Raw genomic sequence first — 111,469 nt, 5'->3', positions numbered from 1 at the left:
GCGGGTCTAAACTTCATAAGGGGGGGGAGATGCTGCGAAGGGCGCTTCTTGGTTTTCTGAGTATAGGCAGCTTTTTATTCTTGGGTAAGAAGCGCGCGTTGGCTTTGGAAACGGCTGCCTCGAATGATCTTCTGGATCAAGGGGACGCCTTGCTGGCCAACGGTGAATCCTGGCTGGGGTTAAAGATAGTGGGCTATCAATTTCCGAACGAGATCCGCGACGCTTATGATTCGAATTGGCTGATGGTTTTGGGTCATGCCGGAATTGATGGAAGGTCGTGGAGTTTTACGGACCCCTGTCTTCTGACCACGGAAGTAGAGGCTTTGGCTGACTGGCTTGTTGCCGTGGCGTCTGGCGCTGCTTCAAGCCAGGACTGTGGATTTATTGAGCCCAATCTCTATTTCAAACGAAGTAGCCCAAACACTATTCATGTAAGTTTTTCACTGGAATCCAGACCGCCGTGGGCGGAAAAGGGTGATTTTGAGACTGAATATGGTTTTGAAGTGCCGGTGGGGCCATCTTTTTTGACGATGGCGGAGAGGCTGCGTCATCAGTTGGAAGTTTTTCCGAAGCGTGGCTAAGGTTGGTCTAGTTTTCTGATTAATCGTATACGATCACAAAATGTTGCAATGCGATATTTGTTGATGACAGCGCTGTCATTGTGGTGCAGCCTGGGTTTGTCACGGACCGCCCTCTCCCCCTCTCTTAGGGCCGTGACGATCCAGAAACCGTCATTCAACTTTGTGAGTGTGTCCCATGATGAAATCCATCACCCTTTTCGCCGGCGCCGCCCTGCTGGCTGTTTCCGCTGCCGCCACGCCGAGCTTTGCCGGCAGCTTCACCAGCCCGTCTTCGCATAGCTGCACCACCGCCCAGGAAGAAGCCATCGGCAAGCAGATCGCCGATGCGGCCGCCGACAAGGTGCGCGGCAGCGCCCCGGCCCAGAGCAAGCGCCTGATCAAGATCGAGGCCTGCAAGGTTAATGACGGCGCGATCAGCACCTATTTCACCTACAACTACGTTTCGAACAACACCGCCTATGCCGTTGACGGCAAGGCGCACATCGATGCGACCGGCGCCGTGGAACTGGCCCAGATTGCCAAGCCGGGCATCGTGTTTGCCTCGATCGACAGCAACTACGTGGAATAGGCGTTTCACGGTTGCCAGAAGAAGAGGGCACTGGTCAGGCGGCCAGTGCCCTTTTTGTTTAGCTGAAGTAAGAGGCGGCGAGATCGCTCAGCAGGTCGGGTTGCGTCGGCGCCCAGCCCAGCGTTTCGCGGGTCCAGTCGCTGGAGGTCGGGTTGTTCATCATGGCGAAGTGATGGAACCAGCCGAAGTGTGCGGCGGCCGCTTCTTGCGACAGGCTGACCACAGGCACATCGAGATGCTTGCCGATGACCGTTGCGATATCGCGGAACGGTGTGCCGCTGTTTTCCGCCGCGTGATAACGGGCGTCCTTGGCGTTGCGTTCCAAGGCCAGGCGGTAGAGTCGCGCGGCGTCGAGGCGATGGACGCCGGGCCAGACATTGCCGCCATCGCCGACATAGGCGGCCACGCCTTTTTCCTTCGCCAGGCCGATCAGGATCGGCACGAAGCCATGATCGCCGGCGCCATGCACGCTGGGTGACAGGCGTACCACCGAAACATTGACGCCCTTGGCGGCGGCGGCTTCGGCGGCCTGTTCCGAGGCGATGCGCGGCATGGACGTGCGCACATCGGCGACCCGGACATCTTCCGTGCCACGACCGGCCGAAGCGACCACGCCGGTGCCTGAGGTGATGACAAACGGCTTTTCGCTGCCCGTCAGCACATCGGCCATGGCGGTGATGGCGCGACGGTCGATCTCGCAATTCTCGGCGAACCTGGTGAAGTCGTGGATGAAGGCGGTATGGATCACGCCATCAGCCGATTTCGCGCCCTCAACCAAGCTGTCGATATCCTGCACATCGCCGCGCAGCACCTCTGCCCCCATGGCAGCTACTTTGGCGGCGGAGTCGTCCGAGCGCGCCAGGCCCAGCACAGAATGGCCGTTGCGCAAAAGCTCCTGCGTCACCACCGAACCCACCCAGCCGGACGCACCGGTTACAAATACTCTCATCTTCAAATCTCCAATGAAACTGGACAGGAGGTGATATGACGCGTAAATTATCCGGGTAAAAGACGGGATTTTATACAGGTATAATGATTAACAGCATGGCTGATGATAATGCCCTGGGCGCCTTTCTGAAAGATCGCCGCGCGCGGCTCGATCCGACCGCTTTCGGCATTCCGCTGACGCGCCGGCGCACGCCGGGTCTCAGGCGCGAGGAGGTGGCGCAGCGCGCCCATGTCAGCGCCACCTGGTATACCTGGCTGGAGCAGGGGCGCGGCGGGGCGGCTTCGGCCGATGTGCTGACGCGGATTTCGCGTGCCCTGATGCTGACCGAGGCCGAGCACGAGCATCTCTTCCTGCTGGGGCTGGGGCGTCCGCCGGAAGTGCATTATCGCACGCCGGAGAGCATCAGTCCGCGCCTGCAGGGCATCTTGGACGCCCTGCCTTACAGCGCCGCCTATATCAAGACGCCGACCTGGGACATTGTCGGCTGGAACCGGGCCGCGACGAAAATTCTGGCCGATTATGGCGCCATGCCGGCGGACAAGCGCAATATCCTGCGGCTGATGTTCGGGTCTGACCATGTGCGGCGTCGGCAGGCCGACTGGCCGGGGATCGCGCGCTTTGTTGTCGCCACCTTCCGCGCCGATGTGGTGCGCGCCGGGGCGGCGGACGAGGTGCAGGGCTTTCTCGACGAGCTGTGCGCGATGAGCGAAGAGTTTGCGGGCTACTGGCGCGAAAACAATGTGCAGAGCGGTTTTGGCGATCACCCCAAGCGGATCAATCACCCCGATCTGGGCTGGATCGCGCTCGACTATTGCGCCTTCGCGGTCGATGGCCGCCCTGACCTGCAACTGGTCATCTATAATCCCTCGACACCGGAAGATGTGGCGAAGGTGAAGGCGCTGCTGGAGGCCTGATTATTCGGCGTCGAATTTCGCCACGTCGTCGAGCAGGCCCTTAACCGCGGCAGCAATGATCTGCTCGCCCTGTTCGATCGTCGCCAGCGAGGAATCCGAGCCGATGCGGCCGTCGGGGAAGCGGTCGCGGTAATCCAGCGCGTCGCGGATCGGGCCGGTGGCGGCGATCTGCGGTTCCATCGCCGCCGACTTCACGAAGTCAGGATAGGCGGCGAAGGTGACGGCGATCTCGGATGGCGTGGCGTGGCTGCCGTGCCCTTGCGGATACAGCCGGGCGCACAGGCTGGCAATGCCCGGCAAATCCCACCAGTTGCGCAGTTTCAGGATGAAGGGGCAGGGCTCGGCCGCAAAAGAATAGTGCGAATAGATCTGCGAAAAGGTGGCTTCGATGGTGGCGATATTGCCGCCATGGCCATTGAGGAAATAGATGCGGTCGAAGCCATGCCGGGCCAGCGAATCCACCCAGTCCTCGATGGCGGCCATGAAGGTGGTGGGGCGCAAGGATATGGTGCCGGAAAAGCCGAGGTGATGCTGCGCCATGCCGATATTGAAGGTGGGGGCGATCAGGAGATCGCCTTCCTTTTCGGCGGCATGGGCGATGATTTCCGGGCACAGCCAGTCGGTGCCGAGCAGGCCCATCGGCCCGTGCTGCTCATTGGAACCGATGGGAATGATGACGGTGCGAGAGGCTTTCAGGCGCGTGTCGATCTCTTTCCAGGTGGACATATGCAGCAGCATGGCGAACTCCGAAGTCTCAACTAGCGCAACCATACGCACCGGAAAGGGGCATAGGCAACCTTTGCTGTCGCATTCTGCATCGCCCGAGGGCCAGAACCCCTCCGTGGCGGGTTTTTTCGCATTGGTCTTATGGACTCTGGAATCCATGAGCCTTAAGTTCGCGCCAACAAAAAACACCCAGGCAGACGACTTCCAGGACATACCCAATGAGTGACGATACCCTGTTCCGCGTGCCGGCCGATTTCATTCGTCCGAAGACGCTCACCGCTGATGGTCTGGCCGCGCAGCACAAGCTGTTCGAGACCGATCCTGATGCGCATTGGCGCACGCTGGGCGATGCCCTGGCCTGGATGCAGCCCTATACCAAGGTCAAGGACGTGTCGTTCCATCGCGAGGACTTCCGTATCCGCTGGTTTTACGATGGCGTGCTCAATGTCTCGGTGAACTGCATCGACCGCCACTTGGCGACGCGCGGTGAGCAGGTGGCGCTGATCTTCGAAGGCGATGATCCCTCGGTCTCCTACACCGTCACCTATAATCAGCTCGCCAGGGAAGTGAACAAGCGCGCCAACCTGCTGAAAAAGTATGGTGTCAAGAAGGGCGATCGCGTCACCCTCTACCTGCCGATGGTGCCGGAAGCAGCCTTCTTCATGCTGGCCTGTACCCGCATCGGCGCCGTGCACAATATCGTCTTTGGCGGCTTCTCGCCGGACAGCATCGCCAGCCGTATCCAGGACTGTCGTTCGGATGTCGTTGTCACCGCCAATGAAGGCCTGCGCGGCGGCAAGATCATTCCGCTCAAGGCCAATGTCGACCTGGCTCTGCTGCAATGCCCGAATGTCCAGACCGTTCTGGTCGTCGAACACACCAAGGCGCACTACCTCAAGCATGGCGGCCGCGATGTCAGTGTGCCGGAAGCGCTGGAAGGCATTTCGGACGAGTGCGCGCCGGAGCCGATGAACGCCGAAGATCCTTTGTTCATCCTCTATACCTCCGGCTCTACCGGCAAGCCCAAGGGCGTGCTGCATACCACCGGTGGCTATCTCGCCTGGGCGGCCTATACCCACAAGACCGCCTTCGATTATCAGGATGGCGACATCTACTGGTGCACCGCCGATATCGGCTGGGTGACGGGCCATTCCTATGTCGTCTACGGCCCGCTGGCCAATGGCGCCATCTCGCTGATGTTCGAGGGCGTGCCCAACTATCCGGATAATTCGCGCTTCTGGAACGTGGTCGACAAGCACAAGGTCAATATCTTTTACACCGCCCCGACCGCCATCCGCGCCCTGATGCGCTTTGGCGACGAGCCGGTGACCTCGACCTCGCGCGCAAGCTTGCGCGTGCTCGGCACCGTCGGTGAGCCGATCAATCCGGAAGCCTGGCTGTGGTATCACCGCGTCATTGGCAACGGCAATTGCCCCATCGTCGATACCTGGTGGCAGACCGAGACCGGCGGCCATCTGATCACGCCGGTGCCGGGCGCCACGCCGCTGAAACCGGGTTCGGCCACCAAGGCCTTGCCGGGTGTCGTGCCGGTTCTGGTCGATGCCGAAGGCAAGGTGCTGGAGGGTGCGGTTGAGGGCAATCTGTGCATCGCCGATAGCTGGCCGGGCCAGATGCGTAGCGTCTATGGCGATCACCAGCGCTTCCTCGATACCTATTTCTCGACCTATCCCGGCAAGTATTTCACCGGCGACGGCTGCCGGCGCGACGAGGACGGCTATTACTGGATCACTGGTCGCGTCGATGACGTGCTGAACGTTTCCGGCCACCGCTTAGGGACCGCCGAGATCGAAAGCGCCCTGGTCGGGCATCACGCCGTGGCCGAGTCCGCGGTGGTTGGCTTCCCGCACGATATCAAGGGCCAGGGCATCTGGTGCTATGTCACGCTGAAAGCCGGTGTCGAGGCGACCGATGCGCTGAAAAAGGAACTGCGCGATCATGTGCGCGCCGAGATCGGACCGCTGGCCTCGCCGGATGTCATCCAGTGGGCGCCGGGCCTGCCGAAGACGCGGTCTGGCAAGATCATGCGCCGCATCCTGCGCAAGATCGCCGAAGGGCAGCCGGATCAACTGGGCGATATCACGACGCTCGCCGATCCGACGGTGGTGGCCGAACTGGTTGAAGGCGCCAAGGGCCTCAAGGCTTGACGCCACGCGCCGGTGGCCTGTACGAGAGCTTAGGTTTTTGGAGGGCGGGGCATGGCGAAGCAGCAACTGGGCTGGAAACAGGACTATCTCGCCCTGGGGCTGGGCATGCTGGCCTTTGCCCTGCATGCCGCCTTTGCCGGGCGTTACGATGTTTTCCGCGATGAGCTGTATTTCATTGTCTGCGGGCGTCATCCGGCCTTCGGTTATGCCGATCAACCGCCATTGATCCCGCTGCTTTCCGCCAGCTTCTACGCGCTGGGCCATAATGCCTGGATGCTGCGGCTGCCCGCCACCCTGGCTGCCGGTGCCTTAGTCTGGCTGGCGGTCCGGTTTGCCCGGCTGCTCGGCGGCGATACCTTTGCCGCCATCGGCGCTGGTATCTGCGTCACGATCGCCCCGATGCTGATGGGGATGGCGGCCACACTCAATACCACCAGCTTTGATCCTTTAGCCTGGACCCTGATCGCCTATCTGCTGGTCAAAGCGACCCGTGACGGAGATCGTTCCGCGCTTCTGTGGTGTGGCGTCGTGGCGGGGATCGATTTCGAACTGAAATATGCCCTCTATACCTGGGCGATCGCTCTGATCGTCGGCCTGCTGGCCACGCCCGAACGCCGGGTTTTCCGCGACCGGATGCTGTGGTTAGGCGCTGTGATTGCGGTTGCCATCGGTCTGCCATCGATCGTCTGGCAGGCGACACATGGTTGGCCGTTTCTCGAACTGGCCGCGGCCGCCCGTGCCAAGAATACAGATGTTCCGCCGCTCGGCTATATCATCAATCAGGTCCTGGTGATGAATCCCCTGCTGGCGCCGGTGTGGATCGCCGGGGTGGTGGCGCCTTTCGTCATCCCGGCCCTGAAGCCGGTGCGCTTTCTCGCCATCGCCTTCCTGGCCAGTTTCGGCCTGACGCTCCTCATGCATGGCAAGGACTACTATATCGCCGCCACCTATCCGACCATGTTCGTTATCGGGGCTGTCGCCTGGGCGCATTGGGCCCACAAAACCGTAGCCCGGAGCGCTTTGGCGGGTTGGGGCCTTCTGGCGGTGGGCCTCTCTGCCTTCGCGGCGCCGCTCGCCTTGCCTGTGCTGTCGGTCGAGGCCCTGCGAACCTATATCGAGCACGCACCCATCAAGCCACAGCAGCAGGAGAAAAGCTTCAAGGGCACGCTGTTGCCGCAACTGTTCGCCGATCAGCTGGGCTGGCATGATTTTACAGATCAGGTCGGTGCGGCCTGGCAAAAAATACCGGCCGCCGAGCGTGCCCGCACCGGAATTAAGCTGGAAAACTATGGCGAGGCGGCGGCGCTGGATATTTACGGCAAGACCTATGACCTGCCGCCGGTGATCAGCGGCCATAACCAGTATTATTTCTGGGGGCTGCGCGGCCAGCACCCGGTCAATCTGCTGGTGGTGCAGAACAATCCCGACCGGCTTGAGCCCTATTGCCAGAAGACCGTCATTCTGGGCGAAACCTATTCGCGTGACGCCATGGCCTATGAAAACGGCAAGACCATTGCCTGGTGCCAGGGGCTGAAGGTCGATTGGGTCACGCTGTGGCCGGAGCTGAAGAATTTCAGCTAGAGCGCCTGGGCTTCGCCAGACTTCGTTTTGGAAAAGTGTGACGCACTTTTCGAATTAATACGTACGTTAAAGCAAAGAATTAGAGCGCCGATGCAATGCGATCGGATCGGCGCTCTAAAAAACGCGAGTGTTTATTTCGGCCGGCCGAACAGGGTCAGGGCCGCTTCGGTTACCGATCTGGACCGCTTCAGGTCGCGCCACATCCGTCCCCATTCGCGCAGGGCAATGACGAAGGGATTGTAGGAGCGGATCGGCGTCGTCAGCCCGAACACCACGGGCTCGCTGCGGTCGTCCTCGGCGAAGGTGCCGAACCACCGGTCGAAGACGATCAGCACACCGCCGAAATTTCGGTCGAGATACTGCAGGTTCGAGGCATGGTGAATGCGGTGGTGGGCCGGTGTATTGAGCACCTGTTCCAGCACGCCCCATTTCGGCGACAGTTCGGTATGCAGGAAGAACTGATAGGTGAGATTGGCCGACAGCAGGATGACCACCATCAAGGGCGAAAAACCCAGCAGAACCATGGGCAGGAAGGCCAGCCATTCGCAGGACAGCACGCCGGTCCAGCCCAGTCGCATCGCTGCAGGCAGGTTGAAGCTGTTGGCGGAATGGTGAACAGCATGCGAGACCCACATCCAGCGGATCGTGTGGCTGAAGCGGTGCATCCAGTAATAGAGACACTCGAAGCCCAGGAACCCGGCGATCCATACCCAGGGATCGCGCATTGACAGATGCCAGGGCGCGAACTGCGCCACAAACGGAAAGACGGTCATGATGACCAGCCCTGTCACGGGGCGCAGCAGGGCATTGCCGACCGCCACGCCCAGCGAAGCCGCCGTCTGGCGGACATCGTAGGCTTCCCGGCGCACCAGGGCGATGTAAAGCGCCTCGGCGATCACGAAGGCCAGGGCGACCCAGATAAATACGCCATGATAGAGGTTATGGGTCATGTTGTGCATCATGGCAGACGTGTCTCCGCCTGCTTGATTTCGTAGCCATCGACCACGCCGTTGTGATCGAGATCGGCCTGGTCGAAGGCCGGCATCGGACCGTTGACGAATTCGGCGCGGCTGACCTGGCCATCGTGGTTCTGGTCGAGCAGGGCCATCATTTCGGCCAGCCGTCCGCCATTGCGTCTGCCGGCAAGGCGCGGCCGATCGGCTTCGGAGAGGACGCCGTCGCCATTGCGGTCGAAGTGGCTGAACTGGGCGGTGCGATATGTCTGCCATTCGACACGTGTGATCATGCCGTCGTGATTGCTGTCGGCCTCTTTGACGCGATTAATGGCCTGTTGCATCTGTTCAGGGCTGATGGCTGGGGGCATGGGCGGCGCCTGGCGCGCCAGGGTCGGTGCTGCCGGCAGGACGAGGGTGCAGAGAAGGAGGGAAAGGGCGAAGGATTTCATGGCGAACTCCGGAAAAAGGGCCCCCCTGCGCCGGTGGGCGCAGGGGAAAGGGCGTCAGCGCGTCGGGCAAGCGATTTCGGCGCCGGAGGCGTCATGGCAGGTGGCGCTGTGCGTCACACCGGTCGTGCTGTCATAGCTGGTGGTGCCGCTGTAGCTGTTGCCGGTGGTGGCATTTGTGACATCGGTGCTGCGCGCTCCGGAGACCGTGCCATCGGCATTGCGCGTGAAACCGCCGGAGGTGCTGGCGGTGCCCTTGGCGCCGGAGGCATAGGCACTCCCCGAATGGGTGGCCGAACCGTCCGGATTGACCGTGGTGGTCGAGCCCCGCGCGCCATAGGCGCCGGTATTGGTCTTGAAAGCGCCGCCGCTGGCCGTGGTAGTGCTGCCATCGCTGTTGGTCGTGGTGCCGCGGGCACGGACATAGCTGTTGCCGTTCTTCGTACCGGCGGCCACGGTGCCATTGGCGCCACGCGCGCGGACATGGCCGGTGGCGGCCGAGGCAGTGTCGGCGAGGGTCAGCAGTGCGAGGACGGCGGCCGCGGTGGTGATAAGCGTCTTTTTCATTCTGTTCTCCTGTTTGATCCGTGGATGGGGTGTCACGTCTTGACGGAGATCAGGCTTAGGCGGGCGCTGTTACGCAAAAGCGACGCGAAACGCAGAGATGTTACCGGATGCTGCGAACGGGCCGCGCCGTAACAGCTTGTAACATCTTCAGCGCTGCTCCAGTCTGTGGCTTCCGGTAAGGTGCCGGCGACTGGAGATGCCATGACCGCAACGCCCGCCCGCCTGATCGTGCTGGATGACGACGCCGAGATGCGCGGCCTTCTGCAGCGCTACCTCAGCGAAAACGGCTTTGCCGTCCGAACCGTGCCCGATGCCAAGGCGCTCGACCGGGCTTTGGCGCGTGAACCCGCAGACCTGCTGATCCTCGACCTGATGATGCCGGACGAGGACGGTCTGAGCGTCTGCTGCCGCTTGCGCGCCGCCGGCGTCGATACGCCCATCATCATGCTGACGGCGAAGGGCGACCCGATCGACCGCATACTGGGGCTCGAAATGGGCGCGGACGACTACCTGCCCAAGCCCTTCGTGCCGCGCGAGCTGCTGGCGCGCATCGCCGCCATCCAGCGCCGCCGGCCGGTGGCGGCGCATCTCGTCACCGGTGAGGGAGAGGTAAGGTTCGGTCCCTTCCGGCTCGATCTCGGCCGGATGCAACTGACGCGTGACGATCACCCGATAGAGCTTAGCACGCGTGAATTCGTTTTGCTCAAGGTGCTGCTGCAGCATGCCGGGCGGCCCCTCTCCCGCGCCCAGATCATCGACCTGGCCATGGGGCGCGATGCCGAGGTGACCGACCGTGCCGTTGATGTCCAGATCGTGCGCCTGCGCCGGCTGATCGAAGCCGATCCGGCCCATCCGGAATGGGTAAAGACGGTCTGGGGACACGGCTATGTCTTTGCAAAGGCGCCAGAATGAAAAGCTTCCGGTTCGGACTGCGTCTTGACAGCCTGTGGGGCCAGACCGTGGCCCTGACGGTCCTCATCGTCGGCGTGGCGCAGATTCTCAGCATACTGATGTTCACGCTCCTGGTGCTGCGGCCGGAGCTGCAGCGGGTGGCTGGGGTGATGGCCGAAAATGTTGCCTCCCTCTCCGATACCCTGGCCGATGCGCCCGCGGCCGAGCGCGCCCGCCTGATGAGTCACCTGGCGAAATCGTCCTATATCCAGGTGTGGGCGGGGGCGAAGCCGCCGGACGATACCGGCCCGCCACCGCGTCTGCTGGAACGGGCCTTCATGCGCCAGCTCGTCAAGGCCATGGGCGACCGGACCGATCTCTACTGGCGGACGGATCATAGCCGCAAGTTGTGGATGCACGTCTGGCTGGGTGGCCAGCCCTATTGGATCAGCGTGAAATCCCCGCCCCTGCTGGGCCCCACAGGCCTGCTGCTGGCGGGCGCGCTTTCCACGGTCGGCCTGGCCCTGCTGGCCGCGGCGATCCTGAGCCGCCGCCTGCTGCGGCCACTGAACGCCCTGCGTGACGCCACTGAAACCTATCGTCTGGCAGCGCCGCCCGCCCGTCTGAGCGAGCAGGGGCCGCTCGAAATCGCCGACCTGTCGCGCAGTTTCAACCTGATGACCGACCGTCTCGCCAAGGCCGAAGACGACCGCCGCCTGATCCTGGCTGGTATCTCCCATGATGTCCGTACACCTCTGGCCAAGCTGAAACTGGCCTTCGAGATGATGAAGGGCGAGGACGAGTCGCTGACAGGCACGGCGCGCCGCCAGATCGACAGTATCGACCGCATCCTGTCACAATTCCTGATGTTCGCGCGTGGCTTTGATGCCGAGACGGTGGCGCCGCTTGACCTGCGCGCGCTGTTTGTCGATCTGGTCAAGGATTACGGGCCTGCGGGCCTGGTCTGGGACGGCATCATGCCGGACGATCGCTGCGCCGGCCGCCCCGAGGCGCTGCGCCGTGCACTGACCAACCTGATAGAGAATGCCTTGCGCTACGGCCAGCCGCCGTTCGAGCTTTCCTGCCGGCGGGAAGGCAGTCAATGGCTGATCCGTGTGCGCGATCATGGTTCCGGTGTGGCGGAAGATCAGCTGGCCACCCTGACCGAGCCCTTCGTGCGCGGCGACAGCGCCCGCCAGCCGCTTGTTGACGGCGCCTTTGCCACCAGCGGCACCGGGCTTGGTCTGGCCATTGCCGAACGTATCGCACAGCTGCATGGCGGGCGGCTGAGCTTGCGAAATCTCGCGGACGGCTTCGAGGCCGCTTTTGAAATAGCCGATGTCGCGGCCAAAAAATAACCCCTTCCCGGCAGGCGGGAAGGGGCGGTCACAACACCAGTGGGGAGGAAGGGTTAGAATGAGGCGCGCAGCACCACGGCGATGCGGCGATCGGTATCGACCCAGCTGTAGTGCTCGCGGATCGATACATCGCTGGCCGTGCTGACATCCAGTATGGTCTTGGAATGAGTCAGGTTGGTGGCCTGGATACCGATCTTGTAATTCTTGTTCAGCGAATAGAAGATCGAGCCGTCGAGCTGGCCATAGGCTTCCGACCAGACCGGCGCGTTGACATTGGCCGCCGATGAGGTCAGCAGGTAGGTCGAACGCCAGTTATAGGCCAGACGCGCCGAGATGCCGTACTTTTCGTACATGACCGCCAGATTGTAGCTCTCGGGCGACATGCCTTCCAGCGGCAGGTCCTGGTTCTGACCCGTGATCTGGTTGGTGTCATAGACGTTGGCCGCCGTGTTGTGGCCACCTTCGGAATTCAGGTGCGTATAGTTGGCCTGGACACCGAAGCCCGACCAGAGGCCCGGCAGGAAGTCGTAGAACTGCTGGTAGGCGACTTCGAAGCCCTTGACCGAGCCCTTGTAGCCGTTGAACTGGCGCTGCACCGTGAAGGTGTAGGTGGTGCCGCTGGATGAAGTGTAGGTTTCATCTTCCGTGCCGGTATAGATGTAGTTCTGCAGTTCCTTGTCGAACAGGTCGAAGGTAAAGCTGCCGGTCGGGGCGAAATAGTATTCCGCCGAGAAATCGTACTGATCGGCCGTGATCGGCTTCAGGTAGGGGTTGCCGCCGGTGCCGGTGAAGCTATTGGTGGCGTTGGCGTCATACGACAGGGTCGTATAGTTAATCATCTGGCTCATATCCGGGCGCACCATGGCGCGCGAGGCGCCCAGGCGCACCTGCCACTGATCGGTCAGGGCCACGCGCATGTTGAAGCTCGGCAGCAGGTCGGAATATTTGTGGTCCGTCGTGCCGGCATCGGCGCCGGAAATGGTGCCGGAAGCGAAGGCCACCACGCTGTCATATTCCGTGCAGTCCGCGGTGGTCGAGTCACAGCCGCTCGAAGGCGCGGTCATGGCCACCGAACCGCCGCTCTGGATGCTTTCGGTCTGGACGTAGCGCAGGCCGAAATTGCCGCTGTACTCGCCGATCCCTAAGAAGCTGTCGCCGCCGAAGCTGGCCTCTGCATAGATGGCGTCGGTCTTTTCCTGCTGGCGGTTCACACCGGCTGAGGCGTTATCCGATGACGGATCGGAATCGTTCCACGCATCGCTGGCCAGTGGCGACCAGGTATAGTCATAGGAGCCGCAGCAGTTTTCCGTGCCCTTCAGCAGGTTGTAGGCATATTCCGTACCGTGCATGACGACATTGGCATTGGTGAACCAGGCGCCGCTCGGCACACTCAGATTGCCATGGAAGAAGTTGCTGAAAGATTGGTAGGAGACCAGGCTGGAATCGGTGTCGGTAATGTAGATGGCGTCCGGATTGCCGGCCCAGTACTGGTTGGACAGTGGCGCCCAGTTCCAGTGGGTCTGGCGGGTGACATAGTGCTTGTCTGTCGAGCGCACGCCGACCTTGATGTCGCGCAGCCAACTGGCATCGAAACGGTAATCGGCATCCAGGCGCACGGCCAGCTGCTGGCCGGTATTGTGTTCCAGGTGGTCCATCGCGGCCGCCCAGTAATAGTTGCTGGCGTCTTCGAGGAATTCCGGATTGTTGATCGTGACGGTCGGCGAGTCGCTCTGCAGACCTGCGAACGAGATTGAGGCGCCGGCCGTGGTTTCGGTATAGGCGGTCATGCTGACCATGTCGGCGCTGGAATCGACATATTGCAGGTCGCCGGTCACGGTCAGTTTGGCGTTCGGCGTGAACTTGACGTTCAGCGAGGTGTCGGCGGTCTTCTTGTGATCCAGCTCATAGCGGGTATCGGCGTCGATGACCGCCGCCGGGTCGGTGCCGGAGGTCAGCACGCCGCTGGAATCGAACTGGTAGTTCCAGTCCGAACTGTCAGCCACGGGCGAGGTCAGCGTGCCATCCCAGCTGCCGACCGCATATTCGAGATTGCTTTCACGCGAGCGGGCGTCGATGTAGTTCAGGGTAAACAGCCATTCCTCGTTGGGGCGGTATTGCAGGGCCACCGTGGCGGCCGTGCGCTTGGCGTTCCAGGTGACCGAGCGCCAGCCGATCGAGCCGGGGATATAGAAGGTCTTGTCCGTGCCGTCAGCGTTCTGCACGGTGGTGCCGTCGGCATTCTTGATCGTTGTGGCGTTGAACGAGGCCAGGCTGATGCTGTCGGTGCGGTTGCCGACATTCCCCGAAGACAGGTCGACCAGCAGGCCGATTTCGCCAGCGCTTGTATGCCAGCGGTTGGAATAGAAGCCGTTCACCGAGGTGTGGGCCTTGGTATCGAGGTCGCCGCTATTGCTGTCCACCGAGACCGCCATCACCTGGCCCTTGGAATCGAACGGCAGGCGGGTACGCAGGTCGACAATGCCGCCGATGCCGCCTTCGATCTGCGAGGCCGAGGGGTTCTTGTAGACGTCGACGCCGGCCAACAGGTCGGCCGAGAGATCGTCGAAGCTCAGGGCGCGGCCGTTATTGGCCGAAAAGATGTCGCGGCCATTGGTTTCCGACTTGACCCAGGACAGGCCGCGGATCTGGACATTGCCACCCTCGACCGCCAGGCGGGCCGGGTCGCGGTTATTATTGGTGCGTTCGAGCGTCAGGCCTGAAATGCGCTGCAGGGCTTCGGAGACCGACCGATCAGGCAGGGCGCCGATATCGACGGCGGTGATGGAATCGACGATGACCGCCGAATCCTTCTTGATCTTCTGCGCGCTCTTGAGCTGGCCGCGCTGACCGGTCACGACCACGACGGTTTCGTCGGAGGCCGCAGGGGCAGTGGTCTTTTCAGTGGTCTGGGCTGTATCTTGGGCCGTATCTGGGGCCGTATCCTGGGCGTGAACCGCAGTGGTGAGGGCGAGGGCGCCCAGCACCGAAACCGAGGCTGTGGCCATCAGGCGGCCAAGGGTCTTTTTTGTGGTCGTCATAATAACGTCTCCCTGTATTAAGAATCCGCCCGTGTGCAGGCGGGATCGGTTTTTCAGGTGAGGGAGAATGCGGCCCTGGCGGGGCGCATATGAAACATTGTTTAAATGTAAAAACGCCTTGAGGTGACAAAAAATCCCCGCGATGCGTTTCGCCAGGTCCTGCGTTCTCCCTAACATGAAGACGCGATACTCTCCGGGCAGCCGGGGTCCTCTAACCGGCCGGTCCTTGGGATCGCGTTCTATGGTATCGCTATCATGGAGTCTGACAACGTTGCCAGACCTTATCGGGATTTGGTCCGAAATCGCTGGGATCAATAGCAGAAATGCCACATAATATTTTGAAATCGCAATATATTTTTCACTTATAATTCAGAAGCTGACGCCTTGCCGACCTGTGAAATGATTGTTGCGAGGGTAATATAATATGTCGAAAATGGACGCGCTGAAGCATCGCGAAAGGGATGTAAATTCACCCGGTTGTCGAATGAGTTCAGGGCTTGCCGCCGTGCCTGTGCTGTGAAACTGTCCGTTGGTTGCAAACGAGACGGAAGGGTGGCCGGCATGAAGCGCGCTGTGGGACTGGTGGCAATGGCCTTGTGCCTGGGTTTCTGTGCAGGCAGTGCCCTGGCGGATGGTGCGAGCGCCTATAAATCCGTTAATCCGCTAATCGGTACCGGCGGCGAAGGCCATACCTATCCGGGGGCCGTGGCGCCCTTCGGCATGGTGCAGCTGTCGCCGGATACCCATATCGCGCCCTTCAAGCAGAGCTATAAATGGGCCGCCGGCTATCGCTACGAAGACACGACGATCCTCGGCTTTTCGCACACCCATTTTTCCGGCGCAGGTCATTCCGATCTCGGCGATTTCCTGATCATGCCAATTGCCGGCGATACGGTGGCAACCGAGCCGGGTGACGACACCGCGCCGGGCTATCGCTCGCATTTCGACCATGCCACGGAACGGCCGAGCCGGGCTATTATGCCGTCACGCTCAGCGATTATGGTGTGCGGGCCGAACTGACCGCCGGTACGCGCGTCGGGCTTCATCGCTACACCTTCCCGGCGGATCAGGCGGCACACCTGCTGATCGACCTGCGGTCCAGCATCTACAACTATCCGGGCAAGGTGCTGTGGTCGCAGATTCGCCTCCTGCCCGATGGCACGGTGACCGGTTGTCGCGAAACGCGTGGCTGGGCGCCGGATCGCAAGCTGTGCTTTGCCATGCGCTTTTCCGCGTCCCTGACCGGGCACGCCTTCCTCAATACCGAAACCGATGTGCCCTACAAGGGCTTCCAGGGACCGGGCCGCGGTCAGACAGATCTGGCCCTGCGCGAAGGCCGCGCCCTGGTCGGCACCTTCGATTTCGGCAGGCTGAGCGCTCCGCTGACTGTCGATGTCGCCCTTTCCAGTGTCGATGAGGCCGGCGCCATCGCCAATCTCGCCAGTGAAAGCAGCGATTTCGATGCGGTTCGCGCCTCAACCCGCACGGCCTGGGAACAGGCGCTCGGCGCCGTCGATATCCAGGCGCCGGCCGATATGCAGACCAGCCTCTATACGGCGCTTTATCATTCCCTGCTGGCGCCTTCGGTGGCCGGCGATGTCGATGGCCGGTATCGCGGCACGGACAATCAGGTTCACAAGGTCGATTTCACCTTCCGCTCGACCTTCTCGCTGTGGGATACCTTTCGCGCCGAGCATCCCCTCCTGACCCTGATACGGCCGGAGAGCGACAATGCCGAGATCATCAATTCCCTGCTGGTCAGTCAGGCCGACAGCCCGTTCGGTATCCTGCCGGTTTGGCAGTTCCAGGGGCGCGAAACCTGGACCATGATTGGCTATCACGCCGTGCCGGTGATTGCCGATGCCTATCTGAAGGGCATAAAGGGCTTCGATGCCGACCGTGCGCTCGATGCCATGGTGAAAAGCGCAACCTACGGCCCCTACGGCGGGCTCGAGGGCTACATGAAGCGGGGCTATGCCGCCATAGACCAGGAGCCGGAAGCGGCTTCCAAGACGGTCGAATATGCCTATGACGACTGGACGATCGCGCAGATGGCGCGGCAGATGGGCAAGACCGATATTGCCGCCCAGTTCGAGAAACGCGCCGCCTACTGGCGCAACACCTTCGATGTAAAAGGCGGCTGGGTGCGGGCACGCAAGGCCGACGGCACCTTCCGCGAGCCGTTCGATCCGACCGCCATCAATTATGGCAGCGACTATACCGAGGGTAATGCCTGGCAATATACTTGGTTCGTGCCGCAGGACGAAGGCGGCCTGATCAAACTGCTGGGCGGCGACCGTAAGACGGTGGCCAAGCTGGATGCCATGTTCGACTATGACAATTCCAAGCTCGACTATTCCCACGCCGAGGATATTGCCGGGCTGATCGGCCAGTATATCCACGGTAACGAACCGAGCCATTCGGCGGCCTATCTCTATTCTTACGCCGGCGCGCCGTGGCGGACTCAGGCGCGGCTGAAACAGATCGTCTCGAGCCAGTACAAACCGACACCGGACGGACTGGCGGGCAATGACGACCTGGGTCAAATGTCGGCTTGGCTGTTCTTCACCGGCATCGGTTTCTATCCGGTGACGCCGGGCTCCGGCGAATATGTCATTGGCCGGCCGTTCGTTGAGCGCGCACAACTGAACCTGCCCAATGGCAAGGCGTTCGTAGTCTTGGTCGAGGGGTTGTCAGACGCTAACGCCTACGTTGGTAACGTGACCCTGAATGGCAAGCCGCTGAAGGCCGGCTTTATCCGCCACGCTGATATACTGGCGGGAGGTGAACTGCATTTTGTCATGCAGGCCCAGCCCAACAAGACTTGGGCGACGGCAAAAGCCGACCGTCCCTATTCGATGAGTGGATATTAGGGAGCGGCCGCCAGGCGCTGCCCCTTACCGGTCTTTTATAATCACCTGATTGCAAGAGAACGCTGTTCTTATGGCGCAAGGCATAGACTGGTCGCCTTACAGACATAAGGAGATGCGCCATGACGTCCGATGTTCGTGACAAGCCACTTCAGGAGGGCAGGAAGGTCTTTTCGCCCAACGAATTGAACCAGGCCGGCGAAGACAAGGAATATTTCCACCCCGATGGCGGCCACAGGTTCAATGCGCCGAAGGATGCCAACAAGCATGCCCTGAAACCCGACGTCGAAGTGACGCCGGATAACAGGATCAAGCCGGTTCGGTAAAAACCCTAAGCCTTCAGCAGGCCGCCAAGCACATCACCCAGGCCGCCCTTTCCCATGGCGGAGCCGAGGATGTCGCTGATGCCGCCTTGCGGCATCTGACCGTTAGGCGTCAGGTGGTCGATCAGGCCGGGCAGGGCCTGAGCCAGTTGTGAGCTGTCGATGCCCATGGCGTGGGTCAGGTTTTTCACCTGGTCCGAGCCAAGCACGGCTTCGATCTGTTCGGAGGAAATCTGCAGGTTGCCGCCGGTGCCGATCCACGACTGGACGACCTCTCCCAGGCCGCCCTGCTGAAACTTGGCGACAATGCCTTCCAGTCCGCCATCGCCCAGATGGCCGGCCAGTTTCTCAACGTCGAAACCGCCGGGACCGGAAGCGGCGCCCAGTATGTCGTTCAGCAAACTCATGATCCAGCTCCTTCGCTTTTTGGATGAGCCGACTACGCGCCTGATTTTGAATGGCGTCAATTCACGAGGTTTTTACCGTATCATCTCACCGCGCTTAACCGCGCCATACCAGGCCCAGAGCAGGTGCGCGGCGATGGTGCGGTAAGGCGCCCAGTCGAGCGCGCGCTCGGCGCAATAGGCCTCGTTCGGGCGTTCCGGCAACTTGTCCAGCCAGCCTAAGGCTTCGCGCAGGGCGACATCGCCGACTGGAAACAGATCGAGCCGGCCCTCGGAGAACATCAGGTAGACCTCGGCGGTCCAGCGGCCGATGCCTTTCAGCGCTACCAGCCGCGCGGCGGCCGCCTCGATATCGAGACTTTCAAGCGCCGTCGTATCGAAGCCGCCGGTATGGAAGGCTTCGGCCAGGGCGCGGGCATAGGTTATTTTGGGCCGTGACAGGCCATAACCGCGCAGCAGATCTTCGTCATGCGCCAGCAGGGCCTGCGGCGTCACCTCGCCCAGGCCGTCGCGTACCCGTCCGAAGATGGTGTCGGCGGCCTTGACCGACAGCTGCTGTTCGACGATCAGGCCGAGCAGGGCGGGAAAGCCGCCGGGGCGCTTGCGATGCTGGATATGGGCGAAGTGCTCGGTCAGCGGCTTCAGGCGTGGATCGCGCATCGCCAGATGGGCGAGATGAGCGGGATCTAGGGGATTGGCGGTGTCAGTCATGCCCCATACCTAGCAGATTCGGGACATAAATCTGTCAGGACTGCACATGGAAAACATCCGTCCAGCCTGCTGGCTGGCTACGATATAATGCAGCCGACCTGGACCACGCGATATTCGCGGCGCAGGGTGTCGGACACAATGCCGTAATTGCGCTTGGTCACCGTGGCCTCGGCTTCGTAATCCGGCTTGCGGTCGGACAGGTTGGCGATGGCAATGACCGTTTCCGGCACGGAGGTATAGATGCGGCCGCGGCGCGGGTTTTCCTTCAGGGTGATGCCGACCACATGCGAGCTATCATCGATGGCCGGTCCGCCGACCAGCTGGTTGAGATCGCTTTTGAGTTCATAGGTCTGGCCGGCCTTGGCCCAGGCCAGTACCGGCTCGCTGCCTTCGAAGCGTTTGGAGTGCTTCATCATGGTACGGCCGATCAGACGCCCGGTCGCTTCACCGACCGTGCCGCCGGGATAGCCCGGCATGAAGGCGCGGACGCCCGGCTTCACCGTTGCCGGATCGGCCATGGTGAGCGGCCGTCCGCCGCCATCGGTCATGGCAATCAGATAGCCTTCATGGCCGGGAACAGGTTTGGTCTTGAAGGGCACGGCCAGATTGCCGCCGATATTGAGGAAGGGATGGGTGCATTTACCGACGCTCTGTTCGGCCACGATCCATTCGCCGGTCTTGGAGATCGAGAAGGCCGTGCCGGTCATGACCTTCTGGTCGTCGACCGGCAGATTGATGATCGAGGAGGCGGTGAAGGGGGTATAGGTGGCGAACAGAGACATCTCGCCGATCCCCGGCGGTGGCGGGGCTGGTGGGGCGTCCGAGACCTCATGCCAGCTCCCGGTCACGCAGACCAGGGTGGTGAGGACAGCACCGTAGAGAAGCCAGTCAAGCTTCATCGGCGGCCCCTTAAGCGGAGACGCCGGCGGCGAGGACGAGGGCGGCGGCCAGCTTGGCGGCCACCAGCAGCACGGCGGCGGAGACCTCGCCCTCGTTGATGCGGTTGGGCAGGCCGGCCAGCAGGAAATCGATCATGCGGAAGACGAACAGCTGCAGCAGGATGGTGGCGCCGCCCCACAGCACGATATCGCGCACCGAGGTGGAGGCCGCCAGCGAGGCCGCCAGCGGAATGGCCAGGCCGATGATGACGCCGCCATAGGCGACCGCCGCGGCGGAATTGCCTTCGCGGATCTGGTGGATTTCCTTGTAGGGGGTCAGCAGCGAATAGATGGTGGCGCCGATCAACAGCATAGCCAGGGTGACGCCGGCATGGAGCAGGGTAATGGGGAAGCCCGACGCAAAGGCCTGAATTTCCGGCCGCAGGACATCCGGCGACAGGAAGTTGAGGTTAAAACTATCAGGCGTCATTCTGGTCCCCTAACACGCTGGTCCTAAATCATATCCGGGCGCGTCCGCCGCATCCCAACGGCCGGCCGCACTCTATGAACAACTTCCCTGCAAGATCAAGGCCTGCTTATGGGCTGTGGATAAATTTTATATGACGGACCGAATATCCATATAGCGCAAAGGCTTAATCGACCATGCCACTCGCCAGATGGGCGAACGGCAGGCTCTCGCCGGCGGGCAGGCTGTCCTGATTTGAGGCAGCTTCCGCACGTTGTTCGCGGCGGACGACCGAGGCGCGCTTCTTTTCGGATTCCGACTTGAGCTGACCGCAGGCCGCCAGGATATCGCGGCCGCGCGGGGTGCGGATGGGCGAGGCATAGCCGGCCTTGTTGAGAATGGCGGCGAAGGTTTCGATAGCGCCCCAGCCGGAGCAGGTATAATCGGTGCCGGGCCAGGGGTTGAACGGAATAAGGTTGATCTTGGCCGGTATGCCCTTCAGCAGGCGCACCAGGGCGCGCGCCTCGTCGGGTGAGTCATTGACGCCCTTCAGCATGACATACTCAAAAGTGACGCGGCGGGCATTGCTGAGGCCGGGATAGGCGCGGATGGCGGCCATCAGCTGTTCGATATTGTACTTCTTGTTGAGCGGCACCAGCACATCGCGCAGCGGATCGTTGGTGGCGTGCAGCGAAATGGCCAGCATGGCCTGGGTGCGGTTGCCCAGCGCTTCCAGTTCCGGCACCACGCCCGAGGTCGAGACCGTGATGCGGCGGCGGGAGATGGCGATGCCTTCGCCGTCGGAAATGATGTCGATGGCGGCGGCGACGTTGTCGAGATTATAGAGCGGCTCGCCCATGCCCATGAAGACGATATTGGAGAGCTGACGGTCTTCCTTGGGCGAGGGCCATTCGCCGAGATCGTCGCGCGCCACCTGGACCTGGGCCACGATCTCGGCCGTGGTCAGGTTGCGCACCAGCTTTTGTGTGCCGGTATGGCAGAAGGAGCAGTTGAGCGTGCAGCCGACCTGCGAGGAGACGCACAGGGCGCCGGCGCGGCCGACCGAGGGAATGAAGACGCTCTCGACCTCGATGCCGGGCGCCATGCGGATCAGGTACTTGCGCGTGCCGTCATTGCTGATCTGGCGCTCGACGATTTCCGGACGGGCGAGGCTGAATTTCTCCTTCAGCAGGGCGCGCTGATCCTTGGCGATATCGGTCATCAGGTCGAAATCGGTGAAGCCGTAATGATGCACCCAGCGCCAGATCTGCTGCATACGCATCTTCGCCTTGCGCGCCTCGACCACGCCCGACTCGACCAGGGCCTGCATCAGCTCGTTGCGCGTCAGGCCGGTGATATTCACCAGAGTGGCGGCGGTGGGTTTCGCGGACAGGTCGAGCGTATGGGCCAAGATATGCGGCTTTCAATAAAGACATATTTGCGGGATTGGCGCACCCTATACAGTAAAGCCTGCGAAATGTCTAATTGCGCGGTTACACAGCGCGGCGTAAGTTGCCACTCACACATAATCCTGAGGATCGCATGGCCTTTTCTTTCCGGACGCTTGGCGTCACGCTTGTCACAATTCTCGGCATGTCCCTGGCTTCGCAGGCCCTGGCCAGTCCGGAAACCGACGCCCTGTCGGCCTGCCTGGTGCGTTCCTCCACGCCGCAGGATAAGCTTGTGCTGACGCGCTGGGCCTTCGCCGCCATATCGAAGCACGAAGGGATTTCCGATCTGGCCACGCTGTCGGATGCGCAGATGACCTCGGTCGACAAGGCCGGTGGGGCGCTGTTTTCGCGTCTGCTGATCGAGAACTGCCCGGCTGAAACAACGGCGGCCATCCGTGTCGATGGTGTCAAGGCGATCGAGACGGCCCTGAGCGATCTCGGTCAGTCGGCCATGCAGGACCTGGCCGGCGATCCCGGCGTGCAGGAAGCCCTGGTCGGTATGGTCGGCTATATGGACCAGGCGCGTCTGCTCAAGATGCTGAGCGACGCGGCGAAGAAGTAGAGGCTGGCGACTAATTCCCTTATAAATAAAGGGACTTTGGCCGTTTCCCAGGTCTGGCTTAAGGCATTTTTAAGTATAAATCTGATACGCATATGTGAAAATTGCGTGTTGAGGTTGTGCCTTGGAAAAAATCTTCAGTCGTTTCAGCATGGTCCGCCTTATCGGATGTCTCATGGTGACCTTCGTTGCGGTCACGGTGTGTGCACTGCTGGGAGTAGTGGTGGTGCAAATGCGTGCGGATACGGCTGAGACCGCGCTGAAATACCAGAACTCGGCCCTGCGCGTTGCCGCGGCGACCTTGCACCATAGTTTTGCAGATGCCCAGGTTGACTGGTCGGATGACGGCAATGTCGGCAAGGTGGTCATGGACAAGGTGCCCGCCTTTACCGACAATGACATGATCGATGAGGTGGCGCGGGTGTCCGGCCAGCAGGCCACCGTCTTTGCCTATGACGCCGCGCAGGATGATTTCGTTCGCGTCACGACCTCGATCACCAAGCCGGATGGCAGCCGCGCGGTCGGCACCACGCTTGGCAAGGACAGCAAGGCCTATAATCTGATCAAGGCAGGCAAGCCCTATCTGGGCAAGGCCGATATTCTGGGCGTTGCCTACTATACGATCTATCAGCCGATCTTCACCGCCAATGGAGAGGTCAGCGGCATCCTGTTCTGCGGTGTCCGCACCGCCACCATCCAGGCCGCCGCCAATGGTCTGATGCTGAAGGTTGTCGTGACTTCGGTGGCCCTGATGATCGGCCTGTCCATCGTCGCCGCTTTGTTGTCGCGCACTCTGATGAAGCCGCTGGCCGCGCTTGAAAAAACGGTCGGCGATATTGCCGGCGGCAACTATGAGACCGTCATTCCTTCCGTACAGGCGCAAAACGAAATCGGCAGCATGGCGCGGGCGCTGGAAATTTTCCGCCGGCAGGGCCAGGAGCGCCTGCATCTGTCCGAGCACAAGGACCAGGAAGACCGCCGCCGTGAGCAGCGCCAGGCGCAGATCGAAGCGCTGATCGGCGCCTTCCGCACCGATATGCAGATCGCGCTCGAAGGGGTCGGTCAGACCATGGGCGATATCCTGAGCACGGCCGATGATTTGTCGCGCGCCAGCGCCGAGACGGCCGAAAGTGCGACCAGCGCCGGCACCGCGGCTTTCGATGCCTCCGGCAATGTCCAGACCGTGGCCTCGGCGGCCGAGGAGCTGACGGCCTCGATCGGTGAGATCACCGATCAGGTGGTGCGCGCCAACGCCGTGGTCGGCAATGCGACACAGATGACGCTCGACACCAATGCCAAGGTCGAAAGCCTGGCGGGCGCGGCGGCGAAAATCGGTGAGGTGGTCACCCTGATCCAGGCCATCGCTTCCCAGACCAATCTGCTGGCGCTCAACGCCACCATCGAAGCTGCTCGCGCCGGCGAGTCCGGCAAGGGCTTTGCCGTGGTGGCCTCCGAGGTGAAAAATCTCGCCACCCAGACGGCCAGGGCGACGGCGGAAATCTCGGCGCAGATATCGGCCATTCAGGCCTCGACGCGCGACACGGTGGAGGCGATCGCCAATATCGCCCGCACCATGGAAGAGGTGTCGCATTTCACCACCGCCATTGCCGGCGCGGTGGAGCAACAGGGCGCGGCGACGCAGGAAATCACTCACAATGTGGTGCGGGCCTCGGAAGGGACGCGTATCGTCAGCGGCAATGTGACCTCGGTGCGCGATGAGGCGGCCCAGACGGCGGAATCGGCCGGCAAGGTGGCCCATGCGTCCCGCACGGTGGCCGAAAAGAGCGAAAGTCTGAAACAGACGGTCGCACGCTTCCTGTCGGATGTGGCGGCGGCGTAAGGGCGCCTTATCGTCCGATGTAGCGCTCCGGCTTGTGGAAGCCGACCATGACCCCGCTCATGGCGGCGGCGGAGATCACCGAAAAGACCAGCTGGTGCGGATTGAGGATCAGGATCGACGCCGCCATGATCAGGGCGTCGCAAGCCAGTTGGGTCTTGCCGGCATTGATATTGCGCCGTTTTTGCAGATAAAGCGCCAGCACGCCGGTGCCGCCGGCGCCGGCGCCATGCCGCGCCAGGGCCAGGATGCCCATGCCGATGATGGTGCCGCCAAAGAGCGCGGCGAACAGCGGGTTCAGGCTTTCCAGCTTGAAGGCGAAATGCGCGTAACTGGTCATGCCCATGATGACCAGATTGACGATCACCGTCTTGATCATGAAGCGCTTGCCCATGGCCGGCCAGGCGAACAGGAAGAACGGGATATTGATCAGGATGAACAGCAGGCCGACCGGCAGGGGCGCGATATAGGAGACCAGCAAGGCGATCCCGGCCACACCGCCGGTGGTCAGGCCGGCGGTGCGCAGCATGACGATGCCGAGCGCGATGAACGAACAACCGATGGCGAAGGCATAGATATCCTCCAGCACCGTGTGTTTCACCGTGGGGTAGAGGGCGTCCTTGCCGTCCTTGTCGAGCGGTGGGCTGGCGGTGGTGGTCGTCATCAGGCGGCGTTCCCGATTAAAGCGGTTGGCCTGTGCGTTTCATCCCGAATGTTATAATTTGGTTTCTTATGACACAATTTGTGCGCCGCCGCTAGACGCCACACACCGGGCAGGCCGGATCGGCGGCCAGTCTGACGATCCGAGAGGTCATGTCGAGGCCATCGAAGATCATTAGCTTGCCGCGTAGGGTTTCGCCGGCGCCGGTGATGAGCTTGATGGTTTCCAGCGCAGCAAGGCTGCCCATGACACCGGCCAGTGCCCCGACGACGCCGACACGTTCGCAGGTTTCCGCATCGGGCGGGATATCCGGCACCAGGCACTGATAGCAGGGCGATCCGTCAAAGATCGCCAGCTGCCCGCTGAAGCGGCCCAGCGCCGCCGAGACCAGCGGCTTTTTCAGGTCATGACAGACGCGATTGACCAGCAGGCGGGTCTCGAAATTATCGCAGCCATCGAGCACGATATCGTAGCCGCCCAAAACCTCGGCGGCATTGGTCTCGCTCAGGCGCAGGCGATGGACCCGGCAGTCGCAATGCGGATTGAGATGGCCGAGGTGCGTGGCGGCCGCCTCCGCCTTGGGCGCGCCGATATCGGTGTTGCCGAACAGCACCTGCCGTTGCAGATTGCTCAAGCTCACATCGTCATCGTCGATCAGGCCCAGCGTGCCGACACCCGCCGCCGCCAGATAGAGCGCCGCCGGGGAGCCGATACCGCCCATGCCGATCAGGGCCACCCTCGCGGCCTTTAGGGCCATCTGGCCGTGACCGCCGATTTCCTTCAGCACCAGATGGCGGGCATAGCGGTCGATTTCATCGTCTGAGAGCATACTGTGGCAAATGGCACCACCCCACTTGAATCGCAATGGTAAAAGCGCCAATTAACGGCGCATGACAGACTCAAACTTCCCAAACTGGCACGGCACCACCATCGTGGCCGTACGCAAGAACAACAAGACGGTCATTGCCGGTGACGGTCAGGTCTCCATGGGACCGACCATCGTCAAGGGCGGGGCGCGCAAGGTGCGCACGCTCCAGGGCGGCAAGGTCATCGCCGGGTTCGCCGGCGCCACGGCCGATGCCTTTACCCTGCTGGAACGGCTGGAAGCCAAGCTGGAGCTTTATCCTGATCAGCTGGCCCGCGCCTGTGTCGACCTCGCCAAGGACTGGCGCACGGATCGCTACCTGCGCCGTCTGGAGGCCATGCTGCTGGTGGCCGACAAGCATACCGTGCTGACCATCACCGGTGTCGGTGATGTGCTGGAGCCGGAAGACGGCGTGGCCGCCATCGGTTCGGGTGGCGTTTATGCGCTTTCGGCCGCCCGTGCCTTGCTGGATTATGAGCCCGATGCCGAGGTCATCGCGCGCAAGGCCATGAAGATTGCGTCGAGCATCTGCGTCTATACAAATGACCACCTGACCATCGAGATGCTGGAAGCGTGATCACCTTCCGGCCCCTCACGGATAATGATGCCGGGCTTCTGCTGATCTGGATGTCATCGCCGCATGTCGAGCCCTTCTGGTCGGAAGACGGTTCGACGCCGGAGGATGAGGTCGAGCAGGCGCTGGACCTCATTTGGTCGGACGAGGGCGCGCCCTACATTATCGAGCTGAACAGGCGCCCGATCGGCTATATCCAGTCGTATCTGTGCGGAGCGGATCAGCCGGAGGGGACACAAGGGATCGACCTGTTTATCGGCGATGTCTCGCTGACCGGCGAAGGATTGGGATCGCAGATCCTGCGCCAGTTCGGCGACGATCTGCTGGCGAAGGGCGCGACCCGGCTGGTGATCGATCCGGCCAGTTCGAACGACCGCGCCATATCGGCCTTCCGCAAGGCCGGCTTTGATATTGATGAAACACGGGACGGCATCACCCTGATGTCCCGATCCCCGAAACTGAGTGCTTAAGATGACGACATTTTCTCCTCGCGAAATCGTTTCCGAACTGGACCGCCACATCATCGGCCATAACGACGCCAAGAAGGCCGTCGCTGTGGCGCTGCGCAACCGCTGGCGTCGCAAGGCGACCGACGAGTCGATCCGTGATGAGATCACCCCGAAGAATATCCTGATGATCGGGCCAACGGGCGTCGGCAAGACCGAGATCGCCCGCCGCCTGGCCAAGCTGGCGCAAGCCCCTTTTATCAAGGTGGAAGCCACCAAGTTCACCGAGGTCGGTTACGTCGGTCGCGATGTCGATCAGATCGTGCGCGACCTGGTGGAGGCGGCCATGCTGATGGTCAAGGACAAGAACCGCGCTGGCGTGCGTGCCAAGGCCGAGCACAATGCCGAGGAGCGCCTGATTGACGCGCTGGTGGGCGAAACCGCCGCCGCGGCGACGCGCGACTCTTTCCGCAAGAAGCTGCGCAATAATGAGCTGGACGACAAGGAAATCGAGATTTCCCTGGCCGACAGTGCGCCGGTCGGCATCATGGAGATTCCCGGCCAGCAGAACGGCGCCTTCAATCTGAGCGACATGCTGTCAAAAGCAATGGGCGGCCGCAAGAAGACGGTCAAGACCACGGTGAAGGCCGCTCTGACGCCGCTGATTGCCGAGGAATCCGACAAGCTGCTCGATCAGGAATCGGTGGCCAACGAAGCGCTGAAACTGGCCGAGAACGAAGGCATTGTCTTCCTCGACGAGATCGACAAGGTGGCCTCGCGCTCCGATCGCGGCGGCGCCGATGTCAGCCGGGAAGGCGTGCAGCGCGACCTGCTGCCGCTGATCGAGGGGACTACGGTTTCGACCAAGTATGGCCCGGTCAAGACCGACCATATTCTGTTCATCGCTTCGGGCGCTTTCCATGTGGCCAAGCCGTCGGACCTGCTGCCGGAACTGCAGGGCCGCCTGCCGATCCGCGTGGAACTGAAGGCCCTGACCCAGGAGGATTTCCGCCGAATCCTGAGCGAGCCGGAAGCCAACCTGATCAAGCAGAACCAGGCGCTGATGGCCACCGAAGGCGTCACTTTGGTGTTCGATGACAGCGCCATCGCCGTGATGGCCGAAGCGGCCGCCACGGTCAATGCCAAGGTGGAGAATATCGGCGCGCGGCGTTTGCAGACCGTGATCGAAAAGGTGATGGAGGATATTTCCTTCACCGCCTCCGATATGCACGGCCAGACGGTAACGATCGACGCCGATTACGTCAAAAAGCGCCTGGGCGATATCGCTACAGACGCCGATCTGAGCCGGTATATCCTCTAGCCGTTGCGGTTATCCATATAGGTTTCAAAATTATCCGCGTAATCATCGTAATTTTCGTCGAGCATTTTTTGAAACTGCTCGACGAAGTAAGCGATGTTTTCTTCGCGCCTCATCTGCATGTCTTCCGCAGATTGGCACCATGTGGCCGATAACCAGGCACTGAATCGGGCATTGGCGTACATCATGGACGCGCTGACCTTGCCCCGGCCTACGCCATCAACCTGAGAGTTGGCCAGATGGATATGTGCGTCAGCACGATCGTAAAATGCGCGGTCGATATCATTGGACACTTGCTTCACCGCATCGAAATAGCTGGCGTATTCGTCTGATGGCTTAAGGAAGAATTACGCCCGGCTTTTGCTGAAAATATTGGTCGTAATTGTTTACATACTCGTCGAAATGCTCTTCCAGCATCTGGCGATGCCCCTCGGCAAAGGTATCGATCACATGTTGGCGGCGCGTCTTGAGTTCATCAACACTCACGGTGTTCCTTGCCGCTGCCCAGACCGCAAAGCGGGCGGCAGCATAAGCGCCCGACGCCGCGGTGAAGTGCGGCGGCAGGCCGCTCTTCTGCATTTGCTCGTTGAAAAAGTCGATGACGGCATTGGATCGATTTTTGAATTCGGGGTCGTTAGACATAGGGTCGCACTCAATCAGAAGACATTTGCCGGTACAATGTCCTAAATTTCAGGCGCTTGCCAGCTTTTTCAGCAAGCCCGCTCCGGCCTTTTCACACATCTGGAAAACTGCCTCGAAATCCGCCTCGCTGCCATAATAGGGATCGGGCACATTCTTGGCCATGCCGAGCGCCTTTTCGAGATAGAGCGCCACCTCGGCCTGTGAGCCTTCCGGTTTCATGGCCATCAGGTGACGGACATTGTCCCGGTCCAGCCCGAGGATCAGATCAAAGCGATCGAAATCATCGATGTGGATCTGCCGGGCGCGCTGACCGGAAATATCGATGCCATGGGCCTGGGCCACCGCGATAGACCGTTTATCCGGCAACTCGCCGGTATGCCAGCCGCCACAGCCGGCGGAATCGATGGTGAAGCGGTCGGTCATTCGCGCTGCTTCGACCTGATGGCGGAAAATGCCTTCAGCCAGGGGAGAGCGGCAGATATTGCCAAGACAGACGAACAGGATTGCGGTCATTTCTGGGTTTCCGGAGAATCGGGCATAAGGACTTCACCTCTACTGTTGAAGCGCACCGATGAAAACCACCAAAGCCAAGGCTCCGAAACGCCGCAAGGTCGATCCCGAACTGATTAGGCAATTGTTCGAGCGTTTCGAGCAGGACAAGCCGGACCCGAAGACCGAGCTGAACTACTCGAACGCCTTTACTCTGGTGACAGCCGTGGCGCTGTCGGCGCAGGCAACCGATGTGTCGGTCAACAAGGCGACCGGGCCGCTGTTCGCCATCGCTGATAATCCGGCCGATATGCTCAGCCTGGGCGAAGAGAAATTGATGCGGATGATCAGTTCGATCGGGCTTTATCGCAACAAGGCGAAGAATGTCATGGCCATGTGCCGCATCCTTATCGATCAGTATGGCGGGCAGGTGCCGATGAACCGCGAAGCCCTGGTCAGCCTGCCGGGCGTGGGCAACAAGACGGCCAGCGTGGTGCTCAATGAAATGGATATCGAGCCGGCGATTGCGGTCGATACCCATGTCTATCGCGTGTCGCACCGGCTGGGTCTGGTCGATGCCGCCGCCAACACGCCGGACAAGGTCGAAAAGCAGCTGATGCAGATCATCCCGAAACACTGGCTGACCCGCGCGCACCACTGGCTGATCCTGCATGGCCGCTACACTTGCGTGGCGCGCAAACCCAAGTGCGATATCTGCATCGTGCGGGATTTGTGCCCTAAGATCGGCGTCGATTTTACACCGCTGGTTTAGATGCGGAATCGTCCCAGGCGGCCTATTCGCAATAGGGAGGGACAGAGTCTTACATCGGGTTTGAAGTGCGGTTGCGCACCTTCAGACCAGTGGAGTTGCGGACGATAAGGCAGGTCCCTGGCTAGGCGGATATTCCAAACCAGATCTAGCGCCTCCAGCATCTTGATGAAGCGATAACCGGGATCGCTCTGGCCTTCATAAAGGCCTATGCGTGCCGAACCGGGGAAGGCGTGATGGTTGTTATGCCAGCCCTCGCCCATGGTGATCAGGCCGGTCAGCGGGACATTTCGACCCTGCACGCCAGCGCCCTGAACCTGCCAGTCGTCTTCATGAGACTGATGGGCGAAATAGCCGATCAACCAGTGGCCGGTGATTGTGGTGGCGATCTGTGCGCAGACACCCCAGATCACCCAGGCCCAGCCACCGATGAGGTAGAAGGCAATAGCCCACGGCAGGTGAACGACGATCCAGTGCCGATCAATAAACCGATAAAACGAGTCATGGGCCACGTCCGGTTCGATGGTCAGGTGTGGCGGGCTTTCCAGCTGAATATCGCAGTGCATCTGCCAGAGGGCATCAATGGGCATGGGCTGGCGATGGGCGAAGTAATCGTGGCATTGCGGCTGGCGTTGCGCCCAGTCGCGGAAGTCGTGCGTCTGGATCATGGCGAATGGGCCGCCGAGGCCGGTCAGTACGCCAAAATAGACGAGTGTGCGTTCCAGCCACGGGGGACAGTCAAAGCTCTTGTGGATCAGGCGCCGGTGCATGCCCACGCTGTGACCAAGCAAAAGCACAGCGACGGTTTTAACCGTGAACAGGAGCACTGTATCCCAGCGGAGGTAATGGAACAGGCCGTAAAGCGTGGCCATATACATGCTGATCAGGAACAGCGATTTGACGGGCGCGTAGACGACCCTGCCGGCCACGGCATCGGCCTCAATGATTGGATCAATCCGGCTGATGTTTTCAAATGCCTGCACCACATCTCTCCAGATTTCAATTAGCTAATTATCTAAATAACTAAGCATGAAAAAGCGAGATCGTCAATAGTGACAAAATTCAGGGACGCAACCGTTCGAGCAGGTGGATGTTATCGTCGTGGTAGACGACGTTGCCGACAATGGTGAAGCCCAGTTTTTCAGCCAGTTTCAGCGAGGGCGTATTGGTCGGGCTGATAATGCACTGGAGCCGTGTGAGCTTCAGGCCTTCATCGGCATAGGCGAGGATCGCCCGCAAGGCCTCGGCGGCCAGGCCCTGGCCCTGCCAAGCCGGGCTTAGTCCCCAGCCGACTTCCATCGCGCTAATCGGCGGGGTGATATCGCGTTTGTAGTCGAATATGCCGACCGTGCCGATATGCTCGCCGGTTGTCTTTGGCCGCACGGACCAGTTGCCGTGACCGAAGACCTGCCAGTGGCCCAGGTCGCGCAGCAGACGCAGCCACACGGTTTCCGGGTTCATCGGTTTGCCGCTGATGAACTGCACATAGTCCGGATCGCTCCAGAGGGCGCATTGGTCCTCGTAATCATCCGCCGTGATCGGCTTCAGGATCAGGCGCTCGGTTTCAATGAACATGGTCATCACCGGCGCAGCCACAGACCAGCATTGCCGCCTCGACCGCGTCCTTGAAACGCATCGCGGCTTCCGGATCGTAGGTCAGGTAGAGATCGGGTTCGATCAGTTCCAGTTCCATCAGGCAGAAGCCGCCATCGGGCGCGCGCACCATATCGACGCGGGCATAGAGCAGGCGGTCGCGGCCAATGAAATCGATGGCCGATTGCGCCAGGGCCAGGGCGTCCGGCGGCGGTGTCAATACGCGCAGATGGGCGTCGTAATCGGGCTGTGAGCGGAAATCGCCGGACTTCGGTGTCTTCAGCACGGCATGGGAAAACTGGCCGACGAAATAGAGCAGGGACCATTCGCCTTCCGACTGGATCGACGGCATGAAGGGCTGGATCATCGCGGGGCCGACCGGCGGCGTCGCCTTGCGATCCTCGACATCGGCCGCGCCTTCAATAGCATCGGCCAGATGGTCGCCTTCCCAGATCAGGGTGTTCTTGGCGCCGGCGGAAATAGCGGGCTTCAGCACCAGGGCTTTCTGGCCGAAATCGGCGCGGGCGCGGGCCACGTCCGCGTCCGTCACCCCTTCGGTGAACAGGGTCGGTATGATGCGTACACCCGCCTCGGCGAGGTCGCGCAGGTAGCGCTTGTCGACATTCCAGCTGACGATTTCCGGGGGATTGAAGACGCGGCGTTCGGCCGCCCCCATCGCCGTCATGGCGCCGATAAAGCTGTTGGGCGCATTGTGATAGCCCCAGGCGACGAGGGGCAGGATCAGGTCGTAATCCTCCGCGATCGGTTCGGACCACGGCTGGTCGAAGATCTCGGCATCAATGCCGGCCAGGGCTTCGCGATAAGCGTCCAGCACATAGGGCCAGCGGCCATGATGTGACGGATGGTCCGGATTGGGGGTAAGGATCAGAATGCGCTTGCTCATGGACTCTTTATTGATCATTAGGTTACAGCATAGCAACCGGATTCTGAGGCCCTGACGAGATGACCGCCGAATATGACATCACCGCCGTAGGCCATGCCATTGTCGATGTGCTCGCCCCTTCGGACGATGCTTTCCTGACGAAGCATGACCTGCACAAGGGGGCGATGACCCTGATCGACAGCCACCGTGCGCTCAGCCTGTCGGAAGCCATGGCCGACACCGAAATGGCCTCAGGCGGTTCGGCCGGTAATACCATTTCCGGCGCGGCGAATTTTGGCGCCAAATGCGCCTATGTCGGCAAGGTGGCGCATGACGCCATGGGCGAATTCTTTGCGCGCGACCTGCGCAAGATGGGCGTTGAGTTCCGTACCCAGGTGCTGCATGATGACCCGACCCCGACAGGCCGCTGCCTGATCAATGTGACGCCCGATGGCCAGCGCACCATGGCGACCTTTCTGGGCGCCGCCGCCCTGATCAGCCCGCAGGATCTCGACGAGGAGATCATCCGCGCCTCGCAGATCACCTATCTGGAGGGGTATCTGTTCGATTCCCCTTCGGGCCGCGAGACCTTCGCCAAGGCCTCGCAGGTGGCGCGCGCCTCCGGCCGCAAGACGGCCATCACCCTGTCGGACGGCTTCGTCGTTAATCGCTGGCGCGAGGATCTGCTGGCCTTTATCGACCGCCATATCGATATCGTCTTCGCCAATGAGGGCGAGCTGCTGGCCCTCTTCCAGACCGATGATTTCTTCAAGGCGCTGCGTTTCCTGCGCGCCAAGACCGATCTGGCTTTCATCACGCGCTCGGAACAGGGTTCGGTGGTGGCCAAGCTGGACGATACCCACACCATCAAGGCAGCGCCGTGCGACAAGGTGGTGGACACGACCGGCGCGGGCGATAGTTACGCGGCGGGTGTGCTGTTTGGCCTGACGCAAGGGCTGCACGTCACGGCCTGCGCCGAACTGGGCTCTCTGGCGGCGGCGGAAGTGATCGGCCATTACGGCCCGCGCGCTCAGGTCTCGCTCAAGGGCCTGGCCACGGAGAAGGGGCTGATCTGACTTCCGCAGGCTGAAAGGCTGTGTTAGCCTCTCCACACAAGGGGGAGGGGATGATGTGGAAACTTATCGGCAAAGGGGCCGCAGCCCTGTTCTGCTTGGCTATTCTGGCGGCGGGTGTCTGGCCACTGGTCTCTCCGCCGGACTATTACGATATCAATGGTGAGGAGGATGCGGCGGTCATGAAACTGACACCGCCCGATCTCTATCGCCGGGCAGAGGCTTACGCTGACCTCATGCAAAGAAAAGATATCGAGAGCCTCAAGCCACTGACGGCGCCTGAGATTCTCGATAACGCCTTCTATCGGGCGATACCGACCATCGCGCAGTATGGTTCCATCGAGACGCCTCAGGCCACGCGCGTTCTTGGCTTCCACACCAATACGACCTGGATATCGGGAAGTGGTGGCAAATGGACCGACAGCAATATCGTTATTGCGCACTACTACCCTGACAAGGTCATCTTCACGATCACCAATTTCCGCCAGCAAGGCGAAGATATCAAGGTCACAAGCTTCAACCTGCGCCGCTTGAGTAACGCCGATATCGCGGCGGTGAAATTCAGCCTGTGGGGCAAATCGCCTTTGCACTACGCCGTCCTGGCCCTGGCAGTGCTCATCCTCGCCTTCAGCCTGGTGACACTCTATGCCAGCCTGACGCGACCGCGCGTGAAATGGCGCTGGGCCTGGGTTCCGTTCGTCGCGCTGGGTATCGGATACCTGACCTTCGACTGGGGCACCGGCGCTTTCGGCATAAGGTTGCTGAATTTCCATGCGCCCCAGGCCTTCATGGCCATGGAACTTTTTCAGTATCCGATGATCTTAATGTGCCTGCCGATCGGCGCCCTGCTGTTCTGGTTCAAGGCCGAACAGAAACCTTTGCCGAAAGCGGAGGCGCAGCCGGCGGCGTTCGAAGGCTAGGGCTGCCGCCGCTTGAGCGCCACATAGAGTGCGCCGGTGCCGCCATGGCGGGCATGGGCTTGTGAGATACCCGCGACGATATGGCCCAGTGCCGGATCGGCCAGCCATTCCGGCGCATGGCGTTTCAAGATGCCGTTTTCCGCCAGGCCCTTGCCGGTGATCACCAGCACGGCGCGATAATCATTGGCATAGGCCTGCTGCACGAAGGCCTTCAGGCGCGCTTCGGCGGCGAAAGCGTTCAGACCGTGCAGGTCGAGCCGCGCCTCGATCGGATCGCGTTCGCGCGTGATGCGGCGCTTGCGTTTCGGCTCGATCGGATCGGGGGCATGGTCGGCGGCGCGAGTGATCTTGAAACCGCTGACGGGCTTTAACGACTGACCGATCTTAAAGGGCGTCAGAGGCGCGGGCACGGGTTTGGCGGCGGTCATTTCGCCGGGCATGTCGGCGATCCGGACGGTCTCCGTCTGCGGTTCGGCTTCCGGTTTCTTCACCGGCTTGTGCGGGCGCACGGTTGCCGTCACCAGCGCCCACAGCCGCAAATCCTCTGCCTTTAAACCGAACCGTGCCATATGCCTGCGCGTGAAAAAGTAAGATACCCCACCACCATTGCGCAGCAAACGAAGTTCGGCGAAGCCAATGGTGGTGGGGTATCTTACTTTACAAAAGCGGCCAGAGGCTATCGGGAATTCAAAATTCTTCCGACTGGAAGGCCTGCAACTGGCGGGTCAGGCGTTCGCCGCGCTTACCGGCGGTCAGGGCCGCTTCCGACAGACGGCGGATATTTTCCGGGCTGCTGCTCTGGCGGGCAATGGCTTCGAGTGCGCCATTGATGACATTGAGCATCTGGGCGAAATCCTGCGCCACGCCGCTGGTCAGGCGGCCGACCGTTTCAAAGCGCTGGGCATTATCGAGTGCCGCATTGAGGGTATCAAGCTGAAGCTGCATGTCGGCCTGCCGGGCGCGTGCCTCTTCCAAAGCCTTTTGTACGTCGGACGATGTGGCGGGCTGTTCCGGCGCCGCATTGCGTGTCGTCTCCAGTCTGGCCTGGGCATCGTGATAGGCGGCCTGCCACTTGGTGGCTTCGAACTGCGCGGCCTTCACCTTGCCTTCCCATTCGGAAGTATCGGGTTCCGGCGCCGGCGTATTGACCAGCGCGGTGTGGGTGGCCTGAAGGTCGGCATAGCGGGCGGAAGCCTGGTCGAGCGCGTTCTTCAGGCCGGTGATGCGTGCTTCATGCAGGCGATAATCGGGCTCTGGCGCCGGCGTGTTCGACAGGACATGATAGCGCTGGGCCAGGTCGTCATGACGATGCTGCGCGGCGGTCAGCCGGTCTTCCAGTTCGGCAATGCGGCCTTCATGGGCGCTGAAATCGGGTTCAGGCGGCGGGGTTTCGGCCAGGGCGCGGTAGTTCTGCTCGGCCTCGGACTTTTGCGTATGGGCGTTTTGCAGGTCGGCTTCCAGGGCACGGATGCGGCCCTCATAGGCGCTGTAATCCGGCTCAACCACCGGGGCATTGCGCAGGGCGTCGAGTTCGGTTTCCAGCGCCGCCTGCACGGCGCGGGCCATGGCCAGTTCGGCGGTCATTCCGGCGACGCGGCTGTCTTCCGCCGGACGGGCGGCCACCTGCGCCGACAGGGCCTCGACCTGCTGCTTGAGGTCGCCGTGATGCGCCTCGGCATCGGCCAGGGCCTGATGGGCAGTTGCGAGCTCGGCTTTCAGCGCGTCATTTTCCGCCACCACCAGCGGATCGGGTTCATGGACGATGACCGGATCCGGCAGGGCCGTGGTGGCGGGCGTCTGCCATTCATAGGGCGAAGGCTCAGCGGCTTCCGCAGGCGTGGTGATCCCGGCCCCTATGCCTGTCCCAATGCCGGCAAGCGCTTCCTCGCGGGCGACGGCGGCGGCTTCGGTGATGGCGCTTTCGCGTTCCAGCGCCGCCTCGATACGCGCCGATTCCAGCTCGGCCTCGAAGGCAGTACGGGCCTCGGCGAGCGCGGCCTCGCGTGCCTCTTCACGCGCCTTCGCCACGGCGTCTTCCAGTTCGATTTCGGTGATGCCGGTGACTTGGGGTGCGGTTTCGGCCATGGCCGCTGCGGGCGATTCTGGTTGTGCGCTCTTCCAGGCGGTGCAATCGAAGGCGACGCCGTAGATATGGCGCTGTCCGCCGGCGGTCTTCGCCTGGCCTTCCAGCGCGATCCAGCGTTCGGTACCGTCCTTGCGCGTGACCTGGATATCGAGCGCCAGGTGGTCGGTTTCGCCGCTCAGCAGCTCGCTGAAGGCGGCGTCGGCCACGGCCTGGTCGGTATCGGAAATCAGGGTCGGGCCACCGGGATAGTCGCGGCCGATCAGGGCCATCATGCCCGCATCCTCGACAATGGTATCGGCGTCAGCATCGTATTGCCAGGTGCCGACGCCAAGCGCGGCGCGGGCCTGCTCGGCCAGGCGGTGATCCGCCAGTTCAAGCGCCTGGTCGGAGGTATCCGGCAGGGCCGGCGCCGCCTGTGGCAGCAGGCCGGAGGGCAGGGCGGTGACGGTCAGGCCATGGCCGCCGCCTTCATGGGTATGGACGGCCCAGGCGGTGACGATGCAGGCCTGGTTTTCGCCATCGGCCGCTTTCAGGGTCATGCGGACCGAGGCTTCGTGGTTCGGAGCGGCCGTATCCTGAACGGCACCGAGATAATCGATGGCGATCTGGAAATCAGCGTCGGCGACGAAGACCTGCGTCCAGTTTTTGTTCAGCACCTGCTCGCGCCTGAGATCGAAGGCGTCGAGCGCGGCCGTGTTGATGTCGATGATCTGGCCGGCGGCATCCAGTCCCCAGAAGGGCACGGTCGAGGAGGCAAACCAGTTGCCACGCCACAGACCATTCAGGTCGTCGATACCTTCGCCGGACGCGGTTTCCAGTTCCACCATGGCGGCGGTCGAGCCGATGACCTCGCCGGCGCCGTTCATGATCGGCATGGAGGTGACGCTGACCAGCACCTTTTCGCGGCTGCCGTGATTCACCAACAGGTGCTGGAAGCCCTTGACCGTCTGGCCGCGCAGGGTCCGCGCGATCGGCAGCAGGTCGGCAGGGATCATGCGGCCGTCCGGATAGGCGATGCCCCAGGTGGCGGAATGGAAGCGCAGGCCGAGCAGTTCGGAATCCTTGCGGCCCAGAAGCTGGTGCGCGGCGCGGTTGGCAAAAGTGAACTTGCCGGTGGCGTCGGTCTCGACCAGGGCCACGGGCACGGCGTTCAGCACATTGAACATGCGGCGTTCGAGCGTATCGATCTTGCGCTCGGCCTTGAACAGAAGATCCTGGAACTGGCGGACCTGGAATGACTTCAGCGAGGCGATGACGCCGCCGACAATCGACAGGGCAAGCAGGATGAAGGCGGCAACGCCAAGCAGCAAAATCAGATCATGCTCACTTTGCAACAACATACCTGAACCCTATCGATCCCCATCTGGCCCCATCTGGCCATAGCCGGAAAAACGCGTCATTTTGTGACAGAGTCCGCCCGGTAGCCGGATGAGAGCAAAAACCGTACCTCAACCGGATGCAAGTGAAATCATCTTGAATTGCAGGGATTTACCATCTTCATGCCCTTGCCGGGAGAATGCGGCGGCAGCGCATAAGCCAGATGGGCGAACGGACCTACAGCCCCATTACCGCCAGCATGATGAAGGTGGCGAAAAGCACGAAGTGCGTCGCGCCTTCTATGGCATTGGTTTCGCCGTCATGCAGGTTGATGGCGGCCACCACCAGGGTCAGCACGGTCATGACGGTCTGGGGCGCGCTGAGGGCCATCTGCACCGGATGGCCGGTAATGAGCGCCATGATCTCGATCACCGGCACAGTCAGGATGACGGTGGAAAGCGAGGCGCCGAGCGCGATATTGACCACGGGCTGCATGCGGTTGGCCAGGGCGGCGCGCAGGGCGGTCAGGATCTCGGGGCTGGCGGAGATGGCGGCCACCAGGATAGCGGCGATGATCGGCGGCACGCCGGTGCCGGTCAGGCCGCGGTCCATGGTCTTGGCCATGACCTCGGCCAGGACGCCGATCAGAACCACGCCGATGATGAGGCAGGTAACCGAACCGGCCACGCTGCCGTGGTGTTTGTGGTCGCTGTCGCCGGTCTCGGCATAGGTATAGCTGAAGAAATAGCTGTGCTGGCTGGTTTGCAGGCGCAGGAAGACGCCATAGAGCAGCAGCATGCTGCAGATGGTGAAGACCGAAAACACCTGCCAGTGATGCTGCGGGATGAACTCCGGCACCACCATGGAAACGCCCATGCCGGTCAGGATCATGACGATATAGGTGTTGCCGGAATCGACATTATAGGGCTGCTCGCCATGGCGCAGGCCGCCCAGGATCGCCGCCAGACCCAGTATGCCGTTCATGTCCAGCATGACGGCGGAATAGATGGTGTCGCGCGCCAGTGTCGGGGAGGTGGTGTGGCTCAGCATCATGACCAGGATGATGACCTCCACCAGCACCGCCGACAGGGTCAGGATCATGGTGCCGTAGGGTTCGCCGACCTTTTCGGCCAGCACCTCGGCATGGTGCGCCACACGCAGCGACACCATGATGATGACGGCGATCAGCGCCAGGCCGGCGATCAGGGAGACGGCTTGGCCGCCCTCAAGCAGTACATGTTCGCCCAGGAAGGCGGCCACGGCGATCAGGGCGCCAAGCAGGAGGAATTTTTCGGATTTCAGGATGCCGGTCATATGCTCCTAGACTACGGCGGGCAGGGGTAAGTCAAGACCATGTGTCCACGGTTAAATATAGTGAAGACGCTGTTCACCCTCTTCCGGGGTTTACATTCCGCACTGCACTGGTAGGCTTCGCGCCATAGTAACAGGCAGCCCCGGACCAGTGGCCCTGCTTGCGCGTTTTTACTTCCTCACTGTTGAAATCAAACGTCACCCGAACCGGGACGTGGCCCCAGATAGGCGCTTTATCTGGTGCGCGTCCGGCGTTCTGTGATTTACAGGAACATGCCCATGGACCTCGACCGCGAAATCGACCGGCTGATGAAACGTATAGAACAAAAGGTCGCCGAGCCGGAAATCATCTTCGCGGCCATCAAGCAGCTGGCGGGCACCTATTTCGCCAACCGCGCGCCGGAAGGACTCGGCGCCTTTAACCACTTCATGGACATGTCGCTGCACCGGCGGCTGTCCGGTGCGGGCCTGGCGGTCCTGACCAACGACATCAAGCGGCGCATGGCCCTGCTGCAGGATCAGGCCTGCGAGGCGGCCGCGACCGCTTCAAACCGCCGGGCGGATGCCAAGGTGCACTGGCTTTAGAGAGCCGGATGAAAGGGCCTGTCGGGCGCTGTCCATCAGCTCCCTGACGAAGCCGCGGCTTATTCCGTCGCTGCGCATGACCATCTGAACCAGCGGATCGGCCAGCAGGTCATCGAGCGTCGGTTCGGTGAATGTACGGACCATCGACCTTTCCTCTCTTGTCCTATCTTGGTGCTTGCCCCGACTCCCTTATAGTGTTAATGAGAATTATTCGCAACATAATTCTCAGGTTCGATCATGCCGCAGCCGAACACAGACGACTATACGACCCCGGATCAGGCAAGCCGCGATATCCGCAATCTCAGCTATGCCGAACATTTCATTGTCTGGGTGATGCGCACGGCCGTGGCCTGCGCGCCGGAATGCCGCATGATCCACCGTGAATTCAGCCACGCCTTCGGCCCGCATGTCGATGCGGGCGCCAAGGCCTTTGAGCGCGTGCTGCTCGTGCTTTCCAGGGGCACGCGGCCGATTACCCTGGCGCGGCCGGGGCATATCTATCTGACGCATGACGAGTTGAGCCTGGTGGCGCTGTTTTCAGCCGCCCAGACCGGTGACGAGGCGCGCTGCCTGGCGCATGCCCGCTGGATGATGGGGCAGGCGGCGCCGGAGCCTCTGGGCGCGGCGGCGGCGGAATTGTCAGGACTTCTGGCCCGCAACAGCCGCACTTTCCGCCGGGTGCCGGAGGTTATTCCGCCGGAAAGCTGTTCGGGTGTGCCGGTGACTTTGCACGCCGTGAGCTAACGACGGGATGCGGCAAGGGGGCTGTCTTCCAGGGGGCATCGTAATGGACGCGCACGGCGGCCTCGGAGGTTGCCATAAGCCCTTGCCAGAAGTGGCTGAAAACGCCGGTGCGGGAAATATCTTGAGTCATAGGGGCTTCCATACAAAGCGCGGGGATACAGGGGGCGGTCCACCGGGGGGCTGTGGACTGCGCCAGCCACAAAATAAGCGATCCAGGTCGATGATTGGTGGCGAAATTTGTAGTGATTGCGCCTGTTTTAGGCGCTATAAGTTATTTCATGCGAAAAACAGTCGAACTTGATGATTTTGACCGCCGCCTGATCGAACAGGTGCGGCATAACAATATCGAACCGGCCCGAACGCTTGCGGACAAGGTCGGCCTGTCGCCGTCCGCCGTGCTGCGGCGATTGCGGCGGCTGCGCAAGGAGAAGGTGATCATTGCCGATATTGCCGTGATCGATCCGCAACTGACCGGCACGGCCCTGACCATCCATGTGGTCGTCAAGATGCAGCATTCCGGCATGCAGCTCACCGATACGTTCTCGAAGCGGATCGTGCGCCATCGCGAGGTGACGGGCGCCTGGAACGTGACCGGCGACTATGACTTCCTGCTCAAGGTGCAGGTCGGCACGATGGAGGAATATGACGCCTTCACCCATCGCGCGCTCAGCGAGGAGCAGGGCGTGCTGAACTTCCAGACCAGCATTACCATCCGCACCATTGCCGACGATGTCTTCAATCGCCGGCCACTGGTGTGAAATAACAAAAAAGGCGATCCGCAGATCGCCTTTTCCTTACCATCCGGCCGGGCCGTAATCGCGTTCATAATAGCCGTGCGGCGGGGGAGGCGGCGGGGCCGGTTCATAGACGCGTTCATAAACGACCGGCGGCGGGGGCGGGCCATCGTAGTAACGCTCATAACGCGGGGCCGGACGGCGCGGCGGCGGGGGAGGCGCATCGTCATAGGCGTAACGGTCGGAATAGCAGCGGGTGTTGTCGCTGCCGATCGAGGCGCCGAGGGCCGCGCCGAGAAGCGCGCCGGCGACTGTGCCTGTGCCCTTCTGGCGATGACCTGAGGTGGCGCCACCCAGCGCGCCGCCGGCGACGGCGCCGACCAAGGCGCCGCTGGTGCGGTTATCGTTGCGGCGTTGTTCGCAGCTTTGCGCCGCGGCGGTGCCGGGGAGGGTCGCCACGCCGAGGCTGGCCACCGCGATGGCGGGCAGAACCCACCGGGCTAAAGCAATCGTCTTCATACTCTGTACCTTCCATTGACGGCCTGAGGGGCTATGTGCCGTGTTGAGGACCGTTATGGCAGAGGTGAGATGAACGGCCTCTGAGTGTGCCGTTCATCTTCGTTCAGCAAAGTATGGACTTACTTATGCGACGACTTCGAAGCGTATGCGGGCCAGGCTGATCAGGGCCGCGATGCCGGCGAACCCGGCCGCCAGCAGCAGGGCCAGGGTGGGGGCGCCGCCCAGCGACACCGTGCCGAAGACGAGGGTCATGGAGATGGCGCCGAAGGTCTGGCCGGTCAGGCGCGCGGTCCCCTGCATGGCGCCGGCTGCGCCGCTGCGGTGCTTTGGCGCCGAGAGCAGCAGGATGCGGTTGTTCGGCGTCTGGAACAGGCCGAAGCCAAGACCGGCGATTACCGTGCCCACGAGGAACATCGGCCCATTGGCGGGCGGCAGCCCCACAATGAGGAGCCCAGTTGCCAGTAAAGCCGCGCCGGCGGCGCACAGCCAGCCGGTCCTGATGCGATTGGCCAGCCGCCCCGATATCGGGGCGATCAACGCCACGGCAGCGGGCCAGGGCATCATGTAGAGACCGGCCTGGGTCGGCGTCATATGCAGGCGGTACTGGAGATAGAAGGGCAGGGCGATATAGCTCAGCATCTGGCCGGTGAAGCAGCAGACGGAGGCGATCACGGCCACCCGGAAGGCCGGAGCGGCGAAGAGGTCCGTCGGCACAAGCGGGGTGGGGTTGCGGCGCTCCAGCCAAAGCAGGGAGATCAGGGCGACCACCGAGCCGGCGATCAGCAGGCCGCCGGTGACCGGGTCTTTTGCCAGCCGTTCGGCGCCGGAAAAGAACAGAGCGAACATCAGTATATTGGCGATCAGGGCGGCGATATCGAACCGGCGCGCGATACCTTTCGTGTGGGCCAGCAGGCCGCCGCACAGCAGAACGAGTATGCCCAGCGGCACATTGACGGCGAAGAGCCAGGGCCAGTGCGCCACGGCCAGTATGGCGCCGGCAATGCCCGGCCCGGCCGCCGAGGCGATGGCGATGGTCATGGCATTGACCCCGATAATGGTGCCGATCAGGCGATGTGGCACGGCGAAGCGCAGGTTCATGGTGGCCAGGGCCATGACGGCGCCCCCGCCCAGGCCCTGCACGAAGCGTGCAATGATCAGGACCGGCAGGCTGGGCGCGAAGGCACAGGCCGCCGATGCCAGGGTGAAAAGGGCCACGCCCCACAGATAGACGCGTCTTGGTCCCAGCATTTCGCCGAGCGCGCCGCAGGGCAGCAGGGCGATCAGCACGGCCAGCTGATAGCTGGAGACCACCCAGACCGTATCGCCGGCATGGGCGTGAAAGGAGGCGGCGATCGAGGGCAGGGCGATATTGGCGATGGCGCTGTCCAGCACCACCAGCACCAGAGTCAGCAGCAGGACGCCTATGGCGAAATGACGCCGGGGTGTCGGCAGGCCATCGGAATCGGGGGCGGCGGATGGGGACATGGGCTTTCCTTCGGTTTCGCCGCCTGATATAGCGCAAGGTCTGAATTGCGCCAAACGCAACAAAATCAATTCAGCTTTGCGTATAACGCTATATGTAACGAGGCCCACATGTCTGATCTGGATCTGAACCTGCTGGTGGCGCTGGATGCCCTGCTACAGACGCGCAGCGTCACGGCGGCGGCGCGACGGATGCGGCTGAGCCCCTCGGCCATGAGCCGCACCTTGTCCCGGTTGCGGGCCGTGCTGGATGATCCCGTGCTGGTGCCGGCCGGCCGGGTCATGGTGCCGACGCCTCACGCCGAGCGCATTGCCGAACAGGTAAGCGCCCTTAATGCCGATATTCATGCCGTCCTGCGCCCGCCGCCGGAGGTCGATATCGCCACCTTGAACCGCGATTTCACCATCCGCGCCAATGAGGCCTTCGTGCTGCGCCACGCGGCACGTCTGGCGGCTTCGGTGGCGGCGGCTGCGCCAAAGGTGCGCCTGCGTTTTGCGCCGAAACCGGACAAGGATATCCGCCTGCTGCGCGAAGGCACGGTCGATCTCGATATTGGCGTCATTCCGGGCGATGGCGCCGAACTGCGTGCCCAGACCCTTTATCACGATGTCTTCATGGGGATCGTGCGCGCCGGCCATCCCCTGCTCGATGGGCCGGTCACACCGGAACGCTATGTCGCCTGGGGGCATGTGGTCTCATCGCGACGCGGCCGGGACACCGGTCCGGTAGATGGGGCGCTGGCGAAGTTGGGGTTGTCGCGCCAGGTCAATATTGTGGTGCCCAGCTTTCCGGCGGTGGTGGCCGTGGCGGCGGTCTCGGACCTGATCGGTCTGGCGCCGCGCTCTTTCTGTCAGACCGGTCCGGATATGAAGACGGTGGTGTTCGATCTGCCGGTCCGCTCGCCGGCGATCACGGTGTCGCAGATCTGGCACCCCCGCATGGACGCCGACGCCGGCCACCGCTGGCTGCGCAGCCAGGTGTTTGAGGCGTTTCGGTAGCGGGACGCATGAGGCGTTAGCTATGGGTTTTGTGTGAGATGTCTGGAGAGAATCGCCAACCCCTGAAAGAAGGGATTGGAGCGGGCGAAGAGGATCGAACTCTCGACATCCACCTTGGCAAGGTGGCGCTCTACCGCTGAGCTACGCCCGCATTATCCGTTGGCAAGTCCGTGTCTGGGACAGTGTCTCGCCGGGAGAGCGGCCTTATAGACGGAAGGCCGTTTTCATTGCAAGCGCCTTTTTGCGGAATCCTGTGAAAAACTTTTTGACGGGGTTTCCGGCTTGCTGGGTTCAATCTTACAGCATCGCCGGAATGACGCGGTCGGGCGGACGGTGGCCGTCCTGGTGAGTCTTGATATTGAGGATGACCCGGTCGCCCATGTCCTGACGGGCCTCGATGGTGGAGGAGGCCATGTGCGGCAGCAGGATGGCGTTGGGCAGGCCGATCAGTTCCGGATTGATCGCCGGCTCGCGTTCATAGACATCGAGACCCACGCCGGCAATCAGCTTGGCGCGCAGCATGGCGGCCAGGGCCTGCTCATCGACGATCTGGCCGCGCGCCGTATTGACCAGAATGGCATGCGGCTGGAGCTTGGCCAGACGCTCGGCGCTGAGCAGGTGCTTGGTGCCCTCGCCACCCGGCGCATTGATGGAGATGACGTCCATGCGCGCCAGCATCTGGTCGAGATCGTCCCAGTAGGTAGCGCCCAGCTCGTCACTGATGCGCGCCGAAACCGGCTTGCGGTTGTGATAATGTACGCTCATGCCGAAGGCGCGGGCACGGCGGGCCAGGGCCTGTCCGATGCGGCCCATGCCGATAATGCCGAGGCGTTTTCCGAAGATGCGGCGGCCGAGCATGAAGGTGGGCGACCAGGCGGAAAATTCGCCCTTCTGCACCAGTTCGGCCCCTTCGACGAAGCGGCGCGACACGGCCATGATCAGGCCCATGGTCATTTCGGCGGTGTCCTCGGTCAGCACGCCCGGCGTATTGGTGACCATGATGCCGCGCTCGGTGGCGGCATGGATATCGATATGTTCGTGGCCGACGCCGAAATTGGCGATCATCTTCACGCGGTCACCGCAATTGGCAAAGAAATCGGCATCGATGCGGTCATTGATCGAGGTGACCAGTACGTCCGTATCCTTTGCCGCTTCCAGGATCTGCTCCGGCGGCATAGGGGTCATGTGTAGCCACAAGGTGGTGTGGAACAGTTCGCGCATGCGGGTTTCGACCGCATCGGGCAGCTTGATGGTGAGAACGACCTTGAGTTTCGCAGCGCTCATGAATGCCTTACTTGTTTTAATCGTTATGTCGGCGCTGCAGAATTCTTTCCCGAAACCCTGAACCACCGCGGACCTTGGTGTCCGTTCGTATCCACCTGAATTCACACTCGGTTAACCAAATCTGAACCCTTGCGGGCAATCATGCGGGTCTGACGTTTCCGGCTGTGCCGTGAAATGACCCGCTCCCGTAAACTTCAGACAGATATGCGTCCGCCCGTGTTCACAGGTTTTCCCGACATAAACGTTTTCACCCGGCTTTTTCAAGTCTCTTGGAGGGGCTTCGGGTTTAAAGCCGGGCCGATGCTGGCGGTGATGTTGACAATTGGATCAGGACTTGCCGGCCTGCAGGCGGCGCATGCTGAGGACCAGACCTTCGATACGCCCTCGGGCCTGCAGGTGCCGCGCTGGGCCATGCTGCGCCGCAATGAGGTCTATGCGCGCAATGGCCCCAGCAAGGATAATCGCATCATTTGGACCTACCGCACGGCTTCCCTGCCGGTGCAGATCATTTCCGAAACGCGCGACTGGCGCCTGATCTGCGATCCGGATGGCGGCGTCGCCTGGGTCAGCAAAACCATGATCCAGTCGCAGAAGACCGTCATGAGCCCGGCGGGGCAGAAACTGCAGATGCGCTACAGCCCGGATGAAAAGGCCGATATCAAGGCGATTCTCAAGCCCAAGGCCCTGGCCTCGCTCGATAAATGCAGGAAGGGCTGGTGCCGCATTTCCGCCGCGGGTCAGACCGGCTGGGTGCCGCAACCATCGCTCTGGGGCACCCAGACCACGGCAGCCTGCAAGCGTCCGGATCCGTTCGCCGCGCGCTGAGCCGGCAAAAGTGTCGCGATTATCCGTATGAAATCGACGTTCAGTGTGCGGTAATTCCCTTAAAAGGGTTGAGCCGACGCGCGGCTTAATGTAACGCATCGTTTTTTAATGTTACATGGATCGACACTGGCCGGGTGAAGTGTCGATGCCCCGGAGCTTATTACTGATGACCGATCGTCCTTCGTCTTTTTCCTATGAAGATCTGCTGTCCTGCGGGCGCGGCGACATGTTCGGTCCCGGTAATGCCCAGCTGCCCGCGCCACCCATGCTGATGTTCGACCGTATCGTCGAAATCAGCGAAACCGGCGGCAGCCATGGCAAGGGCTATATCGAGGCCGAACTCGATATCAACCCGGAGCTGTGGTTTTTCGAATGCCACTTCATCGGTGATCCGGTCATGCCGGGCTGCCTGGGCTTGGACGCCATGTGGCAGCTGGTCGGCTTCTTCCTCGGCTGGAAGGGCAATCCGGGCCGCGGCCGTGCACTCGGCGTCGGCGAGGTGAAATTCACCGGCCAGGTGACGCCGGGTGTCAAGAAAGTGACCTACAAGATCGATATGAAGCGGGTCATGTCGGGCAAACTGATCATGGGCATCGGCGACGGGGTTGTCGAAGCCGACGGCAAGCCTATCTATCAGGCGTCAGGCCTGCGCGTCGGCCTGTTCGATGCCAAGGAACTCGGCTAAGGCCGCAAGACGATAATCGCTCCAGAGACCAAGCAGGGACTAACAGTAGGAAATTACATGCGTAGAGTCGTGATAACAGGACTGGGGATTGTGTCTTCCATCGGCCTGGGCGCCGATGAGGTCACGCAGTCGCTGAAAGAGGCACGCTCCGGCATAGTGTTTGCCGAGGATTATGCGCGCCTGGGCTTCAAGTGCCAGGTGCATGCACCGCCGAAGGTCGATGACTGGCAGGCCCTGATCGACCGCCGCGCGGCGCGCTTCCTGTCGCCGGGTCTGGCCTATGGCCATATCGCCATGGAGCAGGCCATTGCCTCGGCCGGTCTGGACAAGAGCGATATTTCCAATGAGCGCACCGGCATCATTTTCGGGGCCGGCGGGCCGTCGACCAGCGCCATCGTGGCGGCGGCGGACGTGACGCGCGAAAAGAATTCGCCGAAGCGCATTGGGCCCTTCGCCGTGCCCAAGGCCATGTCGTCTGGTCCTTCGGCCGTGCTCGCCACCTGGTTCGAGATTCGCGGCGTCAACTATTCGATCTCTTCCGCCTGCGCCACCTCGGTGCACTGCATTGGGGCGGCGGCAGAGCAGATCATGCTCGGCAAGCAGGATGTGATCTTTGCCGGCGGCACCGAGGAACTCGACTGGACCCTGTCCGACATGTTCGACGCCATGGGCGCCATGTCGTCCGGCTACAACGAGACGCCGGCCGTGGCCTCGCGCGCCTATGACCGCGACCGCGACGGCTTTGTCATCGCCGGCGGCGCCGGTATGGTCGTGGTAGAAGAGTATGAGCACGCGAAAGCGCGTGGCGCCAATATCATTGCCGAAGTGGTGGGTTATGCCGCCAATTCGGACGGCTACGACATGGTAGCGCCTTCGGGCGAGGGCGCAGCACGCTGCATGAAGATCGCGCTGGCCGAAGCGAAGGGCCGTCGGATCGATTACCTCAATCCACACGGTACCTCCACGCCGGTGGGCGACGAGAAGGAAATGGGTGCGGTGCGCGAGGTTTTCGGTGCCAGCAGCCCGATGATTTCCTCGACCAAATCGCTGACCGGCCACTCGCTCGGCGCGGCCGGCGCGCAGGAAGCCATCTACTGCCTGCTGATGATGCAGAACGGTTTCGCCGCCGAAAGCGCCCATATCGAAAACCTCGACCCGGCCTTTGACGGCATGAACATCCTGCGCAAGCGCCACGATGGCCCCATCGGCACCATCATGTCGAACTCGTTCGGCTTCGGCGGCACGAACGGATCCATCATCTTATCCCAGGAAGATCTCTAGGCTTTCGCTTTACAGGCCAATGCTTTCATGATCCCCTGCCGTTAAATAACGGTGGGGGATCTTCATATGAGCACATTTCTGTCAGTTGTGCTGTTGAGGGGACGGCTGACGCGATTGCCCTATGCGCTTGTCGCTGTTCCGATGTTGGCGATTTTCTTTTGTGGTCGCGATATCGCCTATCTTGCGCCGCTTGTGATGCTCCGATTGGGAGGACATTTGCAGGATATGGGTTTGCTGATGCCTCTGTTTATGGCGCTTAATCTGGCTATACTGCCGGTATTCATTGCGAGTTTCAACCGGCTCCATGACCTTGGATTAACGGGATGGCTGGCTTTGCCAGTTACCGCACCTCTGCTGTTTAGATTCTATGTGAAGTGGATGATGTCGGGTGATGGTGCCTTGCAAACAAATGGCTTGATCATGATGTGGCTGTACTATGGCGCAACATGGCTAACTATTTTAATAGTTGTTGTTTTGGCTCTGGTGCCCGGTCGCAAAGTGCCGACAAGCGTTGTCCGGGCTTGATGAAGGCGGAATATCTTGCTTTTGAGCGTATTATTTGCTCTTAACAGCCGATATTTCATTTCGAGGACTTCTGACTATGGCTGACGACTGGAACTTCCCCAAGGGCGAACTCATGAAGGGCAAGAAGGGCCTGGTCATGGGAGTCGCCAATGACAAGTCCATCGCCTGGGGTATCGCCTCGCAACTGGCCGCCCAGGGCGCCGATATCGCCTTTTCCTATCTCGGTGAAAGCCTGCTGCGCCGCGTCGGCCCGCTGGCCGAATCGATTGGCGTCAAGCACCTGATCGAATGCGACGTGACCTCGGACGACTCCATGGACGCTGCCTTCGCCAAGCTGAAGGAAGTCTACGGCGAGATCGATTTCGTTATCCATTCGGTGGCTTTCGCCAATAAGAACGAACTGCAGGGCTCGTTTGTTGAAAACACCACGCGCGAAGGCTTTCTGCTGGCGCTGAACGTCTCGGCCTTCTCATTCGTCGACGTGTCGCGCCGCGCCGCCGAGTTGATGCCCAACGGCGGCTCGCTGGTGACCCTGACCTATCTGGGTGCCGAACGCGTCATCCCGAACTACAACACCATGGGTGTCGCCAAGGCGGCGCTGGAAGCCTCGACCCGCTATATCGCCCGCGACCTCGGTCCGAAGGGCATCCGCGTCAACGCCATCTCGGCCGGCGCCATGCGCACCCTGTCTCTGGCCGGTATTTCCGGCGGCCGCGGCCTGCACGCCAAGTCGGGCCAGTTCTCACTGCTGAAAGAGGAAACCTCGATGGAGGGCGTGGCCGGTGCGGCGCTATGGCTGGCTTCGGACCTGGGCTTCTCGACCACGGGTGAAGTGATCCACGTCGATGCCGGTTTCCATGTTGTCGGCCTGCCCGAGGACATCGAAGGGTAAAATTGCGCAAGGCGGCCGCCTAGTGCGTCGGCGTCGCTGGCCCGTATTTAAATACGGGCGGCGCTAGCCTCCTGCTATTCGGCTCGCCTATCACAATTTTACGGAGCACGTCTTATGAGCCAATTCGGCCTTGCACCATCGCTTGACGATATCGAAACGATTGCCCGGGCAGCCCTTACACGGCTGCCCGAACCGTTTGCGGGCTATCTCAAAGAAGTCGTGCTGATTGTCGAGGACTTTCCCTCGGAAGATTTGCTCGACCAATTGGAAATAGAAGACGCCTACGAACTGACCGGGCTTTATACAGGCAGGCCTGCCGAGCTGGAGCCAATGACCGGCGACCTGCCGTCGATGATCCAGCTGTTCCGTCGCGCCATCATCGATGAATGGGCTGAGGGCGGTGTCTCATTGGAAGACCTGGTCAGCCATATCCTGGTTCACGAGGCCGGCCACCATTTCGGCCTCAGTGACGACGATATGGAATGGCTGGAAACCGAACTGAAAAAGACCGCCTGAAAAACGCCGACTGAAAAACACCGGGCGGTCAATTGTCTACTCCCGGTCTGAGCGCACCTTCAGGCCTTTGAGCGCCAGCACCAGGCTGAAGCGCGCCAGCCAGGCATCGACAGCCACCACGGCGATAAGGATCGGGTAGGCCCAGTTGCCCAGCCGCTGAGCGTCTGGCCACAGGGCCGCCAGATCGGGCTTGGCGATCTTGATCAGCAGGCAGGCTACGGCGCCCAGCGTAGTGACGGCGAAGAGTAGAAAACCGACCAGGCCCAGGGTTGCGATCAGGCTCTGACCGGCGACCTGCAACAGAGTGCGGGCCATGGTCAGGGCACGGCGGCTGTCGAGCGCCTGGGTCAGGGCATGGTCGTCGAGAAAGCCGCGGGCATATTGCTCGGCCTTGCCGAACCCGGCGAGTGCGGAGGTGGCGCTCAGACCGGCCGCCACGCGTTCTTCCAGATGGGCGCGCGCCTCGAAAACGATATCGGCGCGCTCGATGGCGGGCAGGGGTTCCAGAACCTGTTCGAGATAGCCTAGCCAGGTGTTGATGTCGGCTTCGTCCTGTGCACCCATCTCAGTTTCCCCTCTTCAGAAATGCGTTCAAACGTTCGGTCATTTCCAGCCAGATATCGCCCTGCGCCTTCAGTTCGATGGCGCCGGCCGGGGTCAGGCCGTAATATTTGCGCGGATGGCTGGCCTCGGCCTCGTGCCGCCACTCGGCCTTGATCAGTCCCGCCTTCTCCAGCCGGTGCAGCAGTGGGTAGAGCGTGCCTTCCGACAGGTCGAGCCCGGCCTCTTCGCGCAGGCCGTCGAGGATTTTCAGACCGTATTGCGCGCCATCCTGCAGCAGGCGCATCAGGGCGAGTTCCAGCACGCCCTTGTACATCTGCGTACGGCGGCTTTCGGGTGTCTTGTCGGCGGCGGGCGGCACGTGAGCCTTTCGTGACCAGTTACTTTGTCATACAAGGTATATGCCTGAAACACGGAACTGGCAAATGGAATCTGTCAGCTTAGCTGTTCCGGTAAAGCTTGCCCTTTTCGGCGATGGCGATCAGGGAGTAGGCGATAAGGCCGCAGAACAGAGCCGCCATGGGCAGCCAGTAGATATGACCGGTCCAGCCATTGCCGATAAAGCCCGCCACGAAGGCCGCGCCGACCGTGGTGATCACGCCCTGCAGCGAGGCGGCGGTGCCGGCCACATGGCCTACCTTTTCCATGGCCACCGCCGAGAAGTTGGAGGTCGACAGCGACATCAGGCCCATGGTCAGGGCCTGCAGGATGGCGAAGCTGAGGATGGTCTCGCGGCCGCTCCATGCCCAGGCGAGGTGGATGGCGGTAATGACCAGATAGCCGGTCAGGGCGCTGTGCGAAATGCGCTTGATGCCCAGGCGTTCGACGAGGGAAGCATTGAGCACCGAGGTCAGGCCCATGGTGCCGGCGCAGGCGGCGAAGATGCCGGCCATCAGGTTTGGCCGGTGGAAGATTTCGCCGAAGATCTGTGGCATCAGCGAGACATAAGCCAGCAGGCCGCCGGTCAGACTCATGATGGCGAAGGCGTAGAAGATCGAACTGGGCTCGGTGATGACGAAGAAGGCGACGCGACGCAGGTGCGCCAGGTCGGGGCGGTGGCGATCGGCCGGAGCGATGGTTTCCGGCAGGCGAAGCCAGGTCCAGAGGATGGTTATGATGCCCATGACCGACATCAGCAGGAAGATGGCGCGCCACGGCCAGACCAGCAGCACCAGCTGGCCGATGCTGGGCGCCAGGATGGGCACCAGCAGGAAGACGACAAAGCTGATCGACATCACCTTGGCCATCTGCGGACCGCTGTACAGATCGCGGATGATCGATCGCGTCACCACGCCGGTGGTGGCGACGGCGAAGCCCTGGAACAGGCGCAAAACGAGCAGGATGGCGAAGTTCTGGCTGGCGGCGGCGATCAGGCCGAAGACGACATAGACCAGCACGCCGCCGATCAGGACCGGCTTGCGGCCCAGCCAGTCCGAGAGGATGCCGAAGCACAGCTGGCCGAAACCCATGCCGAGGAAATAACTGGAAACGATCCATTGCAGATGGTTTTCGACCTGCACATTCAGGTCGGCACCGATCACCGGCAGGGCGGGCAGCATGGAATCGATGCCCAGCGCCCCCAGCGCCATCAGGGAGGCGATCAGGGCGACGAATTCGGCGAAATGGGGCTTGCGGACCGTTTCGGGCAGGGCGGCAGTGTCGGGCATGCGGCGCATATAGGCCTAATGTTTCGCAAGTGCGAGGGGAAAGTGACGCTGGGAAAGTAAGAAACCCCACCACCGCGCGCCAGGTGGCGCGCGGTCCCCCTCCCCACCAAAGGTGGGGAAGTATAAGAGATGTTTTACTTTATAACCGCCTTAATCTTCTTCTTGCCCTTGGTTTGTGGGGTGATCACCGCGACCGCACCCCCGGAAGGCGCCAGTGTCAGCGTCAGGCTTTTGCCGGCATCGGCCGTGATATCGGACGTGCTCAGATGGTTCACATCCGCGCCGTCCTGCTGAACGTGAGCGCTGTAATTGCCCTGACCGAGGAAGCTCAGTGGCACCTCGATTGTGCGGCCCTCTTCATTGGTCATGGCGCCGACATACCAGGTATCGCCCTTGCGGCGGGCGGTGACGATATATTGCCCGATATCGCCAGCCAGCACACGGGTCTCGTCCCACGAGGTCGGCACCGACTGGATGAATTCGGCGCCATCGGCCCAGCTGCCGTCGCTGTTCTTGTAGGCATCCGGGCTGTCGGACACCATCTGGAACGGGCTGTCATAGACGACATACATGGCCACAGCCTGACCGCGCGTCGTCTGCACGAACGGCGCGTGGTAGCGCTGTTGCTTGACAAAATCGGCCGGGGTCAGCGAACGGAAGCCGCCCGGTGTATAGTCCATCGGCCCCAGGATCATGCGCGTGAAGGGCAGGGTGACGTTATGTGTCGCGGTGATGCGGGCGCTCCACTTGTTGTTCTCGGCGCCCAGCACCCCTTCCTGGGTGACGTAGTTTGGCCAGGTGCGGTTCAGGCCGTTGGGCGGATAGGCGCCGTGCAGGTCGACCATGATGTGGTGGGCGGAGGCGCTGGCCAGCACCTTGTGATACCAGTCGACCATCTCCTGATCGTTGCGGTTCATGAAGTCGACCTTGATGCCCTTGATGCCCCAGGTCTCATATTGCGCCATGGCGGCGTCCATCTGGTTGTCGAGCTGCTGCCACTGCACCCACAACCAGACGCCAACGCCCTTCGATTTGGCATAGGCCAGCAACGCCGGCATATCGATCACCGGCTTGGCCCTGGTGACATCGGCGTCGTCACGCGGCTCGATATCGCTGTTCACCGACCAGCCCTCGTCGATCAGGATATCGTCGAGCTTCATCTCCTTCGAGAAATCGACAAAGGCCTTGTAGGTTTCGGTATTGATGCCGGCATTCGGGATATTGAGGGCCCAGTCGTTCCACCAGTCCCAGGAGGTCTTGGCGGGCTTGATCCAGCTCGTGTCCTTGATCTGCGACGGCGTGGCCAGGGTCGGGATCAGGGTGGAGGCGGTCAGGCTGCCCGGTGCATCGCCCAGCATGACCACGCGCCACGGCGTCTGGAAACCGTTGCCGGACAGATGCACCTTGGCCGAGACCGATTTGCGCGAACGGAAATTGCGGTCATTGTCGAAGCGCGGCGGCAGGGTAACGCTGACCCCCAGACCGGCATCGCCACGGCCGGAGAGGAAGAAACCCGGATAGTCCTTCACGTCGGATTCGGCGAGGGCGAAGGTGGTCTGAGCGTCGCCGGTCTTGCAGACCAGCGGAGCGATATAGTTATTGAAATTGCGGATTTTCGACGCCTTGATCTGATCGTATTCGGCCTCGAAACTGGTGTCGAAGCGGCCCATATTGGCGCCCCAGCAGTCGTAATCCTTCGGGAAGTTGAACTGGGTGACTTCGCTCATTACCTTGAAATCGCTGACACCTGCCTGTTCCGGCACAGCATAGCGGAAGGCGACCCCATCGTCATAGGCACGGACAATGATATCGAATTTCAGGCCCTTCGGCGTCGTGAAGGCGAGGGTGGACTGGGTGTAGTGATCGGGCGCGGTGGCCGTCTTGCCGACGACGAGGTTCCAGGTGGTGTTGACGGCGGTTTCGGAATGACTATTGAGCGCTGCGCCAGCGCCGATCTGGTTGATATCGAGATTGAGGCCGAGCGGCGAGGCCTCGATGACTGCCTGACCGTCGCGGCTTATGGCATAGGTCAGCTTGTCGCTGTCGAGCGTTACGACATTGCGGCCATCGGGCGAGGCGAGGGTGACGGTTTCGGCGTGTGCTGAAAAAGCGAAACCAGCGGCGAGGCTTAGGGCCAGCAGGCTGGGAAAAAGACGATGACGTGACATGACGGCTCCCGGTTCTTATGATTGGGCGCGACCTTAAATTGTACGATTTTTTTTGCAAGCCATTCCCATCCACAGATCCGTTTCGGCGGGTTAATCCGCCATTAAGACGGAGTTGGGATAACATTGGTTTTCACAAGTAACTGCTGAGTCGCGTATATGACCAGGTCAACCGCACATGAAAATGACCGTTCCAGCGGTTATGGGGCGCCGCTCCTTTACGGACTGGTGCTGACTCTCGTTATTCTCGCTGCCTATTTCATGCCGCGCTCCGGTGCGGATGTGGCCGTTCTGGTCTCGCCCTTTGCCAGCCGTGCCGCGGCCGCCAATGCCGTGGCACGCGCTGATGGCCTGATCGTCGATACCGGACGTTGGCCCTTCATCGTGCTGGCGCGTCCGTCCGCCACTGACGCTGCCACCTTTCCTGCACGGCTTTATAAGAGCGGCGCGCTTATCGTCTTTAGTCCCGGCATTATGGCCGGTTGCCTCAAAAAGGATTAAACATGCAGGGGCTCTATGATCTGCGCCGCCGCTTCGGCACGTTCCTGATCGGCTTCATCTGGTTCAATGTTGGCCTGATCGCTGCCGCCACCCTAAGCCTGCATCGCGCCAACGGTCCGGTGACCCTGGGCGGCGCCGTGATCCTGGCGGCAGGAGCGACCTTTTACTGGCTGCGCCATCGCGCCGGCATCAATACGCGGGTGATCACCTCCATGGCGCTGGCCGGCCTGATCTGCCTGCTGGTCTTTGCCTTCCAGGGCCAGCCCTTCCAGATCGACATGCATATGTACTTCTTTGCCGCCCTGGCCCTGATCGCCGGCTGGTGCGAGTGGCGGGCGCTGGTGGCCTATGCCGGCGTCGTAGCGGTTCATCACCTGGCGCTGAACTTCCTTCTGCCCGCGGCCGTCTTCCCCAGTGCACATGGTGAGATTGCGCGCGTCCTGCTGCATGCCGTCATCCTGCTGCTCCAGACCGGCGTGCTGATCTGGGTAGTTAAGAATCTCGAAGTCCGTTTTCAGACCGCCGACGATGCCCTGGCGGCTGCCCGTGCCGCCGAGGAAGCGGCGCAGGACCTGACCCGCCAGCAGATCGCCGCGCGCGAACACGAGGCGCAGGAACATGCCCGCCAGAGCGCCCTGTCGGAGGCCTTCATTGCCCGGATGCAGAGCCGTATTCAGGGCTTGCGGGCAGATTCCGAGCATCTGGCGGATACGGCGGATATCCTGTCTCAGGCCGTGCATGAAACCACCCATGTCGCCCAGTCGGTGGTGGAAGATGCCCGCAGCACCTCTTACAATGTCGAGACCGTGGCCTCCGGCGCCGAGGAACTGGCAGCATCGGTGCGCGAAATTCACGCCCAGGTCCATCATTCGGCCGAAGTCGCCCAGGTGGCGGCACGCGAAGCGGTCGGCACACAGGAAAACGTGGCGCAGCTGTCGCAGGCTGCCCAGAAGATCGGCGACGTTATCGAATTAATCCGCGCCATCGCCAGCCAGACCAATCTGCTGGCGCTCAACGCAACCATAGAGGCGGCCCGCGCCGGTGAGGCCGGCAAGGGCTTTGCGGTCGTCGCCACCGAGGTCAAGACCCTGGCGGCGCAGACGGCGCGCGCTACCGACGAGATCGAAGGCTCTGTCCGGGATATCCGCGCCTCCACCGAGGTAACGGTTGAATCGATCTCCGCTATCCTGGGCACTATCAACAGCATCTGCGACGCCACAGCGGCCATTGCCAGTGCAGTGGAGCAGCAGGGCATGTCGACGCGCGACATCGCCGACAATACCCACAAGGCCGCACGCGGCACATCCCGCGTTTCGGAAAGCATCGAGACGGTTCATGCCACGGCCGACAAGTCCGAGGCGGTCTCGGCCCAGCTCAAGACCATGTCAGATACCCTGCTTGCCGCTTCGGCGGATATGCGCAGCGAGATTGAAACCTTCTTCGCCGAAGTAAAAGCCGCTTAGGCTGTGGCCCGGTAATCGGCGATCACCTCGCCCGATTGCAGGACTTCCTCGTCATGCGGGATATCGCGCTCGGTTTCGGCAATGCCGGCGGCGTACCAGTCCTTCATGGCCGGCAGGTCCAGCATGAAGTCGACATAGGCGCGTGCTTCCTTGCTGAGGTCGAAGCCCAGGCCATAGGTCTGGACGCGGAAAACCACCGGCGCATAGAAGGCATCGACCGCCGTGAAGCTGCCGCCGGCCAGGAAGGGGCCGCCGAAATTGCTCAGGCCGTAGCGCCAGATGTCGTCGATGCGCGCCAGGTCGCGGATCAGGGCTGGCGGCGTGTCCTTCATCTTGACGCGCACGCCCACGCTCATCGAACACAGGTTGCGCAGGGTGGAAAAGCCGGAGTGCATTTCCGCCGCCGCCGAGCGGGCAAAGCTGCGCGCCTCGCGGCTGGACGGCCATACGGCGGGATAGTCTTCATAAACGTGCTCGGCAATGGCCAGAGAGTCCCAGATCGTCTGCTTGCCGTCAATAAGGGCCGGTACCAGGGCGGTGGGCGAAAAGCTCCTGAAGGCGCTGTTGTCGGGCTGGAAGTAGTGCTGGTGCTCGAGGAAGGGAATGTCCAGCGCCTTCAGCAATACCCACGGACGCAGCGACCACGATGAATAGTTCTTGTTGCCGATATGAAGTTCATATTGCGTATTGGGCATGACAGGCTCCTTGAGTTCAGGTGGCTGGAAAGTGCCGAAGGCGGCATAAATATGCCAGAGGGTTTTCACGCCAAAAAGCGTCGAGTTTCCGCCAAATAGTTTATGCGCTCAGAGGCCGCGCATGCTCGCCGCATCAGCGGCGCGATTATACAAAAGATTAACAGATGCACGCCATGATACCGGCATGATCAGTTCCGCCGCCCGTACCGATTTTTCCGCCGAAGCCGATGGGGCCGAGGACGGAGAAGGCCTTGAGGCCGCGTCCTCCGGCGAACTCGACCAGATTTTCGACGACATCATTGCCGAGGAAGCGCCGCCGAAGCATCAGGCGCGTCAGGTTCTGCTGAAGCGTCTGGCGGACGTGGTCTGCTTGCCGGAAAGCCGCATCAATGCCTTCGAACGCGCCGTCACCGCCGATCTGCTGGTCGAGATGCTGCGCGAATCCCCCCTGCATGACAGGATGCGCGTGGCGAAGCGCGTCAGCATCCTGTCCGAAATCCCCAATTCGCTGATCCGCATGCTGATCACCGACGACGCCGATGTGGCGCGGGCCCTGATCGATGATTGCGAATCCCTGACCGACGCCGATCTCTATTACTGCGCGCGTTTCGGCAATCGCCAGCATCACCTCGTCCTGGCCACGCGCAAGGAACTGCCCAGCGTGCTGTGCGAATACCTGGTCGATACCGAAGATATCCCGGTCATCGAGACCTTGCTGCGCAATCCGCGCGCGCGGCTGTCGCAGCCGTCACTGGAAGCGGCCGTGGCCATGAGCCAGGCCCATTCGCAGCTCATTCCGCTGATCATGAAGCGTGCCGAGCTGCGCCCGTCATCGGCCTATGTTATGTTCTGGTGGGCCGAGTCCGATTGTCGCCGCCAGATACTGACCCGTTTTGGCGTCAATCGCGAGATCATGCAGGATGTCGCCTCGGATGTCTTTGCCATGATGGCCGCCGAAAACTGGCAGGACCCCCTGGCTCGCAAGGCGCTGCAGTTCATCGAACGCCGCCAGCGCAACCGCAAGGCCGTGGAGAAAAGCCCCTACGCTTCCCTGGAAGAGGCCGTCGCCGATGCCGCCCGACAGGGCATGACCCGGCACATGGCTGAGGAAATCTCCTACATGTCAGGCATCAAGCCGGCTACCGGCGCCAAGATCATGCGCGATCGTGGCGGTGAGGGACTGGCCGTGCTGTGCAAGGCGACCGGGCTCTCGAAAAAGGCCCTGCGCGCCTTCTGGAAGGCCCTGCGTCGCCCCCTGCGTACCCCGGAAGGCCTGATGCACCCGCATCTGGCCGAGGTTCTGGTGACCTATGACATACTGGCCGTCGATCGTGCCCAGACCGTGTTGCGTTACTGGAACTGGGCGCTCTCCTCGGCGCTGACCCATGTCATGCTGCGCGCCATTTCGAGCGGTGAGGACATCGATCTTGATTCGCTGAGTGTGCCGCAACGCGCCGCCATGCTCGCATTTGCACAAGATTTGAAGGGTTAATACGCGGCACAACTGTAGTGCAAGTCGTATAGGACCATTTTGAACTCTGCCAAACCCGGCATATATAAAGTAATGCGTTCCTCATATCTGAAAGGCATATTGTTTTTTTTAGCCTTGAGGCTTGAATATTGTCTGACACTGGCTTAGGTAAAGCTCATTCAGTGCAAAGGATAATATAATGGACAGCAAGACAGATACCCTGGACATGACGGCGGACATCGTTTCTGCCTTTGTCGGCAATAATTCCGTACCCGCCGGCGAACTGCCTTCGCTCATCCAGAGCGTCTATGCTGCGCTGAACTCCATTTCAACCGGTGAAGAGACCAAGGTCGAAGCCCCGAAGGAGCCGGCTGTTTCGGTCAAGAAGTCGATTTCTTCTGACTATATTGTCTGCCTCGAAGATGGCCGCAAGTTTAAGTCGCTGAAGCGCCACCTGCGCACCAAGTACGGCATGAGCCCGGAAGACTATCGCGCCAAGTGGAACCTGCCGAAGGATTATCCCATGGTTGCCCCGAACTACGCCAAGGCCCGTTCGGATCTGGCCAAGCAGATGGGCCTCGGCCAGGGCGGCCGCCAGGTCACCCGCAAGACCCGCGGCAGCAAGGCCTGATAGATTTAAAGACCAGGAAATTAAAAAGCCCCGGCTCAATGGCCGGGGCTTTTTATTTGCGCCTATACCTGAAGGCCGGCAATAATTTCCTGTGGCGAATATGACTCAACCGGCGGGCGTCGTGACGCAAGGGAAACCTCGAATTGCGATTGTATACCGTATGGATCGCTTATTAATCCCCATGAATCAGGCCTGTAACGTGTTTTGGATAAGGTTTGCGTTAACCCTTTTTTGCTTGCCAAGGATTCACCAGTTAAGAGAAGGTGAATACGGGTGATTCGCGAGTATGGGCTGTCTTTTAGAGACTTAGTGCAAGTGTTCGCGTCTTGTTCTCATGTGTATATGTGTATGCGACGGCGTTATCCTTGGAAGACCCAATGGAAGGCGCATAAGCAAAGGGGCAGACGAACTTTTACTTATGGCTGGTTTAGCTTCCGAAATGTTGGCGGCCCTGCGCTCGCATGAGGACATCTTTCGTTACTGGAAGAGTTTGCGCCGTCGCGGCAGGCTGCCATCGCGTCAGGACCTCGATCCGGTTGCCATCAAGACCCGTTTGCCGACCGTCAGCCTGATCGACGTGCTGGCGCCCGATCCGCAAAACCATGCCGAAGCCTTCCGTCAGCGCCTGGCCGGCACCGAGCTTTTCAATGCCTATGGCACTGAAATCACCGGCAAGCGTCTGGACGACATCTATACCGAGCCGGAAGCGCAATACTGGGCCGAGCACCTGACCTTGGTGGTCGAGACCGGCAAGCCCAATGTCGGCCTGCATTCCATGGCCTGGCGCGGAGCGCGGGGCCTGAGCCTGTTCTGGCTGCGCCTGCCCCTGGCCTCCGATGGCAGAAATGTGGACATGATCCTGGGCCACGACGCCCTGATCGGCAAGATCGATCTCGTCCAGACAGGCATTCGCTCAGCCTCCTGAGTCGGTCTTTCCTCGCGCCTGGGTAAGGGCATGCGCGCTCCTGAAGCATGGGAAACTGAAGCACAACCTTGGGCATATTTTAATAAAAATAATGATCTAAAATTGTTCCGTAAAGGAAATTATACCTATTCACATTATTTAATAGGAAAGTTATCCTCTGTTGTCGGCGCGTACCTATGATTTGTTCACGGTTTGAAACCGGGCAATCAGATGGTGGGAATACAGATGATCAAATCAGAGGATACAATGGGTCTCATGGCAATGCAGGCGCTTGAGGGCGCGGCGAAACCCCTTGGGAAACATCGGGAAGGCCACAGGCGTGACATGGCGCGCGCCTCCTTCGTGACCGATCTGGTGGCGCTGGCGACTGGCGTGCCGGCGGCGCAGATCCGCAGCAAGACGCGTAACAATGCCCGCGCCGCCCGCGCCCGCCAGATGTCAATGTACCTGGCCCATGTCAGCTTCGACTGGCCGCTGGCACGCGTGGGCGCCGCTTTCGGCCGTGACCGCACCACGGCCGGGCACGGCTGCCGCCTGATCGAGGACCTGCGCGACGATCCGGCCTTCGATGCCGGTCTGGAAGGGCTGGAGGCCTGTTTGCGCAACGCGCCCGGTCCGCTGGCGGTCAAGGTGCTGGCCACCAATCTGCGGGAGATGGTTTAAGCGGTGGCCTTCTTCAGGCGCTCGACCATGGACATCAGGCCGTTGGTGCGCTGGGAGGAGAGGGCCTCGTTGAGGCCGAGCTTCGCCAGGGTGTCGCGGATCGAGAAGCCCTGAATTTCACTGTAGGGCAGGCCGTCGAGCAGGCGGATCAGCACAGCGATCAGCCCCTTGACGATGAAGGCGTCGGATTCGCCGCGGAAGCGCAATATACCGGCCGGAGCCGGGTCCATGACGAGCCACACCTGGGAGGCGCAGCCCAGCACCTTGGTGGCGTCGGTTTTTTCCTCGTCCTTCAGCGGCGCCAGGTCCTTGCCCAGGTCGATGATATAGCGGTAGCGCTCTTCCCAGTCATCGAACAGCTCGAACTCGTCGAGCAGATCGTTCAGGCGGGCTTGGAATTCGGACATGGCGGCGCTCTTGGTGGGACTGGCTATATGTCGGTTTACGGCACAGGCTTCAAGCCGGGATATTCAGGGCTCTGGAAATCAGACCTCTTACAGCCCGACCAGGAAGGTCTTCGAGCAGTACTCGCAGGTGATATGCACCTTGCCATCGGCTTCCAGCATTTCGGCCTGCTCTTCGTTGGTGAAGGACTGGACCAGCCCTTCGACGCGTTCCTGCGAACAGCGGCAGAGCTTGTGGATCGCCTTGGCCTGGCTCATGCGCACGCCGTCCTCATGGAACAGGCGGAACAGCAGGCGGTCTCCCGGCAGGTCGAAATCGGTCAGTTCCTCCTCGCCCAGGGTATCGAACAGGGCGCGGATATGCTGGAAGGATTCTTTCGTGTCGCCACGGGTTTCATCGCCGGCGATGGCCTGGATGATGGCGCCGGCGGCGCGCCAGTGGGGGCCGTCGACATCCATATATTCCGAAGCCGCCAGCTTGATCTGGGTCGGCACCTGTTCCGACTGGCGGAAATAGGTTTCGGCGCACAGGGCCAGGCTCTCGCCCTCGATCGGGGTGATGCCCTGGTAGCGCTCGCCGTGATCTTCCGGGTCGAGCGTCATGATGAAGGTGCCCTTGCCGAGCAGGGTCTGGGCGCCCAGGCTCTGGAAACTGCCCTCATTGGACGCCACCAGCGCCGCCAGTTCTTCCGGATCGAAACGGCAGAAACCGCGCAGGCCGCCCTTGGTGTCGTAATCGGCCACGACATAGCGCACCACGCCGTCGCCCTGCGCCTGCAGGATCAGACGCCCCTCGAACTTCAACGAGGCGCCGACCAGCACGGCCAGCACGCAGGCCTCGCCCAGCAGGTTGGCGATCTGCGGCGGATAGTTGTGCGCCTTCAGGATCTGGTCGAGCGTATCGCCGAGCCGCACCAGCCGCCCATGCACAGGATGGGCCTCGATAACGAAGCGGGCGGAGTAATCTTCGGTGGGATCAATAAGTTCGGGCATATATTCGCGCAAAAAATCAGAGGTTTTGGTTTCAGATTTTACGGGTTTGGCAGCTTTATCGGTCATCAGTCTACAGTTTTAAAGAATTAAACCGCCACATGCCATAATAAATGGCGAAGGCGGTTGTGCGGGGGGCGCTTTTATCCTATTTGCGGCGCATCTTTTTGATGCGGGCTGACGGCCCCTGCGCCGGTTCAGCCCCTAGATAGGCGTGACCGCTATGAATGCAAGCTTTCCTCAACCGAACCTGGCCACTGTCGTTCTCGATTTCGACTCGACCTTTACCTCGGTCGAGGCGTTGGATATTCTGGCCGAGCTGCTCTCCGCCGCCGATCCGGTCCGCCAGGCCGATGTCGCCCGGATCAAGACCCTGACCGATCAGGCCATGTCCGGTGAGATCAGCTTCGCCGAGGCGCTCAGCCGCCGCGTCCAGCTGCTGAAGCCGACGCGCGACGATATCGCCGCCCTGATCGAGGTGCTTAAGACCAAGGTCAGCGCCTCGGTGGTGCGCAACAAGGCCGTCTTCGCCGAGAACCCTGGCAAGTTCCGCATCATTTCCGGCGGTTTCCATGACTTCATCGATCCGGTGGTGGCTGATTACGGTATCGGCGCCGAATATGTGCTGGCCAACCGCCTGATCTGGAACGATGAAGGCGTGGCCACGGGCGTTGATCAGGCCAATCCGCTGTCGCAGGATGGCGGCAAGATCACGGCCCTGACGGGCATCGGCCTGACCGGCCAGGTCGCCATGGTCGGTGATGGCTGGACCGATTTCGAAGTCTACAAGGGCGGTGCGGCCGAGCGCTTCTACGCCTTCACCGAAAATGTAGTGCGTCCGAAGGTGGTCGCCGCCGTCAATGGCGACACCAGCCTGACCGCCGCCTCGTTTGACGAAGTGTTGCACGCCGAAGGCTATCAGGGCCGCTATTCCTTCCCGCGCTCGAAGCTGAAGGTGCTGCTGCTCGAAAACATCCACCCGGACGCCGTGCGCGCCTTCCGCGAAGAAGGCTACGACGTCACGACCGTCAAGGGTGCCCTCGATGAGGCCGACCTGATCGAGGCCTTGCAGGGCGTTCATATCCTCGGCCTGCGCTCCAAGACCAACCTGACCGCCAAGGCCGTCGAGGCCGCCGATAAGCTGATGGCGGTCGCCGCCTTCTGCATCGGCACCAACCAGATCGACCTCAAGGCCTGTTCGCAAAAGGGCATCGCCGTCTTCAACGCGCCCTATTCCAACACCCGTTCGGTGGTGGAAATGGTGATGGGTCTGACCGTCATCCTGACCCGCAACATCTATGACAAGTCCGTCCAGATGCACCAGGGCAAGTGGGACAAATCGGCCACCGGCGCTCATGAGGTGCGCGGCAAGACGCTCGGCATCATCGGCTATGGCGCCATCGGCTCGCAGCTGTCGATTCTGGCCGAGGCTTTCGGCATGCGCGTTATCTATTTCGACCTGGCTGAGAAGCTGACCCTCGGCAATGCCCGCCGTTATCGCTCGCTCGATGCCCTGCTGGCTGAGGCCGATGTGGTGTCGCTGCACGTCGACGGCCGGGCGGAAAACAAGAACCTGTTCGGTGCGGCGCAATTTGCCCGCATGAAGGACGGCGCCCTGTTCATCAATCTGTCGCGTGGCCATGTCGTCGATATCGCCGCCCTGTCGAACGCGCTGAAATCGGGCAAGATCTATGGCGCGGCCATCGACGTCTTCCCGGAAGAGCCGCGCACCAATGACGATCCGTTCGTCTCGCCGCTGATGGGGCTGAAGAACCTGGTCCTGTCGCCGCATATCGGTGGCTCGACCGAGGAAGCGCAGGAGGCCATCGCCGAATTCGCCTCCGAGCGTCTGCTGGGCTTCCTCAATCGTGGCGACACCACCTTCTCGGTCAACATGCCGCACGTCCAGCTGTCGGAAGTTTCCGGCCGCCACCGCTTTCTGCACCTGCACAAGAACGTGCCGGGCGTCATGGCGGCGATCAACGCCATCATGGCCAAGTACGATCTGAACGTCCTGGCCCAGCATCTCAAGACCAACGAAACACTCGGTTACGTCATCGTCGATGTCGACAAGGGCTATCCGAAAGAGGCTCTGGAAGAGCTGAAGGCCGTCAACGGTACGCTCAAGTTCCGGTCGCTGATGTAAAAGAAAACCCCGCCGGTTTGAGCCTGGCGGGGTTTTTCTTTGTCGGCCGAAGATCAGTCGAAATAGAGTACGTCGTCGTCGGGCGCCTGGGGTTCCGGATTGGTCAGTTTCACCCAGGCGGCATGGACGTTCGCCGGTATCTTGGCTGGGCGCTGGTTATTGTCCGGCATTTTCTGGATGAAGTTGAACTTCAGGCCCATGCGGTTGGCCATGGTCCAGGCGGCCGAGCCGCGCTTGGCCATGGCGGCATCGAGATCGAACAGCCAGATTTCCGAAGGTATGGTGTCGAGGTTCTCCATGGCGACGCGGGCGCCGCTGGCGCTCTGGTCGAGGATACGGCAGGTAATCATCTGTTCGTTGGACAGGAACAGCATGGCGCCACGGGCATCGCACTGGAAACGCGGCTCTGCGCGGCGGTCGGCATACTGGTCCGGCATGATGACTTCGACCGTCGGACGCGCCTCAGTCCTGGCCTCATGCCTGGCAGCCGCCGGAGCGGGCCGGGCAGCAAGGGCTTGAGCGTTTGAACGGGTAGGCAAGGTCATGTCGAACCTGACAGCAAGATGTGGAATTGCCATGCGCCGGCCGGTTACCGGGCATGGGTATGCGTACGCGTTACTAAAAATTACCGGCCTTGAAACTGGTCCTTGAGCCCTGTCGTTCATTCACGCGACGACTTACAGGCTGTGTCGGGTAAGACTGTACGCCTCCAAGGTTTATAAAAAATGAGTAAGTGTCTTAAAGCGATGCGGCCATGCCGAAATTGTGTGGATATTATTTCGCATTGCAAAAGCCTGTAGCAAAATGCGACTTTTGCTACAGCTATTGACATTCGTCCGGTAAAAGGTCATTTACGCCGCTTCGCTTCTGCGAAAGCGTTTTTTTTGCGCTTTCGCTCATGAAGGCGCCGCCCGAATATCAGGGCGCTGGCCGCGTGAGGTATGCCTGTTACCCCAGGTACATACCGCCAGTAATAACAGGACGGCTTTGAGTCGTCTGCCATCTGTAAAATACCGAAGTCCGTGACACGCGAACGCTTCGACCCTCACACCCCGAATTGGCATGGGCCAGTTGCGGGTAAGGGCCGCTGCGAAGGCGTGTGCTTTCGTGATGCCCGAAGCATATGAAAGACACACGTTGACCAAACTGTTTTCCGATCTTGGCCTGTCCTCCACCCTGCTGATCCAGCTGGAAAAGGCCGGTTACACCACGCCGACACCGATCCAGGCCCAGGCCATCCCCATCCTGCTGAACGGCCATGACCTGCTCGGCATCGCCCAGACCGGCACCGGCAAGACCGCGGCCTTCGCCCTGCCGATCCTGCAAAAGGTGCTCTCCGAGCGCAAGATGCCCGTACCGAAGCAGACCCGTGTGCTCGTCCTGTCGCCGACCCGCGAACTGGCGTCGCAGATCGCCGAAAGCTTCCAGCAATATTCGCGCGGCACCGGCCTGCAGATCGCCACCATCTACGGCGGTTCGAAGTACGGCCCGCAATATAAGGCCCTGAATGGCGGCCTCGATATCCTCGTCGCCACGCCGGGCCGCCTGGTCGATCACATCGAACAGAAGACCGTCGATCTGTCGGCTGTTGAATTTTTCGTGCTCGATGAAGCCGACCAGATGCTCGACCTCGGCTTCGTCAAGCCGATCCGTCAGATCGCTTCGCGCATCAAGGGCAAGCGCCAGAACCTGTTCTTCTCGGCCACCATGCCGAAGGAAATCGGCATCCTGGCCTCCGAACTGCTGACCGAGCCGAAGAAGGTTGAGATCACGCCGGAAGCCACCACGGCCGAGCGCGTCGAGCAGACCGTCCTCTTCATCGAAGCCCAGCGCAAGCGCGCCCTGCTGACCGAGCTTTATGCCGAGGACGCCCTGAGCCGCACGCTCGTCTTCACCCGCACCAAGCGCTCGGCTGACAAGGTCGCCGCCTATCTCCAGGCCGGTGGCATCGAAGCCGCCGCCATCCACGGCGACAAGTCGCAGGGCCAGCGCGAGCGCGCGCTGCAAGCCTTCAAGGCCGGCAAGGTCCGCGCCCTGGTGGCCACCGATATCGCGGCGCGCGGTATCGATGTCGATGGCGTCACCCACGTCATCAATTACGAGCTGCCGAACGTATCTGAGGCCTATGTTCACCGCATCGGCCGTACCGCCCGCGCCGGCAAGAGCGGCATCTCGATCAGCTTCTGTTCGGATGACGAGCGCCGTATGCTGAAGGATATCGAGCGCATGACGCGCCAGCGTATCCCGTCCTATGACCGCCGCAAGGACCAGGCGCTGAAGCTGCTCGACGAGGCCATGCTGGCTTCGGGTGTGGCTGAAAAGCCGACCACGCCGGAACGCATCCCCGTCAAGAAGGAAGCGCGTCACTTTGATCCGGATGCGGAATTCGTGCACAAGCGCGGCCGTAACCGTCCGGGCCGGTCCAACTCGGAAAACAGCGTGCATGGCGAACGCAGCGAGCGCTCTTCCTTCGCCGACCGCAAGCACGGCAAGAAGAAAAAGGATTTCGGCCCGCGTCCGTCGGCCTATGATCCGATGTCGGCCGAACGTCCGGCCGTGCCGGCCGCCGATCAGATGTTCGAGAAGCGCTCGGAAAAGAAGCCTTTCGGCAAGAAGAAGCCGTTTAACCGTGACGGCAATCGCGGTGGCCCGCGTGGGGCCCAACACGGTGAACGTTCGGAACGCAGCTATGATCGTCCGCGTTCGGACTCACCCCGTGGTGAACGCACCCATGCCGAACGTCCGCGTGAATACACCGCGCGCGACGAGCGTGGGGATCGCCCGGCCAAGTCGGATTTCCGTCAGGATCGCAGTGACAAGCCGCGTCCGTCCAGCCGCAAGGACAATGCCAAGGCCGGCGCCTCCAAGGGCGCTTTCAAGCCGGCGAACCCGCATTACAGCGACGCTCCCAAGGCCCGCACCGAAGGCGCCCAGTTCAAGCGCCGCTCGCGTTCCTGATCTGAAAGTAAGCTATTGAATCCGCAGAGCCGCGTGTCACCCCGACACGCGGCTCTTGTTGTTTTTTCACGGTTGTGTGAAGAGAGGTTTTCCCGTTTAATAGAGGTGTGCCGATCAACGGCGCCATTTGCCTGAGGAATGCCGACCGATGCCCGCCCTTTCGAGGATTGCCAAAGCCGCGACAAAAAGATCGCTCGGTCTGCTCGCCTGCGTTATGGCGGCCCTCGCGCTTTCGACCGGTGTGATGATGACCGGATGCACCCCCAAGGATAACGAGGCCAATGCGCCCCAGGCCATGGTGGCCCGGACGGTGGACGATCATTCCTATGCCCGCCCGCAGGAAGCCCGCGTCAGCCATGTCGATCTCGATCTGACCGCCGATTTCAACCAGAAGATCCTCAAGGGCACGGCGACGCTGACGCTCGTCACCGAAGCCAATGCCAAGCAGGTTATCCTCGATACCCGTGCGCTCGATATCGAGTCCGTGACCGATGCCTCCGGCGCGCCGCTGAAATTCACCCTGGGCAAGGGCAATGACATGATGGGCAAGCCGCTCACCATCGAACTGCCGCAAGGGGCGCAGAAGGTGGTCGTCCATTACGCGACGACGAAGGACGGCAGCGCCCTGCAATGGCTCTCGCCCGAACAGACCGCCGGCAAGAAGCAGCCCTTCGTTTTCAGCCAGGGCGAGGAAATCCACACCCGCACCTGGATACCGACACAGGACAGCCCGGCCATCCGCCAGACCTACAGCGCGCGCATTGTCGTGCCGTCCAACCTGGTGGCGGTGATGAGCGCCGATCGCCTGACGCCCGAAGGCGAGAAGGTGCCCGGTCATGCCGCCCAGCGCGCCTTCCGCTTCGACATGAAGCATCCGATCGCGCCCTATCTCATTGCCATCGCGATCGGCGATATCGGCTTCAAGGCCGAGGGTTCACGCACCGGCGTCTATGCCGAAAAGGCCACCTTGACCGCCGCGGCCAATGAATTCACCGACATGCAATCCATGCTGGAAGCGGCCGAGCGCCTTTACGGCCCGTATCAGTGGGGCCGCTATGATGTGCTGGTCCTGCCGCCGTCCTTCCCCTTCGGCGGCCAGGAAAACCCGACCCTGACCTTCGCCACCCCCACCGTGATCGCCGGCGACAAGTCGCTGGTCTCGCTGGTGGCGCACGAACTGGCGCACTCCTGGTCCGGCAATCTGGTGACCAACGCCACGTGGGAAGATTTCTGGCTCAACGAAGGCTTCACCGTCTATTTCGAGAACCGGATCATGGAAGAGGTTTACGGCAAGGAGCGCGCCGAAATGCTGCGCGTGCTCGGCTGGCAGGACCTGCAGGGCACGATGAAGGATCTGACCGATCCGGCCAGCAAGACCGCCAATCCGGACTTCACCCGTCTGCATCCCGATCTAAAGGGCATCAACCCGGACGACTATTTCAGCGACGTGCCCTATGAGAAGGGCGCCGCCTTCTTGCGCATGCTGGAAGCGCATTTCGGCCGCAAGAAGCTGGATGCCTACCTCAAGGGCTATTTCACGCGCTATGCCTTCCAGAGTATGACGACGGATGCCTTCGTGGTCGATCTGCGCACGCACCTTCTGCACAATGATACGGACCTTGAGAAATCGCTCAAGATTCACCAGTGGCTCTATGACAAGGGCATGCCCGACAATGCGGTGATCCCGACCTCGACCCTGCTCGATGAGGTATCGGCGCAGGTGCTGGCCTTCACGGAAGGCACGCCGGCGAAGGACCTGAAGGTTGCCGATTACAGCTCGCCGCAATGGCAGTATTTCCTGACTCACCTGCCGGATACCCTGACGGTCGAGCAGATGGCGCAGCTCGATGACGCCTATGGCTTCTCGAAGACCCACAATTCGGAAATCCTGTTCGCCTGGCTGCAACTGGCCATCCAGCATCATTACCAGCCCGCCATGCCGGCCCTGCACGACTTCCTGACTTCGCAAGGTCGCCGCAAGTTCGTGCAGCCGTTGTTCAAGAGCCTGATGGCGCAGGACGGCTGGGGCGTGGAGATGGCCAAGAAGGTCTATGCGGAGGCGCGTCCGGGCTATCACGACATTACCCGCCGTACGGTGGATGACATCGTAAAGTAGCAAGGCCGCAGGCCCTGCACCCTTAAGTCAATCAGCGTTTTACGTCGAAGCCGTCATCGCTGAGGAAGGCGTCGAGATCGGCCGGTGTCGCCAGGCTGGCGTCACCCGGCTGGGCGTGTTTCAGGCAGGCGCAGGCAATGCCGTAATCGAGCGCCTTTTCATCATCCGCGCCGCTCAGCAGGCCGTGCATGACGCCGGCGGCAAAGGCGTCACCCCCGCCGATGCGATCGATGATCCGCTCGATATCGTGGGTGTCCGTTTCCAGCGAACCGTCACGCGTGTACATCAGCCCGGTCAGGCGGTTGTGATCGACATTGATCTGCTCGCGCCGGGTACAGACCAGCCGTTGCAGGTGCGGGAAGGTGGCGAAGGCATGGTCCGCCGCCTCGCGCTCGTCATTGAAGCGCTGTTTTGACACCAGTTCGATATCGCGGTAGCCGCCGAAGATCAGGTCGGCCTGGGCCATCAGTTGTGTGATATAGGCGGGCGCGTCGGCGCTCCATTCGGCCCACAGTTTGGGGCGGTAATTACAGTCGAACGACACCTTCACCCCGGCCTTGCGCGCGGCTGTCATGGCGGTGAGCGCCGCCGTCACACAGTTTTCGCCAAGCGCCGCCGTGACGCCGGAGACATGCAGCCAGCCGGCGCCTTTCAACAGTTTCGGCCAGTCGAGCGCGCTGAAATCGGCGCCGGCGAAGGCCGAACCGGCACGATCATAGACGATATCCGACGGGCGATGGATGGCGCCCGGCGTCAGGAAATAAAGCCCCATGCGTTGCGGCGCCCGGCTGACGGCCTGGGTATCGACGCCCCAGCGGCGCAGTTCGTTGATCGCCGCCTGGCCCAGGGCATTGTCCGCCACCACGCTGACCATGCGCGCCTGATGTCCCAACCGCGCCAGACCGACGGCGACATTAGCCTCGGCCCCGCCGACGACCGGTTGCAGGGGCGCAAGGGTTTCCAGTTGGTGGCCGCCGGTGACGGTCAGGCGGATCAGTAGTTCGCCGAAACAAACAAAAGAAGGCATGGAGGACGTTTCCTGTTTTTATGATATTTCTGGTGCGCCGGCTTTCAGCGCGATGGCTCTGAGGTCCAGCACGGCATCCAGCGCGCCGGAAAAGGTGACGGTGGCGTTCTGACCAGGCAGGATGCGATGCACGCCGGTGGTCTGGCCGGTGGAAATCAGCAGGCCACGCGTCAATGGGCGTCCGCGCTGGGCCAGATGGCCGGCCAGCCAAGCCAGGGCTTTCAATGGCCCGCCGGGCATGACGAACAGGCCGCCTTCGCCGACGGTTTCGCCATCGATCGCGGTCTTCGAGCGGAAGGTTTGCAGCACTTCGGGTGAGAGCGTGTGCGGCGTGGAGTCGGAATCGAGTTCCAGCAGGCGCGGCCCCAGCACGAGGCCGAAATTATTGCCGAAATCGGAAGCGGTCACCGCCGGACCCAGGGTATTGATCTGCGGAAAGGGCGAGCCCGCCATCTCGATGCCGACAAACATCGCATCGCACAGGCGCAGGGCCTCTTCTTCGCTGTATTCGGTCTTTTCCGGGTCGGCGTCATGGTCGATGCGCAGGATATATTCGGCTTCCACCGCGCCGAAACCGCCCTCGAAAACCGGCACATCGACAGGGCCGGTATAGTCCCGGAAAGCCGGTTTGAAGATCGGGCCGGCCAGCCGTTCGGTGCCCATTACCGCCTGAAAATCGGGATGCAGGCGGGCGATTTTCCAGCCGGCCAAGCCCTGATGCCATGAGTTGAGCGCCGCGTCCTGAATGGCGTAGGCGGCATTCATATCGGACGGCAGGTCGCCGGGATAATCGGGCAGGGCGGCGGCGGATTTACGCGCGGCGACAAAACGATCGGCGATGGAATTGTAAGGCATTGCGATGTCTTTCATTGTGGCCGCAAACCTAAAAGATACCGGTGTCCTGTTCAATTTAATTCCGGCTTCTGGCAATAATTTTGCCGGCAATGTCACAGAGGTGCGGGCTGGCTCGTCATACTTTCAAATCCAACCGAAGGAGACTGTTATGACGAACTTCAACCGCCTCAACCTCGCCGCCCTGGCCGCCGATGGCTATAATGGCATGGTCAGCGTCGAGACCTATCTGCACGGCGCGCTCGATCTGAAACTGCTTAGCCTGGTCAAGCTGCGCGTGTCGCAGATCAATGGCTGCGCCTTCTGCCTGCACATGCACTATGAGGAGGCGCTCAAGGCCGGCGATACGCCCGTCCGCCTGAACCTGCTGCCGGCCTGGGAAGAGTCGCGCATGTTCACCGAAAAGGAACGCGCGGCCCTGCTGTGGGCGGAAAGCCTGACCCATATCGACGTTGACCGCGCCGAGGACGAGACCTATGCCGAGGTCAAGGCGCAGTTCAGCGACAAGGAAATGGCCGATCTGACCCTGGCTGTGGCGATGATCAATGCCTGGAACCGCCTCGCTATCTCGATGCGTTTTCTCCATGCCAATGATAAGCCGGCAGCTTGATATTTAGAGGTCCACAGATAAGCCAGATAAGCGCAGATAAGATTATCCGTGACCCATCTGTGCTTATCTGGCTTATCTGTGGATCAAGCCTTACTGAGATCAGCATGATCCCGAAATCCGATATCCAGTGGTTTGAAGACGAGCGCCGCTACCTGCAGGGCGTGGCTTACCGGATGCTGGGCACGGTGAGCGAGGCGGAGGATGCGGTGCAGGATGCCTTTCTGCGCGTGCGCGACACGGAACCTGACACCATTGACAACAGGCGCGCTTACCTGACCCGCATCGTGACGCGCCTCTGTCTCGATATCCTGAAATCGGCGCACAAAAAGCGCGTCGATTACGTCGGGCCGTGGCTGCCGGAACCCCTGCACGATATCAGCGACTTCACCGGCTCGCCGGCGGTGGCCACCGAACTGGCCGATGATCTGTCCATTGGTCTGCTCTATGCGCTTGAACGCCTGACCCCGCTGGAACGCGCCAGTTTCCTGCTGCACGATGTCTTCGATGTCGGCTATGACGAGATCGCCCGGACACTGGAGCGCTCGGAAGACAGTTGCCGGCAACTGGCCGCCCGTGCCCGTCAGCATGTCCGGGCGTCGCGGCCGCGTTTCAAGGTGACGCCGGATGACGAGCGCCGTTATCTCGAAGCCTTTGTGGTCGCTTCGCAGAAAGGCGATATGGCGGCGCTGGAAGCCCTGCTGGCCGATGATGTGAAGCTCTACAGCGACGGTGGCGGCAAGATATCGGCGGCGATCAATATTCTCGACGGCAAACGGCGGGTCGGCGCCTTCATGGCCGGTATTTACCAGAAATTCCGCAACCATACCGAACGGGTGCTGCGCTATGAGCGCGTCAATGGCGTCATGTCATTGCTGACCACGCACACCGATGATTACACCGATGTGCTGAGCGTCGAGATCAGCGAGGGGCGGATCACCGCCATATGGTTTCAGCGCAATCCGGACAAGCTGACGCGCTTTAATTAAAGCTTATACGCCGCTTTCGGCAGGTTGTAGGTCAGGTCCTGGATGACCTGGACGGCATCCTCGATCGGTAGTCGATGTTCGGCCACCAGACGCGCCAGGAAGGTGGAATCGATGCGGCGGGCGACGTCGTGGCGCGCCGGGATCGACAGGAAGGCGCGGGTATCGTCATTGAAGCCGACCGTATTGTAGAAGCCGGCCGTCTCGGTCACCTGCTCGCGGAAGCGCATCATGCCTTCCGGGCTGTCATGGAACCACCAGGAGGGACCGAGCTTGAGGATCGGGTAGTGACCGGCCAGCGGCGCCAGTTCGCGGGCATAGCTGGTTTCATCGAGCGTAAACAGAATGACGGTCAGGTTCTTTTCGTTGCCGAACGCATCCAGCAGCGGCTTGAGCGCATGGACATAACCGGTCGGCAGGGGGATATCGGCGCCCTTGTCGCGGCCGTATTTGTCGAAAATCTGCTTGTTGTGATTGCGGAAGCTGCCGGGATGGATCTGCATGGTCAGGCCGTCATCGAGCGACATGCGCGCCATCTCGGTCAGCATCTGAGCGCGGAACAGCTCTGCATCGGCCGTGGAAACCTCTTTAGCCAGGACACGCGCGAACAGGGCTTCGCTTTCCGCGGCTGACAGATTGGCGGTCTGGGCCGTTGGGTGGCCGTGATCGGTCGAGGTGGCGCCGTAGGACATGAAGACGTCGCGACGCTTGCGGTGAGCGGCGAGATAGCCTTTCCAGCTATGGACGTCCTCACCGGTCAGGTCAGCGAAGAGAGCCAGCTTGTCGTGGAAATCCTCATGCTCCGGATCGATGACCGGATCGGGACGATAGGCGGTGACGACGCGGCCTTTCCAGCCATCGTCCTTCATTTTCTGATGGTGCTCCAGCGTATCCGTCGGGCCTTCGGTGGTGGCGAGAAGCTCGATATTGAAGCGTTCGAACAGGGCGCGCGGACGGTAGGCCGCCGAGGCCAGCAATTCGCCGATACGGTCGAAGTAAAAATCGGCGGTGCTTTCATCCAGCGCCACCTCGAAGCCCATGATTTCGCCGAAGACATGCGACATCCACATGTAAGAAGGCGTGCCCCGAAACAGGTGCTGGTTGGCGGCATAGATGCGCCAGGCCGTGCGGGCGTCGGCATCGGAAGGACCGGCCTTTGAGCCAACCCCGACCGCATCCATGTCGATGCCCTGGCTGTACAGCATGCGGTAGATGTAATGGTCCGGCGCCAGGAAAAGGGCGGTGGCGTTCTCGAAGGGCTGGTTGCCGGCAAACCACGATGGATCGGTATGGCCATGCGGCGACAGGATCGGCAAGGACTTCACGCTGGCATAGAGGTCGCGGGCAATGGCGCGCTGGGTGGGATCGCTGGAAAACAGACGATCGGCGTGAAGGGAAAGCGGTTTGGACATGGATTGGCTCTGATCGACCCTGTAGAGGCAGTATTTCGTCTTAGGTAACCGGTGTCATAAGGTTTGACAACCCGGTTTATGCGCAAAATTATCAAACCTGGCTGGTCGATTCCCGGATGACGAGGGCGGATTCGAAAATGATGGCGTCCTTGCGGTCGTCCGCCTCTGTCAGAAGCGTCATGGCGGCGGCTTTGGCCATGTCACGGCTCGGCAGGTTGACCGTGGTGAGCGGTGGCGAGACACGCAGCGCCATGGGGCTGTCGTCATAGCCGCAGATGCTCAGGTCGGCGGGAATACGCAGGCCCAGTTCGAACGCCGCCTTGTAGGCGCCGATGGCCATTTCGTCGTTGCAGGCGAAAAGTGCAGTTGGCCGGTTGGGGCGGTTGAGGATTTTCAATGCCGCGGCGTGGCCGGATTCGAAGGTATAGGCGCCCTGAGCTTCCAGTTCCCAGTCGATATCGAGCCCATGCGCCTGCAGACCCTCGCGAAAGCCGGCGCGACGTTCGATGGCCGAGACATAACCCTCCGGCCCGGCGATAAAGCCGATCTGTGTGTGGCCAAGGCCGGCCAGGTGTTCGCCGGCAGCGCGGCAGCCGATGCGTTCTTTCGAGAGCACGGCATGGCCGGCCCTGAGGCCGCGCGACGCGCTGTCGGGCTGCACGGCAGAAACGCGGACGTAATCCACGTCCAGTTCTTCCAGCAGGGCCAGCAGGCGCTTGTCCTCCGAGATCGGTGGCAGGATGATCACGCCGGCCAGGCGCTGCAATTCGATAAAGTCGCGGATATCCTCGATGAAGCGGTCGCTGCGCCGGTCGCATGGGTGAACCACCAGTTCGGTGCCGGAGCCGCGCAGGGCATCGAGCGCGCCCATCTGCATGTTGACGATATATTGCGCGTTCGGATTGTCATAGATCAGTCCGATCAGGAAGGCGCGGCGGAAGGCCAGGCCGCGCGCCTGCGGATCGGGCCGGAAGCCAATGCGTTCGATGATGGCGTTGACGCTGTCGCGAGTCTCTGCGCGCACGCTGGGCGATTTGTTGATGACGCGCGAGACTGTCTTTTTCGATACGCGCGCCAGTCGCGCCACATCGTTGATCGTCGCCTTCTTGCGGCGCTGGATGAATTCGTCGACAGAGTCTTTTGGAGCGTCTTTTGGCGTTTCTGTGGGCATGGACGGGGCCTGATCGTCTTATTGTCTTATCGGTAGCGGGCTTCGTGCCGGCTGAACAGTTATTTTCTTGAAATGGTCGCGTCATGCGTTTATGACACCGGTATCATAGCTTGTAAAACATGTCCTGGGAGTAGTTAAATGGCGGATGATCCGGCCGTCCTGTCGGTGCCCTGGCTGCGGGTCAGCCGCAGCGATTCGGTCGCGGTGGCCCTGCAGGACCTGGCGGCGGGGTATGGTCTGGTCGTCGACGGTCGCGAGATCGTCCTGCACAGCGATGTGCCGAAGGGGCACAAGATCGCCCTGAAGGCTATCCGGGCGGGAGATGAGGTTTTCAAGCTTGGCTTCAGCATAGGTCGCGCCTCACAGGAGATCGCCGCCGGAGATCATGTGCATGCGCACAATCTGGTCACGGCCCTGAGCGGATTGGAAGCCTATCACTATCAGCCGGCGCCGGTCGCCCTGCCGGAAAAGCCGGCCGAAGGGACGTTCCAGGGGTATCGTCGTCAGGATGGCCAGATCGGTATCCGCAATGAGATCTGGATATTGTGCACGGTCGGCTGTGTGGCGAAGACTGCCGAGCGACTGGCGCGCAAGGCCTCGGAACGGTTCGCGGGGCGGATCGACGGGGTGTATGCCCTCACTCATCCGCTCGGTTGTTCGCAACTGGGCGACGACCTGGATCATACCCGCAAGCTGCTGGCCTCCCTGGCCATGCACCCCAATGCCGGTGGCGTGCTGATCGTCGGCCTGGGCTGCGAGAACAATCAGCTGTCCGCCCTGATCAGGGAGATCGACCGTCCTGCCGAACGCCTGAAATATTTCGCCGCCCAGATGGTCGAGGACGAGCACGAGGCCGGTCTGGAAGCGCTGGAGGCACTGGTCGCGGAAATCGAAAAGGATCGGCGGGAAACCTGCTTCATCCGTGATCTGACAATCGGCGTCAAGTGCGGGGGATCGGATGGGTTTTCCGGTCTGACCGCCAATCCGCTGGTGGGGTTGATCGCCGATCGCGTCGCCTTCGCCGGGGGCAAGGCGATCATGACGGAGATACCGGAAGTCTTCGGTGCCGAACGCGGCCTGATGAACCGGGCGAAGGACGAACGGGTTTTCCAGGCGGCCGTAGATGTTGTCAATGATTTCAAGAGCTATTTTATCGATCACAATCAGCCGGTTTTCGAAAATCCTTCGCCGGGCAACAAGGCGGGTGGCATCACCACGCTGGAGGAAAAGTCGCTCGGCGCCGTGCAGAAGGGCGGGCATAGCCCCCTGAATGACGTCCTGCGTTATGGCGAGCGCGCCCATGAAACCGGTCTCTCCCTACTCGAAGCACCGGGCAATGACGCGGTATCTTCCACGGCCCTGACGGCGGCGGGGGCGGTGATCGTGTTGTTCACGACCGGCCGGGGTACGCCGCTGGGCTTTCCGGCGCCGACGCTCAAGATTGCTTCCAATTCTGGTCTGGCGCAAAGAAAGCCGCGCTGGATTGACTTCGATGCCGGTCAGGTGCTGAACGGCCCGGAAGGTCTGGACGTCGCCGCCGACAATCTGATGGACCTGATCCTGAAAACCGCTTCGGGCCGGCCGGCCTGCAATGAAACAAACGATGAGCGCGAGATCGCCATCTGGAAAAATGGGGTAACGCTCTGACCATGCTGTCCTTGACTACGCTTTCCACCGCAAAGGCTGAAAAACCTGCTTATGATCCGGCCTCGCTTGAGATCGGTGTGGTCCATTTCGGGCCGGGCGCTTTTCATCGCGCCCATCAGGCGGCCTATTTCGATGCCCTGGCGGCGAAGGACAAGCGCTGGGGCATTTGCGGCGTGTCGTTGCATTCGGCGGGCGTGCGCGATGCCCTGAAACCGCAGGATGGCCTCTATACCCTGGCCGTGCTCGATGAAGAGATCAGCTACCGGATTATCGGCTCGATGCGTGAGGTGCTGGTCGGACCGGAAGACATCGAAGCCGTGTTTGAGCGCCTGCTGCGGCCGTCGGTCGAAATCGTCACCTCGACGGTTACCGAGAAAGGCTATTGCCTGGCGCCAGACTTTTCGCTCGATCTTCAGCACCCGGACATTCTCCATGACCTGGCCAATCCGCAGACGCCGAAATCCTTTATCGGCTACGTGGCGGAAGCCCTGCGCCGCCGCCGGGCGGCTGGTCTGAAGCCATTCGTGCTGATCCCATGCGACAACCTGCCGAAGAACGGTCAGCGCCTGAAGGAAGCCGTTACGGTGTTTGCCGGCCAGAACGACCACGATCTGGCCAAATGGGTTCACGATACTCTGCAATGCCCGTCCACGATGGTCGATTCCATCACCCCGGCCACCGACGACGCCTTGCGGACGCGCGTGGCTGAGGTGACGGGTATGGCAGATGCCTGGCCGATCCAGCGTGAGGCCTTCACCCAGTGGGTGATCGAAAAGCACACGCATGAAAACGGCCCTGACTGGCAGAGCGTCGGCGTCACCCTGACCGATAATGTGCCCGCCTATGAGCGCGCCAAGCTGCGTCTGCTCAATGGCCCGCATTCGACCCTGGCCTATCTCGGCCTGCATCGCGGCTACGAGAGTGTCTCCGAAGCCATGAAGGATGTTGAACTGGCGGATACGGTCCGCAGGCTGATGATGGAAGATGTGGTGCCCTTGCTGGAAGCGCCGGAAGGACTTGATCTCGTCGCCTATTGCGAGGATATCCTCAAGCGCTTCCGCAATCCCGCCATCGTCCATAAACTGGCCCAGATCGCCTGGGACGGCTCGCAGAAGCTGCCGATCCGTATCCTGAGCAGTTTGGGTGAAGCGCTCGATCGCGGTCAGGATATCCGCCGCCTCTGCCTGCCTCTGGCGGCGTGGATGCGGTTCGTGCGCAAGAAGGCGGTTTCGGGTGACGCCATCACCGATCCGCTGGCCGCTGAACTGATCGCCATCGGCAAGGCGTGCGATGATATGCCGGCGGATGTGGGCCGCTTTCTGGCCTTGCGCGCCGTCTTCGCCGAAGATCTGGCGGGCGATGTCACGGTCAGGGGCGGAATCGAGGGCGCCTATGCCGAACTGCTCAGCCGCGAAGGCCTTTTCGCTTGAGATGATCGCACGGCCGGCCTAAACGGAAGAAAAACGGAGGCCGGCATGAGCGAGATAACGGAAACGGATAGGGCATTTCTGGGCGGTGGTCGCATCGACGAGCACAGGCCATTCCGGCCGGTCAGCCTGGCCGTTCTCACGGTTTCGGACACGCGCGACGAGGAAAGCGACACCTCCGGCGATGTGCTGGCCAAACGCATCGAAGCCGCCGGTCACAGCCTGGCCCGCCGCGCCATCGTGCGTGACGATATCGACGCCATCCGCGCCAAGGTCATGGGCTGGATCAAGACCGGAGAGATCGACGCCATCGTGACGACCGGCGGTACTGGAATTACCGGCCGCGACGTTACGCCGGAAGCGATCGAGCCGCTGCTGCACAAGCGCATCGACGGCTTTTCGACTATTTTCCACATGCTCAGCTACCAGACGGTCGGCCTCTCCACCCTGCAATCGCGGGCGCTGGCGGGGATCATCGACGGTGTGTTCATCTTCTGCCTGCCGGGTTCGAATGGCGCGGTCAAGGATGGCTGGGACAAGGTGATCCGCTGGCAGCTCGATAGCCGCCACGGGCCGTGCAACATGGTTGAGCTGATGCCGAGGCTGAAAGAGAAATGAAAAACGTTCCGGTCGAGACGGCACTGGCCGCAGTCAGGAAGGGCGCGCTGCTGCCGGGCGTGGAATCGGTCTCCCTCGCCAAGGCGATGGGCCGTGTTCTGGCCGCGCCGATCGTGGCCGGGCGCGACCAGCCACCTTTCAATGCCTCGGCCATGGATGGCTATGCTGTGCGCAGGGAGTCGCTGAAACCGAAGGCCAAAACCATCACCCTGCAGGTCATCGGTGAAAGCTCGGCCGGTAGGGCTTATACGGGCGAGGTCCAGGTAGGGGAGGCTGTCCGCATCTTTACCGGCGCGCCAGTGCCTGCCGATTGCGATGCCGTCATCATCCAGGAAAACGTCGTGCGGACAGACGCAGTGATCGAAATCCTGCCGGAAGGACGCGCGCCGGGCGGCAGCCATATCCGCGCCGCCGGCCAGGATTTCAAAGCCGGCGATGTCCTGCTGGAGCCGGGGGCGCGGCTCGATCCGTGGCGGTTGTCGCTGATCGCCGCAGCGGGGCTCGATACCGTGCCGGTGCGCCACCGGCCGGAGATCGCGGTCCTGTGCACCGGCGACGAACTGGTCCTGCCAGGCAAAAAGCCGAAGCCTGACCAGATCTATGAATCCGCTTCGCATGCCTTGATGGCCCTGATCAAACAATGGGGTGGCAAGGCCAGCTATCTCGGCGTGGAGGGCGACGACGCCAAAAGCCTGCACAAGGCGCTGAAAAACGTGAAGGCTGACCTGATCGTCACGGTCGGCGGCGCCAGTGTCGGCGATTATGACCTGGTGCGGCCGGCGCTGGAAAAGCTGGGCCTGCAGCGCGATTTCGCCAGCGTGGCGGTCAAGCCCGGCAAGCCGACCAGCTTCGGCCGGCTGGCCAGCGGCATGCGCGCCCTGAGCCTGCCCGGCAATCCGGCCTCGGCCTTCGTGACGGCGCAACTGTTCCTGAAGACATGGATCGAGGCGTCTCTGGGCATGGCGGAAACCAGCCCCTTTATCACGGCGGTGACGCAAGGGCCGTTATCGGCCGCCGGCCCGCGTGAATCCTATCTGCGCGCCAAGCTCAGCAGCTCCCTGCAGGGGCAATTGCAGGTGGCGGCGTTTGACGATCAGGATTCCTCGCTCGTCAGCGTGTTTGCCCGCGCCGATGCCTTGATCCGCCTGCCGGCCAATGCCCTGCCGCAGAACGCCGGATCGCGTGTCGAGGTTTTGCCGCTCGACAGGCTGTAGTCTCTGTCCCCCGATATCGGGGGGAGTTCCATAAAAGTCACGCCGGAAGGGCGAAATACAACCGCCCTCTGGACGAACGCCGTTCGGTCCTGCACACATACCGCATGACCCCGCCACCGACCAATTCCGCCGCCTCCCGGCTCGACATCGCCACCGGCTTCGCCAGCGATATCGGCAAGCGCGACGAGAACCAGGATTTCGCCGCCCTCTATCTCGATGAGGGCGAACGGCACCATGGCGCCGTGGCGGCCCTGGCCGATGGCGTTGGTGGCCGCAAGGGCGGGCGCGTGGCAGCCGAGCTGTCGGTGCGCACCTTCATCGACGATTATCTCGGCCAGTCGGAATTGCTTTCCCCGCGCAAGACAGCAGCGCGGGCGCTGGAAAGCATCAATTACTGGCTGTTCCGCGAAGGCCAGAAGAACGAAAACCTGAAGGGCATGTGCGCCGCCTTTACCGGCATCGTCATCAAAGGACGCCGGCTGCACAGTTTCCATGCCGGCGATACGCGGCTTTACCGCCTGCGCGCCGGCCAGCTCGAACTGCTGACCCAGGACCACAAGCCCGAAGGCGGCGAGGACAGTTCCTTCATCACCCGTGCGGTCGGGGCCGAGGAATCGATCCGTATCGATTACGGCGCGCACGATATCTTCCCGCATGACCGGCTGATGCTGTGCTCGGATGGCGTCCACGGCTTCATCAGCCAGGCCCTGATCCTGTCCCTGCTCGATGGCCGCACCTCACCGGAAGAAACGGCCCAGCGCCTGGTCAGCACCGCTTTGGCGCACGGTGGTGACGACAATGCCACGGCCCTGGTGATCGATGTCATCGATTTGCCGCCGGCCACGATCGAAGACCTGAACCTGGCCATCGCCAGACTGCCGATCATCGAGCCGCCGCATGTCGGCGAGACCATCGACGGCTTCAAGCTGGAACGCCAGCTGGCGGACGGCATCTACAGCCGCGTCTTCCGGGCGCGTGACCTGCGCGAGTTCCGCACCGGCATCAGCCCGTTCGTGGTGCTGAAATTCCCCAAGCCCCATACCATCGGCTCGGAAACCTCGGCGCGCTCGGCCTTCATGCGTGAGGCCTGGGTGGCCAGCCGCGTGCAGCACATGTGGATCGGCTCGGTGCTCGATATCGCGCCCGGTCGCCAGACCTGTCTCTATGTCGCCCAGCCCTTCTATACCGGCGAAACCCTTGAACACCGCCTGTCGCGTGCGCCGAAGATCCCTCTGCGCGAAGGCGTGGACATCGCCACCAAGCTGGCCAAGGCGCTGGGCTCGCTGCACCGCGCCGGCATCATCCATCGCGACGTCAAGCCGGAGAATATCATCCTGATGGCGGATGGTGGTTTCAAGCTGGTCGATCTCGGCGTAGCGCGCATTCCCGGCATCGACAAGGACAGCCTGTTCGTGCCCGGCACACCAAGTTACAAGGCGCCGGAGTTATTTGAGGGGCAGCCGGGGGATGAGCGTTCGGATATCTTTGCCATGGGGGTGACGCTCTATCGCATGTTCACCGGCGGGGCCTATCCTTTCGGTGAGATCGAAACCGGTCAGACGCCGAAATTCAACAAGCCGGAGCGTCTGACCGCCCGCCGCGCCGACCTGCCGGCCTGGCTCGACAGCGTCATCTTCCAGGCTCTGGCGCCCAATCCGGCGGACCGTTTCCAGGACGGTTTTGAAATGGCCTTCAAGCTGGAAACCGGCTCGCATGGCGCGGAGCCGGATTTCTTTCGCACCCATTCGTGGCTGGCGCGCAACCAGGTCCATATCTGGCAAGGCATCAGTCTGGTTCTGGCGATCTGCCTGGCCATATCGGTCGCCACGGCGAAGACGGGCATCGAGGTGCCGTCATGGGCGAAGGACGTGCTGGCGAAGGCCGCCAAACCCTTCGGCTGATCAGGGTTCTGATATAACGTCGCGATGCTGCGGGGCCAGCGCGGCCAGCAGCTTGTTTTGTGCGGCGAATGGAATACGATTTTTGTTCATGGCCAGTTGCAGGTCCTCGACCAGCGCCAGGAAGTCTTCCTTGTGGACACCCAGCTTGGCATGGACCTCTTTCATGTCCTTGCCGGTATAGGTGCAGCCGCCGCCCAGGATCTGGCAGAATTGCGAAACCAGTTCGACTTTCACGTGGGTCTGGTCGACTGCGACGAAGAAGTCTTTCGTACGCGGATCGGCCAGCAGGATGACCATGAAGTCATCCATCAGCTTCACCAGGCCCTCATTGCCGCCGAATTCGGCGTAGAGCCTGCCATCGGGTGAAATGACAGGCGCCGTTGGCGCGCTGATCGCGCCGGGTGATGCCGGTGAAACCTCCTGTGCAAGGGCCGGCGTGCTGGCCAGTAAGGCAAGGGAGAACACGGCATATTTGAGAGAGTTCATGTCGTTTGCTCCTTAAAAGCCGACCTGCAGCGAGGCATAGAGTCCGGACTGACGGCGTGTGACGATATTGCCGAGATCGGCATAGGCGAGGGTGGCGGAGAGATGCTTGCTGACCGCATAGGCCAGGAAGGCATCCACTGCCGCACCTTCCTTGGCGACCGCCAGATTATCGGGTTTGGTGCGCACCTCGGCGCCTATGGCCAGTTTGCGATTGATCAGATAAGCGACGGAGCCTTCGAATTGCAGGTGGTAGTCATCGTCGATGCCGCCATAACCCAGAATGCCGAACTGGTTCGCCTTCGTGGCGCGCAGGGTGGCGTTCAGCAAAAGGCCACGCGACAGAAAGAGTTTTGTGGCGCTGACATAATAGTCGGTGCCGCTGTCTTCGCGTGCGCCCAGCGCCTTGACCAACGCGCCGTTCCGGTTCGTCTTGAATTGCGCGCCGACAGCGATCTGGGGCAGCCAGCTATCCTGTTCCAGCACTGCGTCCCCCAGCACCTTCACCTTCACGCCGAGGGTGTCCTGCGAAATTGTGTAGCCGTCACCCAGGCCCAGCGCACCGCCAATCTTTTGCAGGTCGAAATCCTGCCGGGCATACGAGACCTCGACGCGGTCGTGAATGCCGACCAGTGCGCCATAGGACGTCACCCGGTAATCCTGCGTAGCGACATTGGTGTAATAGATGTTGCCGCCGGTCTGGTTCTGTGAACCGTAACCGCCGATCACCGCCCAGGGGGTGAGGCCGCCACCGGCGGATCCTTCGACCTGAGACACCCCGCCGGTCAGGAGCAGCTTGGCGCTGGTATAGGTGAAGATCGATTCTGCGCGGGCGGTGGATGCGCCGGTAAGCAGAGAAAGCGCCAGCAAGGCGCCGAGGAGAGAAGGTTTCAAAACAGGTCCTTGCGTCTTTTCGGGGCAATCAAGGTAGAGCAATTTGCCCATTCAGCCCGAACATGCTTAAACCTTGGTTGCGTTTTTGAAGAAAACTGACGGTGGCGATACATTGCGGCCTTTATGTCACGCCTGCCGATTGCGCATTACAAAAACTTAATGTGCGCAGCCTAATGGCCGTGCTAGCAAATCGACTGGTTTCAATTTTTATCACTATGCCGCAATCCGGGCCGCCTAGCCCCTGCGGTGTTTCTGCCTGACCCGGAGTTTTCATGCGCGCACTTTGCCTGGCCGCGGGCCTTTTGCTGGCCACGACCGCCTTCACCCCTGTCGCTTTTGCGGCCCCTGATGTCGCCATTGTCGCCGACGCCAATGCGCCGAAGGGCAAGTTGCCCGATGCTGCCACGCCGCTGTCCTACAAGCTCAACCTGACCATCGTCCCTTCGAAGCCGCGCTTTTCCGGCCATGTCGAGATCGACGTCAATGTGAAGGCCGAAACCAAGTCGCTCTATCTGCATGGCCGCGACCTGAAGGTCTCGAAGGTCGTCGCCATGGTGGCTGGCAAGCCGGTTTCCGCCAAATATACCCAGGTCGATGATCTCGGCGTCGCCCGCCTCGATTTTGCCAAGGCCATTCCGGCCGGGCCTGTCACCCTGGTCTTCGACTATGACGCCCCCTTCACCAATGATGCGGCGGGGCTTTACCGGGTGCAGGTCGGCGGCGACTGGTATGTCTGGTCGCAGTTTGAATCGATCGACGCCCGCGGCGCCTTCCCCTCGTTCGATGAGCCGGGCTTCAAGACGCCGTTCCGCGTGCAGATCACCACGCAAGACGGCCTGGTGGCTCTGACCAATTCACCGCAGGACGGCACGACCGCCGAAGGCAAGATGGTCACCCACATGTATATCCCGACCCAGAAGCTGCCGACCTATCTGGTCGCCTTCGCCGTCGGGCCGTTCGCCGTGGCCGAAGGCGTGGCGCCGCCTAACCAGTACCGCAACTATCCGCTGCCGATCCGCATCGTTGCCACCAAGCCGAATGCGGACAAGCTGAAATATGCGCTCGACGAAACGCCGTCGATCGTCTCGCACCTCGAAAACTATTTCGGCCAGGCCTTCCCCTTCCCGAAGCTGGACCAGGTCGCTTCGCCGATCATGCCGGGCGCCATGGAAAACGCCGGCATCGATATCTATGGCGACAATATCCTGCTGCTTGACGCCAATGCACCGACCACTCAGAAGCAGGAGTTCGGCATGGTGGTGGCCCACGAACTGTCGCACCAGTGGTTCGGCGATTATGTCACCCCCGCCTGGTGGGACGATATCTGGCTCAATGAGAGCTTCGCCAACTGGATGGGCTATCGCATCGGCAACGAATGGCGCCCGGAACTGAACATCGGTGTCGGCGCGGTTGACGAAGGCTTTGGGGCGATGAATACCGATGCGCTGAAGGTCGGCCGGCCGATCCACCAGCCGATCACCGACAATGGCGACATCGATTCCGCCTTCGACGGCATCACCTATGGCAAGGGCGGTCAGGTCGTTTCGATGATCGCAGGCTATCTGGGTGACGAGCGTTTCAAGGCCGGCGTGCGCCTGCACATGTCACGTCACCCTTACGGCAACGCCACGTCCGACGATTTCTTCGGCGCCCTGGCCGATGCCGCGCAGAATCCGGCCGTACTCGATTCGATGAAAAGCTTCGTCAATCAGCAGGGTTTCCCGGTGGTGGAATTCAGCCACCAGGGCGGCTGGTTGGTGGCCACCCAGTCGCGCTATGCCCGCCTCGGCACCACGCTCGATCCGCAGACCTGGACCATTCCGCTCTGTATCCGTCGTGATGCCGATACCAGCTGCTATATGCTGAAGGACCAGCAGGGCAATCTCGGTGTCGATCAACCCGGCGCCTTCATGCCCAATGCCGGTGGCACGGGCTATTACCGCTTCAGCCTGCCGGTAGAGGACTGGGATGCTCTGATCGCCACCGGCGACAAGCTCTCCGGCGCCGAGGGGCTGGCCGCCATCGACAGCCTGTGGGGCCAGTTCTATGCCGGCAAGCTGCCGGCCGCCGAACTGGTCAAGGCGGCGAAGGTCATGGTCAACAATAAGGATTCCAACGTCGCGGTCGGCGGCGGGGAGAGCCTGGCGGGCCTGTATAATCGCGGCATCATCGGTGAGGCCTCGACGGCCGATTATCGCCGGGTGATGAGCGACATCTACCTGCCGCGCCTGAAGGCGCTCGGCTTCGACCCGAAGGCCGGCGCCTATGCCAGCGAAGACCCCGATACCTCCAAGCTGCGCCAGAGCCTGGTGGGGCTGGTGGCCGGTGATGCCCACGATACCGCCATCCGCCAGCAGTTGGCGGACGCCGCCAAGGCCTATCTGGCCGGTAATGCCCAGGCGCTGGATCCAGCCTATCGCGGCCGGGCGCTGGCCATCTATGTCGAAGAAGGCGGCCTGCCGGCGGCCAAGGACATGTTCGAGCGTGTCATGACCACGCATGACGAGGCCTTCCGCTCTTCGGGCCTGCGTGCGGTCACGGCGGGCGCCAAGCCGGAAACGGCGACCTGGCTGCTGGCCAGCCTCAATGACACGCGCCTGCGCGTGCCGGACAAGACGGGCCTGCTCGGCGGGCTGATGATGAGCAAGGACACGCGCGACCTGACCTATGACTGGCTGAAGGCCAATTATGACAGCGTGGCGGCCAGCGCCGGCATCTTCTCGACTGGCCGCATCGCGGCTCTGCCGGGTGTTTTCTGCTCGGCGTCGAAGGCGGATGAGGTCGAAAAGATCATGGGGCCGAAGGTCGCTGCTTCCAATCGCGGCGAACTGCCGTTCAAGCGTATGCTGGAAGGCATGCGCACCTGTAGCGTGCTGAAAGACGCCAAGTCCGACGATGTCGCCAGTGCGCTGAAGACCGCGCAATAGGTATCTAGCCCTTGCGAACGCAAAACCCTCCGGTGCCCGCCGGAGGGTTTTTTTATTGCCGCGCGCCATGAAAAATACCGCTGTCAGGGATGGCCGCTTGCCGGAATGGCAACCCTGTGCCATTTCTTATTTCAAAGAGACGAAAGTCCTCGCCCGGTCACCGGGCGCATAATGACAGCAAGGGGTTGAGACGTTATGGGCGAACAGGCACATAAAAAGCAAAGCATGGCTTTGGTAATCGGCGCATCGTCGCTGGGCACCATTTTCGAATGGTTCGATTTCTACATTTTCGGCACGCTGGCCGCCATCATGGGGGCGCAGTTCTTCGAGGTGAAGGGCATCAACCCGACCACCTCTTTCATCTTCGCCCTGCTGGCCCTGGCTGCCGGTTTTGTGGTCCGGCCCTTCGGCGCCATGGTTTTCGGCGGCATGGGCGATAAGGTCGGCCGCAAGCATACCTTCCTGATCACCATGATCATCATGGGCCTCTCGACCTTCCTGGTCGGCGTCCTGCCCACCTATCACCAGATCGGCATCGCCGCCCCCATCATCCTGATCGGCCTGCGCCTGGTGCAGGGCCTGGCCATGGGCGGCGAATACGGCGGGGCCGCCACCTATGTGGCCGAGCATTCGCCGGACAACAAGCGCGGCCAGATGACGGCGTGGATCCAGACCACCGCCACGCTCGGCCTGTTGCTGGCCCTCGTCGCCATCGGCGTCACGCAACACTATGTCAGCGAGGACGATTTCAAGGAATGGGGCTGGCGCGTGCCCTTCCTGTTCTCGATCGTGCTGCTGGCCGTCTCGATCTGGATCCGCATGAAGCTCAATGAAAGCCCGATCTTCCAGGCCATGAAGGCGGAAAGACGTACGGCCAAGTCGCCGCTTAGCGAGGCCTTTCTGAAATGGTCGAACCTGAAGATCGTGCTGATCGCCCTGTTCGGTCTCGTGGCCGGGCAGGGGGTCGTGTGGTACACCGGCCAGTTCTACGCCCTGTTCTTTTTGCAGAAGATGCTGCACGTCGATCTCGCCACCTCCTACTGGCTGATCGGCGCGGCCCTGCTGATCGGCACGCCCTTCTTCATCTTTTTCGGCTGGCTGTCAGACCGTATCGGCCGCAAGCCGATCATCCTGGCCGGGCTGGTGTTGGCGGCCATCGGCTACTTCCCGCTGTTTCAGATGCTGACCGGTGCGGTCAGCCCGGCCCTCGAACACGCGCAAAAGGCCTCGCCGGTGGTGGTGGTGGCCGATCAAGCGGCGTGCGCCGTCCAGTTCGATCCGGTCGGCAAGGCGAAGTTCCTGCAATCCTGCGATATCGCCAAGTCCTATCTCGCCAAGAACGGCATCAGCTATACCAATGAAGCCGCCCCTGCCGGGACTATCGCCAGCGTCCGCATCGGCCAGACAGTGATCCCGTCCTTTGAAGGCACTGGTCTGGCTGCGGAAGCCGTAAAAGCCGGCCAGACCGACTTCGCCAAGGCGGTCGGCGACGCGCTGAAGATTGCCGGTTATCCTGCCAAGGCGGATACGGCGCAGATCAACTTCCCGAAGACGATCGGCATACTGACCGCGCTGGTGCTGCTCGTCACCATGGTCTATGCGCCCATGGCGGCGGCCCTGGTCGAGATGTTTCCGGCGCGCATCCGCTACAGCGCCATGTCGCTGCCCTATCACTTCGGCAATGGCTGGTTTGGCGGCCTGCTGCCCTTCATCGCCTTCACCATCGTTGCGGCGACAGGCGGCATGTATGACGGCCTGTGGTACGCCATCGGCGTGGCGGTCGTGACGGTAGTGATCGGCCTGTTTACGGTGAAGGACAACCGGCACGTCGATTTTAGGGAATAAGTCCCTTCCGGACATCACGAAACGTTGAAAGCAAAAGGCCCCCGGTTGACTGGACCGGGGGTTCTTTTTTGGCCATCGTTCCCTCTCCGGGGCCACATGTCCCGCCGATATAGTGCCCGCGTATTTCATCCATAATTCTGAGGCATAATTCCAAGGGCGATATTTCCATGGCTGACGATACCCCGCCACCCATCCAGGCACCCGATCCCAATCCTAACGCCAATCCGCAAAATCCAAACAACCTGATCGAGCGTGTTCAGGCTATTCTGCTGAAACCATCGCCCACCTGGGACGTGATCGAGCATGAAACGCCGACAGTCCAGCAGCTCTACACCAGCTACATCATGCCGCTGGCGGCCATCGGACCGGTGGCCAGCGCCATTGGCGGCGTGGTGTTCGGCATAGGCGTCTTGGGTTTTTCCTACCATACGCCGCTGGTCATGGCGATTGTCGGTGCCGCCGTCAGCTACGTGCTGTCGCTGATACTGATCTATGTGGTGGCCTTGATCATCGATGCGTTGGCGCCCAGCTTCAATGGCCAGAAGAACTTCATCCAGGCACTGAAACTGGCCGCCTATGCCTCCACGGCCGGGTGGGTAGGGGCCATCTTCGGCCTGTTGCCGGCGCTCGGCATACTCAGCCTGCTGGCGGCGCTTTACGGCATCTACCTGTTCTATCTGGGCTTGCCGAAACTGATGAAAAGCCCGGCGGACAAGACGGTGGTCTATATGATCGTTATCGCCGTGGTCTATATCGTTCTGGCGGCGATTGTCGGTACGATTGTCGGCGGCATCACCAGCGCCGGAATGATGGCGACCGGCGGATTGGGTAGCCTTTCCCTCAATAACCATGCTGTAGTCGCGCCGAATATCGACAAGGTGGAAGCCGCCGCCAGCCAGATGCAGGTCGCGGCGAACCAGATGGCCGCTCAGGCTTCGGCGGGTCAGACTGGCCAGTCGACGATCAAGCTGGCCGACGCCACGGCGCTTCTGGCCCTGCTGCCGCCCACGCTCAATGGCGCCGCGCGCACGGATGACAATACCAGTTCCGGCGGCGCCGGCGGTATCGCCGTATCCAGCGCCAAGGGTACCTATCATATCGGCGACGGCACGGTGAACGTGACGGTGACCGACATGGGATCGGTGGCCGGCATCGGCGCCATGGCGGCGGCGATGAACCTGAATACATCGAGTAGCAGCGCCGGCGGCTATGAAAAGGTCACGACCCAGAACGGCCACATGGTCAGCGAGAAGTGGGACAGTACTACCAAGCATGGTGAATACACCATCGTCTCCGATGGCCGGATCAGCGTTGAGGCCGATGGCGACAATGTCGATATGGCGACTCTGAAATCGGTGGTTTCCGGTATCGATATCGGCCACGCCAAGGCCCTGACGCAATAATTAAAACGGGGGTTCCGTGTCCGGCAGGCCAAGGAACTTCCAGTAATAGGAATACACGCCATCGCGGGTCAGGGTATTATGCTCTGACCCGCGCATGCGTATGAAGACCTTCGGTGCATTGGTCAGCTGGTAGAGGCGCTCGCTTTCCGCGAAGGGGATGATGCTGTCGCGATCCCCGTGCGCGATCAGCACTGGCATGTGAACCTCCCTGATGCGTTCCCGGCTCAGGAACTTGTCCTTCATCAGCAGGCTTACGGGGATATAGGGGTAGCGTTCGGCGGCCACATCGCTGGCGGCGGTAAAGGGCGCTTCCAGTATCAGGGCCCTTGCCGGACGCTGCGTGGCCACATAGGTAGCGACGCCGGTGCCCAGGCTATGGCCGTGGATGACGATATCGCTGTCCCTGAACCCTTGCGCCTTCAGCCAGTCATAGGCCGCCAGCCCATCGATCAGCAGTCCTTTTTCGGTTGGTTTGCCGGTCGAGCCGGAATAGCCGCGATAGGCGAGGGCCAGAAAACCAACGCCGGCCTTGTGCATGCGCAGATAGCGCCATTTCCCCACCATCAGAGTCCCGCCCTGGCCATGGAAAAACAGGATGATCGGCTTGCCGGGCTGCGGCGGTTCATAGACGGCCTGAAGCGTTTCGCCATCGGGCGTATGAATGCGGATATCCTGTAGCGCGAGGCCGCTTATCGCAATGGGCTCGGTCTCCGGTTCGGGATGGAAAAGAATGTGGCACTGCTCAAAATATAGATAGCCCACCGCCAGCAGCCAGACCGCCAGAGCCGTCCCCACCAGGCCGATCATAGTATTGCGCAGTATTCGAAGCATCAGAAAATATCCGCGCTGACGATGATGCCCGGCTTGGGCTGGTTGCGTTGGGTCAACAGGATGACCGCAATAGCAAGGCACTGCGCCAAAATGCCGATGACCATCATGGAGACGAGCCAGCTTATTATCGTGTCGCTCATGTCGCGTCTGTATTCGCCAAGGCGGGCGATGATCACAACACCGGCGAAACTGAGAACACCGGCAGTCGGGCTTGCCAGAATGCGCGCGACCCACCACGACAAAATGATCAGGCGCCGCGCGCCCGATATGCGTCTATGGGTCAGGTTCAGGCCCAGCATAGCCTGCACAGGCAGCCACAGGCTTACAACCGGGACAAACCAGCCGAGCCAGGACCACTGTCTGGATACGGGAAAATTGGTATGGCGATGTGCATTGCTGATCAAGCGAAAGCTCCACCAGGCCATGATCATAAGCATTATAGATCGGACCGCGATCTGCACGATCATGATCAGAAACAGCATGCCTACGATCATGGTGTTTTGAGCAACTGGTTCCGCAGAGGGCATTGAGAACGTCGCGGTACCGTTATTCAGGGCCAGGTTGAGTGCGATCGCTATCGCTCCCAGTACGATGTCTACACCGGCCATGATGACCAGGGCGATGCTCTGCCCCTTGCCGGTATGTACCCTTGGCGCCTGTGACGTCATCCGGTTCCCCCTGTCCCCGCGTCACTATCCGGGAGCGGAATACACAATGCAAGGGTGGATTTGTTAAACCAGTTTACACTTTAAACTTGTTGATGTATTTGTCCACAGATCGAGGCATGAGGCCTCATCATGGGAGGCCGTCATGGCGCAGAATCCAAGTTTGACGAGTGAGCGTTTCCACGATCTCGATGCCGTGCGCGGCCTGGCGCTTTTGCTGGGCGTGGCGTTGCATACGAGTATGTCCTTTATCGAACCGCAGGTCTGGCTCCTGAAGGACGACAGCGCGTCCGCGGGCCTGGGCGTGCTGTTCTATGTCATCCATATGTTCCGCATGACGACCTTCTTCGTCATGGCCGGTTTCTTCGCCCATATGCTGATGGAGAAGCGTGGCCTTGGCGGCTTTATCAAAAACCGCCTGATCCGCGTCGGGGCGCCCCTGGCCATCTTCTGGCCGATCGTCTTTGCCTCCATCATCGCTGTGATGATCATTGCCTTCGCGCCGCCGCCAGGCGCACCGGCCGTACCCGCCGCCCCGCCGCCCCCCTTGTCGGCCAAGACCTTTCCGCTGACCCATCTGTGGTTTCTCTATGCCCTGCTGTGGCTCTATGGCGGCGCCATCGTGCTCAAGCTGGTGACGGATCTGTTGCGCATCGGCGGCGTTCTTGGCCGGATGTTTGATGCCGTTGTCGGGTGCCTGACGCGCACCGATCTGATGGGCGTCGTCCTGATCCTGCCGGCCTTTGCCGCCCTCTCTGCCAACCCCGCCTGGCTGATGTGGTTCGGCATCCCCACCCCGGATACGGGTGTTATACTCAATACACCGGCCCTGGCGGGTTTCACCACGGCCTTTGTGTTTGGCTGGTTCCTGCATCGCTCACCGGACCTGCTGGGGCATCTGGCGCAGCGCTGGTGGGCGCATCTGCCCGCCGCTATGCTCGGTACGGTCATCTGTCTGAACATGGTGGGTCTTACGCCGGTCATAACGCCGGTAAAGGGCAGCGAACATCCGTTATATCTCGCCCTTTACCTGCTCACCGGCTGGTCATGGACGCTGGGCCTGATCGGTGCCGCCCATGCCTTCCTCAAGCGTGAAAATCCGGTGCTGCGCTATCTGTCGGATGCCTCCTACTGGATCTATATCCTGCACATCCCGGTGGTGATGGGACTGCAACTGGCGACGCGCCATGTCGCTGCGCCGGCCGAACTGAAATTCGCCGCTATCCTGCTGGCGACGGTGATGATCGGACTGTTCACCTATCAATTTATGGTACGCTACAGCTTCATCGGGGCGATTCTCAATGGCCGCCGCCGTAAGGCAAAGCCCGCACCCAAGGGCCAGGCGACCCTAATAGGAGATCGGGCATGACAGAAAACAGCGAGGACATCCATAAGGACCTCGCCTTCCTTCGGGCGCTCGTCAGCGAGGGCCCGAAGGCGCAAGGGGCGGCCGGCATCGTCTTCCTGACCGCCGGCCTGGCCTATGGTGTCGATTGCCTGGCCTACTGGGCGCAAGGGGCATTCGGCTGGCCGCAGACCGGGCTGATCGCGTGGGCGCTGATCCTGTTTCCCATCGTCGTATCCGTTCCGGTCATTATCTACGTCGCCTGGAAAAGCCGCAAGGCGGGTGAGCAGGGCGTCGCCACGCGAGCGCTCAATGCCGCCTATGGTTCGGCCGGCCTGGCCAATCTCTCCATTGCCATCGTCTTCGGCTATGTGGCCAGCGTGCAGAAAAGTATGCTGATCTGGCTGCTCTATCCGGTGGTGATCTGCGCCTTTCTGGGTGCGGTCTGGTATGTCGCCTACATGATCCGGCGCAAGCTGTGGCTGGTCGGCATTTCCGCCGGCTGGTTCCTCACCACTGTGGCGCTGGGACTGCTGATCCGCCACACCCAGGCCTATCTGCTCGTGCTCGGCATCGCCCTGATCGTGCTGATGGGGGGCGCTGGCTGGGCCATGGTGGCTCTGGACCGCCGGCAAAAGGCAGGTGAGATATGAGCAAGGATATTCAGGCCGATCTGGCCTTTGTGAAGGCGCTCGTCAGCGAAGGCGCGCGGGTGCGGATTTCCGGCGGCGCGCTCTATCTGACCGGCGGCGTATGCTATGGCCTGCAATGCCTGGTGCAATGGATTCATCTGGCAGGTATCGTCAATATCGGCGGGCTGGGCAACCTGATCGCCGGCATATTGCCCACCGTGGTCTTCCTGGCCGTGATGTGTGTCATCCTGTGGCGCGATCGCAAGGTGCCGAAAAATGGCGTGGCGACGCGGGCGCTCAATGCCGCCTTCAGCAGCGCCGGACTGGCCAATCTCTTCATGGTCGGCGTTTTCGCCTACGCCGCCATTACCGAAAAAAGCATACTGATCTGGCTGTTGTATCCCATCACGGTCTGCGCCTTCCAGGGCGCCGTGTGGTTCACCGCCTATATGATCCGCAAGGAGGCCTGGCTGGCCGTTATATCCGCCGGCTGGTTCGTCACCACCCTGACCCTGGGCCTGCTGATCGGCACGCCGCACTATGTGCTGGTCCTGGGGCTGGCCCTGTTCGTCATCATGGGCGGCGGCGGCTGGTACATGATGCGGCAGGCGCAAAAATAATCATGGCTGGTTTCGACATTAATAAACTTGATGATGCCATTCACGGACGCCTGCGTTTAGGCGTAATGGCCTATCTGATGGATGCCGAGGCCGCCGATTTCAATGAGCTGAAGGCGGTACTGGAGGCGACACAGGGCAATCTGTCGGTCCATCTGCGCAAGCTGGAAGAGGCGGGCTATGTCGAGATCATCAAGAGCTTCCAGGGCCGCAAACCCCTGACCCGTGCTCACATAACGCCCGCCGGCCGCAAGGCCTTCGCCGACTATCTCGAAGCTCTGTCAAATCTGGTGGCCAGACGTTAAACGCTGAAACCATAGACGATAACCGCCTGTTTGTTCGGGCTCGCCATCGGGTGCTTTCGGTTTGAAAATCAGCGTCACCGTTACGAAACTGATGATCAACAACAGGCCCCAGGCGCCCATTTTTTGAATAGAAACCAGATGCCACGCCTTGCCGGGATAGTTCCAGGTATGGGTCAGCGTGCCGATATTTTCCGCCAGCCACAGGAAGAAGGCCGTCAACGTCCCTGCCAGCAGATAAGGCATGGAATGGACGGTCTGATCGATGCGGAAGAAGACGAAGCAACGGAAATAGATCACGAAGATGGCCGCGAAGATCAGGTAGCGGAAATCAAACAGGAAATGGTGGGTGAAGAAGTTCACATAGATCACCAGCGCCAGCAGGTAAGTCACCCATGGCTTCGGATAGTGCGAAAAGCGCATATCGAAGACACGAATGGCCCGCGCTATGAATGAGCCGACACTGCCATACATGAAGCCGGTAAACAGCGGCACTCCGCCGATATGGAAGATCGACGGCTCCGGATAGGCCCATGAGCCCATATGGGTTTTGAAGACCTCCATGATCGTGCCGGTGATATGGTAGAGGCAGATGACCTTCACCTCGTCGAAGGTTTCCAGTCGCGTCCACAGCAGCAGACACTGAATACCGATCGCAGCGGCCAGAAGGAAGTCATAACGATAGATCGGACTGTTGGCGGGCCAGATCAGGTGAGTGACGATCATCAGCCCCAGCATTCCGGCGCCGAACAGGCACGACCACGCCATTTTCAGCCCGAACAGCACAAACTCGCGCAACGGCCCCGGCAGGACCAGCAAGGTGTGTCTGATCCAGCGCCGGACCGGTTGCAGAAAGGGCGCGAGGGGGTGAGTGGGAGCCGTGTCAGACCGTTTCATACTTTGCGACTTCCACGGCTTCATCGTTTCCACTGTTACGGATCATCAAAAACTTGCCTTCGTAATTTCCATAACGGCCGTGGATCCGCCATATGCCTTCAATCTCGTTGTTTTCAGCATTTAAGGCGCCAACATAAAAGACATTATGGCTCCAACCATTGTTGCCATCGTAGGTTTTCATGAAGGTGACATTCGCAACATCGCGCTTACCGACGACATCAGCGTTTTGATCACTTGATGTGCCATTGCTATGCGTAATCGTTTCGTGAACGGTCCCGGAAAGATGACCACTACTATCGATCAAAACTGCGATGAAATGATTTTCAGGCACATAAGGCTGAGTGACATAGCTATATAGCCCGTGCCAAACACCCGTCAGGTTTTGTGAATTACGATCCATAGGCCCCTCGACTATGGCCAATATTAGGTGAAGTCCTTGTGAGGGGCAATCTGCGCATTGGGATTGTTCCCCTATGCCAACCTTGCTAAGAGGGGCGCTCAGTTCCATATGGTGTGACTATGAGCCTAAGCCCGACATCCGAAATCAACAGCCGCACCGAGATTCTCGCCACCGGGGCGCGCGTGATGCGCACGGAAGGTGAGGCGCTGCTGCTGTTTGCCGGTTCTCTGTCGGAATCGTTCGTGCGGGCGGTTGAGGTGATGTATGCCGTCAAGGGGCGGGTGATCCTGTCCGGCATGGGCAAGTCGGGTCATATCGCCGCCAAGATCACCGCCACCCTGGCCTCCACCGGCACGCCGGCGCAGTTTGTCCACCCGGCCGAGGCCTCGCATGGCGACCTTGGCATGATCACGCCCGATGATGTGGTCGTGGTGCTGTCGAACTCCGGTGAGACCTCGGAACTGAGCGACATCATCCACCATACCCGTCGCTTCCAGATCCCGCTGATCGGCGTAGCCTCGCGCCCGGACTCGACCCTGCTCAAGGCGGCCGATATCGCCCTGGTCCTGCCCAATGCGCCGGAAGCCTGCGCCATCGGCATGGCGCCGACCACCTCGACCACCATGACCCTGGCGCTCGGCGATGCCCTGGCCGTGGCGATCATGGAAAAGCGCGGCTTCCAGCCGACCGATTTCAAGACCTTCCATCCCGGCGGCAAGCTGGGTGCGCAACTGCTGCCGGTCTCCGGTCTGATGCACTCAGGCGAGGCCCTGCCGCTGGTCACCGAACAGACCCCGATGGGCGAGGCCCTGCTGGTGATGACCGCCAAGAGCTTCGGCGTGGTCGGCATCACTGACGTCAACGGCAAGCTGACCGGCATCATCACCGACGGTGACCTGCGCCGCAATATGACCGGCCTGATGGACAAGACCGCCAAGCAGGTCATGCACGCCGGTCCGCGCACCATCCGCCCCGATGCCTTGGCCGCCGAGGCGCTGGGCATCATGAACGACAAGAAGATTACCTGCCTGTTCGCGGTCGATGACCACAACAAGCCGGTCGGCCTGATCCATATTCACGATTGCCTGCGCGCCGGAGTTGCCTAAGTGAAGACGATTATTCTTATCCCCGCGCGCTATGCCTCGACGCGCTATCCCGGCAAGCCGCTGGTCATGCTGACCGGCAAGGATGGCGTGCCGAAGTCGCTGATCCAGCGGTCCTGGGAAGCGGCCAAGGGTGTCGAGGGCGTGTCGTCGGTCTATGTCTGTACCGATGACGACCGCATCCGTGACGCCGCCGAAGCCTTCGGCGCCCAGGTCATCATGACCTCGGAATCCTGCGCCAACGGCACCGAGCGCTGCGCCGAGGCCATGCACAAGCTGAAAGAGTCGGCCGATCTCTATGTCAACCTGCAAGGGGACGCGCCGCTGACCCCCGCCTGGTTCGTCGAGGATCTGATCCGCGAGATGAAGACCTATCCGGATGTCGATATGGCCACGCCGGTGCTGCGCTGTGACGCCCAGACCTACGCCAATTTCGTCGAGGACCGTCAGAATGGCCGCGTCGGCGGCACCACGGCGGTGTTTGATCGCCACATGAACGCACTCTATTTCTCAAAGGAAGTCATTCCCTACACGGGCAAGACCTTCAGCGAGGGCGACACCATTCCCGTCTTCCACCATGTCGGCGTCTATGCCTATCGCGGCGAGGCGCTGAACAGCTATCTGAAATGGCCGGTCGGACCTCTGGAAACCTATGAGGGTCTGGAACAACTGCGCTTCCTGGAAAACGGCACGGCCATCCGCTGCGTCGAGGTCGATGGCCGCGGTCGCGTGTTCTGGGAACTGAATAACCCCGTCGATGTCGCCCGCATTGAACAAGTGATTTAAGGAAGTAAGCTCATGTCGATCCAGCCGCAGCACGTCAAAACCAAGACCTTCGAGATCGGCGATTTCGGCCAGCCGAAGATCACGGTCGGCGGTGATGAGCCGTTCGTCCTGATCGCCGGTCCCTGCCAGATCGAAAGCCTCGACCACGCCCTGATGATGGCCGAGAAGATCGCCGAGGCATGTGCGCCATCGGGCACGAAGTTCATATACAAGTCGAGCTACGACAAGGCGAACCGGTCGAGCATCGGCACGGCCCGCGGCATCGGCATGGAGGAAGGCCTCGATATCCTGGCCGCGGTGCGCGACAAGTTCGGCTGCCCGGTCCTGACCGACGTGCATGACGCCGGTCAGTGCGAGCCGGTGGGCAAGCAGGTCGATGTCATCCAGATCCCGGCTTTCCTGTGCCGCCAGACCGATCTGCTGCTGGCCGCCGGCGCCACCGGCCGTACGATCAATGTCAAGAAGGGCCAGTTCCTGGCGCCGTGGGACATGAAGAACGTCGCCAACAAGATCGCCTCGACCGGCAATGAGCGTATCCTGCTGTGCGATCGCGGCACCTCGTTCGGCTACAACACCCTGGTCAGCGATTTCCGTGGCCTGCCGATCATGGCCCAGACGGGTTATCCGGTGATGTTCGACGCCACCCACTCGGTGCAGCAGCCGGGCGGCCAGGGCACGACCTCCGGCGGTCAGCGTGAGTTCGCCCCGGTGCTGGCGCGCGCCGCCTGCGCGGTTGGCGTCTCCGCTGTCTTCATCGAAACCCACGAAGACCCCGATCATGCGCCTTCGGACGGCCCCAACATGATCTATATCGACAAGATGCAGGACCTGATCACCACACTGCGTGCGTTCGACGATCTGGCGAAGGGCAAATAAGTTATGGGGTGTGGGGTCCGTGACCCCACAAACCTTGCCTTGTTCCAAAGAAAAACCCGGTCCAAAAGACCGGGTTTTTCTTTGGAAGCAGAGAAGACTTGGGGCCACAGGCCCCAAACCCAATAACCTATTTTTTCTCCACAAATGCCTTAAACGCATCGGCATAATCCGGGTGCCAGCGCGACAGCGGCGGGCGGTTCTCGATCACATCGCCAATCGCCCAGGCCATGCGCTTCTCATCCAGCGCACGCGGCACATCATTATCCGGACACAGAATATAAAAGTCACCGCGCCCGACGCTCTCCAGCATGAAATCGATCGTCTCTTCCGAAGTCCACGCCCCCGCCGGCTTTTCCGTCTGGCCGCCCTGCGTCATCCCGGTCCAGACATAGCCGGGGATCAGCAGGTGCGCCGTCACCGCCGGGTTCGCACCATTGCGCAGTTCATGTTGCAACGCTTCGGTAAAGGCCTTCACACCGGCTTTCGAGACATTGTAAGCCGGATTGCCCGGCGGCGTGGTGATGCCCTGCTTGGAGCCGGTGTTTATGATCAAACCCGGCTTGCCGCTGGCCACCATGGCGGGGGCAAAGGCCTGGGTACCGTGAATGACTCCCCACAGATTGACATCGAGCACCCGCTGCCAGCTCTCACCTGTCAGCGCGGAACTGCCGCCACCGCTGATGGCGGCATTGTTCATCAGCACATCGATGTCCGGAAACTGACGCGCCAGATCGAACAGGGTGTCGCGATCGCTGATATCCGCCTCGATCGTCACCACACCATGCGGCACACTGGCCTCTGCGGCGATGGCGTCGCTGGCGGCCTTCAGGCGGTCCTGGCCCAGATCGACCAGATGGACCGCCAGCCCCAGTGTCGCCAAACGTTTGGCGGCCGCCAGACCAATGCCGGAGGCGCCGCCGGTGATCAGAGCCTTGTTGCCGGATTTGAGAGCAGGGTGTGTCATAGGGACTCCTTGGGTTCAGATGGCGAAATCGCGCGCAACGGTTTTGCTGGCGATCCACATGACGGCGATGGCGATCAGCCCGCCCAGCAGGGTGGCATAAACGCGTTGTTCCGCGCCGTGAAGCGCCGAGACATGCGCCACGTAAAGCAGCATGACGGCGGTAAAGCTCACGGCCAGCGAAAAGGCAGCATAGCGCGCCTTGATCAGGGCATAGGCACATCCCGCGCCAATCACGCACAACACGAGATCGAGCCAGCCGAGCGCCGGCAAAACAAAGGTCAGAGCGGTCGCTACCGCGCAGCCGGCGACATTACCGATCAACCGCTCAAAACCGCGCTGCCGGGTCAGCTGATATTTCGGTTTGAGCACGATCAAAGCGGTCATCGGTGCCCAATAGGCCTTGTCGAGGTGCAGACCGTAGGCCGCCAGCATGCCTAAGCAAACACTGGCGCCGGCCACCAGCCCATAGACGGTCAGGGTGCGGCGCGTGGCGGGAATGGGCACATTGCGCTGCGCCTTGGGGTGGCCACGCGGGATCAACCGGTCGAGTGCCAGAACACAGATCATCTGGAACGCGCCGCCCAGGGCGACAATACCGGCGCGGTGCAGGGCGGCATCGAGATCGCTGGCATAGTGGCTGGCCAGCAGAAGCGCGATGGTTGCTTGCAGCGACACCCACCAGATATCTTCGTCAATCAGGGCCAGGCAGGCGCAACCGGCAGCCGCAACAGTTACCAGTGGCAGATATATGAAAAAATGCCCGGCGGTCAGGGAACCCACCAGGGCGGCCGCGGTCATCAGCGCGGCGGCGCCCAGCATCGAACGCGTCTGGTGAAACCGGCGCAGACCGAACCCGACCGAGAACGCCGCGCCGGCGGCCATGGCGGCGGTCAGGGTGTCATGCGTCATCAGACCATACAGCAGACAAGCCGCCAGTCCGGGTACGCAGACCACAGCATGGTGCCAGTCAAACGGCTGGAAAAAGGAGGAGAACGTCTGAACGCGGTCTTTAAAGGACACGAAGGTGCCGCCTGCGCTATCAAGTTACGGGTCCAGGGTCTGTGACCCTGGTGGAGCGGGTGAAGGGAATCGAACCCTCGTATTCAGCTTGGGAAGCTGCTGCTCTACCATTGAGCTACACCCGCTAACCGTCAGGATTAATTGGTGTTTCCGGAATTTCCCGAAGCCAAAACCATGTCAGTTTACAGTCTGGTTTACATCGATGTTCGCCAGACGTTTCCCCAATGCCACAACGATGGCCGCGTCGTCAACGTACCGGCGGCGAATTTCTGCGACCTGCTCGACTTCCCATCCCATGACTTCGGCGATCTCGCGGTCGGTCAGTCGGGCGCCTGGAATCGTCATCAGTTTGGTCGCGAATGTGCCGCGCACATCGTGCAGCCGCTTCCACTTCTTTTTGCCCTCGTCATCTTCATAAGCGAGGTAATGGCGGCCATAGATCGGCTTGCCCTTGGCATCATGCCCGATAATCTCTCGCGCGTTGTTCCGGGTCGTTTGAATGCTGCTGTTAAGGCCGCTCACCGTCCAGCTGGTTCCGTGCATGGTCACAAGTACGGTGTCCACACCCGGCTTGCGTGTCCGCGTTCTGAGGTCAGCCAGCAGGTCTTCAAGACCAGGGATGATCGGCACGACCACGCGGCGGCGCTTCCCAGCACTTTTTTTCAGAGCGGTGATCTGGACCGCGAACTCGCCGATATCCGACCACCTGAGCGTCACCAAGTCCTGCCGGCGCAAACCGGTCATCGAAGCCAGGCGTATCGCGTCCCACACCGGCTGTTGCGCCGCCTCGGCAAAATGGTCGAAGTCTTCCTGTGTCCAGATCACCTCTGCGCGGTGGCCGCCCTGGTATATCGTCGGGATGTCGGCAGCGACGTTGATAGTGACCAAGCCGCGCAGGCGGCCGTATGCGAGAAGGCGATTCAAGCTGGCTATCCGCGTGTCAGCCGCACGGGGCGTGTCTTTCATTTCGTCGCGCCACTTGACCACCTGCGTCACCATGCGTGGGTCGCTCCAAAGACGCAGGGGCACATTCGCCCATCTATCGAGCACACGGTCCAGGGCGTCGCTCCAAAGCTTCTTCGTGCCCTTGGCGAGGCGTTCCCAATCGGGGTTCGCATCGGAGCGATATCCGGCCACCAATGAACGGATGTCGCCTTTGTTGATCGGTTTGGCAGTTTCATACGCGGCGGCTATGGCTTTGACGTCGTCTGGGGTCATGACGGGCCGTGCACCGCCCTCTTGCGTTCGAATGCGTGGGCCGCCGCGCCAGGCGTAAACGTACCAAGAGGCTGTTTGATCCGCCATTATCTTGCGAACGATATGGACGCCTTCTACCCCAGTTTTCCGCTTGCCAGCCATTCTTCAAATTCATCCTTAGGGGCGGTGGCGCCAACGGCCGCCTGATCCAGAACCTTTATGACCCCTGCGCGGGAAACTTCAACCCCGACCACAGTCAGGCCCAATTCGCGGGCCGTTTCGACCGCGCGCTTTACTGCGGCCTTGGTAGGGTAGTGGTCGGTGCGTTCAGCGTATTTGCGTTGTGCGGCCATCATTCCCCCTTTGCCTGTGCGGCGGCGCGGGTGTCCAGCAGATCATTCAGAAAAGCCAGCGCATAGCTATTGGCACTTTCAAGGCTTGCTTGAGATCGTTCCGCACTCATCGCCTTCAGGATTGTATTTCGAGCGTGCAAGGCAAGCTTCTTCGCCGCTTCCAGTTCATTGCGCAATTCTTCAATCTGCACCTCGGCAATGATTGCGCGGTTAGGTGTCCCATGGCGCGCGATCATCTGCTTGTGGCTGGCGTCATGGATTGCAAGAACCTGCTGGTCACTGAGGCGGTTGAGAAAGTCAGTGCCTTCCAGTTCATTGCGGAGGGCGTCACGTTCGGCGTTTGCTTTTTCAACAGCCTTCATACACCTATTGTAGTGCTGTTGCTGATTGGCGTGTAGAGCGTTTCGTTCCCCCTCCACAGCCGCTAGGCGAAGCTCAACGGCATCACGCGACTTAATGGTGTCTTTGAACATTTGCTCAAAATTCTCGCAACGTTCACGGATGGCGTTGATTGTTTCATTGGCCTCAATAAGCTTTTGGTTCATGACGGCGTTTAAGCCAGTAAAGCCGCCTGCTTCTTTCTCCGCCTCAAGCTTGGCGATGTGATCCGCTCGTGTTTCGGCTAGATCAAGAGCGGCGGTGATTTTGGCCACGTTAGGACGTAAGTCTGTCCATTCGTCTCTTCCGGCCAGCAGGAAAAAGGCTCCATTTGGCATCTCTTTCAAAGCCTCATGGGCTTCTGTTATAACTGGTGATGTGGGGGCGGTCATACTCCGATAATCCTTCTTATATCGCGCCGTGCATCTTCGTACCCTTTGTTATAGGTATTGATGTAGCGGTCTATTTGGAGCCAGGTATGCTCTTCCTCGCCATAATCGTATGAGAAAAAGTGGCCCTTAAACCAAATCTGACGAAAGTTCATAAAGTCGTTCGGCGGCTTGACCTCGAAATCTTTGCGAGAAACATGCGGCATTACTCGCCCCCATCGCTAGGTGAGGTGGGCAGAGGCTCAAATCGGCCGTCTTCAAACTCTTTGACCTGCCGGACCCAAATCGCACCGTCTTGCCCGCGGTAGATCACAACGTCATCATCGTCAGCGGCGAATTCCGTCGAACACTGCATTTTGCCGCGCCCAATTTCGGTATAGAGCGTTCCGCGCTTCTTGTGCATCCAATCAGGTACAGCGGCGGGGGCTGAACGGAGATAGAGGGCTTCAATATCATATTCCTCCAAATCCCACTTTCCAGGGTCCGCAAGGGGCTCGGACGCGAAGTAGGACCATGCCGCAGCACTGAGGCGATGACGCATACGCCACGCCACCGGCTCATTAGGTACAGCGGCAGGGGACCGGCCAAGAAATACAGGACTTATTGGAAAATCATGGCCAACATATTTTTCAATGTTGGAACGATTGAAATCAAGGAACTTCGTACCGCCCGGTGAGGTCTCGGCATAATACCCAATCGGCTCATCAGATTGTGCTGGTGGGGCGGGGAATGTGACGCTTGGGAATAGTTGAATGAACGCGTCCGTGACTGACTCCGTATAATCGCATCCCGCTTCCTTAAAATCAGGATCGGGGTCGTCAGGGTCGTAATTGGCATCAACCGCTTCGCAGCCCTCGATATACGCATTACGAATTAGATCGCGCACACCATCATATTGATGTTCGGACAGCGCCCAGCCTGTTTGTCCCTCATCCGTTATCGACAAATCGGGTTGATGATCATTTTCGTCGGTTTGTGAGCGGCAAAGCACTGCGGAAAGTTCGGCAATCTGTTTCGCAGGGACCATCAAAGACGTGTGCTTGGCATTGCCGTCACGAAGTTCGACCATGAAATCACTGCCGACCTGAAAGACGGCGAGGAACTTGACGTACTGTTCGCCGTCATTGCGTTCTGGTGCGGTGTAACCGAATATCTGTTTCATTGATCTGCCTCCAATAGTTTGGCCAGATTTGGGGCGCTCCGAATGAGGCGATGCAGGAATTTCGCTCGCTGCCCTCCCACGGTCAGTTCGGCAGGCTTATGACCACGCCATATCCGTTCGCCGGTTTCGCTGTCGTATTTCGGGCCACGGTCATCAATTCCGCCGCTAAAGTAGCGCATTCCCTGGTCAGGATTATCGAGCCATTTCAGGCCTTCGATGAGTTCGGAAACAGTCATGTCGCGGTCGCTCATTGGTCGCCTCCAGCACTTCCCTTTTCGGTCACTGGGGAGAGCCGTGTGCGGGCGGCGGATTCGAGGGCTGTGCGAGCGGATTCGATGGTCTCAAATGTTCCGAACGGCCCGAAGAAGCCATTTCCAAGCTCAAAATCCCAACCTGGATGCGCCGCGTCAGGCGAATGAACGTGCCCGATAGACACTTTGTTGAAAAGCAGAACGTTCGGGTCATCCTTGCCCCACTCCAGTTCAACCCCTGCATCTGTAACTGTTAGGCTCATTGAGGAGCCAGCTTCACGAATGGCGTCAAAGTAAGCCTGCATCACATCATCAGCGGTAAACGCGCCTTCTTCGCCCTCTGATCCATGGTCAAGCAAGTTGCCGCGCTTTTGAAGGTCAGCGACCATGGAGCGCCAAAGATCGTTCGTCGCACCTTGAGCACCGGTTGCGCCTTCGTCAAAACCTTCTTGCCAAGCCTCAGCTTTGATTTCGTCAACGTCCTTTTCAGTCAGCCACTCGCTGTCACCTGTTGGATTGTCGGGGCGGTTGTTCCAATCATCCGCAGCCCGTTCTTCAGTGTCGTAAGCTGATCTCGACATGTCGCAGACAGAGCAGTACGCAAACCAGTCACCGTGGCTTTTATCTACCTGAGCATTGCCGCCACAAAATGGGCATGGCTTCAGCGCTGTTTGCTTATTCATGGTTGGTTTTCCACTTCGGCAGGCAGTAAATTAAGATGCGGGAAAAGCAGGCGAAGGCTATCAGCGCGGCGGGGGCACGAAATATCCACGGCCATTCCATGCTGATTGTCTGGAGCAGGACAATGGCCGTGATGAAGCTGACCCACGGGCGCTGTGCGCGCATTTTAAGCCATAAAGATTTCATCGCGCCTCACCTCCCTTAAGGGCTTGGCGGCCTGCGTTGACAATTTCGTCCCATTTTTCAGGCTCCTTTGCAGCAGCCATGAGTTCGAGCAATACGGCCATAAATTCCGCTGGCTCAATCTGAGATGCCTCGATGCCCATTATTCCGGCAAGTGTGCCAGAGGCGTTTCCGTATGCTGAAAACAGGCCCGATATTGAAACGGCAAGCATTTGATCGTGCGTCTCGCAGAGCTGCATGACACTGCGGATTGCGTCGCCTGTTCGTTCGCGACAAAGCCTCGAAAGATCGAGTGTGACTGATGTGTTTTCCATCACCCCATCCCCTTTGCACGAGAGATTTCAGGCGGCCTGATCGCGTTCAGAACCTTGCGAACAAGCATGGCGTTTTCAACAGCCTCATCGGTGCCGTTACCGATAGCTTCGACCTCCAGATATGCCAGAGCGTGTTGTGCACCTTCCCAGTCTGAACGCGTAACCAGTTCCTTATTGATGTCTGGAGCGGGACGGGTGTAGATAGGCTCCGACATTGCGACGGTCCTGCGGTGAAAAACACGAATGTCCTTCGCGTCGATGCTGCCATGCCGTTGCATATCCAAAAGAGTTTGCAAGGTTCCCGGTGCCACGAAAGCCACAGGAACCGCCTCCTGCGGAGCGGGTCCGTCATTGACGACCCGCAATAAATGTTCAGCGAAGACTTTCGCGCTTTCTTGTGGATCGCCCTCAAACTCGTACTGAGAGCCATTCCATTTGAGCTTGCCGAAACCCTGGATCACATAATTAGGGGTTGGGTTAGCAAGGCTGGCCGTAAAGCCAGCGGTAAGGCTTGTGTCAGTCATTGGGTTGCTCCACCCGCTTGAATTCGACAATCCAAACCCAAGGGTTGGAAGCCCACGGGAACTTTAACCCATTGATCGAGTCCCAAAGACGCTCCCAAACATCATGCTCATTCATGATTGATGAGCCGGGCGGCATACCAATATTCACCGCGTCTTCGCGCCATTCGAGCCACTCGTCGGTGATTGCGCCCTCCGCATAAATATCATCTTTGGATATGTCGTTGAGGCGTTCGACGCGAACGTCGGTGATTTCAAGCGTGATGCGGCTAGCCCAGCGAGGCATGTGAATTGATGGCTTCCAGCGAATTTCCGCGACTTCATCTGGCGTGAAATCGTACCAGTCGCGGTCAAAGGCAGACGCGCGATAATAAGCTTCATTTGGCGCAAGGCCTCCAGTAGAGAAGGCTTCCCGCACCCAAAGACGATCGCCAACCTTCCCGTATGGGCACTTCACATCAATCCAACCTTCTTGCCATGCCGCGTTCATGGTCTCAGAGTCGAACTCGTCAGCGCGCGGTCCTGGTGCAGGCTTGATAACACGGCGCGTCATCTTCTTGCGACCATCAAGGATCGCGCGGACCATAGGCGCGCTGAAAAGAATGGGGCGCTCAGCCATTGGAGGCCACCTTCTTCATAAAACGGCCATTGGAGTGGCGGATGCTGACTTGTGCGCGGAGGGCAGACAGTTCAGCGTCCTTGTCCGCAATATCGCGCTCGTGATCGTGGCGCATGTTTTCGTGACAGCGGTTCCAGCCGGTATTCCAAACGCTGGACCAGAGGGCGGGAAAGACGGCCTTCAGGGCATGGTTGCGGTCAAGGCTGTTCTTTCCGAATAGAACGGTCCAGCAGTTGCGAAAATACGGTAGGATGATCATGTCTCTGTTCCTGTGATAGAGCCAAATCGGGCGGCGCTTATTGGGCAACCGCCCGCCCTTGGCTGGTTAATCTTCGTCGGCTTCAAACTTGTCGAAATCGATGCGCCAGTCCGCGATCACGCCGTCAGCGCCGATATCCATGATGATGTAATCGCCGTAGCCGTTGTCCTTCGGGCTGAGCATCTTCGGGACGTAGCCGTCGTGTTCCGCAACCACGTTCTTGTCGGCATCCAGGAGGGCATACAGGCCGGCGTCACAGACCTTGTAGTGAACCGACGCCGTGATGCCTTCGGGCCAGTCAACGATCTTTCCAGATTCGATGTCGATTAGCGGCTTCCAGGCATCGCCCGCGGCAAACGGGATAGTGGGTTTCGACTCGTCATCTTCTTTGCCATTGACGGTGGCGTCTTCCCAATAGCGGACACCGGCATCGACGCGCAGGAACTTGACTTCCTGCTCGACCTTTTTCGTTATGGTGATTGTTGGCATTGTCTCTCTCCTAGCTTTCACGGCGGACAAACCCGCCTCCAATTTTGGCCTTCCAGCCTGACGCTTTTGTCCCCGGCATCGGCCTGAACTGAGCCTTGCGAATGCCGCGATCCTTGCGGCCCTTCCGGTCGGCTTCCTGCGTCACCCGGCCCTCTTCGGCAGACTTGCCTTTGTGGCACGGCAGGCAGATGATCCGGCCATTGCCGACCTCGGCCTTGCCGCCTTCCCAACAAGGCTTAATGTGGTCGACGTCGTACTGACCGCGCTTGATCATGGCTTGGCAGACCTCGCAGTACGGCCAGCCGAAGCGCTGCATGTTGCGCTTGAGGATCTCGTCCTTCTGGCGGGAGGTGAATTCGTCTCTGGCCATCACTTCACCGCCTCGACCTTCTCAATCCCAGCTTGCCAGACACGTCCGTCCATAAGGATGCCGGTGATGACATTCTTCGCGGTCACATAGGCTTCGTCAAAGTCGCGGGCCGATATTTCGATGGTGGGGTTCTTGAGGTTTTGATTGCCTGAATGCCAACTCTCGACTTCGCGCTTTACCGAATGGTAGGTCCAGACATAGAAGCGGATGGAGAACTTGTTCATCATGCCGCTCCCGTAGCTTTGGCTATGGCGGCGCGCAGAACGGCCACAGGGTCGCAGTCGCGCCAGTCGCCATCCATTCCGCCGGTAAGATGTCCAATGGCGACCTGGCAGGCGTCGAGTAATTCGGGAGCGGCGCTGAACAGATGTGCATTCGCCACCTTCTCGGTGCCAGCTCCCCACAATGAGGCGATTTTTCGCTCATTGGCATCGGTCAGGTAGACATGGCCAGACGTTGACCCGTCTTGGATGAAGCCTGTGAACGATAGTGGCCCTGGAGTGTGCTTCACTTCCATCACGCCGCCTCCCGCTGATCGTCAGACAGCTTGACGCGGAGGTCGGGCGACAGCCAGTTCCACAAACCGCAAGCCTTCCAGAACGCGACGGCCTTAGCGAAAAACTGGTTGAACCCCGTCTGGTCCAGCTTGTCGAATGCGATGCTGTCGGGGAACGCCATGTATTCGCCGCTCGGAAGCTGGCAGATGCTCACCAGCCCGACCTTGATCTTCGTGGCGCTGTGAATGTCGGATTCCGTGCCGTTGGCACCGGACTTGACCATCGACCGTAGGCACTGAAAGTAAAGCCGGTGATGCGGTAGGCTGCGCTTGCGAGTGACCTTCACCATCAGGGCGCTGTTTTCCGGAAGGGTGCGCAGGTCGTCCTCGGCAAGAGCGTCCCACGCCTTGAGGACACTCCCGTCACGCTTCATGAGAATGTCGCTCATCAGACCGGCACCCTGTCTTCATGGATGGTGATGCCGGGGATGCCGGAGCGCTTGCCAGCCTTAATGTCGGCGTTGGCAAACTGGAGAACCATCGCCTCAAGCGCGGCCTGATATTCCGGTAACCTATCTTCGCGATAGTGCTTGAGCGCCTCGATGCGGTCCGTCACTTCGGCGCGGAATACGCTCCGCAGGCCAATGGCACGCGCGCCACCCGTTTCGACCTGTGCCCGCTGGCGGTTGGCTACCCCGAGTTCAATGGCGGCCTCTCGGGCTTTGTCCATTTCCGCAATGGCGGCATCGCGCTCATCGATGTCATCGCTGATATGGGTGTGGGATATTGCCTCTTCGGCAATGCGGCGTTGTTCCGCCTCGATGGCTGCAAGACGCTGACGTTCGGCCTGTTGCTCACGCTCGACTTTGACCATCCACTTGCCGATGGCGTTTTTGAGTGCCGTCTCCATGCGCACAGCTATGCCGACAACCTTCTTGGTATTGCCGATCAGGGTGTTGAAACGTTCTTGCACTTCGTTGGCTGCCGTATCGTGGGGCAGCTTTTCTGCTTTGCGGGCCTCGTCGGCCTCGGATGAAGCCTTGCGCACCATGTCCAGCAGGCGGCCGAGTTCGTTCGCTTGTTCCTGGCTGGTGACTTCAGCGCCATCGAGCCAGTTTCCCGCTTCGATGCGTAGGTCTTCCAACTTGGCTTTGACCGCCTCGAAGGGCGTCAATTCTGGCGCGCCGTTATGGCCTTCGACAGCCTCCGCGACAGTCGCGGCGGATTCGGCTGCCTCACGTTCGGCGTCGAGCTTATCACGCTGAGCAGATAGGGCCGCGATGACGGGGGCCATATCGTCACGGCCCTCGCGCTCAAGTTTGGCGATGGCGTTGACGATGTGTGGGTAGGCCATACTGGTGATGAGCATGGCGCCCTTAGATGACATGTAGTGCGTCGGAATGGTTTGTGCGGTGTCGGCCATGATTAAGCCACCTCATCGAATTGTTGGGATTGAGCGACGGCATCTTTGATCCGCGCCAGATGATCGTTGTAGATATCGGCCAGCTTAGGCAGATCGCCGGGGAACACCTTGGGCTGGTAGTATTTCATGCCATTGTCGAGGCGCTCGATGGTCACGCACTTTGAGAAATTGGCAGATACTTCAGCGAAGATATCGGCGGCCTCGGGTGCGGGCTGTTGCTTGGCGGGCGCCTTTTGCTCCGCCTTTTGCTCCGCCTTTTGCTCCGCCTCTTTCGTCGGAGTGGGCGCAGGCTCATCATCGGCATGGAGGTCGCCCTTGTGCCAAAGATCCAGAGCCGCACCAAACCGCATGGCCGCATTGCGCAATGCGTCACCGATCACTTCCTTGATGGCGTCCCCGCCCTGCTTGCCCTCTGCGTGGCCGTAGCCGAGGCGGGTGTGGCCGCATATAGTCAGCTTGATCCACATGCCTTTGTTGGCGTCGAGCGAAGGCGTGCCGTCAGCCAGCAGGGCAACCGGCTCCCAATTCCAGCACGGGTCTACGTCCAACAGGCGATCAGTTATGGCGGCGTGGCCCACGTAGTCGAGGTGCTGCACGTCCTTGTGGTGCCAGCCACCGCATTGAGTGCACCGGATGCCGATCTTGTAATCTGCCTTTAGGGCGTCGGTCTGCGCCTTCGTGGGAACAGGCTTCTTACTGATCTGGTTCGGAAGGAATGGCGCGCGGAGCAGCTTCAGCTTTTCCGGGGAGATGTTGCAGTCGGACATTATTGAACTCCCATGATGATGAATGCGCCGGCAATCAGAGCGATGGCGGCAGCGGTTGCGATGTAGGGCCAGCGAGAGCGGGGCTTGGCGCGGAACTCCAGCGGGCAGTCGAAGGGATATTGCGGGGTCATGCTCGCAGCCCTTGCCGAACCTCGGACCAGGCGGCGCGCAGATCACGCAGCTTGTCGCGATAACCCGCAGCCTTGATCACGTCCTTGGCCTGCGCATGGAGCGCGGCGGCCCGTTCATAGGTCTGAGCCAGCTGGAACGCCTCATCTAGCGTAATGGCCTCATCACCCATGTCTGTGCGGTGAATGATGCCGCCAGCGATGGCCCGGAAGTGCGGCGGACGAACCGCCACAAACCGAGGGTGCATGCCGATGGGGGTGATGATGCAGAGGGACATCAGGCCACCGCCTCGGTAGTTTTGACCGGATCACCCCAGATGTCACACTCGTAAACCGGGGCGCAGCACCCTTTGGCCTTGACCTTGGCTGGGTATGAACCGGTGGGGTGCGTCACGATATCTTCGAGGCGCACAGGGCAAGCGACATACTTTTCGGGGTTCGTGACGAACTGATGGGTATGTCGGGGCGTAGGGCTGAAATACAGCGCACCAGGGCCGCACTCCGGTTCGGCACGGAACTTGTCAACCGATGGCGTCAGGCCGGGTGTGTAGTCGCCGCCCCAGTGGGATTTGAACTGCGCATCGACCGCCTTGTACAGGATGGCCACACCATCAACGACGCGGGCACCGTAATAGTCGCACCAGTCCTGCGGCGTCTCTTTCTTGATTTCGACGGAGTGGCCGCCAGTGACTGTCACGTCGCCTTCATAGTGCACGGCGACGTTAGGGCCGGCGTTGAACGAGATAGACATGCGGGCGGTGACGCGGAGCATCGAATAGCCGAAGGCTTCGATGCTCGGTGCTGAGGCCCCCCACGTCACGATGCTCGGTGCTGAGGCCCCCCACGTCTCGATGCGCGGTGCTGAGGTCTCCCGCGTCTCGATGCGCGGTGCTGAGGTCTCCCGCGTCTCGATGCTCGGTGCTGAGGCCCCCCACGTCACGATGCTCGGTGCTGAGGCCCCCCACGTCTCGATGCGCGGTGCTGAGGTCTCCCGCGTCTCGATGCGCGGTGCTGAGGTCTCCCG

The 111,469-nt window shown here is 60.9% G+C and carries 119 protein-coding genes, 2 tRNA genes and 1 pseudogene (1 of these 122 cut by a window edge); 54 read left to right on the top strand and 68 right to left on the bottom strand.

The genetic code is table 11. The features are described 5' to 3' along the window. The 3 genes from QM647_RS13690 to QM647_RS13680 form a co-directional block, all read left to right on the top strand. On the top strand, positions 1-10 hold the 3' portion of the coding sequence (locus QM647_RS13690) for an NAD(P)H-dependent glycerol-3-phosphate dehydrogenase (protein ID WP_414996092.1). 998 nt of this gene lie to the left of the window's left edge; the window shows 10 of its 1,008 coding nt (coding positions 999-1,008); its start codon lies beyond the left edge, outside the window; the stop codon is at positions 8-10. Between the two features lie 19 nt (positions 11-29). Next, on the top strand, positions 30-581 hold the full coding sequence (locus QM647_RS13685; protein WP_414996091.1) for a hypothetical protein: 552 nt from the start codon (positions 30-32) through the stop codon (positions 579-581). Between the two features lie 175 nt (positions 582-756). After that, positions 757-1,149 carry a hypothetical protein gene (locus tag QM647_RS13680; RefSeq protein ID WP_414996090.1) on the top strand — a complete coding sequence of 131 codons (393 nt, stop codon included), beginning with the start codon at positions 757-759 and terminating at the stop codon, positions 1,147-1,149. 58 nt (positions 1,150-1,207) lie between these two features. Here QM647_RS13680 and QM647_RS13675 read toward each other — a convergent pair whose 3' ends face one another. After that, a complete protein-coding gene (locus QM647_RS13675) occupies positions 1,208-2,098 on the bottom strand; it encodes an SDR family oxidoreductase (RefSeq protein ID WP_414996089.1) in 891 nt (296 codons plus the stop codon). Between the two features lie 95 nt (positions 2,099-2,193). Between QM647_RS13675 and QM647_RS13670 the strand changes: the two genes are divergently transcribed. After that, positions 2,194-3,012 (top strand): helix-turn-helix transcriptional regulator, encoded by an 819-nt coding sequence (locus QM647_RS13670; protein ID WP_414996088.1) that lies wholly within the window; start codon positions 2,194-2,196, stop codon positions 3,010-3,012. Here QM647_RS13670 and QM647_RS13665 read toward each other — a convergent pair whose 3' ends face one another. Next, positions 3,013-3,750 carry a creatininase family protein gene (locus QM647_RS13665; RefSeq protein WP_414996087.1) on the bottom strand — a complete coding sequence of 246 codons (738 nt, stop codon included), beginning with the start codon at positions 3,748-3,750 and terminating at the stop codon, positions 3,013-3,015. It abuts the gene before it with no gap. A 206-nt stretch (positions 3,751-3,956) separates the two neighbouring features. On the opposite strand from QM647_RS13665, the gene acs reads away from it, so the two are divergent. After that, on the top strand, positions 3,957-5,903 hold the full coding sequence (gene acs / locus QM647_RS13660) for an acetate--CoA ligase (RefSeq protein WP_414996086.1): 1,947 nt from the start codon (positions 3,957-3,959) through the stop codon (positions 5,901-5,903). Between the two features lie 51 nt (positions 5,904-5,954). Further along, entirely contained in the window at positions 5,955-7,484 is a 1,530-nt protein-coding gene (locus QM647_RS13655) for a glycosyltransferase family 39 protein (protein WP_414996085.1), read from the top strand. 131 nt (positions 7,485-7,615) lie between these two features. Here QM647_RS13655 and QM647_RS13650 read toward each other — a convergent pair whose 3' ends face one another. From QM647_RS13650 to QM647_RS13640, 3 genes are read right to left on the bottom strand one after another with little or no spacing between them, the layout of a single operon-like run. After that, positions 7,616-8,434: a sterol desaturase family protein gene (locus tag QM647_RS13650; protein WP_414996084.1), complete on the bottom strand. Its 819-nt coding sequence runs from the start codon at positions 8,432-8,434 to the stop codon at positions 7,616-7,618. 8 nt (positions 8,435-8,442) lie between these two features. Then, on the bottom strand, positions 8,443-8,889 hold the full coding sequence (locus tag QM647_RS13645; RefSeq protein WP_414996083.1) for an EF-hand domain-containing protein: 447 nt from the start codon (positions 8,887-8,889) through the stop codon (positions 8,443-8,445). A gap of 54 nt (positions 8,890-8,943) precedes the next feature. Beyond that, positions 8,944-9,453 (bottom strand): hypothetical protein, encoded by a 510-nt coding sequence (locus tag QM647_RS13640; protein WP_414996082.1) that lies wholly within the window; start codon positions 9,451-9,453, stop codon positions 8,944-8,946. A 201-nt stretch (positions 9,454-9,654) separates the two neighbouring features. Between QM647_RS13640 and QM647_RS13635 the strand changes: the two genes are divergently transcribed. Further along, entirely contained in the window at positions 9,655-10,365 is a 711-nt protein-coding gene (locus QM647_RS13635; RefSeq protein ID WP_414996081.1) for a response regulator, read from the top strand. Further along, positions 10,362-11,702, top strand: a complete 1,341-nt coding sequence (locus tag QM647_RS13630; RefSeq protein ID WP_414996080.1) for an ATP-binding protein — start codon at positions 10,362-10,364, stop codon at positions 11,700-11,702. The genes QM647_RS13635 and QM647_RS13630 overlap by 4 nt, the downstream gene beginning before the upstream one ends. Before the next feature lie 53 nt (positions 11,703-11,755). Here QM647_RS13630 and QM647_RS13625 read toward each other — a convergent pair whose 3' ends face one another. Further along, positions 11,756-14,740, bottom strand: a complete 2,985-nt coding sequence (locus tag QM647_RS13625; RefSeq protein ID WP_414996079.1) for a TonB-dependent receptor — start codon at positions 14,738-14,740, stop codon at positions 11,756-11,758. Positions 14,741-15,301: 561 nt separating this feature from the next. On the opposite strand from QM647_RS13625, the pseudogene QM647_RS13620 reads away from it, so the two are divergent. Then, a pseudogene (locus tag QM647_RS13620) lies at positions 15,302-17,613 on the top strand (GH92 family glycosyl hydrolase). 119 nt (positions 17,614-17,732) lie between these two features. Beyond that, positions 17,733-17,936: a hypothetical protein gene (locus QM647_RS13615; protein WP_414996078.1), complete on the top strand. Its 204-nt coding sequence runs from the start codon at positions 17,733-17,735 to the stop codon at positions 17,934-17,936. A gap of 5 nt (positions 17,937-17,941) precedes the next feature. Here the strand turns inward: QM647_RS13615 and QM647_RS13610 are convergent, their stop codons facing one another. From QM647_RS13610 to rlmN, 5 genes are all read right to left on the bottom strand, one after another. Next, on the bottom strand, positions 17,942-18,340 hold the full coding sequence (locus QM647_RS13610; RefSeq protein ID WP_414996077.1) for a YidB family protein: 399 nt from the start codon (positions 18,338-18,340) through the stop codon (positions 17,942-17,944). 72 nt (positions 18,341-18,412) lie between these two features. After that, on the bottom strand, positions 18,413-19,048 hold the full coding sequence (locus QM647_RS13605) for a DNA-3-methyladenine glycosylase family protein (protein ID WP_414996076.1): 636 nt from the start codon (positions 19,046-19,048) through the stop codon (positions 18,413-18,415). Between the two features lie 77 nt (positions 19,049-19,125). Next, positions 19,126-19,947 carry a peptidase gene (locus QM647_RS13600; protein WP_414996075.1) on the bottom strand — a complete coding sequence of 274 codons (822 nt, stop codon included), beginning with the start codon at positions 19,945-19,947 and terminating at the stop codon, positions 19,126-19,128. A 10-nt stretch (positions 19,948-19,957) separates the two neighbouring features. Then, positions 19,958-20,416: a DUF350 domain-containing protein gene (locus tag QM647_RS13595; protein ID WP_414996074.1), complete on the bottom strand. Its 459-nt coding sequence runs from the start codon at positions 20,414-20,416 to the stop codon at positions 19,958-19,960. A 163-nt stretch (positions 20,417-20,579) separates the two neighbouring features. After that, positions 20,580-21,803, bottom strand: a complete 1,224-nt coding sequence (gene rlmN, locus QM647_RS13590; RefSeq protein WP_414996073.1) for a 23S rRNA (adenine(2503)-C(2))-methyltransferase RlmN — start codon at positions 21,801-21,803, stop codon at positions 20,580-20,582. Positions 21,804-21,934: 131 nt separating this feature from the next. Between rlmN and QM647_RS13585 the strand changes: the two genes are divergently transcribed. Next, positions 21,935-22,405 carry a hypothetical protein gene (locus QM647_RS13585; protein ID WP_414996072.1) on the top strand — a complete coding sequence of 157 codons (471 nt, stop codon included), beginning with the start codon at positions 21,935-21,937 and terminating at the stop codon, positions 22,403-22,405. A 172-nt stretch (positions 22,406-22,577) separates the two neighbouring features. Then, positions 22,578-24,242 carry a methyl-accepting chemotaxis protein gene (locus tag QM647_RS13580; RefSeq protein ID WP_414996071.1) on the top strand — a complete coding sequence of 555 codons (1,665 nt, stop codon included), beginning with the start codon at positions 22,578-22,580 and terminating at the stop codon, positions 24,240-24,242. A 7-nt stretch (positions 24,243-24,249) separates the two neighbouring features. Here the strand turns inward: QM647_RS13580 and QM647_RS13575 are convergent, their stop codons facing one another. Both QM647_RS13575 and QM647_RS13570 read right to left on the bottom strand, forming a co-directional pair. Beyond that, on the bottom strand, positions 24,250-24,903 hold the full coding sequence (locus QM647_RS13575; protein ID WP_414996070.1) for a YitT family protein: 654 nt from the start codon (positions 24,901-24,903) through the stop codon (positions 24,250-24,252). 91 nt (positions 24,904-24,994) lie between these two features. Beyond that, the gene (locus QM647_RS13570; RefSeq protein WP_414996069.1) at positions 24,995-25,729 is read right to left on the bottom strand and encodes a HesA/MoeB/ThiF family protein; all 735 of its coding nucleotides are present in this window, start codon (positions 25,727-25,729) and stop codon (positions 24,995-24,997) included. A 61-nt stretch (positions 25,730-25,790) separates the two neighbouring features. Here QM647_RS13570 and hslV point away from each other — a divergent pair, with 61 nt between their 5' ends. From hslV to hslU, 3 genes are read left to right on the top strand one after another with little or no spacing between them, the layout of a single operon-like run. Next, positions 25,791-26,342, top strand: a complete 552-nt coding sequence (gene hslV / locus QM647_RS13565; RefSeq protein ID WP_414996068.1) for an ATP-dependent protease subunit HslV — start codon at positions 25,791-25,793, stop codon at positions 26,340-26,342. Beyond that, entirely contained in the window at positions 26,339-26,809 is a 471-nt protein-coding gene (locus QM647_RS13560) for a GNAT family N-acetyltransferase (protein WP_414996067.1), read from the top strand. The genes hslV and QM647_RS13560 overlap by 4 nt, the downstream gene beginning before the upstream one ends. A gap of 1 nt (position 26,810) precedes the next feature. Further along, positions 26,811-28,106 (top strand): ATP-dependent protease ATPase subunit HslU, encoded by a 1,296-nt coding sequence (gene hslU, locus QM647_RS13555; RefSeq protein WP_414996066.1) that lies wholly within the window; start codon positions 26,811-26,813, stop codon positions 28,104-28,106. Here the strand turns inward: hslU and QM647_RS13550 are convergent. Genes QM647_RS13550 through QM647_RS13540 form a run of 3 tightly spaced genes read right to left on the bottom strand, consistent with a single transcriptional unit; the run spans position 28,103 to position 29,258 of the window. Further along, the gene (locus QM647_RS13550) at positions 28,103-28,396 is read right to left on the bottom strand and encodes a DUF3144 domain-containing protein (RefSeq protein ID WP_414996065.1); all 294 of its coding nucleotides are present in this window, start codon (positions 28,394-28,396) and stop codon (positions 28,103-28,105) included. The two genes, hslU and QM647_RS13550, sit on opposite strands and share 4 nt — an antisense overlap. A gap of 43 nt (positions 28,397-28,439) precedes the next feature. Then, positions 28,440-28,745 carry a DUF3144 domain-containing protein gene (locus tag QM647_RS13545; RefSeq protein ID WP_414996064.1) on the bottom strand — a complete coding sequence of 102 codons (306 nt, stop codon included), beginning with the start codon at positions 28,743-28,745 and terminating at the stop codon, positions 28,440-28,442. 48 nt (positions 28,746-28,793) lie between these two features. After that, the gene (locus tag QM647_RS13540; protein WP_414996063.1) at positions 28,794-29,258 is read right to left on the bottom strand and encodes a low molecular weight protein-tyrosine-phosphatase; all 465 of its coding nucleotides are present in this window, start codon (positions 29,256-29,258) and stop codon (positions 28,794-28,796) included. Between the two features lie 58 nt (positions 29,259-29,316). Here QM647_RS13540 and nth point away from each other — a divergent pair, with 58 nt between their 5' ends. After that, a complete protein-coding gene (nth, locus tag QM647_RS13535) occupies positions 29,317-30,006 on the top strand; it encodes an endonuclease III (protein WP_414996062.1) in 690 nt (229 codons plus the stop codon). On the opposite strand, the gene QM647_RS13530 is transcribed toward nth, so the two are convergent. The 3 genes from QM647_RS13530 to QM647_RS13520 all read right to left on the bottom strand — a co-directional run bounded on the left by QM647_RS13530 (position 30,003) and on the right by QM647_RS13520 (position 32,500). Next, positions 30,003-30,986 (bottom strand): acyl-CoA desaturase, encoded by a 984-nt coding sequence (locus QM647_RS13530; protein WP_414996061.1) that lies wholly within the window; start codon positions 30,984-30,986, stop codon positions 30,003-30,005. The two genes, nth and QM647_RS13530, sit on opposite strands and share 4 nt — an antisense overlap. Before the next feature lie 79 nt (positions 30,987-31,065). Then, positions 31,066-31,578, bottom strand: a complete 513-nt coding sequence (locus QM647_RS13525) for a GNAT family N-acetyltransferase (RefSeq protein WP_414996060.1) — start codon at positions 31,576-31,578, stop codon at positions 31,066-31,068. Then, a complete protein-coding gene (locus QM647_RS13520) occupies positions 31,568-32,500 on the bottom strand; it encodes an ATP-grasp domain-containing protein (protein ID WP_414996059.1) in 933 nt (310 codons plus the stop codon). Before QM647_RS13520 ends, QM647_RS13525 begins: the two co-directional genes overlap by 11 nt. Positions 32,501-32,559: 59 nt before the next feature. Between QM647_RS13520 and QM647_RS13515 the strand changes: the two genes are divergently transcribed. After that, a complete protein-coding gene (locus QM647_RS13515; protein WP_414996058.1) occupies positions 32,560-33,555 on the top strand; it encodes an adenosine kinase in 996 nt (331 codons plus the stop codon). A gap of 50 nt (positions 33,556-33,605) precedes the next feature. Then, positions 33,606-34,472, top strand: coding sequence for a hypothetical protein (locus QM647_RS13510; protein WP_414996057.1), 867 nt, complete (start codon positions 33,606-33,608; stop codon positions 34,470-34,472). Here the strand turns inward: QM647_RS13510 and QM647_RS13505 are convergent. From QM647_RS13505 to QM647_RS13495, 3 genes are all read right to left on the bottom strand, one after another. Continuing rightward, entirely contained in the window at positions 34,469-35,011 is a 543-nt protein-coding gene (locus QM647_RS13505) for a Smr/MutS family protein (RefSeq protein ID WP_414996056.1), read from the bottom strand. The genes QM647_RS13510 and QM647_RS13505 overlap by 4 nt on opposite strands. Positions 35,012-35,159: 148 nt before the next feature. Beyond that, complete coding sequence (locus QM647_RS13500) at positions 35,160-37,898, bottom strand: PAS domain-containing protein (protein WP_414996055.1); 2,739 nt, start codon at positions 37,896-37,898, stop codon at positions 35,160-35,162. Between the two features lie 214 nt (positions 37,899-38,112). Beyond that, positions 38,113-39,189, bottom strand: a complete 1,077-nt coding sequence (locus QM647_RS13495) for a calcium:proton antiporter (protein ID WP_414996054.1) — start codon at positions 39,187-39,189, stop codon at positions 38,113-38,115. A 276-nt stretch (positions 39,190-39,465) separates the two neighbouring features. Between QM647_RS13495 and QM647_RS13490 the strand changes: the two genes are divergently transcribed. Then, a complete protein-coding gene (locus QM647_RS13490) occupies positions 39,466-39,771 on the top strand; it encodes a hypothetical protein (RefSeq protein WP_414996053.1) in 306 nt (101 codons plus the stop codon). Here the strand turns inward: QM647_RS13490 and QM647_RS13485 are convergent. Then, complete coding sequence (locus QM647_RS13485) at positions 39,733-39,915, bottom strand: hypothetical protein (protein WP_414996052.1); 183 nt, start codon at positions 39,913-39,915, stop codon at positions 39,733-39,735. The two genes, QM647_RS13490 and QM647_RS13485, sit on opposite strands and share 39 nt — an antisense overlap. Positions 39,916-40,008: 93 nt before the next feature. Here QM647_RS13485 and QM647_RS13480 point away from each other — a divergent pair, with 93 nt between their 5' ends. Both QM647_RS13480 and QM647_RS13475 read left to right on the top strand, forming a co-directional pair. After that, positions 40,009-40,515: a hypothetical protein gene (locus QM647_RS13480; protein WP_414996051.1), complete on the top strand. Its 507-nt coding sequence runs from the start codon at positions 40,009-40,011 to the stop codon at positions 40,513-40,515. Positions 40,516-40,793: 278 nt separating this feature from the next. After that, positions 40,794-41,273, top strand: a complete 480-nt coding sequence (locus QM647_RS13475) for an Lrp/AsnC family transcriptional regulator (RefSeq protein WP_414996050.1) — start codon at positions 40,794-40,796, stop codon at positions 41,271-41,273. Between the two features lie 36 nt (positions 41,274-41,309). Here QM647_RS13475 and QM647_RS13470 read toward each other — a convergent pair whose 3' ends face one another. Together QM647_RS13470 and QM647_RS13465 are read right to left on the bottom strand one after the other, a co-directional pair. After that, on the bottom strand, positions 41,310-41,768 hold the full coding sequence (locus QM647_RS13470; protein WP_414996049.1) for a glycine zipper 2TM domain-containing protein: 459 nt from the start codon (positions 41,766-41,768) through the stop codon (positions 41,310-41,312). 123 nt (positions 41,769-41,891) lie between these two features. Next, the gene (locus tag QM647_RS13465; RefSeq protein ID WP_414996048.1) at positions 41,892-43,253 is read right to left on the bottom strand and encodes an MFS transporter; all 1,362 of its coding nucleotides are present in this window, start codon (positions 43,251-43,253) and stop codon (positions 41,892-41,894) included. Between the two features lie 108 nt (positions 43,254-43,361). Between QM647_RS13465 and QM647_RS13460 the strand changes: the two genes are divergently transcribed. After that, positions 43,362-44,249: a LysR family transcriptional regulator gene (locus tag QM647_RS13460; RefSeq protein WP_414996047.1), complete on the top strand. Its 888-nt coding sequence runs from the start codon at positions 43,362-43,364 to the stop codon at positions 44,247-44,249. 76 nt (positions 44,250-44,325) lie between these two features. On the opposite strand, the gene QM647_RS13455 is transcribed toward QM647_RS13460, so the two are convergent. Then, positions 44,326-44,400: transfer RNA gene (locus tag QM647_RS13455), tRNA-Gly, on the bottom strand. Between the two features lie 146 nt (positions 44,401-44,546). Further along, the gene (locus QM647_RS13450; RefSeq protein ID WP_414996046.1) at positions 44,547-45,533 is read right to left on the bottom strand and encodes a 2-hydroxyacid dehydrogenase; all 987 of its coding nucleotides are present in this window, start codon (positions 45,531-45,533) and stop codon (positions 44,547-44,549) included. A 312-nt stretch (positions 45,534-45,845) separates the two neighbouring features. Here QM647_RS13450 and QM647_RS13445 point away from each other — a divergent pair, with 312 nt between their 5' ends. The 6 genes from QM647_RS13445 to QM647_RS13420 all read left to right on the top strand — a co-directional run bounded on the left by QM647_RS13445 (position 45,846) and on the right by QM647_RS13420 (position 50,257). Next, entirely contained in the window at positions 45,846-46,358 is a 513-nt protein-coding gene (locus QM647_RS13445; protein ID WP_414996045.1) for an SH3 domain-containing protein, read from the top strand. Between the two features lie 166 nt (positions 46,359-46,524). Next, entirely contained in the window at positions 46,525-47,043 is a 519-nt protein-coding gene (fabA, locus tag QM647_RS13440) for a 3-hydroxyacyl-[acyl-carrier-protein] dehydratase FabA (RefSeq protein ID WP_414996044.1), read from the top strand. 57 nt (positions 47,044-47,100) lie between these two features. Next, entirely contained in the window at positions 47,101-48,324 is a 1,224-nt protein-coding gene (gene fabB, locus QM647_RS13435) for a beta-ketoacyl-ACP synthase I (protein ID WP_414996043.1), read from the top strand. A 66-nt stretch (positions 48,325-48,390) separates the two neighbouring features. Beyond that, entirely contained in the window at positions 48,391-48,849 is a 459-nt protein-coding gene (locus QM647_RS13430) for a hypothetical protein (protein ID WP_414996042.1), read from the top strand. 76 nt (positions 48,850-48,925) lie between these two features. Then, on the top strand, positions 48,926-49,741 hold the full coding sequence (locus QM647_RS13425) for an enoyl-ACP reductase (protein WP_414996041.1): 816 nt from the start codon (positions 48,926-48,928) through the stop codon (positions 49,739-49,741). A 114-nt stretch (positions 49,742-49,855) separates the two neighbouring features. After that, the gene (locus QM647_RS13420; protein WP_414996040.1) at positions 49,856-50,257 is read left to right on the top strand and encodes a metallopeptidase family protein; all 402 of its coding nucleotides are present in this window, start codon (positions 49,856-49,858) and stop codon (positions 50,255-50,257) included. Between the two features lie 36 nt (positions 50,258-50,293). Here QM647_RS13420 and QM647_RS13415 read toward each other — a convergent pair whose 3' ends face one another. From QM647_RS13415 to QM647_RS13400, 4 genes are all read right to left on the bottom strand, one after another. Beyond that, positions 50,294-50,821, bottom strand: a complete 528-nt coding sequence (locus QM647_RS13415) for an HAAS signaling domain-containing protein (RefSeq protein ID WP_414996039.1) — start codon at positions 50,819-50,821, stop codon at positions 50,294-50,296. Between the two features lies 1 nt (position 50,822). Continuing rightward, positions 50,823-51,179, bottom strand: coding sequence for a PadR family transcriptional regulator (locus QM647_RS13410; RefSeq protein ID WP_414996038.1), 357 nt, complete (start codon positions 51,177-51,179; stop codon positions 50,823-50,825). A gap of 79 nt (positions 51,180-51,258) precedes the next feature. Further along, entirely contained in the window at positions 51,259-52,485 is a 1,227-nt protein-coding gene (locus QM647_RS13405) for a multidrug effflux MFS transporter (RefSeq protein ID WP_414996037.1), read from the bottom strand. 134 nt (positions 52,486-52,619) lie between these two features. Beyond that, entirely contained in the window at positions 52,620-54,653 is a 2,034-nt protein-coding gene (locus QM647_RS13400; protein WP_414996036.1) for a glycoside hydrolase family 97 protein, read from the bottom strand. Positions 54,654-54,809: 156 nt separating this feature from the next. Between QM647_RS13400 and QM647_RS13395 the strand changes: the two genes are divergently transcribed. Both QM647_RS13395 and QM647_RS13390 read left to right on the top strand, forming a co-directional pair. Beyond that, positions 54,810-55,151: a hypothetical protein gene (locus QM647_RS13395; protein WP_414996035.1), complete on the top strand. Its 342-nt coding sequence runs from the start codon at positions 54,810-54,812 to the stop codon at positions 55,149-55,151. A 2-nt stretch (positions 55,152-55,153) separates the two neighbouring features. Continuing rightward, the gene (locus tag QM647_RS13390; protein ID WP_414996034.1) at positions 55,154-56,614 is read left to right on the top strand and encodes a methyl-accepting chemotaxis protein; all 1,461 of its coding nucleotides are present in this window, start codon (positions 55,154-55,156) and stop codon (positions 56,612-56,614) included. On the opposite strand, the gene QM647_RS13385 is transcribed toward QM647_RS13390, so the two are convergent. Continuing rightward, a complete protein-coding gene (locus QM647_RS13385) occupies positions 56,611-57,309 on the bottom strand; it encodes a glutathione S-transferase family protein (RefSeq protein ID WP_414996033.1) in 699 nt (232 codons plus the stop codon). The genes QM647_RS13390 and QM647_RS13385 overlap by 4 nt on opposite strands. Before the next feature lie 184 nt (positions 57,310-57,493). On the opposite strand from QM647_RS13385, the gene QM647_RS13380 reads away from it, so the two are divergent. From QM647_RS13380 to QM647_RS13365, 4 genes are all read left to right on the top strand, one after another. Further along, positions 57,494-58,801, top strand: a complete 1,308-nt coding sequence (locus tag QM647_RS13380; protein WP_414996032.1) for a DUF2336 domain-containing protein — start codon at positions 57,494-57,496, stop codon at positions 58,799-58,801. A 178-nt stretch (positions 58,802-58,979) separates the two neighbouring features. Next, positions 58,980-59,411: a MucR family transcriptional regulator gene (locus QM647_RS13375; protein WP_414996031.1), complete on the top strand. Its 432-nt coding sequence runs from the start codon at positions 58,980-58,982 to the stop codon at positions 59,409-59,411. Between the two features lie 418 nt (positions 59,412-59,829). Beyond that, a complete protein-coding gene (locus tag QM647_RS13370; protein WP_414996030.1) occupies positions 59,830-60,336 on the top strand; it encodes a PAS domain-containing protein in 507 nt (168 codons plus the stop codon). A 246-nt stretch (positions 60,337-60,582) separates the two neighbouring features. After that, positions 60,583-60,999, top strand: a complete 417-nt coding sequence (locus tag QM647_RS13365; protein ID WP_414996029.1) for a helix-turn-helix domain-containing protein — start codon at positions 60,583-60,585, stop codon at positions 60,997-60,999. Here QM647_RS13365 and QM647_RS13360 read toward each other — a convergent pair. Both QM647_RS13360 and QM647_RS13355 read right to left on the bottom strand, forming a co-directional pair. After that, positions 60,996-61,406 carry a SufE family protein gene (locus QM647_RS13360; protein ID WP_414996028.1) on the bottom strand — a complete coding sequence of 137 codons (411 nt, stop codon included), beginning with the start codon at positions 61,404-61,406 and terminating at the stop codon, positions 60,996-60,998. The genes QM647_RS13365 and QM647_RS13360 overlap by 4 nt on opposite strands. A gap of 87 nt (positions 61,407-61,493) precedes the next feature. Then, positions 61,494-62,396, bottom strand: a complete 903-nt coding sequence (locus tag QM647_RS13355; RefSeq protein WP_414996027.1) for an Hsp33 family molecular chaperone — start codon at positions 62,394-62,396, stop codon at positions 61,494-61,496. A gap of 220 nt (positions 62,397-62,616) precedes the next feature. Here QM647_RS13355 and serA point away from each other — a divergent pair, with 220 nt between their 5' ends. Continuing rightward, positions 62,617-64,539: a phosphoglycerate dehydrogenase gene (serA, locus tag QM647_RS13350; protein WP_414996026.1), complete on the top strand. Its 1,923-nt coding sequence runs from the start codon at positions 62,617-62,619 to the stop codon at positions 64,537-64,539. A 53-nt stretch (positions 64,540-64,592) separates the two neighbouring features. Here serA and QM647_RS13345 read toward each other — a convergent pair whose 3' ends face one another. After that, the gene (locus QM647_RS13345; protein WP_414996025.1) at positions 64,593-65,084 is read right to left on the bottom strand and encodes a hypothetical protein; all 492 of its coding nucleotides are present in this window, start codon (positions 65,082-65,084) and stop codon (positions 64,593-64,595) included. Positions 65,085-65,676: 592 nt separating this feature from the next. On the opposite strand from QM647_RS13345, the gene QM647_RS13340 reads away from it, so the two are divergent. Both QM647_RS13340 and QM647_RS13335 read left to right on the top strand, forming a co-directional pair. Beyond that, positions 65,677-67,497 (top strand): DEAD/DEAH box helicase, encoded by a 1,821-nt coding sequence (locus QM647_RS13340; RefSeq protein WP_414996024.1) that lies wholly within the window; start codon positions 65,677-65,679, stop codon positions 67,495-67,497. Positions 67,498-67,645: 148 nt separating this feature from the next. Next, positions 67,646-69,613 (top strand): M1 family metallopeptidase, encoded by a 1,968-nt coding sequence (locus QM647_RS13335; protein WP_414996023.1) that lies wholly within the window; start codon positions 67,646-67,648, stop codon positions 69,611-69,613. Between the two features lie 31 nt (positions 69,614-69,644). Here QM647_RS13335 and QM647_RS13330 read toward each other — a convergent pair whose 3' ends face one another. Then, positions 69,645-70,640: a PfkB family carbohydrate kinase gene (locus QM647_RS13330; RefSeq protein ID WP_414996022.1), complete on the bottom strand. Its 996-nt coding sequence runs from the start codon at positions 70,638-70,640 to the stop codon at positions 69,645-69,647. 18 nt (positions 70,641-70,658) lie between these two features. Next, positions 70,659-71,495 carry a 2-keto-4-pentenoate hydratase gene (locus QM647_RS13325; protein WP_414996021.1) on the bottom strand — a complete coding sequence of 279 codons (837 nt, stop codon included), beginning with the start codon at positions 71,493-71,495 and terminating at the stop codon, positions 70,659-70,661. Between the two features lie 148 nt (positions 71,496-71,643). Between QM647_RS13325 and QM647_RS13320 the strand changes: the two genes are divergently transcribed. Then, the gene (locus QM647_RS13320; protein ID WP_414996020.1) at positions 71,644-72,102 is read left to right on the top strand and encodes a carboxymuconolactone decarboxylase family protein; all 459 of its coding nucleotides are present in this window, start codon (positions 71,644-71,646) and stop codon (positions 72,100-72,102) included. A gap of 104 nt (positions 72,103-72,206) precedes the next feature. Continuing rightward, on the top strand, positions 72,207-73,088 hold the full coding sequence (locus QM647_RS13315) for a sigma-70 family RNA polymerase sigma factor (RefSeq protein ID WP_414996019.1): 882 nt from the start codon (positions 72,207-72,209) through the stop codon (positions 73,086-73,088). On the opposite strand, the gene uxaC is transcribed toward QM647_RS13315, so the two are convergent. Continuing rightward, a complete protein-coding gene (uxaC, locus tag QM647_RS13310) occupies positions 73,085-74,497 on the bottom strand; it encodes a glucuronate isomerase (protein WP_414996018.1) in 1,413 nt (470 codons plus the stop codon). The two genes, QM647_RS13315 and uxaC, sit on opposite strands and share 4 nt — an antisense overlap. Before the next feature lie 91 nt (positions 74,498-74,588). Next, on the bottom strand, positions 74,589-75,668 hold the full coding sequence (locus QM647_RS13305; RefSeq protein ID WP_414996017.1) for a LacI family DNA-binding transcriptional regulator: 1,080 nt from the start codon (positions 75,666-75,668) through the stop codon (positions 74,589-74,591). Positions 75,669-75,806: 138 nt separating this feature from the next. Here QM647_RS13305 and QM647_RS13300 point away from each other — a divergent pair, with 138 nt between their 5' ends. The 5 genes from QM647_RS13300 (at position 75,807) to QM647_RS13280 (ending at position 82,475) form a co-directional block, all read left to right on the top strand. Further along, positions 75,807-77,315 carry a UxaA family hydrolase gene (locus tag QM647_RS13300; protein WP_414996016.1) on the top strand — a complete coding sequence of 503 codons (1,509 nt, stop codon included), beginning with the start codon at positions 75,807-75,809 and terminating at the stop codon, positions 77,313-77,315. A 2-nt stretch (positions 77,316-77,317) separates the two neighbouring features. Further along, positions 77,318-78,745 (top strand): mannitol dehydrogenase family protein, encoded by a 1,428-nt coding sequence (locus tag QM647_RS13295; protein WP_414996015.1) that lies wholly within the window; start codon positions 77,318-77,320, stop codon positions 78,743-78,745. Positions 78,746-78,790: 45 nt separating this feature from the next. After that, complete coding sequence (gene moaB / locus QM647_RS13290; protein WP_414996014.1) at positions 78,791-79,360, top strand: molybdenum cofactor biosynthesis protein B; 570 nt, start codon at positions 78,791-78,793, stop codon at positions 79,358-79,360. Further along, positions 79,357-80,574, top strand: a complete 1,218-nt coding sequence (gene glp / locus QM647_RS13285; RefSeq protein WP_414996013.1) for a gephyrin-like molybdotransferase Glp — start codon at positions 79,357-79,359, stop codon at positions 80,572-80,574. Before moaB ends, glp begins: the two co-directional genes overlap by 4 nt. Positions 80,575-80,678: 104 nt before the next feature. Beyond that, the gene (locus QM647_RS13280) at positions 80,679-82,475 is read left to right on the top strand and encodes a bifunctional protein-serine/threonine kinase/phosphatase (RefSeq protein WP_414996012.1); all 1,797 of its coding nucleotides are present in this window, start codon (positions 80,679-80,681) and stop codon (positions 82,473-82,475) included. Here QM647_RS13280 and QM647_RS13275 read toward each other — a convergent pair whose 3' ends face one another. Together QM647_RS13275 and QM647_RS13270 are read right to left on the bottom strand one after the other, a co-directional pair. Next, complete coding sequence (locus QM647_RS13275; protein WP_414996011.1) at positions 82,476-82,961, bottom strand: group I truncated hemoglobin; 486 nt, start codon at positions 82,959-82,961, stop codon at positions 82,476-82,478. 12 nt (positions 82,962-82,973) lie between these two features. Next, positions 82,974-83,852, bottom strand: coding sequence for a DUF3034 family protein (locus tag QM647_RS13270; RefSeq protein ID WP_414996010.1), 879 nt, complete (start codon positions 83,850-83,852; stop codon positions 82,974-82,976). 272 nt (positions 83,853-84,124) lie between these two features. Here QM647_RS13270 and QM647_RS13265 point away from each other — a divergent pair, with 272 nt between their 5' ends. From QM647_RS13265 to QM647_RS13255, 3 genes are all read left to right on the top strand, one after another. Next, positions 84,125-86,779 (top strand): M1 family metallopeptidase, encoded by a 2,655-nt coding sequence (locus QM647_RS13265; protein WP_414996009.1) that lies wholly within the window; start codon positions 84,125-84,127, stop codon positions 86,777-86,779. Between the two features lie 225 nt (positions 86,780-87,004). Next, positions 87,005-88,624 carry an MFS transporter gene (locus QM647_RS13260; protein WP_414996008.1) on the top strand — a complete coding sequence of 540 codons (1,620 nt, stop codon included), beginning with the start codon at positions 87,005-87,007 and terminating at the stop codon, positions 88,622-88,624. A 167-nt stretch (positions 88,625-88,791) separates the two neighbouring features. Continuing rightward, positions 88,792-90,027: a Yip1 family protein gene (locus QM647_RS13255; RefSeq protein ID WP_414996007.1), complete on the top strand. Its 1,236-nt coding sequence runs from the start codon at positions 88,792-88,794 to the stop codon at positions 90,025-90,027. Here QM647_RS13255 and QM647_RS13250 read toward each other — a convergent pair whose 3' ends face one another. After that, the gene (locus QM647_RS13250) at positions 90,028-90,858 is read right to left on the bottom strand and encodes an alpha/beta hydrolase (protein WP_414996006.1); all 831 of its coding nucleotides are present in this window, start codon (positions 90,856-90,858) and stop codon (positions 90,028-90,030) included. Then, complete coding sequence (locus tag QM647_RS13245; RefSeq protein ID WP_414996005.1) at positions 90,858-91,526, bottom strand: DUF4328 domain-containing protein; 669 nt, start codon at positions 91,524-91,526, stop codon at positions 90,858-90,860. Before QM647_RS13245 ends, QM647_RS13250 begins: the two co-directional genes overlap by 1 nt. Before the next feature lie 142 nt (positions 91,527-91,668). Between QM647_RS13245 and QM647_RS13240 the strand changes: the two genes are divergently transcribed. The 4 genes from QM647_RS13240 to QM647_RS13225 are packed head-to-tail and all read left to right on the top strand — an operon-like array spanning position 91,669 to position 94,422. Beyond that, entirely contained in the window at positions 91,669-92,892 is a 1,224-nt protein-coding gene (locus tag QM647_RS13240) for an acyltransferase family protein (RefSeq protein WP_414996004.1), read from the top strand. After that, a complete protein-coding gene (locus QM647_RS13235) occupies positions 92,889-93,521 on the top strand; it encodes a hypothetical protein (RefSeq protein WP_414996003.1) in 633 nt (210 codons plus the stop codon). Before QM647_RS13240 ends, QM647_RS13235 begins: the two co-directional genes overlap by 4 nt. After that, positions 93,518-94,120 carry a hypothetical protein gene (locus QM647_RS13230; protein WP_414996002.1) on the top strand — a complete coding sequence of 201 codons (603 nt, stop codon included), beginning with the start codon at positions 93,518-93,520 and terminating at the stop codon, positions 94,118-94,120. Before QM647_RS13235 ends, QM647_RS13230 begins: the two co-directional genes overlap by 4 nt. Before the next feature lie 2 nt (positions 94,121-94,122). After that, complete coding sequence (locus QM647_RS13225) at positions 94,123-94,422, top strand: winged helix-turn-helix domain-containing protein (protein WP_414996001.1); 300 nt, start codon at positions 94,123-94,125, stop codon at positions 94,420-94,422. Here the strand turns inward: QM647_RS13225 and QM647_RS13220 are convergent. Together QM647_RS13220 and QM647_RS13215 are read right to left on the bottom strand one after the other, a co-directional pair. Continuing rightward, entirely contained in the window at positions 94,399-95,316 is a 918-nt protein-coding gene (locus QM647_RS13220; protein ID WP_414996000.1) for a DUF817 domain-containing protein, read from the bottom strand. The genes QM647_RS13225 and QM647_RS13220 overlap by 24 nt on opposite strands. Continuing rightward, positions 95,303-95,716, bottom strand: coding sequence for a hypothetical protein (locus tag QM647_RS13215; protein ID WP_414995999.1), 414 nt, complete (start codon positions 95,714-95,716; stop codon positions 95,303-95,305). The genes QM647_RS13220 and QM647_RS13215 overlap by 14 nt, the downstream gene beginning before the upstream one ends. Positions 95,717-95,835: 119 nt before the next feature. Here QM647_RS13215 and QM647_RS13210 point away from each other — a divergent pair, with 119 nt between their 5' ends. The 3 genes from QM647_RS13210 to kdsA are packed head-to-tail and all read left to right on the top strand — an operon-like array spanning position 95,836 to position 98,481. Next, on the top strand, positions 95,836-96,822 hold the full coding sequence (locus QM647_RS13210; protein WP_414995998.1) for a KpsF/GutQ family sugar-phosphate isomerase: 987 nt from the start codon (positions 95,836-95,838) through the stop codon (positions 96,820-96,822). Further along, positions 96,823-97,605, top strand: a complete 783-nt coding sequence (locus QM647_RS13205; protein ID WP_414995997.1) for a 3-deoxy-manno-octulosonate cytidylyltransferase — start codon at positions 96,823-96,825, stop codon at positions 97,603-97,605. Between the two features lie 12 nt (positions 97,606-97,617). Continuing rightward, complete coding sequence (gene kdsA, locus QM647_RS13200; protein WP_414995996.1) at positions 97,618-98,481, top strand: 3-deoxy-8-phosphooctulonate synthase; 864 nt, start codon at positions 97,618-97,620, stop codon at positions 98,479-98,481. Between the two features lie 127 nt (positions 98,482-98,608). On the opposite strand, the gene QM647_RS13195 is transcribed toward kdsA, so the two are convergent. From QM647_RS13195 to QM647_RS13085, 23 genes are all read right to left on the bottom strand, one after another. After that, on the bottom strand, positions 98,609-99,445 hold the full coding sequence (locus tag QM647_RS13195) for an SDR family NAD(P)-dependent oxidoreductase (protein WP_414995995.1): 837 nt from the start codon (positions 99,443-99,445) through the stop codon (positions 98,609-98,611). Between the two features lie 15 nt (positions 99,446-99,460). Next, positions 99,461-100,465, bottom strand: coding sequence for an FUSC family protein (locus tag QM647_RS13190; protein ID WP_414995994.1), 1,005 nt, complete (start codon positions 100,463-100,465; stop codon positions 99,461-99,463). A gap of 51 nt (positions 100,466-100,516) precedes the next feature. Further along, positions 100,517-100,590 (bottom strand) — tRNA-Gly (locus QM647_RS13185). A 52-nt stretch (positions 100,591-100,642) separates the two neighbouring features. Next, positions 100,643-101,683 carry a tyrosine-type recombinase/integrase gene (locus QM647_RS13180; protein ID WP_414995993.1) on the bottom strand — a complete coding sequence of 347 codons (1,041 nt, stop codon included), beginning with the start codon at positions 101,681-101,683 and terminating at the stop codon, positions 100,643-100,645. 113 nt (positions 101,684-101,796) lie between these two features. Next, complete coding sequence (locus QM647_RS13175; protein ID WP_414995992.1) at positions 101,797-102,015, bottom strand: hypothetical protein; 219 nt, start codon at positions 102,013-102,015, stop codon at positions 101,797-101,799. After that, positions 102,015-102,785 carry a hypothetical protein gene (locus QM647_RS13170; RefSeq protein WP_414995991.1) on the bottom strand — a complete coding sequence of 257 codons (771 nt, stop codon included), beginning with the start codon at positions 102,783-102,785 and terminating at the stop codon, positions 102,015-102,017. The genes QM647_RS13175 and QM647_RS13170 overlap by 1 nt, the downstream gene beginning before the upstream one ends. Before the next feature lie 202 nt (positions 102,786-102,987). Further along, the gene (locus QM647_RS13165; RefSeq protein ID WP_414995990.1) at positions 102,988-103,944 is read right to left on the bottom strand and encodes a hypothetical protein; all 957 of its coding nucleotides are present in this window, start codon (positions 103,942-103,944) and stop codon (positions 102,988-102,990) included. After that, positions 103,941-104,195, bottom strand: a complete 255-nt coding sequence (locus QM647_RS13160) for a hypothetical protein (protein WP_414995989.1) — start codon at positions 104,193-104,195, stop codon at positions 103,941-103,943. The genes QM647_RS13165 and QM647_RS13160 overlap by 4 nt, the downstream gene beginning before the upstream one ends. Then, positions 104,192-104,878 (bottom strand): Lar family restriction alleviation protein, encoded by a 687-nt coding sequence (locus QM647_RS13155; RefSeq protein ID WP_414995988.1) that lies wholly within the window; start codon positions 104,876-104,878, stop codon positions 104,192-104,194. Before QM647_RS13155 ends, QM647_RS13160 begins: the two co-directional genes overlap by 4 nt. Positions 104,879-105,058: 180 nt before the next feature. After that, on the bottom strand, positions 105,059-105,373 hold the full coding sequence (locus tag QM647_RS13150; RefSeq protein ID WP_414995987.1) for a hypothetical protein: 315 nt from the start codon (positions 105,371-105,373) through the stop codon (positions 105,059-105,061). Continuing rightward, positions 105,373-105,897, bottom strand: coding sequence for a hypothetical protein (locus tag QM647_RS13145; RefSeq protein ID WP_414995986.1), 525 nt, complete (start codon positions 105,895-105,897; stop codon positions 105,373-105,375). Before QM647_RS13145 ends, QM647_RS13150 begins: the two co-directional genes overlap by 1 nt. Further along, positions 105,890-106,513: a hypothetical protein gene (locus QM647_RS13140; protein WP_414995985.1), complete on the bottom strand. Its 624-nt coding sequence runs from the start codon at positions 106,511-106,513 to the stop codon at positions 105,890-105,892. The genes QM647_RS13145 and QM647_RS13140 overlap by 8 nt, the downstream gene beginning before the upstream one ends. Continuing rightward, positions 106,506-106,772 (bottom strand): hypothetical protein, encoded by a 267-nt coding sequence (locus tag QM647_RS13135; RefSeq protein ID WP_414995984.1) that lies wholly within the window; start codon positions 106,770-106,772, stop codon positions 106,506-106,508. Before QM647_RS13135 ends, QM647_RS13140 begins: the two co-directional genes overlap by 8 nt. A 66-nt stretch (positions 106,773-106,838) precedes the next feature. Further along, positions 106,839-107,261: a hypothetical protein gene (locus tag QM647_RS13130; protein WP_414995983.1), complete on the bottom strand. Its 423-nt coding sequence runs from the start codon at positions 107,259-107,261 to the stop codon at positions 106,839-106,841. A 10-nt stretch (positions 107,262-107,271) separates the two neighbouring features. Next, positions 107,272-107,631, bottom strand: coding sequence for an HNH endonuclease signature motif containing protein (locus QM647_RS13125; RefSeq protein WP_414995982.1), 360 nt, complete (start codon positions 107,629-107,631; stop codon positions 107,272-107,274). Further along, complete coding sequence (locus tag QM647_RS13120) at positions 107,631-107,855, bottom strand: hypothetical protein (RefSeq protein WP_414995981.1); 225 nt, start codon at positions 107,853-107,855, stop codon at positions 107,631-107,633. The genes QM647_RS13125 and QM647_RS13120 overlap by 1 nt, the downstream gene beginning before the upstream one ends. Beyond that, positions 107,855-108,151 carry a hypothetical protein gene (locus QM647_RS13115; RefSeq protein ID WP_414995980.1) on the bottom strand — a complete coding sequence of 99 codons (297 nt, stop codon included), beginning with the start codon at positions 108,149-108,151 and terminating at the stop codon, positions 107,855-107,857. The genes QM647_RS13120 and QM647_RS13115 overlap by 1 nt, the downstream gene beginning before the upstream one ends. Next, positions 108,148-108,576 carry a hypothetical protein gene (locus tag QM647_RS13110; RefSeq protein ID WP_414995979.1) on the bottom strand — a complete coding sequence of 143 codons (429 nt, stop codon included), beginning with the start codon at positions 108,574-108,576 and terminating at the stop codon, positions 108,148-108,150. Before QM647_RS13110 ends, QM647_RS13115 begins: the two co-directional genes overlap by 4 nt. Next, positions 108,576-109,550 carry a hypothetical protein gene (locus QM647_RS13105; protein WP_414995978.1) on the bottom strand — a complete coding sequence of 325 codons (975 nt, stop codon included), beginning with the start codon at positions 109,548-109,550 and terminating at the stop codon, positions 108,576-108,578. Before QM647_RS13105 ends, QM647_RS13110 begins: the two co-directional genes overlap by 1 nt. Positions 109,551-109,552: 2 nt before the next feature. Continuing rightward, positions 109,553-110,317 carry a hypothetical protein gene (locus tag QM647_RS13100; protein ID WP_414995977.1) on the bottom strand — a complete coding sequence of 255 codons (765 nt, stop codon included), beginning with the start codon at positions 110,315-110,317 and terminating at the stop codon, positions 109,553-109,555. Then, on the bottom strand, positions 110,317-110,448 hold the full coding sequence (locus QM647_RS13095) for a hypothetical protein (protein WP_414995976.1): 132 nt from the start codon (positions 110,446-110,448) through the stop codon (positions 110,317-110,319). The genes QM647_RS13100 and QM647_RS13095 overlap by 1 nt, the downstream gene beginning before the upstream one ends. Next, positions 110,445-110,723 (bottom strand): hypothetical protein, encoded by a 279-nt coding sequence (locus QM647_RS13090; protein ID WP_414995975.1) that lies wholly within the window; start codon positions 110,721-110,723, stop codon positions 110,445-110,447. Before QM647_RS13090 ends, QM647_RS13095 begins: the two co-directional genes overlap by 4 nt. Then, the coding region (locus tag QM647_RS13085) for a hypothetical protein (RefSeq protein WP_414995974.1) at positions 110,723-111,469 on the bottom strand (747 nt) is incomplete at its 5' end. The genes QM647_RS13085 and QM647_RS13090, both read right to left, overlap by 1 nt.

Source organism: Asticcacaulis sp. (assembly GCF_047605585.1).
Taxonomy (GTDB): domain Bacteria; phylum Pseudomonadota; class Alphaproteobacteria; order Caulobacterales; family Caulobacteraceae; genus Asticcacaulis.
This window is presented reverse-complemented; position numbering and strand designations above follow the sequence as displayed.

Coding starts and splice junctions, on each gene's coding strand:
- hslV (WP_414996068.1), top strand. CDS start 25,791: ATGACAGACTCAAACTTCCCAAACTGGCACGGCACCACCATCGTGGCC.
- QM647_RS13370 (WP_414996030.1), top strand. CDS start 59,830: ATGGCTGGTTTAGCTTCCGAAATGTTGGCGGCCCTGCGCTCGCATGAG.
- QM647_RS13540 (WP_414996063.1), bottom strand. CDS start 29,258: ATGACCGCAATCCTGTTCGTCTGTCTTGGCAATATCTGCCGCTCTCCC.
- QM647_RS13135 (WP_414995984.1), bottom strand. CDS start 106,772: ATGATCATCCTACCGTATTTTCGCAACTGCTGGACCGTTCTATTCGGA.
- QM647_RS13145 (WP_414995986.1), bottom strand. CDS start 105,897: ATGACTGACACAAGCCTTACCGCTGGCTTTACGGCCAGCCTTGCTAAC.
- QM647_RS13170 (WP_414995991.1), bottom strand. CDS start 102,785: ATGACCGCCCCCACATCACCAGTTATAACAGAAGCCCATGAGGCTTTG.
- QM647_RS13685 (WP_414996091.1), top strand. CDS start 30: ATGCTGCGAAGGGCGCTTCTTGGTTTTCTGAGTATAGGCAGCTTTTTA.
- QM647_RS13330 (WP_414996022.1), bottom strand. CDS start 70,640: ATGCCTTCTTTTGTTTGTTTCGGCGAACTACTGATCCGCCTGACCGTC.
- QM647_RS13400 (WP_414996036.1), bottom strand. CDS start 54,653: ATGTCACGTCATCGTCTTTTTCCCAGCCTGCTGGCCCTAAGCCTCGCC.
- QM647_RS13575 (WP_414996070.1), bottom strand. CDS start 24,903: ATGACGACCACCACCGCCAGCCCACCGCTCGACAAGGACGGCAAGGAC.
- QM647_RS13680 (WP_414996090.1), top strand. CDS start 757: ATGATGAAATCCATCACCCTTTTCGCCGGCGCCGCCCTGCTGGCTGTT.
- QM647_RS13335 (WP_414996023.1), top strand. CDS start 67,646: ATGCCCGCCCTTTCGAGGATTGCCAAAGCCGCGACAAAAAGATCGCTC.
- QM647_RS13175 (WP_414995992.1), bottom strand. CDS start 102,015: ATGGCCGCACAACGCAAATACGCTGAACGCACCGACCACTACCCTACC.
- QM647_RS13470 (WP_414996049.1), bottom strand. CDS start 41,768: ATGAAGACGATTGCTTTAGCCCGGTGGGTTCTGCCCGCCATCGCGGTG.
- QM647_RS13465 (WP_414996048.1), bottom strand. CDS start 43,253: ATGTCCCCATCCGCCGCCCCCGATTCCGATGGCCTGCCGACACCCCGG.
- QM647_RS13365 (WP_414996029.1), top strand. CDS start 60,583: ATGGGTCTCATGGCAATGCAGGCGCTTGAGGGCGCGGCGAAACCCCTT.
- QM647_RS13100 (WP_414995977.1), bottom strand. CDS start 110,317: ATGTCCGACTGCAACATCTCCCCGGAAAAGCTGAAGCTGCTCCGCGCG.
- QM647_RS13250 (WP_414996006.1), bottom strand. CDS start 90,858: ATGCTTCGAATACTGCGCAATACTATGATCGGCCTGGTGGGGACGGCT.
- QM647_RS13600 (WP_414996075.1), bottom strand. CDS start 19,947: ATGAAGCTTGACTGGCTTCTCTACGGTGCTGTCCTCACCACCCTGGTC.
- QM647_RS13445 (WP_414996045.1), top strand. CDS start 45,846: ATGTTGACAATTGGATCAGGACTTGCCGGCCTGCAGGCGGCGCATGCT.
- QM647_RS13525 (WP_414996060.1), bottom strand. CDS start 31,578: ATGTTCATTGAAACCGAGCGCCTGATCCTGAAGCCGATCACGGCGGAT.
- QM647_RS13595 (WP_414996074.1), bottom strand. CDS start 20,416: ATGACGCCTGATAGTTTTAACCTCAACTTCCTGTCGCCGGATGTCCTG.
- QM647_RS13155 (WP_414995988.1), bottom strand. CDS start 104,878: ATGAATAAGCAAACAGCGCTGAAGCCATGCCCATTTTGTGGCGGCAAT.
- QM647_RS13295 (WP_414996015.1), top strand. CDS start 77,318: ATGCTGTCCTTGACTACGCTTTCCACCGCAAAGGCTGAAAAACCTGCT.
- QM647_RS13360 (WP_414996028.1), bottom strand. CDS start 61,406: ATGTCCGAATTCCAAGCCCGCCTGAACGATCTGCTCGACGAGTTCGAG.
- QM647_RS13495 (WP_414996054.1), bottom strand. CDS start 39,189: ATGACCGGCATCCTGAAATCCGAAAAATTCCTCCTGCTTGGCGCCCTG.
- QM647_RS13300 (WP_414996016.1), top strand. CDS start 75,807: ATGGCGGATGATCCGGCCGTCCTGTCGGTGCCCTGGCTGCGGGTCAGC.
- QM647_RS13635 (WP_414996081.1), top strand. CDS start 9,655: ATGACCGCAACGCCCGCCCGCCTGATCGTGCTGGATGACGACGCCGAG.
- QM647_RS13605 (WP_414996076.1), bottom strand. CDS start 19,048: ATGACTGACACCGCCAATCCCCTAGATCCCGCTCATCTCGCCCATCTG.
- QM647_RS13485 (WP_414996052.1), bottom strand. CDS start 39,915: ATGGTCCGTACATTCACCGAACCGACGCTCGATGACCTGCTGGCCGAT.
- QM647_RS13425 (WP_414996041.1), top strand. CDS start 48,926: ATGGCTGACGACTGGAACTTCCCCAAGGGCGAACTCATGAAGGGCAAG.
- QM647_RS13265 (WP_414996009.1), top strand. CDS start 84,125: ATGCGCGCACTTTGCCTGGCCGCGGGCCTTTTGCTGGCCACGACCGCC.
- QM647_RS13625 (WP_414996079.1), bottom strand. CDS start 14,740: ATGACGACCACAAAAAAGACCCTTGGCCGCCTGATGGCCACAGCCTCG.
- QM647_RS13405 (WP_414996037.1), bottom strand. CDS start 52,485: ATGCCCGACACTGCCGCCCTGCCCGAAACGGTCCGCAAGCCCCATTTC.
- QM647_RS13415 (WP_414996039.1), bottom strand. CDS start 50,821: ATGGGTGCACAGGACGAAGCCGACATCAACACCTGGCTAGGCTATCTC.
- QM647_RS13645 (WP_414996083.1), bottom strand. CDS start 8,889: ATGAAATCCTTCGCCCTTTCCCTCCTTCTCTGCACCCTCGTCCTGCCG.
- QM647_RS13230 (WP_414996002.1), top strand. CDS start 93,518: ATGAGCAAGGATATTCAGGCCGATCTGGCCTTTGTGAAGGCGCTCGTC.
- QM647_RS13380 (WP_414996032.1), top strand. CDS start 57,494: ATGATCAGTTCCGCCGCCCGTACCGATTTTTCCGCCGAAGCCGATGGG.
- QM647_RS13520 (WP_414996059.1), bottom strand. CDS start 32,500: ATGAGCAAGCGCATTCTGATCCTTACCCCCAATCCGGACCATCCGTCA.
- QM647_RS13655 (WP_414996085.1), top strand. CDS start 5,955: ATGGCGAAGCAGCAACTGGGCTGGAAACAGGACTATCTCGCCCTGGGG.
- QM647_RS13280 (WP_414996012.1), top strand. CDS start 80,679: ATGACCCCGCCACCGACCAATTCCGCCGCCTCCCGGCTCGACATCGCC.
- fabB (WP_414996043.1), top strand. CDS start 47,101: ATGCGTAGAGTCGTGATAACAGGACTGGGGATTGTGTCTTCCATCGGC.
- QM647_RS13615 (WP_414996078.1), top strand. CDS start 17,733: ATGACGTCCGATGTTCGTGACAAGCCACTTCAGGAGGGCAGGAAGGTC.
- QM647_RS13430 (WP_414996042.1), top strand. CDS start 48,391: ATGAGCACATTTCTGTCAGTTGTGCTGTTGAGGGGACGGCTGACGCGA.
- QM647_RS13315 (WP_414996019.1), top strand. CDS start 72,207: ATGATCCCGAAATCCGATATCCAGTGGTTTGAAGACGAGCGCCGCTAC.
- QM647_RS13390 (WP_414996034.1), top strand. CDS start 55,154: ATGCAGGGGCTCTATGATCTGCGCCGCCGCTTCGGCACGTTCCTGATC.
- QM647_RS13220 (WP_414996000.1), bottom strand. CDS start 95,316: ATGAAACGGTCTGACACGGCTCCCACTCACCCCCTCGCGCCCTTTCTG.
- QM647_RS13395 (WP_414996035.1), top strand. CDS start 54,810: ATGACCAGGTCAACCGCACATGAAAATGACCGTTCCAGCGGTTATGGG.
- QM647_RS13670 (WP_414996088.1), top strand. CDS start 2,194: ATGGCTGATGATAATGCCCTGGGCGCCTTTCTGAAAGATCGCCGCGCG.
- uxaC (WP_414996018.1), bottom strand. CDS start 74,497: ATGTCCAAACCGCTTTCCCTTCACGCCGATCGTCTGTTTTCCAGCGAT.
- QM647_RS13110 (WP_414995979.1), bottom strand. CDS start 108,576: ATGAGCGACATTCTCATGAAGCGTGACGGGAGTGTCCTCAAGGCGTGG.
- QM647_RS13130 (WP_414995983.1), bottom strand. CDS start 107,261: ATGCCAACAATCACCATAACGAAAAAGGTCGAGCAGGAAGTCAAGTTC.
- QM647_RS13480 (WP_414996051.1), top strand. CDS start 40,009: ATGCCGCAGCCGAACACAGACGACTATACGACCCCGGATCAGGCAAGC.
- QM647_RS13450 (WP_414996046.1), bottom strand. CDS start 45,533: ATGAGCGCTGCGAAACTCAAGGTCGTTCTCACCATCAAGCTGCCCGAT.
- QM647_RS13275 (WP_414996011.1), bottom strand. CDS start 82,961: ATGAACTCTCTCAAATATGCCGTGTTCTCCCTTGCCTTACTGGCCAGC.
- QM647_RS13545 (WP_414996064.1), bottom strand. CDS start 28,745: ATGTCTAACGACCCCGAATTCAAAAATCGATCCAATGCCGTCATCGAC.
- QM647_RS13260 (WP_414996008.1), top strand. CDS start 87,005: ATGGCTTTGGTAATCGGCGCATCGTCGCTGGGCACCATTTTCGAATGG.
- QM647_RS13510 (WP_414996057.1), top strand. CDS start 33,606: ATGATGTGGAAACTTATCGGCAAAGGGGCCGCAGCCCTGTTCTGCTTG.
- QM647_RS13255 (WP_414996007.1), top strand. CDS start 88,792: ATGGCTGACGATACCCCGCCACCCATCCAGGCACCCGATCCCAATCCT.
- QM647_RS13225 (WP_414996001.1), top strand. CDS start 94,123: ATGGCTGGTTTCGACATTAATAAACTTGATGATGCCATTCACGGACGC.
- glp (WP_414996013.1), top strand. CDS start 79,357: ATGAAAAACGTTCCGGTCGAGACGGCACTGGCCGCAGTCAGGAAGGGC.
- QM647_RS13570 (WP_414996069.1), bottom strand. CDS start 25,729: ATGCTCTCAGACGATGAAATCGACCGCTATGCCCGCCATCTGGTGCTG.
- QM647_RS13095 (WP_414995976.1), bottom strand. CDS start 110,448: ATGACCCCGCAATATCCCTTCGACTGCCCGCTGGAGTTCCGCGCCAAG.
- serA (WP_414996026.1), top strand. CDS start 62,617: ATGAATGCAAGCTTTCCTCAACCGAACCTGGCCACTGTCGTTCTCGAT.
- QM647_RS13105 (WP_414995978.1), bottom strand. CDS start 109,550: ATGGCCGACACCGCACAAACCATTCCGACGCACTACATGTCATCTAAG.
- kdsA (WP_414995996.1), top strand. CDS start 97,618: ATGTCGATCCAGCCGCAGCACGTCAAAACCAAGACCTTCGAGATCGGC.
- nth (WP_414996062.1), top strand. CDS start 29,317: ATGAAAACCACCAAAGCCAAGGCTCCGAAACGCCGCAAGGTCGATCCC.
- QM647_RS13665 (WP_414996087.1), bottom strand. CDS start 3,750: ATGCTGCTGCATATGTCCACCTGGAAAGAGATCGACACGCGCCTGAAA.
- QM647_RS13610 (WP_414996077.1), bottom strand. CDS start 18,340: ATGAGTTTGCTGAACGACATACTGGGCGCCGCTTCCGGTCCCGGCGGT.
- QM647_RS13580 (WP_414996071.1), top strand. CDS start 22,578: ATGGTGACCTTCGTTGCGGTCACGGTGTGTGCACTGCTGGGAGTAGTG.
- QM647_RS13195 (WP_414995995.1), bottom strand. CDS start 99,445: ATGACACACCCTGCTCTCAAATCCGGCAACAAGGCTCTGATCACCGGC.
- QM647_RS13490 (WP_414996053.1), top strand. CDS start 39,466: ATGGACCTCGACCGCGAAATCGACCGGCTGATGAAACGTATAGAACAA.
- QM647_RS13675 (WP_414996089.1), bottom strand. CDS start 2,098: ATGAGAGTATTTGTAACCGGTGCGTCCGGCTGGGTGGGTTCGGTGGTG.
- QM647_RS13385 (WP_414996033.1), bottom strand. CDS start 57,309: ATGCCCAATACGCAATATGAACTTCATATCGGCAACAAGAACTATTCA.
- QM647_RS13515 (WP_414996058.1), top strand. CDS start 32,560: ATGACCGCCGAATATGACATCACCGCCGTAGGCCATGCCATTGTCGAT.
- moaB (WP_414996014.1), top strand. CDS start 78,791: ATGAGCGAGATAACGGAAACGGATAGGGCATTTCTGGGCGGTGGTCGC.
- acs (WP_414996086.1), top strand. CDS start 3,957: ATGAGTGACGATACCCTGTTCCGCGTGCCGGCCGATTTCATTCGTCCG.
- QM647_RS13125 (WP_414995982.1), bottom strand. CDS start 107,631: ATGGCCAGAGACGAATTCACCTCCCGCCAGAAGGACGAGATCCTCAAG.
- QM647_RS13235 (WP_414996003.1), top strand. CDS start 92,889: ATGACAGAAAACAGCGAGGACATCCATAAGGACCTCGCCTTCCTTCGG.
- QM647_RS13420 (WP_414996040.1), top strand. CDS start 49,856: ATGAGCCAATTCGGCCTTGCACCATCGCTTGACGATATCGAAACGATT.
- QM647_RS13245 (WP_414996005.1), bottom strand. CDS start 91,526: ATGACGTCACAGGCGCCAAGGGTACATACCGGCAAGGGGCAGAGCATC.
- QM647_RS13375 (WP_414996031.1), top strand. CDS start 58,980: ATGGACAGCAAGACAGATACCCTGGACATGACGGCGGACATCGTTTCT.
- QM647_RS13640 (WP_414996082.1), bottom strand. CDS start 9,453: ATGAAAAAGACGCTTATCACCACCGCGGCCGCCGTCCTCGCACTGCTG.
- QM647_RS13160 (WP_414995989.1), bottom strand. CDS start 104,195: ATGAGCGACCGCGACATGACTGTTTCCGAACTCATCGAAGGCCTGAAA.
- QM647_RS13500 (WP_414996055.1), bottom strand. CDS start 37,898: ATGTTGTTGCAAAGTGAGCATGATCTGATTTTGCTGCTTGGCGTTGCC.
- QM647_RS13475 (WP_414996050.1), top strand. CDS start 40,794: ATGCGAAAAACAGTCGAACTTGATGATTTTGACCGCCGCCTGATCGAA.
- fabA (WP_414996044.1), top strand. CDS start 46,525: ATGACCGATCGTCCTTCGTCTTTTTCCTATGAAGATCTGCTGTCCTGC.
- QM647_RS13345 (WP_414996025.1), bottom strand. CDS start 65,084: ATGACCTTGCCTACCCGTTCAAACGCTCAAGCCCTTGCTGCCCGGCCC.
- QM647_RS13215 (WP_414995999.1), bottom strand. CDS start 95,716: ATGGATCGTAATTCACAAAACCTGACGGGTGTTTGGCACGGGCTATAT.
- QM647_RS13355 (WP_414996027.1), bottom strand. CDS start 62,396: ATGCCCGAACTTATTGATCCCACCGAAGATTACTCCGCCCGCTTCGTT.
- QM647_RS13165 (WP_414995990.1), bottom strand. CDS start 103,944: ATGAAACAGATATTCGGTTACACCGCACCAGAACGCAATGACGGCGAA.
- QM647_RS13240 (WP_414996004.1), top strand. CDS start 91,669: ATGGCGCAGAATCCAAGTTTGACGAGTGAGCGTTTCCACGATCTCGAT.
- QM647_RS13460 (WP_414996047.1), top strand. CDS start 43,362: ATGTCTGATCTGGATCTGAACCTGCTGGTGGCGCTGGATGCCCTGCTA.
- QM647_RS13090 (WP_414995975.1), bottom strand. CDS start 110,723: ATGTCCCTCTGCATCATCACCCCCATCGGCATGCACCCTCGGTTTGTG.
- QM647_RS13120 (WP_414995981.1), bottom strand. CDS start 107,855: ATGAACAAGTTCTCCATCCGCTTCTATGTCTGGACCTACCATTCGGTA.
- QM647_RS13140 (WP_414995985.1), bottom strand. CDS start 106,513: ATGGCTGAGCGCCCCATTCTTTTCAGCGCGCCTATGGTCCGCGCGATC.
- QM647_RS13650 (WP_414996084.1), bottom strand. CDS start 8,434: ATGACCCATAACCTCTATCATGGCGTATTTATCTGGGTCGCCCTGGCC.
- QM647_RS13180 (WP_414995993.1), bottom strand. CDS start 101,683: ATGACCCCAGACGACGTCAAAGCCATAGCCGCCGCGTATGAAACTGCC.
- QM647_RS13320 (WP_414996020.1), top strand. CDS start 71,644: ATGACGAACTTCAACCGCCTCAACCTCGCCGCCCTGGCCGCCGATGGC.
- QM647_RS13325 (WP_414996021.1), bottom strand. CDS start 71,495: ATGCCTTACAATTCCATCGCCGATCGTTTTGTCGCCGCGCGTAAATCC.
- QM647_RS13630 (WP_414996080.1), top strand. CDS start 10,362: ATGAAAAGCTTCCGGTTCGGACTGCGTCTTGACAGCCTGTGGGGCCAG.
- hslU (WP_414996066.1), top strand. CDS start 26,811: ATGACGACATTTTCTCCTCGCGAAATCGTTTCCGAACTGGACCGCCAC.
- QM647_RS13585 (WP_414996072.1), top strand. CDS start 21,935: ATGGCCTTTTCTTTCCGGACGCTTGGCGTCACGCTTGTCACAATTCTC.
- QM647_RS13150 (WP_414995987.1), bottom strand. CDS start 105,373: ATGGAAAACACATCAGTCACACTCGATCTTTCGAGGCTTTGTCGCGAA.
- QM647_RS13305 (WP_414996017.1), bottom strand. CDS start 75,668: ATGCCCACAGAAACGCCAAAAGACGCTCCAAAAGACTCTGTCGACGAA.
- QM647_RS13210 (WP_414995998.1), top strand. CDS start 95,836: ATGAGCCTAAGCCCGACATCCGAAATCAACAGCCGCACCGAGATTCTC.